We start from the raw sequence: 112,929 nt of genomic DNA, 5'->3' as shown, positions 1-112,929 counted from the left end.
GCCGCCGCCGTCGCCGGATCGTCCGGGTCCGATCCCGCGATGACGCCCAGCAGCAGGGCGGCGTCGCGCACCGTGCGCGTCAGCGGCCCCGCCGTGTCCTGGCTGGCGGAAATCGGCACGATCCCGCTGCGCGACACCAGCCCGACGGTGGGCTTCAGCCCCACGATCCCGTTGACCGAGGCCGGGCATGTGATGGACCCGTCGGTTTCCGTGCCGATCGCGGCAGGGGCCAGCCCGGCCGCCACCGCGACGGCGCTGCCCGCGCTGGACCCGCATGCGGTCCGCGCCCGGTCATGGGGATTGTGCGTCAGGCCCCCCACCGCACTCCATCCGCTGCTGGCGTGGGCCGAGCGGAAATTGGCCCATTCCGACAGATTGGCCTTGCCCAGCACGATCGCCCCCGCCGCGCGCAGCAGCGCAATCACCGGCGCATCGCGATGCGAGACATTGCCCGCCAGCGCCAGCGACCCCGCCGTGGTCGGCAGGTCGTCCCGCGTTTCGATATTGTCCTTCACCACGATCGGCAGGCCGTAAAGCGGCCCCGGCACCCGCCGCATCCGCGCCAGCGCGGCGGCCTGCTGCGCCGCATCGGGGTTCAACGCCAGGATCGCATGCAGCCCGCCGGGCCCCGCATCGACCTGCGCGATACGCGCGCTGTAGCGGCGCACCAGGTCATCGGGCGCCAGCCGCCCGGCATGCATGTCCGCCACCAGGCCGGCGGCGCTGTCGGGCGCGGCCCGCGACAGGCCGGGCGCGCAGACCGCCAGCGTTGCGGCCAGCGCCGCGACAGGTCCCGTTTTTTTCGGAAGACGAAAACGCGAGAAGACTTCGGTACCCGACACAGCGCCCCTGGATGTCATTTCTGGAACTGCCCCAACCATGTCACCAGCAGGCCGGCCAGGGCAATCCGCGCATCGGAAAAGCTGTGGTCGGTATCCAGCGTCCGGGCTTCCAGATGTGTCGCACCATCCTGCCGCGCGGCCCGGGCGGCGGCGGCGGACATGAAGCCGATCCCGCGCGTCGTGCCGATCAGCGCCAGGGGCCGCCCGGACAGCGCCGGCATAGTCGCGACCAGATCCAGCGACGGACCGGCATGCGCCACCTCGGCCATGATCTGGTCCGCGCTGGTGCCCGTCAGCGGCGGCAGGTCCCCGCGCACTTCACCGACCAGGAACGCCTCGCGCTTTTTGGGGTCGGAAAAGCCGCGGCCGATCGCGGCAAAATCGGCCGGATCGATCAGGAAGGCGCCGATAACACGCGGATCGTCCGCAGCGGTCCGCGCGGCGACGATCCCGCCCAGACTGTGCCCGGCGACGGCTATCCGCGACGGGTCGATGGCGAATTGCGCGATCACCTGCGGCCGGCGCAGATACGCCAGCGCGCTGGCGGCATCCTGCACGCAATGGTCAAAGGAAAAGCGGCCGGGACTGTCCCAGGACCCCCGATAATGGAACGTCAGAACATTCCACCCCGCACGCCGCGCCGCCTGCGCCAGGTCCAGATTCTGCTCGTTGCCGGGAAAGCCATGGAGCAGCAGCAAGGTCGGATGCGACCGCGCACCGGCCGCGCTGTACATCACCGCATTCAGCGCGCCGTCCCCCGACGGGATGACGAAGGCGGTCATCGCCGCCGGATGCGCGTGATCGACGGGCGGATCGGTGGTCACCGCAGCGGGCGGCGGCGCCGCCAGCGCCATGACGGGCGCCACGAGCAGAAGCGAAAACAGCATCCGTCGCATCAGTACACTCCATCCCCAGGCATAAGCAGCCTGCCTCCGACCCGAGGCAGGCGATGATCGAGAAAAAAAACTGACGCCGAACGATTTTTTTTCATCGCGCGGTGCGGAAGCTTTTCTCCTGACAGCCCTTTCCCGCCGGGTATTCACCCTATACTGCGGTCGAGATGGAGTAAATACTTCGAAAGAATCGGTAGCGTGCAGGAAACGAGGTTCTCCCGCGCCCGCCCGCCAACCGGGAAAACGCGCCAGCCTGTCAGTTGGGCCTGGACATGCCGTTTTCATGCGACGGCGCCATCATCATGCCGTCATGGCTCATCGACTCTCCGGACATCGCATTCTTCTCCATGCCGTGGCGGGTCGTGTCCGCATGTTTCCGCATGGCGTCTTGGGACATGGCATTCGGTGCCATTTTGTCATGCGACATGGCATTCCTGGCCATGCCGTCATGCGCCATCGCATCGCGCGACATGCTGTCCTGCGCGACTGCCGTACCGACGACGGCGATATTGGACCATATTGCGGCGGCGACCATGAGATGACGAATGGACATGAAGCTTGCTCCCTGATTGAAAAAATCTGCATGGAGACGGACATTTCCGTCCCACTGTTTTGTTCTTCGCCCGTACGGGTCCGAAGGTTACAGAGAGCGAATTATTTTACGATCCGCCGAACCAGTCATACCCCTGATCCTCCCAGTAGCCGCCGGGAAAGCGGTTCGTGACAGTGATCGCCGCCAGATATTTCGGATTCTTGTAGCCCAGCTTGGTCGGGATCCGGACCTTCATGGGGGCGCCATAGGCCGCCGGCAGCGCGGCATCGTCGAAATCCAGTACCATGATGGTCTGTGGATGCAGGGCCGTCGCCATGTCGATGCTGGTCGAATAATCGTCGAAACAATGAAAATCGACGTATTTCGCCCGCAGATCGGCCCCGACATGCTGCAGGAACACCGAAAGCGGCACGCCGGACCAGCAGCCGATCGCGCTCCATCCCTCCACGCAGATATGACGCGTGATCTGACGCTTCTGCGGCAAGGCGCGGAACCGCGCGAGCGACCAGGGACGCGTGTCCGTGACCAGACCCGACACCTCCAGGCGCCATTGCGCCGGATCGACCGTACGCACCTCATCCTGCCCGTAATAGGCATTGAACGGGAAAGGACGCGTGATCCGCGAGGCGTCGAACTCGCGCGCCAGGCGATGCCGGCTGAACAACAGCGCCTGCGCGCGATCGGTAAAGTTCATCACCCGCGCGAGCGCACGTTCGACCGCAGGTTCGTCATCCAGCACGCAGCCCGACAACATGGCAAGCCCCCCGAGCGACACCATGCCCTTCAGCATCAGTCGACACTCCAGGCGGCGCAATTCCGGCGCGATGGCCGCGCGATCCAGGTCCGGCCGCTTCATCGGGCTGCCTCCGAATCATGCGGCACTGGTCTGCGGCCGAACACCATGCCGAACAGGGTCGACGGCACGATCAGGGCAAGCACCACGTGGACGATCAGGAACCCGACGATCAACGCCATCATCGTGAAGTGAACCCGGCGCGCGATGTCGTAGCCGCCGAACAGCCAGGTCAGCCATCCAAGCTGCACGGGCTTCCAGATCGAAAGGCCCGAGGCCACCGTCAGGGCGGCCACGATCAGCACGCCCGTATAGAGCAGCCGCTGTACCGCGTTGTACCGACCGGGCATGTGAGACAGCCGGAAGCGCAGCGCAAGACCCATGTCGCGGCCGATAGCGCGCACGCCCTGCGGTCGCAGGTCGCGCCGGAAATGGCCCGAGACGACGCCATACGCCACGTAGATGACACCTGCGCCCATCAGCGTCCACATCGCCGCGAAATGCCAGGCGATCCCGCCGGCAAGCCATCCCCCCAGGGTCATCCAGGGCGGAAAGGTGAACGGCAGGATGGGCGAGGCATTGTAGATCTGCCACCCGCTGCCGATCATGGCGAGCATCGACAGCGCGCCGATCCAGTGGGTGATCCTGATGACCAGCGCGGGCGTGCGGCGAGGTCGGGGCATCTGCGGGCCTCCTGGAACTGATGTCGGTCCGTTCGTCCCGCACCAGCAAACGGTTACAGGCTTGCGCAAAAAGATAGTCCGCCGCCGCTCGTAACCAATGGCCCCGGCACGCCGAAGAACCGGACATCCTGTCATCGTGAAGGAGCGGTTCCATGACCTCCCGCCGCCAGTTCTGCCTTGCCTCGGCCGCGTTCCTGCTGGCCGCGCGCCCCGGCCGCGCCGCGCCGCCCTATGCCGTCTCGCATTCGGATGCGGAATGGCGCCGCCTGCTGACGCCCGCGCAATACGACGTCCTGCGCCGGGCCGGCACGGAAATGCCGTGGTCCAGCCCCCTTCTGGGCGAGCATCGACCTGGCCGCTTCGCCTGCGCCGGGTGCGATACCGCCGCGTTCGACGCCGGCACCAAATTCGAAAGCGGCACCGGCTGGCCGAGTTTCTACCGCGCCCTGCCGCATGCCGTGCAGGAACGCGCCGACCATTCGCTCGGCAGGGATCGGACCGAGGTGCTGTGCGCCACCTGCGGCGGCCATCTCGGCCATGTTTTCGACGACGGCCCGCCGCCTACGGGCCTGCGCTACTGCATGAACGGCGTCGCCCTGTCCTTCCACCCGGCCTGAGAGCCTGACCGAAAATGCGCGCTGGCGGCGATCCGACGCGCGTTTCCTGCGCTCCGGTGCTCACGGCCATCAAGGCCGCTCCGCTCCGGTGCTCGGGAACACACGCCGGGCGCGGCCTATCGGGCCGCTCTCGCTCACCAGCTCACATTTTCGGTCAGGCTCTGAGAGGACCAAAACCATGACACGGTCAGGACTACTCGGCATCTCGCTCATTGCCATGGGGGCGCTCGGCACGGCGTGCCATGCCGCGGACGCGCCGCTCGCCACGCGTCTGCCGCCGCCGGCAGCCGCCGAAGCGCCCGCGACGACCCATCGTGCCACCGCCGTCTTCGCCGGAGGATGTTTCTGGGGCGTCCAGAGTGTCTTCCAGCACATACGCGGCGTGACCGCGACGCGCGCGGGATATGACGGCGGAACGAAGGACACCGCCGAATACGAGACCGTCAGCGGCGGCGATACGGGGCACGCGGAATCGGTCGCGGTCGAATACGACCCGACGCAGGTCGGTTACGGCACGCTGATGCAGATCTTCTTCTCGGTCGCACTGGACCCTACGCAGGTGAACAGGCAATTTCCGGATGTCGGCAGCCAGTATCGCTCCGCCCTGTTCACCCGCACGCCGGAGCAGGCGACGGCGGCGCGCGCCTATATCCGGCAGCTGAATGCCGCGCATGTCTTCGCGCGCCCGATCGCAACGCAGATCGTTCCGGATCATGGCTTCTATCCGGCCGAGGAGTATCACCAGAATTTCGCGGCCCGCCATCCGGAAGATTCCTACATCGCAACGTATGACGCCCCTCGGATCGAGGCGCTGAAGATGGTATACGGCGCACAGTATCGCGATGACCCGATCCTGACGCTTGCCGCGCCCGGCGGACCGTAAGGGCGGGGGCGGCAGCAACAGGAGCAAGAGTGACGGAAGCCGAATGGAGTCACTGGATGGCGGCCGCCCAGCAGGGCGACGCCAATGCCTATCGGCTTGTCCTCGCCGAGGCCGCTGCGTGGCTGAGGCGTTTCTTCCTTCGCCGGCTGCCGCCCCCCATGATCGATTGTTTGGTCCCGGGATTTGGTGGTGCGGATTATGTATGAACCGTGATGGTTCTTTTTCCCACTGCTGACAAATGAATTCATATGGAGTGAGGCCGCGCAGGGTCTTGAGCCTGCGGGCGAAATTGTAGGCGGTAACGAAGTCGGCGAGGTGTTGACGCAACTGGTCATGTGTTTCGTAGTAGAAGCGCTTGACGGTGGCGTCCTTGATCGTGCGGTTCATCCTCTCGACCTGGCCATTCGTCCAGGGATGTCGCGGCTTTGTCAGTCGATGCTCGATATCGAGATCAGCACAGGCCAGTTCAAAAGAGTGGCACCGGAACAGGACACCATCCGCCCGCATGGCCTTGATGTCTTCGGGTGTCCATCCATTGCCGGCCGGATCGGTAAAATGCGTGCCGTTATCGGTCAGCACGGTATGGATGCGGTAGGGAACCGCAGCGGCCAGAGCACGCAGGAAGTCACCGGCAACGCGACGTGTCGCTTTCTCGTGCAATTGGACAAAAGCGAATTTCGAGGTCCGGTCGATCGCCACCAGAAGATAAAGGCGCCCCATTTCAGTGCGGACTTCAGCAATGTCGATGTGAAAATAGCCGATCGGATAACTCTTGAACTTCGACCGTTTTGGTTTGTCGCCTTCGGTCTCGGGCAGGCGGCTGATCCCATGGCGCTGAAAACAACGGTGCAGGGAAGATCGCGTCAGATGCGGGATCGTCGCCTGAAGCGCATAAAGGCAATCATCAAGAGGCAGCAGGGTATGGCGACGGAAGGCCACAACGATCGCTTCTTCTTCGGTCGACAGGATGGTTGAGGATGCGACCTTCGGACCGGTGCGTCGATCCGACGTATCGGTCCGCCCCTTCCATTTGGCGACCGTCTTCGGGTTGATCCCGTAGCGTTTCGCCAGAACCCTCAGGCTCTCTTGACTATGTTGTATCGCTCGACGGACTGCCGCTGTCGTCGTGGCGCTTCCGTGGTGAACCTGGCCCATAGCGCATCCTTCCACTCATGTGAAAATAATGCACCACCAAATCCCGGGACCAAACACATAGGCGCTTTTCCATTTCGGGCGCATAGCGCTGCACCCATCGGTAGATCGTGGAATGATCCACGCTCACACCGCGCTCGGCCAGCATGGTTTCAAGGTCGCGATAGCTGATCCCGTAGCGGCAATACCACCGAACCGCCCACAGGATCACAGCTCCACCAAAATGCCGACCCTTGAAATCGTTCATCCACAACGCCCCGCCTCAAAACTGACCGCGGTTTCCAACAGGCACGCCAACTTTGCAACAGAGCCCTTTTGCCCGCTTTATGAATTCAGGCAGTTCGACAACGGTCTGCAGCTTTGACATTCACAACAAGTATACGTCAATGACTCATAGATCGGAAGATGGAAGGCTCGGAGAACGGCTCTGTTGTAACCGGTCGTAGGGGATCTCGCTCGTGCGCGCCGCCATCGGCTGGATACTCTTGCGATCGTCCAGTCCGATCAGACCCGCAATATAAGCCGGGCACATGCTGCGCTGAGCCTTGCGGCCCCGCCCCGCCCCGCCCCGCCCCGCCCCGCCAGAGAGGGCGCCAGCCATGCATCAAGATCAACCCGCCAATCGCCATCCATCGCCAGCTCCCGCCATAGCCGGTATCCTATGAATCAGCGATCGCTCTCGAAGGGAATCCTTCGTCCAAATTTTCTGCGAGAGTAGTAATAGGGTCATGATCCGATGTTGTCGAATGAGCGAGCACCGCGTCAATCATCTCTCCGGCACAGCCGAGATAGCGCGCCGGATCGGTCAGGTGGTCGATCTGCCGATGCGAAAGCTGCTCCGTGACGGCGTCGTCCGCCTTTAGCATCTCGGCTAGCGACCTGTTTTGTTCGAGCGCCGCGCGGCAGACTTTGTAGAGCATGTCGTGAGCCTGGCCCCGACCGATCTTCGGTGCCAGAGCCATCATGACAGCTTCCGACATGATGAGCCCTTTGGTGATACCGAGGTTCGCGGCCATTCGATCCCCGTTCACCTCAAGCCCCTCGATTACGAAAGCGGCTTGCGACAGTGCCCCGCTAGCGAGCGAAAATATACGCGGCAGTTCGATCCACTCGATCTCCCACGGCCCCGTCGCGCGCTCATGGTCAGCATCCATGCTGCCGAGAAGGGCTGCGGTCGACTGGCGCACACTCGCCGCACAGGCAGTGATGTAGCAGCACGAGATCGGATTGCGCTTCTGCGGCATGGTCGAGGAGGAGCCGCGATTAAGAACGAACGGCTCGGCTGCCTCGTTCACTTCCGTCATCATCATGGTCTTGAGATCGGTAGCGAACTTTGACAGCGTCCCGGTAACAAGGCCAAGGAAACATGCCGTTTCAGCAATCGAGTCGCGATCCGTGTGCCAGGTGATGGGCGGTCGGGCGAGGCCCAGCGTGTCGGCGAGGACTTTCTGGACATCGAGACCGCGATCGCCGAGAGAGGCGAGCGTCCCGCAGGCGCCGCCGAACTCCAGAACCTCAATACGCGGACGTAGCTCCGCCAACCGCTCGCGATGACGTAACAGGCAAGCGGCCAGTCTTGCCATCTTAAAGCCGAAGGTGATTGGCACCGCCTGCTGTAGGTTCGAGCGCCCCACCATCGGCAAATCGCGATGTGCACGGGCGAGGCCGGAGGCTGCGGCGATGCAGCGTTCGAGCAGATCGGCCACCACGTCGAGCGACGCCTTTATCTGCAGGACGGTAGCGGTATCGGTGATGTCTTGCGTAGTGGCACCCCAATGGCACCAGTCGCCCGCATCGCCGGCGAGCGACTGGATCTGGTGGACGAGCGGGAGGACCGGATAGCCGATCTCTGCCGTTTCATCCGCGAGCCGTACCATGTCGATCTTCTCGAGCAAGCAAACGGACGCAATTTTCTTCGCAGCGTCTGCGGGGATAATGCCGAGCCGCCCTTGAACCTCCGAGAGTGCTGCTTCAACGGCGAGGTACTGCTCGGTCCGTCCGGAGTCCGACCAGATCTTGCGAACACGCGGTTCGGTGAAGAGGTCCCGGAAAACGGGGCTGTCGATGACGCTGGTTGCCAAGATTCGGCCTTTCAGTGGTCGGTATCGGAGCTTTCGCCCGCGTTACCCATTGCTTGCGGGAGTGCAGAAGGCTGTGTCCCGAGGTGTGGTGTAGGAGCACCGTTCCTCGAAGGGTTCGAGGTTATCAGGCGGCCACGGCGGGCAGGCTGATTGTGGGATTATGGCTGATGGCGGCCAGTCCTTCCAGCGTCATGTAACGTCGGCAGACCGCCCACTCGTCGTTCTGTTCGAGCATCAGCGCGCCGACGAGGCGGATAATGGCGGCATCGTTGGGGAAAATGCCGATGACGTCGCAGCGACGCTTGATCTCCCTGTTCACCCGCTCGATCGGGTTCGTCGACGAGATTTGCGTCCAATGCTCCCGAGGAAAGCCCATGTAGGCAAGCACGTCCACTTCCGTCCGCTTCATGAATTCGGCCAGCTTCGGAAAGCCTTCGCGCAGCTTGTCGGTGACGTGCCGCCATTGGCGTGACGCATCCTCGGCGGTTTCCTGCGTGAAGATCGTGCGCAACAGGGCCGAGATGGCAGGACGCTGCTTCGCATGGGCATGGGCGAGCGCATTGCGCAGCCAGTGCACCCGGCAGCGTTGCAGGGTCGCATTGAACACGCGACCGGCCGCGGCCCGCAGTCCGGCATGCGCGTCGGCCACCACCAACTTCACGCCGCGCAGGCCGCGATCGGCCAGGGAGCGCAGGAAATCCGTCCAGAACGCTTCCGCTTCGGACGGTCCCGTCGCCACGCCGAGCACCTCACGACGGCCGTCCGTATTTACGCCCACGGCGATTATCACGGCAATCGAGACAATCCGGCCACCCTGGCGCAGTTTCAGATAGGTGGCGTCGATCCAGAGATACGGCCATTCGCCCTCGATCGGCCGAGACAGGAAGCTGTTGACCCGTTCGTCGATCTCGCCCACCAGACGACTGACCTGGCTTTTGGAGATGCCCCCGGCGCCCATCGCGCGGACGAGATCATCGACCGATCGCGTGGAAATACCCTGGACGTAGGCTTCCTGGATGACCGCCAGCAGTGCCTTTTCCGCCGTTTTCCGCGGCTCCAGGAAGGTCGGGAAATAGCTGCCCTTGCGTAGCTTCGGGATCGCAAGCTCCACCGTGCCCGCCCGGGTGTCCCAGTTCCGAGCGCGGTAGCCGTTGCGTTGGGTCGAGCGGGAGGCCGAACGCGCGCCAAGCGGCGCACCGGTCCCGGCCTCAACCTCCATCTCCATCATCCGATCGGCAGCGAACGCCAGCATCTCACGAACAAAATCGCCATCCGACGCTTGCTCCACAAGCTCCAGCAGCGCCATCTTCTCGTCGGTCATCGTCAGGTCCTTCAGGTTCAGTTCGCACCCGAACCCTATCAAAGACCGGCGATGGCCGCCTCAGCAGCCAGACTCGCTCCTACACCACACCTCGGGACACAGCCGTGCAGACGAGGTTTCCCGAAGCTAATCGGGCCGCGGAATGGAAATCTCCACGGCAGCAACACCTTGCCTTCGAATTCCTGATCCGGCACGGTACCATGCCGGATCCACCGCCGCTAGCCAGCGGTCGCTTCGATATCTGTATGTGGGCAATAACGCGGCACAGCCGGACCTGTTGCAAAGTTTTTGGTGTTGCGTGAAACCGCGTTTGGTATTGGTGTGAGGCACTGCGCATGGGTGATTTCAAGGGTCGGCATTTTGGTGGAGCTGTGATCCTGTGGGCGGTTCGGTGGTATTGCCGCTACGGGATCAGCTATCGCGACCTTGAAACCATGCTGGCCGAGCGCGGTGTGAGCGTGGATCATTCCACGATCTACCGATGGGTGCAGCGCTATGCGCCCGAAATGGAAAAGCGCCTACGCTGGTACTGGAAACGCCCGGGCTTCTCCCGCAGCTGGCGGGTGGATGAGACGTATATCAAGGTGAAGGGGCGTTGGACGTATCTATATCGGGCGGTCGACAAGGATGGGGATACGATTGATTTCTATCTGTCGCCAACCCGAAACGCGAAGGCGGCCCAACGCTTCCTGGGCAAGGCGGTGAACGGTCTGAAGGACTGGGAGAAGCCCGAGACGATCAACACGGACAGGGCCCCGACCTATGGGATTGCGATCGGCGAGCTCAAAAAGGACGGCAAGCTGACGGATACGGTGAAACACCGCCAGGTGAAGTATCTGAACAACGTGATCGAGGCCGATCATGGCAAGCTGAAGCAGCTGATCCGGCCTGTTCGCGGATTCAAGACCCTGAAGACGGCCTATGCGACCATCAGGGGCTTCGAGGTCATGCGGGCCTTGAAAAAAGGGCAGGCCAAACCCTGGCAACAGGAAAAAGGCATCATGGGAGAAGTGCGTCTGATCGAAAGGCAGTTCGGGATTTACACAGCCTGAAATGTAGAAGTCTCGACTAAATCTGACGGATGGTGTCTGCTGAAGCTCAACCAGGGCTGCGGCGGGGGCGGAGTGGCCGGGCGACGCAGCCCCCGCCGCAGCCATCGGAGGATATCCTCATGACCCGTGACCAGAAGATCATCCGCGCCAAAGTTGGCCTGCTGGAACTATCGAAGCAACTGGGCAACGTCTCCCAGGCCTGCAAGATGATGGGGTATTCGCGCGACAGCTTCTACCGCTTCAAGGAGCTCTACGACAAAGGCGGCGAAATCGCGCTCCAGGAACTCTCCCGCCGCAAACCCTTGCTGAAAAACCGCGTCGAGCCGGCGGTTGAGGAAGCAGTGGTCGCGATCGCCATCGAACAACCGGCCTGGGGCCAGGCCCGCGTGGCCAACGAACTGCTCAAGCGCGGCGTCACCGTCTCTCCTTTCGGGGTGCGCAGCATCTGGCTGCGCCACGACCTCGCTACCATGAAGCTCCGCCTCAAGGCGCTCGAAGCCAAGATGGCCCAGGAACGGCTGATCCTCACCGAAAGCCAGCTTGCGGCCCTGGAGAAGGCCAAGGCCGACAAGGAGGCCTGGGGCGAGTTCGAGACCGAATGTCCCGGCTATTGCGGCGCCCAGGATACCTTCTATGTCGGCACCCTGAAGGGCGTCGGTCGCGTCTACCAGCAGACCTTCGTCGATACCTACAGCAAGGTCGGCTTCGCCAAGCTCTATGACCGCAAGACCCCGGTTACCGCTGCCGACCTGCTCAACGACCGCGTCATCCCCTTCTTCGAGCTGCACGATCTCCCGCTCCAGCGCGTGCTGACCGACCGGGGCACCGAATTCTGCGGCTCTCATGACCGCCATGAATACGAACTCTATCTGGCGGTGGAGAACATCGACCATACCCGCACCAAGGCGCGCAGCCCGCAGACCAACGGCATCGTCGAGCGCTTCCACAAGACCATGCTCGACGAGTTCTATCGTGTCACTTTTCGCCGCAAGATCTACGACAGCATCCACGAACTCCAGGCAGACCTCGACGAATGGATGGATGACTTCAACCGCAATCGCACCCACCAGGGACGATACTGCTTCGGCAAAACCCCGATGCAAACCTTCCTTGACGCAGCCCACCACGCCCGCGAAAAAGATATCGGGCGCCACGTCGAACACCACATGAACGCGTAGCATCCACGCCGGCCACTTCAAGCCGTCCGTCAGATTAAGTGCAAACTTCTACACCTGAAAACCTTGGGAATCAGGCCCGATCCAACCCATTCCTAACTTTGCAACAGAGCCCGTCCACACATGGGCCGGCTTCGTCTATGTCGCCTTCGTGATCGACGCCTATGCCCGGCGCATCGTCGGCTGGAAGGTCAGCACGTCAGCCACCGCCGGCTTCGTGCTGGACGCCCTGGAGCAGGCGATCCATGCCCGCAGGCCCGGACCCGAGGATGGCTTGATCCACCATAGTGACAGGGGCGTCCAATACCTCGCCATGAATTACACCCAGCGCCTGGCCGAGGCCGATCTGGTACCCTCGGTCGGCAGCGTCGGGGACTCCTATGACAATGCCCTGGCCGAGACCATCAACGGCCTCTACAAGGCCGAGGTCATCTGGCGGCAGCCTTCCTGGCCGACCGTATCGGCCGTGGAAATGGCAACATTGCGCTGGGTCGATTGGTTCAATAACCATCGCCTCTTTGGCCCCATCGGCTATATCCCACCCGCCGAGGCCGAAGCCAACTACTATGCAGCCCTCGAGATCATCGATATGGCTGCGTGACTCAAACCAAATGGCCTCCGGGAAACCCGGGACGCTTCAGCTCCACCAAAATGCCGACCCTTGAAATCACCCATGCGCAGTGCCTCACACCAATACCAAACGCGGTTTCACGCAACACCAAAAACTTTGCAACAGGTCCCGGAAATCTACCGGGATGCGGTCAAGAATGCCGGTCTTGGCTGGACGGATGTCGAAGGGCATGTCCTGGCTTATGCAGCCAAGCAAGGCTGGACTAGCGAGAAAACAGCGGACGAGTTGGAACGGGTCCGGGCATTCCTGAAAATGTGAGGGTGGATTATGCGGCTCGCGCCCTTTCCCTCACCTGGTCTGACATTGCCGACGCTGATGGTGTCGACCGATGAGCGGGAAATGATGTTAGAGCCCGATCCGAAAGTTTTTGAACAATACCAGCCTGTTGTGATTCATCCGTCTTTGCGAAGAGATGGAGTGAATGGTGACATGGACTGGTATTGCCCGACGTGAACATAGCCGGGAAGGGTTGCGATATCCATCGGATATGACGGACGGGGAGTGGGCTTTGATCATGCCATTTGTACCCCCGGCGAAACGGGGCGGTCGCCCCCGCACTACGGATATGCGCGAGGTGGTCAACGCGATGCTCTACATAGCCTCGGCCGGGTGTGCGTGGCGCCTGCTGCCGAAATGCTTTCCGCCGGTCTCGACCGTCAGGCGCTATTTTTACGCCTGGCGTGGTGCCGGAGTGTTCGAAGTCATGAATACGGTGCTGGTCATGAGCCTGCGCGAGATCGAGGGGCGTGAAGCCTCTCCGAGCGCGGGCGTGATTGACAGCCAGTCGGTGAAAACCACGGAAAGTGGCGGGCTTTCGGGCTATGACGCGGGGAAGAAGGTCAAGGGCCGCAAGCGCCATATTGTGACGGATACCTGCGGCTTCCTGATCTTTCTCCTCGTTCATGCCGCCGACATCCAGGACCGTGATGGGGCTGTTGATGTCCTGGCAGCGATACGCAGGCGCTTTCCCTGGCTGCGCCACATCTTCGCTGATGGCGGCTATGCTGGCGACAAATTGCGATCCGCGCTCGCCTCCATGGGAAAATGGACCCTTGAAATCATCAGGCGGTCCGATACGGCGAAGGGCTTTCAGATCCTGCCGCGCCGCTGGGTGGTTGAACGGACATTCGCATGGCTGGGACGGTGCAGGCGGCTCGCCAAAGACTGGGAACAATCCATTGCTTCCTCAACCGCATGGACATTGATCGCCTCGATCCGAATGCTCACACGACGGACAGCAAGGCATTGTCACGGTTGAAGAACTTTCGGATCGGGCTCTAATACCAACTCCTGTTTGTTAAAACCCATGTGCCCATTGTCGTAGCCCGAGGGACATGATGCGCCAGGGCTGGTCGACGAGCTGGTTCCAGGCGTGGCAGCAGATATCGACGATGTCGTCGTAGGTGCGGAAGATCCGGTTCGACAGCCAGGTATTGCGCATGAACTGCCAGGCGTTTTCCACCGGATTGAGTTCGGGCGAGCGTGGCGGGAGCGGCAGGATGGTGATGTTGGCGGGGATATCGAGTTTCGGGCTGGTATGCCACGCTGCCTGATCGACGATGAGGATAGCGTGAGCGCCCGGCGCTACGGCCTGCGAGATCTCGTCGAGATGCCGGTTCATGGCGTGGAGGTTGCACCAGGGCAGGACGAGGGCCGCTCCCTTGCCTAGCGCCGGACAGATCGCTCCGAAGATCCAGGCCGAACGTGTGCGCTGATCGGCAGGCGCGCGTGGACGGGTGCCGCGTCTGGCCCAGCGGCGCGTCAGCTTCGTTTTCTGGCCGACCCTCGCCTCGTCGCCCCACCAGAGTTCGATGGCCTTGCCGGGATGCCGGGCCCGGATCCCGGCCATGACGTCGGGGAAGCTTTTTTAAAAACGTCCTGGGCCTCGGGATCCTGGGCATGGTGCCGGGGGCGTCCCGTCAGAAGGCGGAAGTCGAGGCCCCGGATAACGGCGCTCAGCCGGCTGCGCGAAAGAGAGACGCCGAATTCCTCATAAAGCCATTGCCCCAGATCAGCCTGCCGCCAGCGCACCACCCCATGCACGGCAGCGATCGGGCCGTCCTCGATCCGGCGCATCAGCGCTTCCAACATGGCTGGTGTCAGGCGGGGAACGACACCGCCCCCATGATGATCCCGCACGCCATCCGGGCCCTCGGCGTTGAAACGCACCACCCAGTCCCGCACAATCTGCCGATCCGTCCCAGCCAGTCGTGCCGCGTCTCCGCGTGACGCACCATCGTAGATCGCCGCCAGCGCCAGAAGCCGACGCGCCTGGCCCGCATGCCTCGTTGTCCGCGCCAGAGCACGCAGTCCCGCCGCATCATAATCCTCACGCAACGCTAACGCCCCGCCCATTCGGATGCCTCCCGCCCGGTTCGGCATCCTGTGAATCACAGCTCGTTCCAGAACGATACCGTCAGGCAATCACATATGAGTCAGGGCCGACCGGAGTTGGTATAAGAGACTGTTTCAAAAGTCTCCACATCGCTAAAATTCAGTTCGTTGTGGAATTTCAGGCGTCAGATTGTCTATGGTGGAAGGGAAGTGGTTATAGCAGGCAGCTTCTAACCACTTCCCTGTGAAGAACGCTGCGGACACAGCACAGCGTTCTTCACTAGGTGTCCGAAACCTGCATGAAAGGCAAAAAAATGCAGAATATTCCCGAACACCATCTCGCATTACTCGCGCAATTCCCTCGAATGTTAGATCCTATTCGGCTGGGATGTCTCAATTATTCAGAGATAAGAGACCTGCGGCGAGCAATTTATCTTGCTGATAGGGATAAGGAGAAAAACAATAAAAATTAACACTCAATAAATACCTTACTCTATGAGACGGACCAATAGTTTGAATACCGTCATAAATTGATGGGATGAAGGATTCACTTCATCCCATCAATACAAAAAACACACAAAGCGATCTTAATTTTGGTAAGATTTAAGATTCTTTATTGCTTGGTTCATCACATTGTTCGCTGTTTCTCCCCATGAGACGAACCTAATGTTGGAGGGATCAATTCCGGCCTCCACCTTCGAACGCCCTAGTGTCGTTACACTTGCCATTCGGCCTCTTCCCGACAGGATAACCGCACACCTGTTAGGGTCACCTTGGGCATAGGAGCAATGCAACAGGTGATTTCTGATTTGGCCAGAAAGATTATCCGTAGAAAACCAAATCCTTTTTAGCTCGTCACTATCGTCTATAACGTTGCAACTGTCTAAATCTTCACAATATACGTATCCTTTTATATGAAATTCCTTTCCTGCCGCCTCTTTCCCGTAGGAAATAAATGTACTTACATCTATAGAGTTATTGTATTCGGTTTGTAGAGCGTTATCATTTTGTTCTTGTTGCTGCGCTTGCAATTCAGGATCAATGCGTTGGACCCAGCCGGGGGCCGGTCCGTTATTGGCAATGCAATCTTGGAAATGTTGCATAGTCTGGCCAAAATTCGGCCATGCGATATTTATCTGTTCAACTTCAACCAAGTTGCTATCGGCGTCCCCTCCTGCGGCAGATATATCAATTTGCAATGATTGCTGGGTCGTTAATTGGTCTACAAATGATCTGTAATTATCAGGGGTCATATCCAAAGCGTACAAATGATTATTGTCGTCATTCAGATCGTGTCCAGAACCTTCCCCCTGCTGTCCCTGATAATCAAATTTAAACTGAAAATCTGAATTGGCGTGAGAGGTCCTATTTCTGATAAAGTAGATATTATTTGCCTCATAATTCACGGGGTATTTGAAGAATATCTTCTGATCGCCTCCTCTGTGCCACAGGGTTAATTGCTCATCCGCGTTACTTATTACGCACAAATCTTTTTTTGTTGATCCGGACGTTAAAGTGCTACCGTCTGGATATTTGTAATAGATGGTTCCGGCCCGCGCGTTTCCGACGACAAACGACAACAATGCTGACAATAAAGAGAGCGTTAAGAGTCTCATTCCCGTCTTCTTTCTAAATGTGATCGCTAAGTATTTTTGATTTTCTTTCTTGGTATTCGGAGTTTGATATTAATCCGCTATCAAGAAGCGATTTGGCTTCCTTCAATTTCTGTTCGATCAAGCTCACTGTCGGCATTGGAGTGGCTGAAGGAAATCCTTGGATGTTCACACCCCCGGACTTGGCCCGATGTTCTTCCATCATTCGGATTCGGTTTTTCTCAGTCCAATCCTGTTTCTGTGCGTTCGCCACTGCGTAAATCTTCGACGCGACCTGTGAATCCACTCCAATTATATCAAATCCGGGATCGTGATTAGGAGAATCGGTAAATGAGAAAAACAAATTCGATCCCAATATGCTTGGGAAATTATTTTCTTCTATAGAAACTTCTGAGATATATTTCCATTGCCACTCTTCCATCTTCTTGTAACCGCCCAATATTTTTCTTTGAAGCGACATGATGCGGTTATTGGTAACGGCAATTCCAAACCTGCGATGAAACAGGGCAAATGGCCTCAGTTCTACGACCTCAGCGACAAGTGTTTCGTCAGCGGTGAGGTTAGATTCGATCTTTTTGATCAAAGTTTCGCGTCTATTGGGCGCGCCCCAGAAGATAAAACAGCAGTTAGCTATAAAAAATAACAGAGTCAGACCGATAGTAGGGACAGAAAGTGTTATTGCTAAAATCCCATACAAACAGAATAAAAGTATATTGCCCAGCCCCCTCATTGAACGACACCTCGTGTTCTGCCCTACGACGGGCATAGTTTCCCATCGACGCCTCCCTGGCGTCGGGCGGGTCGTAGCGTGTTCACACGAGGTATAGGCACGCCCTGCTTATTTCCCTTGGACGAAGAATGAGTGCCCCCATTCACCGCCTTGGCTCGAAAGCCGGGTGTTGCATTAGGCAGGCCACCCGACATAGGGGCGACCTCGTGTGAAAAGGCGCTACGACACGCCACCCGTAGGATATGGGAAAATGAGATTTCCAACAAGCTTCGCCCGATAAGTGATTCATTGTAATAATGAATCTCAGAAATCTGAAGCATTAAATGTTTTTTTGCGCCAATATTGAACATTGAAAGAAGAACACCATCTACTCATGGCATTCCTACTCCATAGAAGAAGGGGGCAATAATATGTAAAAATATTTCGGAATATTATAATGCAGCGACGATCCTACGATACTGATCTGACTGATGACCAGTGGGAACTGATCAAGCCCTATATCTTTGATGCCAAATGGGGTGGTAGGCCACGCAGTACAGATATGAGGGAGATACTGAACGCTATTTTCTATATGCTGAAGAATGGTTGCATGTGGCGCGGGTTACCTCGCGATTTTCCGCCGTGGGGCACCGTTTACCGCTATTTCCGTGCATTTGGAGTATGCAGGAAATTCGGTATGGCTTTCAATGACTTCTATCGTCAATTGCGGTTGATGGATGGCCGCTCTGATGAACCGTCTTTGCTCACCATAGACAGCCAGAGCGTTAAGACCGCCAAAATGTCTAATCTTTCCAAGGGCTTTGATGGAGGAAAGAAGGTAAAGGGTCGCAAGCGCCACTTGGCCGTGGATGGTGCTGGCAATATCGTGGGTGTCGTGGTGACATCAGCTAATACCCACGATGTGAAGGGTGGCAAAAAGCTAATCCGCAAACTGAAAAAGAAGCATGAGGTTAGCGCGGTGCAGAAAGTCGTTGCTGACAAAGGCTATCGAGGAGAGAAACTCAGCAAATACGTGAAAAAGTTTCTGGGAGGAGAGGTCGAAATTGGGGAAAATCATACAAATCCTAATACCAACTCCTGTTTGTTAAAACCCATGTGCCCATTGTCGTAGCCCGAGGGACATGATGCGCCAGGGCTGGTCGACGAGCTGGTTCCAGGCGTGGCAGCAGATATCGACGATGTCGTCGTAGGTGCGGAAGATCCGGTTCGACAGCCAGGTATTGCGCATGAACTGCCAGACGTTTTCCACCGGATTGAGTTCGGGCGAGCGTGGCGGGAGCGGCAGGATGGTGATGTTGGCGGGGATATCGAGTTTCGGGCTGGTATGCCACGCTGCCTGATCGACGATGAGGATAGCGTGAGCGCCCGGCGCTACGGCCTGCGAGATCTCGTCGAGATGCCGGTTCATGGCGTGGAGGTTGCACCAGGGCAGGACGAGGGCCGCTCCCTTGCCTAGCGCCGGACAGATCGCTCCGAAGATCCAGGCCGAACGTGTGCGCTGATCGGCAGGCGCGCGTGGACGGGTGCCGCGTCTGGCCCAGCGGCGCGTCAGCTTCGTTTTCTGGCCGACCCTCGCCTCGTCGCCCCACCAGAGTTCGATGGCCTTGCCGGGATGCCGGGCCCGGATCCCGGCCATGACGTCGGGGAAGCTTTTTTAAAAACGTCCTGGGCCTCGGGATCCTGGGCATGGTGCCGGGGGCGTCCCGTCAGAAGGCGGAAGTCGAGGCCCCGGATAACGGCGCTCAGCCGGCTGCGCGAAAGAGAGACGCCGAATTCCTCATAAAGCCATTGCCCCAGATCAGCCTGCCGCCAGCGCACCACCCCATGCACGGCAGCGATCGGGCCGTCCTCGATCCGGCGCATCAGCGCTTCCAACATGGCTGGTGTCAGGCGGGGAACGACACCGCCCCCATGATGATCCCGCACGCCATCCGGGCCCTCGGCGTTGAAACGCACCACCCAGTCCCGCACAATCTGCCGATCCGTCCCAGCCAGTCGTGCCGCGTCTCCGCGTGACGCACCATCGTAGATCGCCGCCAGCGCCAGAAGCCGACGCGCCTGGCCCGCATGCCTCGTTGTCCGCGCCAGAGCACGCAGTCCCGCCGCATCATAATCCTCACGCAACGCTAACGCCCCGCCCATTCGGATGCCTCCCGCCCGGTTCGGCATCCTGTGAATCACAGCTCGTTCCAGAACGATACCGTCAGGCAATCACATATGAGTCAGGGCCGACCGGAGTTGGTATAAGGACGGCTTTATTCCGGCGCAAAAGCGTTGGCTGGTCGAACGAGGATTTGCGTGGCTGGGTGACTATCGTAGGCTGGATAAGGATTATGAAGAAAGGGCAGATGTGTCCTGCCATATGATTGAACTGGCAATTCTTCGTATGGCGCTGCGGCGGCTTTGTCCTGTTCCGAGGATAGGGAAGAGTTGGGTTTAATGTGGCGTCATTTTCAGAAAAACATTGACAATAAAACAAGAGTATGAAAATTGGGCGGTGGGGTATGCGACACCCCACCGCCCCGCGACACGCGCAGCCACATCGGATTGCGACCGTCGCATCAGGGCATCACGATGAAAGGATCAAAATCGTGACGTTCCCGATCACTGATTCCTCGTTGGAGCAGAAGGCTCGACAAGCGTGGAACAAATTCATAATGGCCCGCAGGGCTGGAAAACTTGCATTTCCGCCGCCACCTTCGGTGATGATTTCCGCGTTTCGAGAAAAACAGAGTGAAGAAGTTTGGAGGGGGTTTATGAAAAAAATTGATTAATACTTAACTTATTTTGCAATCTACTGTTTTGATAGTTTATTACTATAGGTGGGGGCAATTTTTACCTTTGAGGTGTCACCCACCCTCTTCTATTGTCCTCTCTTCAGGTTTTCTTGAATTCCCAAACCCCGGCACATCCGTTGTCGTCTGGGGTTCATTCCCCTCAACAGCCTCGGTACACTCCATACCGGGTTGTGTTCGCGCTTCAATCAGAAGTTTTAATAACGTAGGCATTTGAAGCCTCCCAATTGCCCATTTTCGAAAGAAGGGAGATTTCTTCCCTTCTTGATTTAATTGGGTTATTCTCCTATGATTTCTATTGGAGAGGCTAATTTGTTTGCGAACTGGAATCACATCTCACTTCCACCCGATGTATATTCAATCTTTGGGTATCTGGTTACGATAAAGCCGTCTGATTTTCTCACTTTTGTCGTTTCCGTTGCGATCGGCTCTATTACTGTTTGGATTGCTAATTGGCAGCGCCGAATTGCCAAAGAGAAGGTTATTTCTGACCTCTTTGAGCGTAGGTATGCAATTTATGAAATTCATGTGCGTGCGATTAGGAAGGTCTGCATTGCGGATTATAACCAAAATGAAGATTATAGTATTGTTGATGAGGCTTCCTATGCCTCTAAACAGGCGCAGTTCATATTAGATAACAAAACTTATGGATATTTATCTTCTATATTGATGAGGCTAGATAAAATGTTATCATTGGGCCGTTTTATAGAAAACAATAAAGCAATGGCCCCTCACTCCACGGGCGCTCGTGAATCTCAGATTAAAGCCTTTCACGAAATTTGTCGTCTGCGAGACGAATTGTTGCTTGAACTTGGCGGGGGGCTTACTGATGCCTTTATGCCATTCCTTAAAATTAAGGACTTTAGATCTGACATAAAAATTGGAAATGAAATAAATATAATTTCAAAATTAAAACATTTTTTCAAGTATATTTTTAAAATCAAGAAGTAGAACCCTCATATCGCGAATGGAGAGGGTAATCCTGATAGCCTTTTCCCCGTATTTGCTATTCCAAAGCGTAATTGACTCGATCTGTTTGATCTTGTTTGCATTATAATGCAGGTCGCCATGAGCCAATGCGTGCCTCACGAAATAGATGAATTCGAGATAATTGAAATCCTCTGCTGTTTTTGCGGCAAAGGGAACAGGTGGGGGCCTTGCTCTGAAATAGCTGATGAATTCCTTCCCTTTGGCTGATTTCTCGAAGGGATGAATGAAAGCCCCCAAGAAGGTATTAACGAGTTGGGTAACCTCGTAGAGGCCGTGGTCTTGGTAATTGGCTTCAATGAAATCGAGGTTGATCAGGGACCGCCTCATGATGTCCAAGAGCGGGTCGCTCGGAATTCCCATGCCTTCGTAGCCCCTGAGAAGATGATGGGGTCCAGTGTCCCGTGAGAGGGCCGTGGAAGGCAAGGGGAGTGGTCATGGAAATGAGTTTTTAGGCCGAATTAGACTTTTGAAACAGTCTCTAACACTACAGTTGCGTTTTTCTGAGAGTTCTGAATCTATGGGTAACCATGATTCTGAACGAGATGAATAGCGCAGCTTCGGTCGAGGATGTTCTGGCTCTGACGCTGGAGGCGCTGCGGGACGCCAAGGAGCGAATGCGCCCGGTATTCGGCCAGGAGCGGGTGGCGGCATCGGCAGGCCGGTTTCTGGAAACACTACTGGGCAACGAGCCGCGCAAGACCGGCTGGATGCGGGCTGAAGCTGCGGGCGATCCGGGGCCATGGCGACAGCAGGCCCTGCTTGGACGCGGGCATTGGGACGCCGATGCATTGCGGGACGTCGTGCGCGATCATGTTGTCGAGCATCTGGGGGATGCCGACGCGGTACTGGTGGTCGACGAGACTGGTTTCCTCAAGAAGGGCTCTGCATCATGCGGAGTGGGACGGCAATATACCGGGTCTGCCGGCAAGATCACGAATTGCCAGATTGGCGTGTTCGCAGCCTATGTCTCTGACAAGGGGCATGCTTTTCTCGACCGGGCTTTGTATCTGCCGAAAGCCTGGACTGAAAAGCCTGAGCGGTTGGCGGCGGCCCATGTGCCGGGCGATGTCACGTTTGCCAGCAAACCGTCCCTGGCCACCGCGATGATCGGCCGGGCGCTTGCGGCCGATGTGCCGTTCCGGTGGGTGGCTGGCGACAGCGTCTATGGCGTCGGTGAACTGGAAATGGCTTTGCGCCGCGCAGGCAAAGGCTTCGTCCTTGGCGTCAACGCCAATCACTGGTTCCATTCCTGGCGTCCGGACATCCACTGGTCCGGCGAGGCGCGCGAAATCATCAAGACCCTGCCGGACGAGACCTGGGTCCGCTGTTCCGCCGGACGCGGCACCAAGGGCGAACGACTGTATGACTGGCTGTATTGCCCGATGGCCGATCTCGAGGCCTCCGAATATTCAGGTATCTCAACCGGGATATGGACCCGTGGGCTGCTGGTCCGGCGTAATCCCTCCGATGGCGATCTGGCATATTTCACGACCTGGTGCCCTCAGGGAACACCGCTTGAGATCTTGGTGCGTGTCGAGGGCACGCGCTGGCGAATCGAGGAAGGGTTCGAGACCGCCAAGAACGAATTCGGACTCGACCATAATGAAACCCGTTCCTGGCATGGCTGGCACCGTCACGTCTCGTTGGTCATGCTGGCTTACGCCATGATGGCCGCTGTGCGGTCCCAGGCCAACGCCATGGCGCTCAAAAAAAGCCAGTTGCACAAACGCGGCCGCTCATCCGCTGGTCAATCCAGGAAATCCGCCGCCTCGCCGTGAAAATTACCCGAAGCCGCGCCTCCATCGAGCATATCCTCCGATGGTCGTTCTTTCGACGTGCTCATCAGGCCGCAGCATACCTCTCGCGCCTCAGGGCAAAAACGCAACTGTAGTGCTAAGCAGGCTGTCGGATTGGGCGCTGCCGTAGTGATGAGTGATGGCGACGACGGCGTTTATGCGGCCGTCAGTCGCGTGATCCTACGGCAATTATATGCGAGGGCGACGAGCGTCCATTCTGTTGCGACGTTGGGGAGGCCACGGAGATGGAAACGGGTGAAGCCCATGGCGCTCTTGATGATACCGAAGACCGGTTCGACGGTCTGCTTGCGTAAGGCGTAAAGGGCTTTTGCCGGGTTCTGTTGCAGCCTGGCCTTCATTTCCAGGCGCCAGGGCTCGGTGATCCGGCGCGGCTCCCTGGGTGGCGGTTCTGGCCGGAAGTCATAAGGGCGCCGATTCACAGGGCGTCCGATGGCGACCAGCGGGTCCACGCCGCTGGCCTGCAACGTTTCGACGGCTTTGCCGCTGGCGAAACCCGTGTCGGCGAGGACGGTTCGTGGCAGGCCGATCCTCTCCTCCATACCCAGGATGGTGGCGGCGAAGCTGGGCGCGTCCGCCGTCGTCGCAACGACGCCATTTTCCAAGATCAACTGGCTGCCCTCGGCACAAACCACGGCCTGGGCATTGTAGGCTTGCCGGTATTCATGCGCGTCGGAGCGGCGCATCAGCTTGCTGTCCGGATCGGTCAGGTTGATCTGCCGGTCTGGTGGCGGTTCATCGTCCGGTTCTTTCGGCGGCCGACCGCGCCGTCCCCGCTTCGCATCAAAAGCTGCCTTCTTGCGCTCATATTCTGGTCGGGCGGTCTTGGCCTGCTCGCGGGCTTCCGCCTCCAGTCGCGCACAGGCTTCATCCAGCTTTGCCTTCAGAGCCTCCCGCCGGGCCAGTTCCTCCGGCAACGCCTGATGATCCACATCGGTTGTATCCGCCGCCTCTGCCCGTTCCATCAGGGTGGAGATATCGGTGGCCAGTTTCTCGCGCAGCTCTTTCGCGCGATCATAACGAATGGAACGGTATTTCGAGGCATTGGCATCGATCTTCGTGCCGTCGATCGACACCGTGCCAAGCCGCACCAGTCCCGTCTCGCGTGCCAGCAGGAGTACATGCATGAACGCTGCCTCGATCGCCGTGCGGTTGCCGCGCCGGAACGTCGCGATCGTGTCATGGTCAGGATGCAGGTTCGCCGCCACAAAGCGCATACCGATATCACGATATGTCGCCCGTTCGATCCGACGCGATGAGAACACGCCGTTCGCATAGGCGTAAATCAGCAGCGCCAGCATCAGGCGCGGATGATACTGCGCCTTGCCGCCAGTCCGCACAGGAACGGAAAATGCCCTCAACGGCACCCGCTCTACCGCCGCCACGATGAAATGCGCCACATCGTCCGACGGCAGCCATGACTTCAGATCCGGCGGCAGAAGATACGGCTGCGATCGATCAAACGGAATGAAGCTGCTCATCCTGAAAGCTTACCGCAGATCGCCAGAGCCAGGTACCCCAACCCGACAGCCTGCTAATACCAACTCCGGTCCGCCCTGACTCATATGTGATTGCCTGACGGTATCGTTCTGGAACGAGCTGTGATTCACAGGATGCCGAACCGGGCGGGAGGCATCCGAATGGGCGGGGCGTTAGCGTTGCGTGAGGATTATGATGCGGCGGGACTGCGTGCTCTGGCGCGGACAACGAGGCATGCGGGCCAGGCGCGTCGGCTTCTGGCGCTGGCGGCGATCTACGATGGTGCGTCACGCGGAGACGCGGCACGACTGGCTGGGACGGATCGGCAGATTGTGCGGGACTGGGTGGTGCGTTTCAACGCCGAGGGCCCGGATGGCGTGCGGGATCATCATGGGGGCGGTGTCGTTCCCCGCCTGACACCAGCCATGTTGGAAGCGCTGATGCGCCGGATCGAGGACGGCCCGATCGCTGCCGTGCATGGGGTGGTGCGCTGGCGGCAGGCTGATCTGGGGCAATGGCTTTATGAGGAATTCGGCGTCTCTCTTTCGCGCAGCCGGCTGAGCGCCGTTATCCGGGGCCTCGACTTCCGCCTTCTGACGGGACGCCCCCGGCACCATGCCCAGGATCCCGAGGCCCAGGACGTTTTTAAAAAAGCTTCCCCGACGTCATGGCCGGGATCCGGGCCCGGCATCCCGGCAAGGCCATCGAACTCTGGTGGGGCGACGAGGCGAGGGTCGGCCAGAAAACGAAGCTGACGCGCCGCTGGGCCAGACGCGGCACCCGTCCACGCGCGCCTGCCGATCAGCGCACACGTTCGGCCTGGATCTTCGGAGCGATCTGTCCGGCGCTAGGCAAGGGAGCGGCCCTCGTCCTGCCCTGGTGCAACCTCCACGCCATGAACCGGCATCTCGACGAGATCTCGCAGGCCGTAGCGCCGGGCGCTCACGCTATCCTCATCGTCGATCAGGCAGCGTGGCATACCAGCCCGAAACTCGATATCCCCGCCAACATCACCATCCTGCCGCTCCCGCCACGCTCGCCCGAACTCAATCCGGTGGAAAACGTCTGGCAGTTCATGCGCAATACCTGGCTGTCGAACCGGATCTTCCGCACCTACGACGACATCGTCGATATCTGCTGCCACGCCTGGAACCAGCTCGTCGACCAGCCCTGGCGCATCATGTCCCTCGGGCTACGACAATGGGCACATGGGTTTTAACAAACAGGAGTTGGTATAAGAGCCTGTTTGGAAAGTCATGGATGAGCGTTTCTTCGGGTGAGATTGGCGCCCATGGCGACGAAGATCATGGCCTGTGAGACATCGATGCGACGCTCGTAATCGCGCACGAGGCGTCGCCATCGGGTCATCCATCCGAAGGTTCGCTCCACGACCCAGCGCCGGGGGAGAACCTCAAAGCCTTTCGCTCCGTCCCTGCGACGGATCACCTCGACGACGAAGTCCAGGTAGGCAGCCTTGTCCATCAACTGGAGCCGGTCATAGGCACCGTCCGCGAATAGATGCTTGACCCACGGCCAGCGCTTGCGGATCGCGTCCAGGATCATCTGCGCTCCGGCGCTGTCGGAGATGTCCGCCGGCGTCAGGTTGACCATCAGCAGGCGTCCGTCCGTATCCACGGCGATATGCCGCTTGCGCCCGACAATCTTCTTTCCAGCGTCGTAACCTCTTGTTTTCGCGTGCGGCGCCTTGATGCTCTGGCTGTCGATCACTCCGGCCGAAGGGCTGGCTTCACGGCCCGAGCGCTCCCGGTCAAGCATCAGTTCCACATCATGAATGGTCTGGAACAGGAACCGCCGGGCCAATTCCCTGAACCAACCATAGACCGTACGCCAATGCCCGAAATGGATCGGCAGCATTCGCCAGCCGCAGCCGGATCGAACCAGGTAACGAACCGCGTTGATCACCTCGCGGAATTCGATCTCGCGCGGACGCCCCGTGCGTCCCGGCTCGGGCATCAGTGGCGCGATGCGCGCCCATTCCTCCTCCGTCATATCAGACGGATAACGCTTCGTCTTGCGGGTAATCCTGGCCATGCGGCCTCTCTGCTCTGGCGTCCACATCCAGAGCTTGAATCACACTTCAGCGACTTTCCAAACAGGCTCTTAGAGCCCGATCCGAAAGTTTTTGAACAATACCAGCCTGTTGTGATTCATCCGTCTTTGCGAAGAGATGGAGTGAATGGTGACATGGACTGGTATTGCCCGACGTGAACATAGCCGGGAAGGGTTGCGATATCCATCGGATATGACGGACGGGGAGTGGGCTTTGATCATGCCATTTGTACCCCCGGCGAAACGGGGCGGTCGCCCCCGCACTACGGATATGCGCGAGGTGGTCAACGCGATGCTCTACATAGCCTCGGCCGGGTGTGCGTGGCGCCTGCTGCCGAAATGCTTTCCGCCGGTCTCGACCGTCAGGCGCTATTTTTACGCCTGGCGTGGTGCCGGAGTGTTCGAAGTCATGAATACGGTGCTGGTCATGAGCCTGCGCGAGATCGAGGGGCGTGAAGCCTCTCCGAGCGCGGGCGTGATTGACAGCCAGTCGGTGAAAACCACGGAAAGTGGCGGGCTTTCGGGCTATGACGCGGGGAAGAAGGTCAAGGGCCGCAAGCGCCATATTGTGACGGATACCTGCGGCTTCCTGATCTTTCTCCTCGTTCATGCCGCCGACATCCAGGACCGTGATGGGGCTGTTGATGTCCTGGCAGCGATACGCAGGCGCTTTCCCTGGCTGCGCCACATCTTCGCTGATGGCGGCTATGCTGGCGACAAATTGCGATCCGCGCTCGCCTCCATGGGAAAATGGACCCTTGAAATCATCAGGCGGTCCGATACGGCGAAGGGCTTTCAGATCCTGCCGCGCCGCTGGGTGGTTGAACGGACATTCGCATGGCTGGGACGGTGCAGGCGGCTCGCCAAAGACTGGGAACAATCCATTGCTTCCTCAACCGCATGGACATTGATCGCCTCGATCCGAATGCTCACACGACGGACAGCAAGGCATTGTCACGGTTGAAGAACTTTCGGATCGGGCTCTTAGGAAAATGAGAAAAATTGTTTTTTACAATAACAAATTTGGGGAGGGTGAAAAATGACAGAGGATGAGGTCGTTAAGGATATTTTGTCCAGATTGATGGGTGATCAGAAATCGAGTTTTCCATATTATAGAAGCGATATCCACACGGAGTATCAAGCGAATAAAGCTACGGATCTTCCTCTTGTTTATATGTGGGGAGAAACGGTGGATGCTGACGGCAACTCAGGCTTTTCCCTTTCTGTGAATGGGAATATTGTGGGTCGTATGCTTGAGGAGTATATGCCACGAAGTCATCCGGAATTTCCGGATGTGCGGGATCACATCATCGGGCTGATTTCTCGTGTACAAAGAGATGTTGTCATCTCTATGTGTCAGAAATTCCGGTGTACACCGCGCCAAATCGCTGAGAACTTACCACGTTAGTCCGCAATTTTTTGTCTCCCTGTTACACTATTGATAATAGTGTAACAGGCCGCACCGTCCGAGCCGCCCCGGACCCCGGAAAAACCGCCCGCTCACCGCCTTTTTCCTGGTACCGCGTCGCCCGGCCTGTTACACTTCTCGGGAAAACATGCCCAAAGCGCCCCATCCAGCCCCGCCTCGCCCCCTGCGTCAGTTGGCCATCTTCCCCGAGGCGGCCGAGCTGCGGCACGTCGTGCCGGCGACCAATTGCTGGCGCTTCTACCGGCTGTGCCTCCAGGACGATCTGTTCGGCGGCACCGCCCTGCTCCGCCAGTGGGGACGCATCGGCACCCAAGGGCAATCCCGCCTCGATCTCCATGCCGATCGCGGCCAGGCCCAGGCCGCCCTCGCAACCCTGCTGCGGCAGAAGGTCAAGCGGGGCTATCGCTCCAGAGAGAAGACGTGACGAAGGCAAGGGCGAGGGCGCTCCCTCGGCAGGCCATTCCATCCGGCACAGCCGGACGGAACCTTGCGGCCGCCTCGCCCTCGCGCTCCCGGCAGGAGCCTCGGGCTCCTGCACCTCGGGACGTCAAGGCGGCGCCGGCGGCCGGCATGCAGCTCTTCGATCCGAGCGGCGCGCGCAAATATCTCACCGTCGCCGAGCGTGACCGCTTCCTCAAGGCGGCCGAGCAGGCGCCGCGTGAGTCGCGCACCCTGTGCATGACCCTCGTCTGGTCGGGCTGTCGGCTGTCCGAGGCCCTGGCGCTGAGTGCCGATCGCGTCGATCTCGCCGCCGGCGTGCTGGTGTTCGAGAGCCTGAAGAAGCGTCAGGCCGGCGTCTATCGCGCCGTGCCGGTGTCTCCTGCCCTGCTCGACGCCCTCGACTTGGTGCATGGCATCCGCCAGGCGCAGAAGCGCCGCGATCGCGGCCAGGCGGTGCGGCTGTGGCCGTGGGCGCGGATGACCGGCTGGCGGGCGGTGCATGCCGTCATGCAGGAGGCCGGGTTTCCGGGCCGGCTGCCTCGCCCAAGGGGCTGCGCCACGCCTTCGGCGTCGCCGCCGTCACCAATGCCATCCCCCTCAACCTGGTCCAGAAATGGCTCGGCCACGCCCAGCTCACCACGACCGCCATCTACGCCAATGCCGTCGGCGCCGAGGAACAGGATATCGCACGCCGAATGTGGGGATAATCGGTGCTGATCCACGGCCAACCAGTGGGCGAAGTCCGTTTCGCTGAGTTGCCGTGCGATTAGAGCGTGATGATTTCGGTCTGAATCGGAATATGGGTACCCAGATTGCCGAAAATCTGATTCAACATGCTGTCTGGATTGGAGGCCAGCATGGATGGCGCGTCCTTATTCGATGGATCTTCGCGACCGGGTTGTGGCAGCCGTGGAGACAGACGGCCTCTCCTGCCACGAGGCCGCGAAGCGCTACGGTGTAGCACCCAGCACCGCGATCCGGTGGATGCAGAGCTTTCGGCGGACCGGCAGCGTTTCCCCTGGCCAGATGGGCGGCCACAAGCCGAAACGGCTGACGGGTGCGCATCGGGAATGGCTGATCGAGCGTTGCAAGGCGGGGGGCTTTACCCTGCGGGGCTTGGTCGCAGAACTTGCCGGGCGCGGGCTCAGGGTCGATTATCGCTCTGTGTGGGTCTTCGTCCACGACGAGGGGCTCAGCTTCAAAAAAAACACTCGTCGCAGCCGAACAGGACCGTCCTGATGTCGCCCGACACCGGGCGCGATGGCAAAAATACCAACACCTCATAGATCCCGCCCGCCTGGTGTTCATCGATGAAACCTGGACCAAAACCAATATGGCGCCGCTACGCGGCTGGGCGCCGCGTGGCGAACGGCTCCGGGCCAAAGTGCCTTGGGGTCATTGGAACACCATGACCTTTATTGCCGCCCTGCGGGTCGATCGGATCGATGCGCCGTGGCTGCTCGATGGTCCGATCAACGGCGAAAGCTTCCGCATCTACGTCGAGAATGAACTCGTGCCGACGCTCAGGCCTGGTGACATCGTGATCGCTGACAACCTCGGCAGCCACAAAAACAAGGCAGCACGCGCAGCCATCCGACAGGTCGGCGCGCGCCTGATCCTCCTGCCAAAATACTCCCCAGACCTGAACCCCATTGAACAGGTCTTTGCCAAGCTCAAGCACCTGCTCCGCAAGGCCGCGGCTCGAAGCCGCGACGCAGTCAGTTCAACCATCGGCGAACTCCTGCGCAGCTACGCTCCCAGCGCATGCGCCAATTATTTCATAAACTCAGGATATGGACCAACCTAAAATCATCACGCTCTAGAGACACGATTTTTCTTTGAAAGACGGAGGTGGTGAATCTGGCCTCGGGCTTCCCCTCTTGCCGGCAAGACGGGTTATCGCGCATGACCACATGCAAACATGCGGTCATGTAAGGATATACACATGCCAACAATCGCGATCATCAGTCAGAAAGGCGGCGCTGGCAAGACCACCCTCGCCTTGCATCTGGCCGCCGCCGCCGAGGATTCCGGGCATACCGCGCTGGTGATCGACCTCGATCCGCAGGCGACGGCGAGCCAATTGGCGGCATGGCGTCAGGATGCGCCCCCGGTCGTGATCGACAGCGCGCCCCCTCGCCTCGCCGCCAAGATCGAGCAGGCGACGGGTCAGGGTGCGGCGTTCATCGTGATTGATACCCCCCCCCATGCCGACAGTGCGGCCAGCGCTGCCGTCGAGGCGGCCGACCTGGTGCTGATCCCGTGTCGGCCGAGCGCGTTCGACTTGGCCGCGATCAAGACGACTGCCAGCCTTGTGAAGATGCGCGGCAAGCCCGCGTTCGTGATCTTCACGGCGGGAAGCCCGACTGCGCCGCGCATGTATGACGAGGCCGCGCAACTTGTGCGGGATTATGGGCTGGAGGCTTGCCCGCACCATATGGCCGATCGCGCCGCCTTCCGTCACGCAGCGGCCGAGGGAAAGACCGCGATGGAGATCGAGCCGAACGGCAAGGCGGCCGATGAGGTGAGGCAGATTTACAAGTGGACATGCAATCATGTAAACATGCAATCTTCAAAGAAGCGGAGAGCCAGCGCATGAGCAGCCGGAAAGGATCATTGCTTGCATTGCGGGATCGCGATCCCGCGCCGTCGCCGGCGAAGGCCGAGCCGGAGAGCAAGGCGGCCACGCCGATCGCGCCCAGCAGCGGCACGGCGATGGGTAGTAGCCCGGTTGCGCCGAGCCGCCAGGGCAAGAAGGCGATGACGGGCTATTTCAGCCCGGAAATGTCGTTCGCCATGCACATGACCGCTCGCAAGCATGGCATGAGCTTGCAGGACGCGATGGCCGAGGCGTTCAACGACTGGCTCCGCAAGATGGGAGAAAGTCCTGTAGGCAAGTGAGTATGTTCACATGCAATCATTTATGAGGAACATGGAAACAGTTGGTCGGATGGTTTCATTGCGGCGAACGGCGTGAAGTGATCCCGGATGTGGGACACGGCTTGCCCTATGATCGACCAGACATATTGAGCGAAAAGATTCAATCGTTCGCCCGCAGCCTTGGGAGGCCTTTGGACAGACTGTCCGTCCCCACTCCTAGATGTTTGGTCCCGGGATTTGGTGGTGCATTATTTTCACATGAGTGGAAGGATGCGCTATGGGCCAGGTTCACCACGGAAGCGCCACGACGACAGCGGCAGTCCGTCGAGCGATACAACATAGTCAAGAGAGCCTGAGGGTTCTGGCGAAACGCTACGGGATCAACCCGAAGACGGTCGCCAAATGGAAGGGGCGGACCGATACGTCGGATCGACGCACCGGTCCGAAGGTCGCATCCTCAACCATCCTGTCGACCGAAGAAGAAGCGATCGTTGTGGCCTTCCGTCGCCATACCCTGCTGCCTCTTGATGATTGCCTTTATGCGCTTCAGGCGACGATCCCGCATCTGACGCGATCTTCCCTGCACCGTTGTTTTCAGCGCCATGGGATCAGCCGCCTGCCCGAGACCGAAGGCGACAAACCAAAACGGTCGAAGTTCAAGAGTTATCCGATCGGCTATTTTCACATCGACATTGCTGAAGTCCGCACTGAAATGGGGCGCCTTTATCTTCTGGTGGCGATCGACCGGACCTCGAAATTCGCTTTTGTCCAATTGCACGAGAAAGCGACACGTCGCGTTGCCGGTGACTTCCTGCGTGCTCTGGCCGCTGCGGTTCCCTACCGCATCCATACCGTGCTGACCGATAACGGCACGCATTTTACCGATCCGGCCGGCAATGGATGGACACCCGAAGACATCAAGGCCATGCGGGCGGATGGTGTCCTGTTCCGGTGCCACTCTTTTGAACTGGCCTGTGCTGATCTCGATATCGAGCATCGACTGACAAAGCCGCGACATCCCTGGACGAATGGCCAGGTCGAGAGGATGAACCGCACGATCAAGGACGCCACCGTCAAGCGCTTCTACTACGAAACACATGACCAGTTGCGTCAACACCTCGCCGACTTCGTTACCGCCTACAATTTCGCCCGCAGGCTCAAGACCCTGCGCGGCCTCACTCCATATGAATTCATTTGTCAGCAGTGGGAAAAAGAACCATCACGGTTCATACATAATCCGCACCACCAAATCCCGGGACCAAACATCTAGGTAGACGAAGATAGCGGCGGATTCCGTCAGGACGAAGGGGCCGTTCTCCACGGTCCGATCCAGCAGGATCGGCACCTTGCCGTTAGGATTGAACGCCAGAAATTCCGGCGTCTTTTGCTCGCCCTTGCGGACGTTGACGCCATGCAGCGTATAGGAAAGGCCAAGCTCCTCGAGCGCGATCGGTACCTTGACGCTGTTCGGCGTCGCGAACGCATAGACATCGAACAGCGGCCGTTCTTCCTCGGCCGCCGCGCGTATGAATGAACCGGACATCGAGACACCTTTCTTCTGGCCCGACTTGTCCGGGCCCCTGAAAGACATGTCTCCGTACCGCTCGACATGGCAGATGCGTCGAGGCGATAAACGCCATTCTCAGGAGGAATGGCATGGATCGATATCAGGCGATGGCAACGTTCGTGCGGGTAGTGGAGACCGGCTCGTTCTCGGCCGCCGCGCGTCACCTCAACGTCGGACAGCCAGCGGTGTCCAAGACCATCGCGCAGCTCGAATCCCGGCTTCAGGTCAGTCTGCTCATTCGGTCCACGCACGGGCTGACGCCGACCGAGGCGGGACAGAGCTTCTATGAGCGGGCGCGAAACGCCATCCAGGAAGCAGACGAGGCGGAGCTTGCCGCGAAGGGAGCAGGGGCGGGCCTGTCCGGGCGCCTGCGCGTTTCCGCCGCGACGACATTCGCCCGACTGCACGTCATCCCGAAGCTGCCGCACTTCCTGGCGGCTCACCCGCATCTCGACGTCGATATCATTCTCGACGATCGCATGATCGACCTTGTGGCCGAGGGCGTGGATATTTCATTGCGCATGGGGATGCTGTCCGATTCCACCGCGGTCGCGCGGAAAATCGCAACCGGCGGGCGCTCGGTTCTTGCAACGCCCGCCTATCTCGCACGGGCCGGGAAGCCGCAGAGCCCGGCGGATCTCGCGAATCACGAGGCGATTATCTACAGTCAGCAGCCCAATGCCTGGTCGTTCACGCGCGATGGCGCGGCCGTTTCCGTCTCTGTCGGCGGGCGGCTGCGCGTCAGCGCGGCCGAAGGGCTGCGCGCCGCATTGCTGGCCGACATGGGACTGACCATCGCCTCGGACTGGATGTTCGCGCCGGAACTGGAAAACGGCGCCATCGTCCGGGTCCTCGAAGCCTGGTCGCTGCCGCCGATCGGTCTGTGGGCCGTCTTTCCCGCCGGTCGCATGATGACCGCGAAAGCGCGCCGGTTCGCGGCGTTCGTCGAAGAGATCATGGGATCGAAGCCGGCCCCTTCGCAAACGGCATGATTGTCAAAAAAAAGCCCGGGACCAGCCGGCCCCGGGCTTCATGCAGGCGTCAGCGCCGCCCGGTCACCGTCCCGAAACCGGGACCGTCCCCGTGCGCAGCGTCGTCGCGCCCGTCAGGTCGTCATAGCGCGTATCGGTGTCGCCCGGCGTGTCGATGCCGCCGGCGGGCGTGGGGTGGTGCAGCCCGTCATATTGCAGGATCGAGAACGTCATCGTCTGGTCGGGCGTCGGCAGCAGCCTGTCGTTCCAGCCGCCGCCCAGCGCGCGGATCAGGCCCACCTCCGCCTGGACATAGCGGGTTTCGACCTGCACCTGCGAAATCTGCGCGTCCAGCGCCGCCTCCTGCGCGATGATCGCGTCCAGATAGGCCGACAGGCCGCCCTTGTACAGGGTCATCGTCATGTTCTGCATGTCCAGCGCGGCCGACACCGCCGCCTTCAGGCGGTCGTTTTCCGCCCACAGCCGGTCGGTGCGCGACAGCCCGTCCTCGACCTCGCGAAACGCCGAAAGGACCGAGGACCGGTAATGGTCGCGCGTCTCGCGATAGGTGGACCACGAGGCCTGCAGCGCCGCGCGGCGCAGCCCGCCCTCGAAGATCGGCATCGACGCCGACGCGCCGTACGACCACATGCTGTTCGCCAGGTTGGCCAGGTCGAACCCGTTGGCGTCGAAGCCGCCATTCGCGTTGAGCGAGATATGCGGATAGAATGCCGCGCGCGACACGCCGATGCTGCGGTTGGCCTGCGCCATCTGCCGTTCCGCCGCCGCGATATCCGGGCGCCGCTGCAGCAGGTCGGACGGCACGCCCACCGGAATAGCCGCCCGCGTGAAGGTCAGCGTATCGACCGGCGCGATATGGAAGCTGGACGGCGCGCTGTTGGTCAGCACCGCGATCGCATGCTCGGTCACCTCGCGCTCGGCCAGGATGTCCATCTCCGCCGCCTGGGTGACGTACAGACGGTTCTGCGCACGGGCCAGGTCCAGCTTGGGCGCCGCCTGGTTGGCCAGCTGCGTCTGCGTGACCGATACCGCGCGTTCGTAATAGGCGATGGACTTGCGATAGATCGCATCCTGCGCGTCATAGCCGCGCAGGGCCACGTAATCGTTGGCCAGTTCCGCCTGCAGGCTCAGCCGCGCGGCGGCGAAATCCGCCGCCTTCTCCTGGGCGGAATATTTCGCCATGCGCACCTGGTTGCGGATCTCCGACCAGAAGTCGGGCTCCCACGACGCCAGGCCGCCATAGAACTCGTCAGTCGCGGTGGTGGCGCCCTTGTAGCGGAACAGGCGGTCCGCCGACTGCTTGTTGTCCGACGCGCCGAAGGCCAGGCCGAAATGCGGCAGCAGGTCCGCACGGGCCTGCATGACCATGGCGCGGGCCTGGACGAAGCGTTCGGCCGCGGCCTGCAGGTCCGCGTTCGCGGCCGTGGCCTTGTCTTCCAGCGCGTCGAGCTGCGGATCATGCAGCATGGTCCACCAGTTGGACGGCAACTGGGTATCGGCCGGCGTGGCGGTGGCGAACGGCGCCTGCCCGTGCCAAGACGCAGGCACGACATAGGTGGGTGGGTGATAGGTGGGCGCCAGGTCGCAGGCGGACAACGCCGCCAGCGACAGCATCGCCCCCCCGGACATGACAGTCCGGCGCAGCGATCGCACGATCATCCCTCGATTTCCTCGCTTGCCTGGTCATACCCCTTGGCCGGCTGGACCACATGCACCTTCTGCCCCTCCAGCAGATCGGCCGGAGGGTTGTTGATGATCCGATCGGTGGCCGTGATACCCGAAACCACATCCGTCTCGGTATCGGCCATGCGCCCCACCTCGATGTTGCGATAATGGACGACATCGTTCGCATCCAGCACCGCAACCTGCATGCCCTTTTCCTGGAAGACCAGGGCAGCAGTCGGGATCTGGAACACTCCCGGCGTCGAAGGCGCCGTCATCTTGACCGAAGCGAACGTGCCTGGCCACAGCACGTGCTTGTCGTTGTCGATGGTGAATTCCGTTACCGCCGTGCGGGTGTTGGGGTCGTAGCCCCGTGCGATCGTCAGGAAGTCAGCCTTGAAAGCCTGGTTCGGGAACTGCGGCACGGTAACTTCCGCCGTCATCCCAGGCTTGAGAATATAAGAGAAGGTCTCGGGCACCGACACGAACAGACGCATCTTGTGCATATCCGACACGACGAAGAGCTGGCTGGCATCGCCATTGCTGCCATGCTCCCCCGCCCCGCTGCTGACATAGTCACCGACATTGATGTCACGTGACGTGACCACCCCGTCGAACGGCGCGACGATGGTCTTGAATTTTTCAAGCGCCTCGAAGCGATCGACATTGTGCTGGGCTGCCTGCATTTCCGCCAGACCCGCCTTGCGGTTCGCATCGGCGACCGAAACCGACTGCCCGGAAACGGCCTGCGACTTCGCCATCGCATGCCAGCGATCGGCACTGACGACAGCCAGGTTGTACTTGGCTTCGGCCGCCGCCAGGTCCGCCTTCGCCTGAGCATATTGCGCGTCCAGGCTTGGGGCATTGATTTCGGCCAGCACATCGCCGGTCTTCACCTCGGCGCCGTAATCCTTGTACCACATCTTCACGTAGCCCGAGGCCTGCGGAAAAATCGGCGCCTGATACCAGGCATCGATATTGCCCGGCAAAGTCAGGGTCACATCCTTGGGCGAAGGTTTCGCATGGACAACGGCCACATCGGGCAGCGCATTGCTAAGCGTCTCCGCGCGCAGTTCGGCCACCGCATGAATCCGGGTGACCACCTGATAACCGACCAACAGGGCCACAGCGCAGACCCCCGTCGCCAGAACGGTATTACGTGACAGGGAAGCCATCAGACGGTCTCCTTCCGGCTCGACGAGCGGTTATAGATGATCGCGTAAACACAAGGAACAAACAGAAGGGTGGAAATTGTGGCCACGATCAGGCCGCCGATCACCGCCTTGCCCAGCGGGGCGTTCTGCGAGTTGCTGATCGACATCGGTATCATGCCCACGATCATTGCTGCGGCCGTCATCAGCACCGGACGGATACGACCGTATCCCGCTTCCAGCGCCGCCTTGAGCGCATCGCCGTGCACTTCCAGTCTCTCACGGGCGTAGGATACGACCAGGATGGAATTCGCGGTTGCCGTTCCCATGCACATGATCGCACCGGTCAGGGCCGGAACCGACAGATGAGTATGCGTCAGGAAGAGACTCCACGCGATCCCGGCCAGCGCCCCTGGCAGAGCCGAGATGATGATGAACGGATCAAGCCAGGACTGGAAGTTGACAACGATCAGCAGGTAGATCAGCACGATCGACACCGCCAGACCGCCCACCAGTTGCACATAGGCGCTGCGCATCGTCGTGGCCTGGCCTTCGACTTCGACGGCCGCGCCGCGCGGCACGTCGCCCGCCGTCTCCGCGATCACCTTGTTCACGCCCGACAGCACTGTTCCCAGATCGGTTCCCTCGGCCGACACGTAGATATCGAACGCGGGCATCGAGTTGTAATGCGAAACCTGGCCCGGGGTTCCTTTGGCGGTGATCGTGCTGATGGCACCCAGCAACTGCATGCCCTTGCCCGACGGATCGCCATCCCCCTTGTCGACCGGAATCGACAGCAGGTCATTGAAATGCGTCAGCTGATTCTGCGTCACGTACGTGTTCAGCAGGAAGGTGACGCCCCAGGCCGGATCATACCAGTACTGGGGATCGACGGTCGAACTGCCCGACAGCGTCATCAGTTCGTTGTCGGCCAGGTCGGCGGCATCGATTCCGGTGGCCTGGCTGAAGGTCCGGTCCCCCTTCACGAACAGGGTCGGCGTCTTCATCGTCTGCTGCAGCGACACGTCCGCAGCACCGGGAACCAGACGCAGCTTGTTCACCAGTTCGACCGCATATTTGTAGCTTTTGCTCAACTCGGGACCGGCGATCTTGATATCGATCGGCGAAGGCGAGCCGAAATTGAGAATACGCGCCGTCAGGTCCGCAGGCTGGAATGTAAAGACCGTGCCCGGGAAGCTGGCCGAAAGCCCCTTGCGCAGGACGGCACGATAATCCCACACAGGCGATTCCTCGTTGGTCAAGGAGATCGTCAGGTCGCAGTCCTGCGTGCCGATGGTGGGGGTGGGAATGAAGGCCTGGTTGTGCGGTCCTTCAGGCAGGCCGCAATTACTGACCACATCTTCGACCTTGCCGGGCAACAGTTCCTTGATCCGGTCACTGACCAGCGTTGCCGTGCGCCCCGCCACCTCGATACGGGTACCCAGGGGGGCACGCATGTGCATCTGCAGTTGGCCGGACTTGATTTCAGGGAAGAAGTCACGGCCGGCCACGGCATACAGCCCCGTCGACAGCACCGACAGCCCCAGGAAGGTGAAAACGAAACGCACACGGTTATCAATGGAACGCTTCAGGAAAGCACCATAGGCTTCGCGGAAGTGGGTAAAGCGGTGTTCGAACCCACGCTGGAAGCGGACAAACACGTTGCCGCCCTTCAACTCATCGCCATGCGTGTCATGCCCATGCGCGCCATGGGTCTGCCCGGCGAGAAGAAACTTCGCCATGGTCGGCACCAGGGTCCGCGACAGGATGAAGGACGCGATCATGGCGAAGATGATCGCCTCAGCCATCGGCATGAACAGCCAGCCGGCCACGCCGCCCAGTTCGAACAGCGGCAGCCAGACGATACAGATGCAGGTCGTGGACACGAAGGTCGGGATCACGATCTGGTTGGCCGCGTCGATAATCGCGACCTCCAGTTCCTTGCCCATTTCCAGATGGGTGTCGATGTTCTCGATCATGACGGTGGCGTCGTCGACCAGGATGCCGACGGCCAGCGCCAGACCGCCCAGCGTCATGACGTTGATCGTCTGCCCAGCCCAGCCCAGTCCGATGACCGCGCACAGGATCGCCAGGGGGATCGAGGTCGCGATGATCACGGTCGAACGCCACGAACCCAGGAACAGCAGCACCACCAGACCGGTCAGGATGGCCGCTGTCACCATTTCACGCAGCACGTCGATGATCGAATCCTTCACGAAGCCCGAGGCATCGTTCAGGACCGATATATGCGCGCTGGCCGGAATCACCTTCTGCAACCGCGGTATAAGCGCCTTCACACCGGACACGACATCCAGGGTCGAGGCCTCACCGCTCTTCATCACCACCATGATGACGGCCTGACGCCCCTTGACCAGCACGAGATTGGTCTGCGGGTGACCGCCGCGATACACCTGCCCCAGGTCATGCATGTAGATGACCGAGTTGCCGACGCGCTTGATGGGAATATTACCCAGTTCCTCCATCGAACGGGGCTGGGCGTTCGTGGCGACCATCCAGTCCGTGGGGCCTATCTTCTGATCGCCGGCCGGACGCACGATGTTCTGCTTGTCCAGCACATTCTGCACGTCCATCGCAGACAGGTGGTGGGCCTGCAACTGCTTCTGGTCCAGAGCAAACATCACGAAGGCATCCATGCCGCCGTAGGGATGCGGCACGATGGCACCGGGCACGGTCACCAGCAGGGTACGCACGCGAATCTGCGCCAGCTTGAACAGGTCAGACGGCGTCATGGTGTCGGACGTCAGTTCCAGCGTGATGACAGGAACCGAGGACGCCTCCAGCTTCATGATCATCGGTGCCGGAATCTTTTCCGGCAACTGCATCAGAACCGTCTGCGAAATCGCGGTAACGTCCGCTTCGGCCGATCCGATATCCGTGCCAGGCTGGAAGAATATCTTCACGATGCCGCGGCCGTAGTAGGAATCGGACTCCATGTGTTCGATTCCCTCGACCGTCGAGGTCACGCCCTGCTCGTAATTGTACATGACGCGGGCAGCAAACTCGTCGGGCAGCAGACCACCATAGGTCCACACCACCGCGATCGCCGGGATCTTGATGTTGGGGAACACGTCCGTCGGTGTCTTGAGGGCGGACATGACGCCGAACAAGAGAATAAGGATGGACAAGACGACGAATGTGTACGGCCGTCGCAGGGCCGTCACGACTATTGCATTCATATGCGACCTTTTTCCTGTTCAGGACGCTCTCGGCGCGGATCGAACCCAGGACGGACGCCACGGGCGGTCCGCCATTTCATTCCCATCAAGAAACAAGACTGCCTTGTCCCCGCACGAGGGCAGGCGTGAGCCCGGGCCGCCCGGCCCGCGCCACGCCTGTTTTTCCGCGGGGAAGAGCGGCGGCGAGCGGGGATCACCCCCGTAAAGGTCACGGGCTACACGGTAAGGTAGTCATAGCTGGCTCCCCAATGCCGCACGCGCCCCGCTAGAGCGGTGCTGTCTCGGCTGAGAGCCTATACAGAGATATATGTCAAACTATGTATGAAAAGATGTCCATGTGATGAAAACAAATTTCATGAAATTCCCTTAATGACGATCCCGCATGGGATCTATGCGCATCTGTTCACCATTGTTCGACGAATTATTGCGCAACGTAACACAAAACGGGCACAATACCATCGAAAGGCGCGCCGGACCGCCGCCGGCGCGCCTGTGCGGGCAGGTTCAGCGCCGCTTGATCTGCGTGATGTCGCGCACGGCGCCCCGCGCCGCGCTGGTGGTCAGCGCGGCATAGGCCTGCAACGCGACGGACACCGTCCGGTCGCGGTCGGGCCGCCAGGCGTCCTCGCCGGCTTCCTCCATCCGCAGGCGCCGCGCGGCCAGTTCCGCGTCCGGCACGGCGGTACGCAGGATGCGGTTGGGAATGTCGATCTCGATGATGTCGCCGTCGCGCAGCAGGCCGATCGCCCCGCCCTCGGCGGCCTCGGGCGAGATATGGCCGATCGACAGCCCGGCGCTGCCGCCCGAGAAACGCCCGTCGGTGATCAGGGCGCAGCGTTCGGCCAGCCCCTTCGATTTCAGGTAGCTGGTCGGGTACAGCATTTCCTGCATGCCCGGACCGCCCTTCGGCCCCTCGTAGCGGATGACGACGACATCGCCCGCCACGATCCGGTTGCCCAGGATGGCCGACACCGCCGCGTCCTGGCTTTCGAAGATGCGCGCCGGCCCGGTGAAGGTCAGCAGCCCGGCCGCGACGCCCGCCGTCTTCACGATCGCCCCGTCCTCGGCGATGTTGCCGTACAGCACCGCCAGCCCGCCATCCTGGCTGAAGGCATGCGCCCCGTCGCGGATCGCCCCCGCCGCGCGGTCCAGGTCCAGCGCGTGATACCGGCTGGCCTGCGAGAACGCCTGCGTGGTCCGCACGCCGCCCGGCGCGGCGCGGAACAGGGTCGTCGCGGCCTCGGACGCGCCTGGGGCCGACACGTCCCAACGTTCCAGCGCCTGGGCCAGCGACGGCGCATGGACCATCGACACCTCGCGATCCAGCAGGCCCAGCCGGTCCAGTTCGCCCAGGATGGCGAAGATGCCGCCGGCGCGATGCACGTCTTCCATATGCACGTCGGCCTTGGACGGCGCGACCTTGCACAGATGCGGCACCCGGCGCGACAGCCGGTCGATATCGGCCATGGTGAAGGGCACCTCGCCCTCATGCGCCGCCGCCAGCAGGTGCAGCACCGTGTTGGTCGACCCGCCCATGGCGATATCGACCGTCATCGCGTTCTCGAACGCCCGCGCCGTCGCGATCCCGCGCGGCAGCACGCCGGCATCGTCATGCTCGTACCACCGCCGCGCCAGGCCGACGATGCGCCGCCCGGCCTCCAGGAACAATTCGCGCCGGTCGGCATGGGTGGCGACCAGACTGCCATTGCCCGGCAGCGCCAGGCCCAGCGCCTCGGTCAGGCAGTTCATGGAATTGGCGGTGAACATGCCCGAGCACGATCCGCAGGTCGGGCAGGCCGAACGTTCGATCGACTCCGACTCGGCATCGCTGACACGCGGATCGGCGGCCGAGACCATCGACGTCACCAGGTCCACATGGCGTTCCACCCCGTCCTGGATCACCCGTCCGGCCTCCATCGGGCCGCCGGACACGAAGATGGTGGGGATGTTCAGCCGCATCGCGGCCATCAGCATGCCGGGGGTGATCTTGTCGCAATTGCTGATGCACACCAGCGCGTCGGCGCAGTGCGCGTTGACCATGTATTCCACCGCATCGGCGATCAGCTCGCGCGACGGCAGGCTGTACAGCATGCCGCCATGGCCCATGGCGATGCCGTCATCGACCGCGATCGTGTTGAATTCCCGCGCGATTCCGCCCGCCTCGGCCACCGCCCCGGCCACGAGCTGACCCAGGTCCTTCAGATGGACGTGCCCGGGCACGAACTGGGTGAAGGAATTGGCGACGGCGATGATCGGCTTGCCGAAATCGGACTCCTGCATGCCCGTGGCACGCCACAGGCTGCGGGCGCCGGCCATGTTGCGGCCATGGGTGGTGGTGCGGGAACGATAGGCGGGCATTTCTGGTGCCTTTCCGGACAATCAGGCGCTTCGGTTCGGGTGGGCGCCCCTTATATGGGACGGAATGGCCTTCCGTGAAGCACCGACTGTCCGGCCCGGCGGGTCAGGACGCGGTCAGCGGCGCCTCGGCCGCCGCATCGTCGCCCGCCGCCAGCACGCGCCGTGCCTGCGCCAGGTCGATCTCGCCCTCCCACGCGGCGACCGCGATGGTGGCCACGCAATTGCCGACGAAATTGCCCAGCGCGCGGGCAATGCCGATGAACCAGTCCACCGACACCACCAGCACCAGCCCGATCGGCGGAACCTGCGGCACCACCGCCAGCGTGGCGGCCAGGATGACGATGGCCACCCCCGGCACCCCGTGCGCCCCCTTCGACGTCACCAGCGCGGTGCCCAGGACCAGCGCCATCTGCCCCCACCCCAGCACCGTGCCGGTGGCCTGGGCCAGGAACAGCACCGCCATGCCCAGATAGATCGACAGCGCATCCAGGTTGAACGAATAGCCCGCCGGAATCACCAGCCCCACGACCTCGCGCCGTATGCCCAGCCGCTCCAGCTTGTCCATCGTCTGCGGCAGCACGGCGTCCGACGCCGTGGTGGCCGCCACGATCAGCAGTTCCGCCCGCAGATAGACCAGCAGCCGCCACAGCCCGACCCCGCAGCGCCGCATCACCAGCCCCAGCGCCAGCGCGACGAACGCCGCGACGGTGCCCACATACAGCACCACCAGCAGCCCAAGCTGCCCCAGCGCGGCCGCGCCGTAATGCCCCACCGTCCAGGCCACTGCCCCCAGCACGCCCACCGGTGCCACCCTCGTGACGATCCCCATGATGCGGAACATCACCGCCGTCAGCCCGTCGATGACCCGCGCCACCGGCTGCCCGGCGGGCCCGACCTGCGTCAGGGCGCAGCCGAACAGGATCGCAAAGAACAGGATCTGCAGCACGTCATTGCCGGCGAAGGCCCGCACCGGGCTGGTGGGGACGATGTTCAGCAGGAAGGCGCCGATCCCGCCCTGGCGCAGCGCCGCCGCCGACCCGCCGACCGACCCCAGCGCCACGGCGCCGTCCGTCACGGCCCGCCCGGCCAGGGGCACATGCATGCCCCGACCCGGCCCGGCCAGGCCCGCCGCCAGCAGGCCGAAGCCCAGGGCCAGCGTTGTCATCGCCTCGAAATAGATTAGCGCCTTGATCCCGACCCGCCCGACCGTGCGCAGGCTGCCCGCGCCGGCAATGCCCTGCACCACGACGCAGAACACCAGCGGCGAGACGATCATGGCGATCAGCCGCAGGAACAGGTCGCTCAGCGGCCGCAGCGCCATGCCCAGCGCCGGGTCCAGCAGCCCGATCGCGACCCCGCCCGCCGTCGCGACGACGATCTGGAGGAACAGCGATTGATAAAGCGGCGCCTTCGTCATGCCCACCGCATACGATACGTACCCGCCACGACCAAGAGGCGATCCGGCGATCACCCGCCAGGCGGACGCTCCAGCAGGTCGGCATATTCGGGATGGCGGCGGATGAAGGCCGTCACGAACGAACAGCGCGACACCACCCGCATCCCCCGCGCCCGCGCGGTATCCAGGACGGCGCGCACCAGCGTCGATCCCACGCCTCGCCCCTCCAGCGCGGACGGCACGCTGGTGTGGCTCAGCACCAGCCGCCCGCCTTCCACCGCATAGTCCGCGAACGCCACCTCGCCCCCGACAGGCAACTCGAAACGACGGCGGGACGTGTTGTCGATCAGGTCGGTCATGGACGGTCCCTCATGCATGGAATGGCTTTTTCTTTTCTGAAGAAAATGAAACGAAAAGATCCCGGTTCGTTTTTCGGTCCCTCATGCATCTGGAACGCCGTTTATAAGAGCCTGTTTGGAAAGTCATGGATGAGCGTTTCTTCGGGTGAGATTGGCGCCCATGGCGACGAAGATCATGGCCTGTGAGACATCGATGCGACGCTCGTAATCGCGCACGAGGCGTCGCCATCGGGTCATCCATCCGAAGGTTCGCTCCACGACCCAGCGCCGGGGGAGAACCTCAAAGCCTTTCGCTCCGTCCCTGCGACGGATCACCTCGACGACGAAGTCCAGGTAGGCAGCCTTGTCCATCAACTGGAGCCGGTCATAGGCACCGTCCGCGAATAGATGCTTGACCCACGGCCAGCGCTTGCGGATCGCGTCCAGGATCATCTGCGCTCCGGCGCTGTCGGAGATGTCCGCCGGCGTCAGGTTGACCATCAGCAGGCGTCCGTCCGTATCCACGGCGATATGCCGCTTGCGCCCGACAATCTTCTTTCCAGCGTCGTAACCTCTTGTTTTCGCGTGCGGCGCCTTGATGCTCTGGCTGTCGATCACTCCGGCCGAAGGGCTGGCTTCACGGCCCGAGCGCTCCCGGTCAAGCATCAGTTCCACATCATGAATGGTCTGGAACAGGAACCGCCGGGCCAATTCCCTGAACCAACCATAGACCGTACGCCAATGCCCGAAATGGATCGGCAGCATTCGCCAGCCGCAGCCGGATCGAACCAGGTAACGAACCGCGTTGATCACCTCGCGGAATTCGATCTCGCGCGGACGCCCCGTGCGTCCCGGCTCGGGCATCAGTGGCGCGATGCGCGCCCATTCCTCCTCCGTCATATCAGACGGATAACGCTTCGTCTTGCGGGTAATCCTGGCCATGCGGCCTCTCTGCTCTGGCGTCCACATCCAGAGCTTGAATCACACTTCAGCGACTTTCCAAACAGGCTCTAACAGGCTGTCGGATTGGGCGCTGCCGTAGTGATGAGTGATGGCGACGACGGCGTTTATGCGGCCGTCAGTCGCGTGATCCTACGGCAATTATATGCGAGGGCGACGAGCGTCCATTCTGTTGCGACGTTGGGGAGGCCACGGAGATGGAAACGGGTGAAGCCCATGGCGCTCTTGATGATACCGAAGACCGGTTCGACGGTCTGCTTGCGTAAGGCGTAAAGGGCTTTTGCCGGGTTCTGTTGCAGCCTGGCCTTCATTTCCAGGCGCCAGGGCTCGGTGATCCGGCGCGGCTCCCTGGGTGGCGGTTCTGGCCGGAAGTCATAAGGGCGCCGATTCACAGGGCGTCCGATGGCGACCAGCGGGTCCACGCCGCTGGCCTGCAACGTTTCGACGGCTTTGCCGCTGGCGAAACCCGTGTCGGCGAGGACGGTTCGTGGCAGGCCGATCCTCTCCTCCATACCCAGGATGGTGGCGGCGAAGCTGGGCGCGTCCGCCGTCGTCGCAACGACGCCATTTTCCAAGATCAACTGGCTGCCCTCGGCACAAACCACGGCCTGGGCATTGTAGGCTTGCCGGTATTCATGCGCGTCGGAGCGGCGCATCAGCTTGCTGTCCGGATCGGTCAGGTTGATCTGCCGGTCTGGTGGCGGTTCATCGTCCGGTTCTTTCGGCGGCCGACCGCGCCGTCCCCGCTTCGCATCAAAAGCTGCCTTCTTGCGCTCATATTCTGGTCGGGCGGTCTTGGCCTGCTCGCGGGCTTCCGCCTCCAGTCGCGCACAGGCTTCATCCAGCTTTGCCTTCAGAGCCTCCCGCCGGGCCAGTTCCTCCGGCAACGCCTGATGATCCACATCGGTTGTATCCGCCGCCTCTGCCCGTTCCATCAGGGTGGAGATATCGGTGGCCAGTTTCTCGCGCAGCTCTTTCGCGCGATCATAACGAATGGAACGGTATTTCGAGGCATTGGCATCGATCTTCGTGCCGTCGATCGACACCGTGCCAAGCCGCACCAGTCCCGTCTCGCGTGCCAGCAGGAGTACATGCATGAACGCTGCCTCGATCGCCGTGCGGTTGCCGCGCCGGAACGTCGCGATCGTGTCATGGTCAGGATGCAGGTTCGCCGCCACAAAGCGCATACCGATATCACGATATGTCGCCCGTTCGATCCGACGCGATGAGAACACGCCGTTCGCATAGGCGTAAATCAGCAGCGCCAGCATCAGGCGCGGATGATACTGCGCCTTGCCGCCAGTCCGCACAGGAACGGAAAATGCCCTCAACGGCACCCGCTCTACCGCCGCCACGATGAAATGCGCCACATCGTCCGACGGCAGCCATGACTTCAGATCCGGCGGCAGAAGATACGGCTGCGATCGATCAAACGGAATGAAGCTGCTCATCCTGAAAGCTTACCGCAGATCGCCAGAGCCAGGTACCCCAACCCGACAGCCTGCTAAAGAGCCTCGATGCCGCCCAAGCATTAGTGAATATTAATACTTGATCCATCATAATTCTCTCCGCGAGAATGAATTATTTTGTAAATTGACTTCTCGGCCTCATAAAATATATTTCATACATATCAGCAGGGTACGAGGCCGATTTCAGCCGGTTGGCCCCGGGATTTTAAGATTCGGTTAAAACTCTCGCCTCATCCAGGCGCTGTCGCGTTACCGATATCTGGCAGCCGCCGGCATCATACCATGACCCCCGTTACTGGAGGCGAATTGCACCGTCGATTCTGGAGGGGCGGCCGCCTGTGGGTTGGCGGCGCCATCACCATTCTGTTGTCCACCACGATGGCCACCGTCATCCTGGTCCATGCCCGTGATAATTTCATGCATACTCGGCAGGACGTGGCGGGCCTGGAGGGGTTTCGCCCGGTCCTGGACGCCGCCAGCCTCATCAGTGCCGAACGGGCCCCTTCCACCATGCTGATGGCGGACGAAACCGCCCCGGCCCGCGACAGGCTGCGCGCCGCGCGCGCCGCCACCGACCAGGCCCTGGCACACGCCGCCGGCACCGTGTCGTCCGCCGCCCTGCAGGAGACCCTGCGGCAGTTGGAGCAGGCCCGGAACCTGGTCGATCGGGCCGCCGAGCGGCCGGACCGGTATGACGGCGTCCAGGGCGCGATCGATGCGCTGTTCGCCGCAGACGATGCCTACTGGGCGATGATGATACGGCAGTCCGCCACGCTCATCGGCTCCGATCCCCGGCTGGCCGCCCCGATCCGGCATGCGCTGATCCTGTGCGGCCTGCGCGACAATGCCGGGCGACTGGGTTCGGTGATGCTGGCACCGCTGATCGCACAGACCCCGATGCCGCCGCGCAACGTCTCGGCCAGCGACCGGCTGGCGGGCCGCATGGCCGTGGAATGGCAGTTGCTGGAACTCAATCCCAGCGTTGCGGATCATGGACCGCGCCTCGCCGCGCTGCGGCAGGATGCCGAGCGGGCGTTCTTCGACGACGGGCAGCCCCTGGTGGCCCGGATCATCGCCGAGGGCACCCAGGGCACGCCCTATACGCAGACGGCCGTCGCCTTCGCCGACCGGTATGCCCGGACGCTGGCGCCGCTGGAAACCTGGCGGACGAACGACCTGGACATCGTCCTGTCCGACTTCAGGCGCAAGGCGCGGCACGCCTTCGACATGCTCTGGATCATCAGCGGCGCGACGCTGACCGTCACCGGCCTGATCGCCGGCGGGGTGCTGCTGGTGCATCTGCGGGTGCTGGCCCCCCTGCTGGAAGCCAGCGAGGCCGTCGTGGACCTGGGCCACGACGAACCCCTCCGCCTGCCCCGAAGGCATCGCGGCAGCCGGGAACTGCAGCCGCTGTACGAAGCCCTGGAGATCCTGGACGCCAGGCTGCGCGAACGCGCGGCCCAGACCCAGGCCCTGAAGCGTCAGGCCGAAACCGACGAACTGACCCAGCTCCTCAACCGGCGGGCGCTCCAGATCCTGGCGAAACCGAGGCTGGAGATCTCGGAAGCGGACGAACGCGCGTTTCTGATCCTGCTGGACATCGACCATTTCAAATCCATCAACGACCGGCACGGCCATACCGAAGGCGACCGGGTGCTGGTCGCGGTCGCCGCCGCCCTGCGCGAGCAGGTGCGGCCGGACGACCTGGTCGCGCGCTTCGGCGGCGAGGAATTCGCCATCCTGATCCGCGCGCACACCCAGATGACCGCCCTGTCCATGGCGCATCGCCTGCGCCGGCGCCTGGGCAGCCTCAAGGTCATCTCCGCCCAGAATGTCCGCATTCCCGTCACCGCCAGTTTCGGCGTCGCGGCCGGCGACAATCTGACATGGCGCCAGTTGGTGGCGAAGGCGGACGTCGCGCTGTACGCCGCCAAGCGGGCGGGCCGCAACACCGTCCGCCTGGCCGAACATGATGCCGAACCGGCCGACGAAGGCACGGCGTTACGGGAGGATTCTAGTCCCCGGCCTCCGGCCAGCCGCCGCCCGTCGCCTTGCACAGCGCCACCACATCCAGCAGCACCGCCAGCCGCGCCTGGATGTCGTCCTGCCCCGCGCCACCCAGCTCGGCCCGCGCATCCAGCACCGCCAGCGCATCGCCGGTCCCGTCGCGATAGCGGGTTCGGGCCAGGGCCAGCCGGTCGGTGACGCTGGCCATCGCCGCGCGGTCGCTCTCGCGCGCCGCGCCGTCCGTGCGCAGCGCGACCAGCGCATCCTCCACCTCGCCCAGCGCATCCAGCACGCGCTGGCGATAGGCCAGGGCGGCCTCCTGCTGCCGGGCACGGGCCAGCCGGATCGCGGCCCGCAGCCGCCCGCCCTGGAACAGCGGCAGCGAAATCGCGGGGCCGAACTGGTAGAACGTGTTGCCCCAGTCCGCCAGGCTGCCCAGCGTCAGCGTGCGCTGGCCGACCTGCCCGGACAGCGTGATGTCGGGATAAAGCTGCGCCACCGCCGCGCCGATCCCGGCGGTGGCGGCATGCAGGTCGGCCTCGGCCGCGCGGATGTCCGGCCGCAGCCGTGCCAGCGCCGCCGGCAGCACCACCGGCACGCGCGGCGGCGGGTCCGGCAGCGGACGGACCGCGACAAGCGGGCCGTCCAGTGCCCCCGGCGGCTGCCCGGTCAGGATGGCCAGCCGGTTCAGCGCCTGCCCCGCCTGCCGCTGGAATCCGGCCGCCTGCCCCTGCGCCCGCACCAGCGCCGCGCGGGCCAGGTCGACATCCGTGCCGTCCGCCAGCCCCAGCCGGCGCTGGAACGCCCGCAGCACCACCGCCCGCGCCCGCGCCGCCGCCACCTCGCCCGCCAGGTCCAGCAGCGCCTGGGCCGCCCGCCATTGCAGATAGGCCCGCACCACGTCGCCCTGCAGCGTCAGCCGCGCATCGCCCTGCCGGGCGACCTGCGCCGCCACCTGCGCGTGTGCCTGTTCCACCGACCGCCGCACCCGGCCGAACAGGTCCAGTTCCCACGATGCGTCGAACCCGACCTGATACAGGTCCGTCCCCTGCGTCAGGCCGCCGATCCCGACCAGGAACGCCGGCTGCCCCGTGCCGCTGCCCGCCCCCCCCCAGCACCGAGAACAATCCCGCCTCGCCCAGCCGCTCGCGCGTATAGCGCGCCGAGGCCCCCAGTTCCGGCAGGCCGGCGGCACGCTGGGCGGCCTCCTGCTCCCGCGCCTGGACGACGCGCGCCGCATTTTCCTCAAAGCCCGGATTGCCCGCCATCGCCCGCGCCACCAGCGCGTCCAGCACCGGGTCGCGGAACATCCGCCACCAGAGCGGATCGGGCCGCGCCACCGGCGCGACACCCCCGCCATGCGCCGACACGTCATGCCACGCCGCCGGCATATCGGCGCGCGGCGCGTGGAAGGCCGGCCCGACCGTGCAGCCCCCCACCCAGACCCAGGCGAGGCCCGCGACCCACCCCGCCCGGACCGCCCGGCGCATCAATCCAGCGTTTCCCGATAGAAGCGCACGGCGACCGCGACCGTGCAGAGCGTGAACAGTACGATCGGCCACAGGTCGGGCAGGATCTCCGCCAGCCCGTTTCCCTTCAGCAGCACCCCGCGCACGATGCGCATGGCATGCGTCGTGGGCATCACCTCGCCGATCACGCGCGCCCAGCGCGGCATGCCCTGGAAGGGAAAGACGAAGCCCGACAGCAGCATGAACGGCAGCATGGTGAACTGCACCATCTGCTGCGCCTGCATCTGGTTGGCCGCCAGCGTGGAATAGGTGATCCCCAGGGCCAGGTTGCTGGCGATGAACACCCCCAGCACCCCGAACAGCAGCAGGATCGACCCCTGCACCGGCAGGTGCAGCAGCAGCACCGCGATCAGCAGGATGACCAGCACCTGCAGGTAGCCGATGCCGATATAGGGCGCGATCTTCGCCAGCATGACCTCGACCGGGCGCACCGGCATGGCCAGCAGGTTTTCCATCGTCCCGCGCTCGCGCTCGCGCGTGATGGCCAGCGTGGTCAGCATCAGCGTGGACATCATCAGCACGACGCAGATCAGCCCGGGCACCACGTTCAGCACCGTCAACTGCTCGGGGTTGTAGCGGGTATGGACCACGAAGCGGAACGGCGCCGGCGCCGGCGCCGCCACACCCCGCCTGACCGGCGGCAGGTCGCGCGCCAGCACGTCGCCCAGGCCGGACAGCGCGGCGGTGGCGTATCCCACCGCCGTCGGGTCGGTGCCGTCGGTATCGACCAGGACCGACGGCGCCTCGCCCCGATCGACCGCGCGGTCGAAGCCCGGCGGGATGTTGACGACGAACAGCAGCCGCCCTTCCGCGATATCCGCCTCCGCCTCGGCTTCCGACCCGACAAGGCGGGTCCGGTAATAGCCGGTATTGCGCAGCGCGGCGACGATGGTGCGTTCGTAGCGCGACGGCTGCGCCATCAGCACCCCGGTCGGCAGATCGTGCGGGTTGGAATTGATGGCGTACCCGAAGATCAGCAACTGCATCACCGGCAGCGCGATGATCAGCCGCAGGGTCATCGGGTCGCGCCGCACCTGCAGCCATTCCTTGCGCAGCAGCGCGCGCAGCCGGCGGGCGGACAACATGGCCATCACCCCTCCTCCTGGCCCAGCAGATGGATGAACACGTCCTCCAGCCGGGGCGGCACCTCCTGCCACGCCAGCCCGCCCCCCCTGCGCGCGGATGGCGTCCTCCAGCCGCGCGCGGTCCATCCCCGCGACATGCAGCGCCCGGCCGAAGACCGTCGCGGCCTCGACCCCGGGCGCCGCGCGCAGCCGCCCCACCGCGTCCTCGACCCCGTCGCCGGTTCCCTCGAACGTCACCAGCCCGACACGGGCCAGCAGCTCCCCGGCGCTGCCCTGCACGACGATGCGCCCGCCGGCCAGGTAGACCACGCGGGCGCAGCGCTCGGCCTCGTCCATGTAATGGGTGGACACCAGCACCGTCAGGCCGCCGCCGGCCATGTCGTGGATCAGGTCCCAGAACGCGCGCCGCGCCCGCGCGTCCACCCCCGCCGTCGGCTCGTCCAGCAGCAGCAGCGCCGGCCGGTGCAGCACGCAGGCCGTCAGCGCCAGCCGCTGCTTCCATCCGCCCGACAGCTGGCCGGCCAACTGGCCGGACCGGCCGCGCAGTTCCATGCGGTCCAGCATGGCATCGACCGCGCCGCGCGGGTCCGACAGTTCATAGATCCCGGCGACGAGTTCCAGGTTCTCGCGCACCGTCAGGTCCTCGTACAGGCTGAAGCGCTGCGTCATGTAGCCGACCTGCCGGCGGATGCGCGGCGCATCGCGGATGATGTCCAGCCCCAGGCAGGTCCCGCGCCCCGCGTCAGGCACCAGCAGCCCGCACAGCATGCGGATGGTCGTGGTCTTGCCGCTGCCGTTCGCGCCCAGGAAGCCGCAGATCTCGCCCCACGCCACGCGCAGGTTCAGCCCGTCGACCACGCGCTGCGTCCCGAAATCCTTGCGCAGGTCCCGCACGTCGATGACGTACTCCCCAGTCTCTTCGGGTTTCGGTCCGTTCATCGCGCCGTTCATCGCGCGGGCGCCCATGCCGGGCTGACCGTCACCGGCTGGCCGGGATTCAGCATCCCCGCCTGGTCGGCACGCGGTCGCGCCTGGACCAGGTAGACCAGCTTGGCCCGGCTCTGGTCGCTGAAGATCAGCGGCGGCGTGTATTCGGCACGCGGTGCGATGAAATCCACCTGTCCCTCCAGCCCCGGCGGGCAGCCGTCACAGGCCAGCCCCACCCGGTCGCCCGGGTGGATGCGCGCCAGCATCCCCTCCGGCACGAACAGGCGGATGACGATATGGTCCGGCGGCAACAGCGAAATGACGGGCGTTCCGGCATCCAGCACCTCGCCCGGCCAGGCCAGAATATCGGCGATGACGCCCGCATCGGGCGCCACGACGTGCCGCTGCGCCAGCCGCCAGTCCATGATCGCCAGCGCCGCGCGCGCCGCCCCCGCCGTCGCCGCCTGCGCGCGGATCTGCTCCATCCGGCCGGTGGGGGCCTGCGCCTGGTCCAGCGCGGCGCGCAGCCCCGCGACGCGCGCCTCGGCCGAGCGCCAGGCGGCACGGGCCGCGTCGCGCGCCTGCAACGTCGCGGCGCCCGCCGGGGCCGCCGCCTCCAGCCGGCGCAGGTCGGCCCGCGCACGGTCGCGCGTCGCCTCGGCATCCGCCAGGTTGGACGCCGCCTGGCGGATCTCGGTGTCGCGGGCGGGGCCCTGCAGGTTCGCCAACTGGCGTGCGCCTTCCTCGGCCTGGCGCACCGCCTGGTCGCGCGCCGCGTGCTCGGCCACGTCGTCCTGGTCGAACAGCGGCTGCCCCACCCGTACCCGGTCGCCCCGCGCGACGCGCAGCCCGGTCAGCAGCCCGGCCTGCGTCGGGCCGATCCGCACGAAATCCGCATCGACATACCCCTGCCACGCCACCGGCACGGCCTGCCGCGACCACGCCCACCACAGGGCGGCCGCCAGCAGCAGCAGCACCGCCGCCCCGGCCACGCCGGCCCGGCGCATGCCCGCGCGCGTCACCGCGTTTCCAGCGCCCCGACCATCGCCCGACCTTTCGCGCATGCCTCAGGCCGCGATAACAGCGCGCCCGCCGCCGCGTCGCGGCCTCAGCGGAATTTTATCGTGACCAGAGGGATTTTTTCGAACGCCCCTGCTGAAAACACGCCCGATGCGTCACGACATCATATGGCGCGACACCGTGATGGGACAACGCCCATGACCCACGCACCGCCCAGCCATACCCCCGCCCGGAACGGGCAGCCGACCATCCCTCCGGCGATGATCGAAACCCTGCGCGGCAACGCCACCCCCCTGCCCGCCCCCGAACTGGCCCCCGGAGGGGTATCGGACCAGCCCGACGCGTTCGACCGCTTCGGCGCCGCCCGCGTCGTCCTGCTGGGCGAGGCCACGCACGGCACGTCGGATTTCTACCGCGCCCGCGCCGCCATCACCCGCCGGCTGGTGGAACGCCACGGCTTCACCATCGTCGCGGCCGAGGCCGACTGGCCCGACGGCGCGCGGATCGACGATTACGTGCGCCATCACGCCCCCCGCCCGTGGCGCGGCCCCGCCTTCTCGCGCTTTCCCGGCTGGATGTGGCGCAACGAGGACGTTGCCGCCTTCGTGCACTGGCTGCACCACCACAATGCCGGCCTGCCCGAACACCGCCGGGTTTCGTTCCATGGGCTGGATATCTACAGCCTGGGCGAATCCATCCACGCCGTGCTGTCCTACCTGGACCGGGTGGACCCGCCGGCGGCCGCGGCGGCCCGCGCGCGCTACGGCCGGCTGACCCCGTGGCAGGACGACCCCGCCCGCTACGGCCGCGCCGTCATGCAGTACGGCCAGGACAGTTGCGAGGACGCGGTGGTGGCGCAGTTGCGCGACCTGCTGGCGCGGCGCCTGCACGACGTGCGCCACAACCATGACGGCGGCGCGTCCGGCGGCAACGGCGCGGCCTGGTTCGACGCGGTGCAGAACGCCCGCATCGTCCGCGCCGCCGAGCAATATTACCGCGTGATGTATCGCGGCAGCACCGAAAGCTGGAACCTGCGCGACCGGCACATGTTCGGCACCGTCCAGGCGCTGCTGGCCCATCGCGGCGACGCGGCCAAGATCGTGATCTGGGCCCATAATTCCCATATCGGCAACGCCGCCGCCACCGCCATGGGCTGGGCCGGCCAGTTCAATATCGGCGAACTGTGCCGCATGGCCCATGGCGACGAGGCCGTGCTGATCGGCCTGGGCACCGATCGCGGCACCGTCGCCGCCGCCAGTGAATGGGATGGCGAAATGGAGGTCATGACGGTGCGCCCCGCGCGGACCGACAGCTACGAACACGCCTTCCTGCTGGCCGGCCTGCCGCGCGCCCTGTTCGACTGGCGCGACAACCGCCCATTGCGCGAGGCCGTGCGCGGCCCGTGGCGCGAACGCGCGATCGGCGTGATCTATCGGCCCGACAGCGAACTCGGCAGCCACTATTTCGAGGCCACGCTGGCCGACCAGTTCGATGCGTGGGTCTGGCTGGAAAAGACCAAGGCCGTCACGCCGCTGAACCACGCCGCGCCGCATGGCGCGCCGGAAACCTGGCCGTTCGGTCTGTAGGATGTACGACAACCTCACCCCGTTTCGCGACAGGCAGGAAGCCGGGCAGGCCCTGGCCGCCGCGCTGATGCCCCTGCTGCCCGGACCGGCGCTGTCCGCAGGGACGTTGCCCGGACAGGCCCCCGCGCGGCCGCTGATCCTGGCCCTGCCGCGCGGGGGCGTGCCGGTGGCCGCCGAAATCGCCCGCGCGCTGGGGGGCGAACTGGACGTGCTGTACGTGCGCAAGATCGGCATGCCGGGGCATGAGGAATACGGCCTGGGCGCGGTGGTGGACGGCGCGCAGCCCCGGCTTGTGCTGGACGAGGCCGCCATTCGCGCCGCCGGCGTCCCCCGCGCGGATATCGTGGCGCAGACGCAGCGCCAACTGACCGAGATCGCCCGCCAGCGCCGCGCCTACGGCCAGGGGCGCCGGCCAGTGCCCGTGACCGGCCGGATCGTGGTCGTGGTCGATGACGGGATCGCCACCGGCGGTACCATGCGTGCGGCGCTGCGGGCCCTGCGGGCCAACCACCCGGCCGCCCTGATCGCCGCCGTCCCCGTCGCCCCGCCGGACACCCTCGCCGCCCTGGCGGAGGAATGCGACCGCATCGTCTGCCTGCGCCAGCCCGAACCCTTCCTGGCGGTCGGCGCGCATTACCGTCATTTCGACCAGGTCAGCGACGATACGGTCCGCGATGCGCTGGCGCAGGGGGCGCCCTGAACCCGGCTCCTGCTCCGTTGATCACGGCCACCCCTTGCAGGGGCGAAAGCCGATGGCATGTATTATGCGTGACCTCACAACGCGCCAGGACGAAGCGCGGACGCAACGAGGAGAACATCCCATGATCATTCCCGTTCTGCATATCCTCAACAGCAAGGGCTCGGCCGTCATCACCGTCCGCCCGGACGAAGCGGTGACGGCGATCGCGCACCTGCTGACCCACAACCGGATCGGCGCGGTGCCGGTCGTGGACGGAACCGGCCATGTCGTGGGCCTGGTCTCGGAACGTTCGATCGTCGGGGCACTGGCCCGGCACGGCGCCGAAATCGACCGCCTGTGCGCGTCGGACATCATGACGCACGACGTCCCGACCGCCCGGCGGTCCGAGGACATCCTGTCGGTCGCGCGCAAGATGACCCGCAGCCACAGCCGCCACGTTCCGGTCCTGGACGATGCCGGCCACCTGGTGGGGCTGGTCAGCATCGGCGACATCGTGAAGCTGCGGCTGGAACAGGCCGAACTGATGGCCCGGGAAATGCAGTCCTACATCATGCAGGAAGGATACGGGGCGGTCGCACCCCGCCCCTTCGCGTCCTGAGGCACGGCCCCTGCCCGGCCCCCGCGCGGGGCCGGGCAGGGGCAGCGCCCGATCGATCAGGCATACGTATCCAGCAGGGACGCCGCATCGCCCGTGCCGCCGCTGGCCGTCTGGGACCCGCCGCCGGTCGTGGTCTGGGACACGATGACGCCCTGCGCATTGGTCACGGTCACGGTCGTGGTCCCGTCCGCGTTGATCGTGGTGGTCGTCGTGTCGGTGCTGGAAGATGTACCGGTGGAACCGCCCGAGGACGACGCCGAGGGCGAAAGCTGCGACGATGCGTCGGCCGACGAAATGGTGCTGTTGAGGGAGATCATGAGGCACGCTCCATATTGAATATCACCGGAAACCGGCCCGAGATCCCGAATAGCGTCGACCCCGGCTTCCACGATACTGCGCGGGCTTCCCGCGTCCCGTCAAAGACGTTTTGGTGTATTTTCGTTACCGACGCCCGCGACGATGGAATACCAGCCCCGCCAGATCATATAGAAGGCGACCACGAAGATAACGCAGGCGAAAACCCGCGCCAGCGCGCCCCGCGACCCGGCCAGCCGCCGCGCCGCCCGGGTGCCCCCCAGGCTGCCCGCCACCCCGCCGGCCACGAACAGGCCCGCCAGCGGCCAGTCCACCAGGCCCGACAGGGCATAGCTGGCGGTGGTGCTGAACCCGAACACCGCCACCGCGACCAGCGACGTGCCCACCGCGTTCAGGATCGGCATGCCGGTCGAGGCCATCAGGCCGGGCACGATCAGGAATCCGCCCCCGATGCCGAAGAAGCCGGACAGCAGCCCGGTGGCCAGCCCGGTCCCCGCGATCCGCCCGGCATTGTCGCGGGTGCAGGTGGCGTCCGGGTCGCCCGCCCCGTCCCGGCCGCGCAGCATCAGCACGCCGACCCCCACCATCAGCACCGCGAAGGCCAGCAGCAGGCGCTGCCCGCCCACGATCTTGCCGGCATGCGCGCCCAGCAGCGCGCCCAGCACCCCGGCGGCGGCGAAAACGGCGGCACAGCGCCAGCGGACGGTATGCGCCCGCGCGTGGCTGGCCAGCCCCGCCAGCGCGTTCACCGCCACCGCGGCGGCGCTGGTGCCGATGGCGACATGCGCGTCGCGCAGCCCGACCAGATAGACCATCAGCGGCACGGCCAGGATCGACCCGCCCCCGCCGACCAGCCCCAGCGTGAACCCGACCAGCACGCCCGAGGCCACCCCAAGCCCCGCCTGGACAGGATTCATCGGCGCCGCCCTACAGCGTGTCCAGCGGGATCTTGATATAGCGGGTACCGTTGGATTCCGGCTCCGGCAGGCGGCCGCCGCGCATGTTCACCTGCACCGACGGCATGATCAGCCGCGGCAGGTCCAGCGTCGCGTCGCGCGCGGTGCGCATGGCCACGAACGAATCCTCGTCCACGCCGTCATGGACGTGGATATTGCCCGTCCGTTCGGCCCCGACCGTGGTTTCCCACGCGAAGTCCGGCCGCTCCGGCCCCCCGTAATCATGGCACAGGAACAGCCGCGTGGCGTCGGGCAGCGACAGCAGCCGCCGGGTGGACCGGTACAGCGTCCGCGCGTCCCCGCCCGGGAAATCGGCCCGCGCCGTCCCGAAATCCGGCATGAACAGCGTATCGCCGATAAAGGCCGCATCCCCGATCACGAACGCCATGTCGGCCGGGGTATGGCCGGGCACATGCAGCGCGATCGCGTCGATCTGTCCCAGGCGGAACGTGTCGCCATCGGTGAACAGGCGGTCGAACTGCGACCCGTCGCGGGCGAACGCCGTCCCGGCATTGAAGATCTTGCCGAATACCGCCTGCACCCGGACGATCTCCGCCCCGATGCCCAGCGCGCCCCCGACCTGGCCCTGCAGCCACGGCGCGGCCGACAGATGGTCGGCATGCACGTGGGTTTCCAGTTGCCACGCCACCTCCAGCCCCTCGGCCCGCAGATAGGCCAGCACCGCCGCCGCCGAGTCATGCCCGGTCCGGCCGGATGCCGGATCGTAATCCAGCACGCTGTCGACGACCGCGGCCTGCCGCGTCGCGGGGTCGTGCACCACATGGGTGGCGGTGAAGGTCGCGGGGTCGAAGAAGCTGCGCACCACGGGCGCCCCCGGCCGGCCCGACCAGGCGGCAACCTGCCGCGCCGCCGCCTCCCGCGCCGGATCGCCCGGGGGAATGGCGGAAGCGGCGGATGTGGGATCGGTGGTCATGGTCGTGCCCTTTCCGGTTCTCCCCGGCATCGGCCTGCGGCGTGTCGGGCGCGGTTCACTTTCGCACTTTCATAATTTGTGTATTTCATGTTTGGTATTGCGTCAAGCCGCACGGGATGCAAGAGCCGCCTCATGTCCGACACGCCATCGCCTGCCCTGTCCATTGGGAGTCCTTCCTTGGGGGGCCCCTCCATCGTGCGGATCGGCGATGCCGCGCCCGATTTCCAGGCCCGCACCACCCAGGGCCCGGTCCGGCTCAGCGACTATCGCGGGCGGTGGCTGGTCCTGTTCTCGCACCCTGCCGATTTCACGCCGGTCTGCACCAGCGAATTCGTGGCCCTGGCCCGCGCGGCGGACCGCTTCGCGGCGCTGGACTGCGCGCTGCTGGGCCTGTCGGTGGACAGCCTGCACGCCCACCTGGCCTGGATCGACGCCATCCGCGCCCGCTTCGGCGTCACCATCCCCTTCCCGGTGATCGAGGACCCGACGATGGCGGTCGGCCGTGCCTACGGCATGCTGGATGCCGCCGCCCGCGACAGCGCCACGGTGCGCGCGACCTATTTCATCGACCCGGCGGGCATCGTGCGCGCCACCACCAGCTATCCGGTGTCCACCGGCCGGTCGGTGGCCGAAATGCTGCGGCTGGTCGCCGCCCTGCAGCGCGCGGCGGTGGGCGACGTCCTGACGCCGGAAGGCTGGGAACCCGGCGCGGACATCGTCCTGCCCACCATCGCCACGGCGGACGACATGGCCGCCGCCGGTCCGTCCTGGTTCTGCCGCATCACGCCGGACCCGCAGGCATGACCGCCCGCCCGCTGACGCGCCCGGCGGCCGAACGGCTGGCCGACCGGCTGCGCCCGCTGGCCCAGCCCCAGCGGCTGATGATCCTGTCGCTGCTGCTGGCCGGCGAACACACGGTGGGCGAGATCGAAACCCGCACCGGTATCGGCCAGCCGGCACTCAGCCAGCAACTGGCCGAACTGCGCCGGTCCGGCCTGGTCACGACCCGCCGCGCCGCGCGGCAGGTCCATTACCGCATCGCGGACACGGCCGGCCTGCGCCAGACCCGCGCCATCCTGACCCTGTTCGGCGACGACGCCCCGCAAATCCGGGCCGAGGCGCCGGCCGACCCTGTCCCGGCTACTCCCTCACCAGCCACTCCGTCACGGGCCGCCCCGCCGCCCGACGGCGCGGCCCGTTTCGTCCATATCCTGGCGCCCGGGACCTGACCGGCTCCTATTCCACGTAATCCGGCTGTTCGCGGTCCAGCTTGCGGCGCAACGCCCGCCAGACCAGTTCCCCCTTGTCTTCCTCGGCGGCGAACTGCGCCTGGGCCCGTGCGATCCGCTCGGCCGAGGGCACATGCAGCGGAACGCCGGTCGATTGCGCGGCGATCTGGATGCGGCACGCCTGCTCCAGGTAATAGATGCGATAGAACGTCTCGGCCACGGTGCGCCCGACCGTCAGCAGGCCGTGATTCTGCAGGATCATCGCATTGCGCGTCCCCAGGTCGCGGACCAGCCGCTCGCGCTCGCCCAGATTGTCGTCGGCCGCGATGCCCTCGTAGGCGTGGAAGGCCACGTCCTCGTGGAATTCCATGCTGATCTGGTTCAGCGGCAGGATGCCCTCCTGCTGCGCCGCGACCGCCATGCCGGCCAGCGTGTGGGTGTGCATGACGCAGGCGGCGTCGGCCCGGCTGCGATGGACGGCGGAATGGATCACGAACCCCGCCGGGTTGACCGGCTGGGACGTCGGCTGCGTCGGCAGGCCGTCGGCATCGACCACCACCAGCGAACTGGCGGTGATTTCCTCGAACAGATAGCCGTACGGGTTGACCAGGAACCGATGGTCCGGCCCCGGCAGGCGCACCGACAGGTGGGTATAGACCATGTCGGTCATGTCGAAGATGGCCAGCAGGCGATAGGCGGCGGCCAGATCCTCGCGCAACGCCTGCTCGGCGGCCTGGATGGTATCCATGATGGAACTCCGGTGAATGGCAACAGGGAGGATGGGGGCACGGTTCGAGGCTTCGCCCGCCCTCGTTGCAGATTAAACATGATTCGCCCAAAGTGAAGTTCAGCGATCACGACAGCAAGCCGGGGAATGGCGTGATATGCAGCATACCCCCACAGACGAAGGATGCCCCGTTTGCCCGGCAGCCGGCATGGCGAACCACCCCGCCCCGCTTCACCCCGCCCCCCGATGGCCAGGCTGCTGGCCGGATTCCTGGTCCTGCTGCTGGCCGGGCTGGGCGCGGCATTCGGCCCGGTCGCCCCGCCGGCCCGGGCGCAGACCCCGCCCCGCCCCGCCTTCGCCGCCGACGGCACGCTGACCGTCTGCACCAACCCCACCCTGCCGCCCATGAGCTTCATGGGCGGCGCCGCGGGCGGCGACATGGTGGGCGAGGATATCGATGTCGGCCGTGCGCTGGGCGCGTACTGGCACGTGCCCGTCACCTTCGTGTCGATGGATTTCGTGGGCCTGTTCCCCAGCCTGGCCGCCGGGCGCTGCGGCATCGTCATCAGCGGCGTGCTGCGCCAGCAGGCGCGCGAGGCCCGGTTCGACGCCGTGCCCTACCAGCCCACCGCGCTGGTGGTGGTGGCGCGCGCCGGCACCGCCCGCGTGGCCTCGATGGCCGCCCTGTCGGGCAAGGTGCTGGCGGTGCAGTCGGGCACCAGCTACGCGGCGCGCGTCGCCCAGGAAAATACCGCCCTGGCCGCCGCCGGCCGCCCGCCCATCATCATCCAGCAATACCCGACCGAGGACGAGGTCGTGCAGCAGGTGCTGATCGGCCGCGCCTTCGCCTTCGTCAGCCAGGATGTCGAACTGTATTTCCGCCAGGCCCAGCTGCACGGCAAGGTCGCGGTGATCGTCCAGCCCGACTACCCGGAATACCGCGATTTCGCGATCTACATGCGCAAGGACGCGCAGGACCGCGCCCGGTTGCAGGACGCCGTCACCGCGCTGCGCGACAGCGGGCAGATGGCGCAGATCCGGCAACGCTGGCAGATCACGCCGGCCGCCGCCGCCGCGGTCCAGGGCGCGGACGGCCCGGCCGGCGGCTTCGACGCGCGCGTCTTCCTCTCGGCCCTCGCCTCGCCCGCCTTCCTGCGCGGGGCGGGGGTCACGCTGGTCATGGCGGTGCTGTCGCACATGACGGCGATCGTGATCGCCATCCCGATGGCGCTGGTGCTGAACGGCCGCGACGGGCTGCTGAAATCCGGCGTGCGCGCCTATGTCGCGCTGTTCCGCGCCGCGCCGACCCTGCTGCAACTGCTGTTCGTGTGGAACGCGCTGCCGCAGTTCCTTCCCGTCTTCCGCGAGGCCTGGTTCACCCCCTTCCTGGCGGCCTGGATCTCGCTGTCGATCAACGAGGCCGCGTACCAGGTCGAAATCAACCGCGCGGCGCTGCAGGCCATCGATCCCGGGCAGGCCCTGGCCGGCGACGCGCTGGGCATGACGCGGATGCAGGTGTACCGCCACGTCATCTTTCCCCAGGCGCTGCGCATCGCCCTGCCGCCGACGATCAACGAATTCATCAGCCTGATCAAGACGACGTCGCTCGCCTCGGTGATCTCGCTGCAGGAATTGCTGGCGGTGACGCAGATCAACGTGGCGCGCACCTTCGCCTTCACCGAATATTACGCGGCGGCGCTGGTCTATTACCTGCTGATCGTATTCTTCTTCCTCGGGCTCCAGCGCCGCATCGAACGCCGCTTCGCCTGGGCCGATCGCCTGGGGGCCGACCGCCGATGATCACGGTCCAGAACCTCCAGAAATCCTATGGCGGCTTCCAGGTCCTGCACAACGTCTCCCTGACGGTCGCGCGGGGCGAGAAGATCGCGATCCTGGGCCCGTCCGGTTCGGGCAAATCGACGCTGGTCCGCTGCTTCAACCGCATCGAACCCCACGATGCCGGCACGATCGTCATCGACGGCACCCGCGTCGACCAGACGATCGAACTGACGCGCCTGCGCTGCATGGTCGGGCTGGTGTTCCAGAACTACAACCTGTTCCCGCATCTCAGCGTGCTCGAAAACTGCACCCTCTCGCCCCGCGTGGTGAAGAAGATCGCCCGCGCCGAGGCCGAGGACCTGGCGATGAATTTCCTGCATCGCGTGAACATCGCCGACCAGGCCGGCAAATATCCGATCCAGCTCTCCGGCGGCCAGCAGCAGCGCGTGGCCATCGCCCGCGCGCTGTGCATGCAGCCCTCGGTGATGCTGTTCGACGAACCGACGGCAGCGCTGGACCCGGAAGCGGTGTCCGGCGTGGTCGACATCATCGACGGACTGGCCGCCGACGCCATCACCACCCTGTGCGTGACCCACGACATGGGCTTCGCCCGCCGCATCGCCGACCGCATCCTGTTCATGGATCGCGGCCGCATCCTGGAAGACGCCCCGCCCGAAACCTTCTTCACCCAGCCCCGAACCGACCGCGCCCGCGAATTCCTCAGCCAGATGCTGCGCTACTGAGAGCCTGTTTGGAAAGTCATGGATGAGCGTTTCTTCGGGTGAGATTGGCGCCCATGGCGACGAAGATCATGGCCTGTGAGACATCGATGCGACGCTCGTAATCGCGCACGAGGCGTCGCCATCGGGTCATCCATCCGAAGGTTCGCTCCACGACCCAGCGCCGGGGGAGAACCTCAAAGCCTTTCGCTCCGTCCCTGCGACGGATCACCTCGACGACGAAGTCCAGGTAGGCAGCCTTGTCCATCAACTGGAGCCGGTCATAGGCACCGTCCGCGAATAGATGCTTGACCCACGGCCAGCGCTTGCGGATCGCGTCCAGGATCATCTGCGCTCCGGCGCTGTCGGAGATGTCCGCCGGCGTCAGGTTGACCATCAGCAGGCGTCCGTCCGTATCCACGGCGATATGCCGCTTGCGCCCGACAATCTTCTTTCCAGCGTCGTAACCTCTTGTTTTCGCGTGCGGCGCCTTGATGCTCTGGCTGTCGATCACTCCGGCCGAAGGGCTGGCTTCACGGCCCGAGCGCTCCCGGTCAAGCATCAGTTCCACATCATGAATGGTCTGGAACAGGAACCGCCGGGCCAATTCCCTGAACCAACCATAGACCGTACGCCAATGCCCGAAATGGATCGGCAGCATTCGCCAGCCGCAGCCGGATCGAACCAGGTAACGAACCGCGTTGATCACCTCGCGGAATTCGATCTCGCGCGGACGCCCCGTGCGTCCCGGCTCGGGCATCAGTGGCGCGATGCGCGCCCATTCCTCCTCCGTCATATCAGACGGATAACGCTTCGTCTTGCGGGTAATCCTGGCCATGCGGCCTCTCTGCTCTGGCGTCCACATCCAGAGCTTGAATCACACTTCAGCGACTTTCCAAACAGGCTCTGATCATATCCGAAACCGCGCCGGACCCAGCCCGCATGGGCGGCAGAAGGCCCCGTCCTTGACTCACCACTTGATATGCAATACGTACCGCATATGATTCGAACCTTTGCCGACAAGCGAGCGGAACAGGTTTTTACCGGGAAGCTGCCAAAAGGCTTTCAGGCGCAGATCGCCAATGCGGCACGACCGAAACTGCGCATGCTGGCAGCGGCGACCGTCCTCGACGATCTGCGGGTCCCGCCGGCAAACCGCCTTGAGGCACTGGCTGGCGACCGGCAGGGGCAATACTCGATCCGCATCAACGACCAGTTCCGGATTTGCTTCGTATGGCGTGACGGCGACGCCTATGATGTCGAAATCATCGATTATCACTAAGGCCAGGAGGTCGGACATGACCGAACTTCACAACGTATCGGCGGGCGACGTGCTGCGGGAGGAATTCATGCTCCCGTTCGGCCTGTCCGCCCGCGCCCTGGCGGCGGAAATCGGCGTGCCGGCCAACCGCCTGAGCGATATCGTGCGGGGGCGGCGGAGCGTGACGGCGGATACGGCCATCCTGCTGGCGGAACGGTTTGGTACATCCGCCGAATTCTGGATGAACCTCCAGGTGGCCTACGACCTTGAAGAAGCACGGGAGAAGCTGGCAAGCCGGCACCGCTCCACCCTGTAATCCCAGCCAGCCGGAACCGCACGCCGGATCGCCACCAGCGCGCGTTTGCGGACAGACTTACCCTCCCAGGACGTAGAACAGGCTGGCCGCGACCGCGATCGTGACCGGCAGGGTGCAGATCCAGGCCAGGGCGATCTTCATCAGCATGCCGCGATTGATGCCCGATCCCGATCCCAGCATGGTGCCGGCGATGCCGGCGGTGATGATGTGGGTGGTGCTGACCGGCAGGCCGGTATAGCCCGCGGTGGCGATCAGCCCGGCGCCGACCAGTTCCGCCGACGCGCCCTGCGCGGGCGTCAGGTGGGTATTGCCGATCTTCTCGCCCAGCGTGTGAACGATCCGGCGATAGCCGACCATGGTGCCGATCCCCAGGCACAGCGCGCTGAGCAGCCGCACCCACCAGGGCGCATATTCCACCGTGGGACGCAGTTCCCGCCCGATGCGGGCCGCGACCGCGCGGTCGGCACCGCTGGCGGCCCTGCTGGCCGAAACCGCCTTCAGCCCGGCCACGACCTCGTACAGGTCGGCACGCAGTTGCGACGCCACCACATGGTCGGCCTGGGTGTGCGACAGGCGCGCGGCGGATGCCAGCGCCTCGGCCCGCAGCCCGTCATGGTCGTAGGCATCCAGCAGCGGTGCCGCGATCGCGGCGCGTTCGGCAATGTGCGCGATATCGGGTGCGGTTGCGGGATTCAGCGCGAAGGTCGCGGGCAGCAGGCCGATAATCGTCAGCATGATCAGCCCGATGCTCTTCTGCCCGTCATTGCTGCCGTGCGAGAAGCTGACGCCGGTGCAGGTCAGGATCAGCAGCCCCTTGACCCAGCCGCGCGGCGGCGCGTCACCCTGCGGCGGCTGGTACAGCGCCGGGTCGCGCACCAGATGCTTCAGCGCGAAATACAGCGCCCCCGCCCCCACCAGCCCCAGCAGCGGCGAAATCGCCAGCGCCCGCAGGATCTTCCAGATCTGCGACCAGTCCACCGAATTGCCCAGGTCGCGCGTATGCAGCAGCGCGTCGCCGACCGCGATCCCGATCAGGGCGCCGATCACGCAATGGGAACTGGAATTGGGAATACCGAACCACCAGGTGAACAGGTTCCACGCCAGCGCGGTGCCGAACAGCGAGATCAGCATCGGCACCGCCGGGTCGCCATTGGGCGGCGACAGCACGTCGGCCGGCAGCAGTTCCACCAGGCCGTAGGCGACGCTGATGCCGCCCAGTACGACGCCGACGAAGTTCATCAGCCCCGACCAGACCACCGCCGTCCGGGGCTTCAGCGAATTGGTATAGATGACCGTCGCCACCGCATTGGCGGTGTCATGGAATCCGTTGACGAATTCGAACACGCAGACCAGCAGGAAGCAGGCGAGCAGCGCGAGGATCGAAAACAGCGAATAAGGTGCGAAATGCAGCATGATGCCGAAGACCGGTTGCAGTGATTTCGAACAACTACAGAAATAATATCATATTTTCATATAATATCAGGACATTCACAAAACATTCACAGGGTACCCAATGCGGCTCCCCCCAACGCAAAAGCGGCGCCCCCGGAATCGACCGGAAGCGCCGCTTCTCCAATATCCAGCTGGTCCCATGGGACCGGCCGGGACAACCGGGCGATGCCTTATTGGAAAGGCATATAGCGCATCGACAGGAAGACCATGTTGTCGTCGGTATGCGCCGTTCCGCCGACACCCGCGAAGGCACGGACGTTGGTGTAGGAATACTGCATGCCGAACTGCATGGTGCCGTAATCGCCATGCAGGTAGCGCCACCAGAAGCCGACCGTGCCCTGGGTCACGCGCTTGATGTTCGTAGCCGTGCAGTTCGAGGCCATTTCCGTCTGGCAGCCCGTAGCGATCAGGGCCGGATTGCCGTAGCCGTAGGCCTTGTTGCCGACATTGAACGAACGGCCGCCCAGAATGTCTTCCATGCCGCCATAGGCATAGACATCCATCGACTTGATCGGATGACCGACCAGGCCGGCCAGAACCTGCGCTTCCGGCAGGGCGACCGGCGCGCCGAAGCGATTGGTCGTGGCGTCGGCCAGATTGCTGGTGCCGTATCGGCCGATGCCGTTTCCGACCAGGCCGGACGCCTGGAAGTCCAGCTTGTGCTTGATGATCGGGATCAGCATCGCACCGCCGCCGCCGCCGGCCACGACGACATGGCTCTGGCCATGACCCAGATAGCTGACGCGATCGTGCAGGAAGCGCATCATGCCCAGGGCTTCGAAGTGACCGAACTTCGGATCGGCCGCGCCCTTGAGGATGATGTCGGGCGCCACGTCATCCGAATAGGTGGTGGTCGCGTTGTTGACCTGACCGCCGGCCGTATTGACCGTAACGGTCGAACCCGGCGGCGCGTAGTTGGTTCCCCCCCAGACCGACTGCGGGTTTTCCAGCGACAGACCGATATGGTACTCACCGTGATTGAAACCCTTGACGGCACGGACGCCGGTATTACGCGTCCAGGTAAAGCCCGGAAGGTACTGCGCGTCGATCACAAGCGGGATGTTCTCGTTACGCTCGTCCATGCCATGCTTGAACATGGTCGCCAGCGACCACATCTGGCCGCCCGCTACGTACCAGTCGTTCTCCGTATCCTGCAGTTCGCCATACACTACGCGTGCACGCAGAACGTAAGAGTTGGATTGACGCGAGTTGGACGCCGTGCCGGAGCCCTGGAAATCCACTTCGGAATAGCCCGACGCATGCAGATGGCTGTTCAGGTCGCCCTGCACCAGAACCGAAAGGCGGCTCTGACGTTCGGTCTGATGGTATTCGTTCATATGGGCGTTCGGCGAGTTCAGCCAGGGAATCGTCGCGAAGTTCGAGCTGATATCCGAAGCTTCGTTGCGTGAACGGAAGATGCCCGCCATTTCGAAGAAGCCACCGAGGGTGATCGTCACGCCACCGATTGCGAACTGCCCTTTGCGGAGCGGTGCTTGGGACGAGGAACGAGCCACGGGCATGCCGGTGATCTGCCCATAGGGCGTGTTGTTGATCTGGGGAGCCGGCGACTGCGACGCGCTCAGCCCCTGCACACCGCTGACATACGTGGCCTGCCCCTGCGCACCGCCGACATAACGCGGCGTGGCCAGCCCCTGCGCGCCGCCGACATACTCGCGCCGCATGGCGTATGGATTGCTTTCAGCTTCGATACGTGCCTGGCGGGCAGCATCACGCGCTTCCTGCACTTCGCGCGCATGCTGGGCCTGCTGGGACTTCATCTCCTTCAGTTGGACCTGAAGAAGCCGGATCTGCTTCTCCATGACGTCGATCGACGTCTCGGCATGTGCGGACTTGCCGGGAAGGCACTGAGCCCAGACCAGGGCACTGGTCAAAAGGAGAATGCTCTTCTTTGGTTTGAAGACGGGCACCGGTTTTCTTTCCCATAAAAGAAGTGGACGGCCCCAAGTAGGAAATTGACTGATTTTAATCCAAAGAAGGTTCTTGGTCAGAAATGCTACAATTTTATTACATTGAAATATAATTCTGAATATTTTTAATAATTATTATTTAATAATCATTTATTAATTATAAATAACTCGCACAGCCAATTAATTTTCGCAATATGTCAAACCATTTTGTTCATTATTCATAATTTTAAGCAATTACCTTCGGACTATAAATGAACATTTATGATCGTATTCATATCGTTCCGAAGAAAATACTGCACACAACCGGAAATGCAGCCCGACAGACCATCGACATCCGGCAACACCGTGTCTTTTCTGCAACGGCCCGATGGACCGTGCCCTGCCGAAGCCGGGCAGGGACTGCCGCCGACCCACATGCCAACCGCCCCGAACAAACAAAACGGGCGGGGGCACAAGGCCCCCGCCCGTCAGACACGCGTTTCCAGACCCCTTGCGGAAGCCTGTTGGCGGGTGCATGCCTTACCAGGCGGCGCGAATCGACGCCTTCACCTCGGCCGGCAGGACGACGTAGTCCAGGCCACGGGCAATGCCGTCGCCATTGTCGAATGCCCAGCCGAAGAATTTACGCACGGCCGCGCCCTGGGCGGCATCCTTCGCCTGCTTCGGCACCAGCACGTAGGTCGCCGAGACGATCGGCCACGCGCCCTTGCCGGACGTATCCAGCAGGTCGACCGCGAAATTGGCGGCGCCCTTCCAGTCGGCGGCGGCGGCGGCGCGCGAGAAGCTGTCCAGGTCGGCGGTCACGAAATCGCCGGCCTTGTCCTTCAGCTGCACCGTCGTCATATGGTTGCGGCTGGCATAGGCATATTCGACATAGCCGATGCCGCCTTCGGTGTTGCGGACCGACGCCGCGACGCCGTCATTGCCGCGCGCGCCGACACCGCCGGGCCAGGAAATCGAGCTGCCGGCGCCCGTGCCGTCATGCCACGCCTGCGACGAGCGTGCGAGGTAGGACGTGAACACGAAGGTCGTGCCCGACCCGTCGGCGCGGTGCACCGTCGCGATGGGCAGGTCCGGCAGGTTCACGCCCGGGTTCAGGGCGGTGATCTTCGCATCGTTCCACGAGGAGATGTCGCCCGAATAGATGCCGGCCAGCACCTCGCCGGTCAGGCGCAGCGTGTTCGCGGCGATGCCCGGGATGTTCACGACCGGAACGATGCCGCCCATGACCGTCGGGAACTGGAACAGCGCGCCCTTCTGCAGCTTGGCGGGGTCCATCGGGGCATCCGAGGCGCCGAAATCGACCGTGCCGGCCAGGATCTGGTTCTGGCCCGCGCTGGACCCGACGCTCTGGTAGTTGACGGCGACGCCGCTGGCGCTACGGCCGGCCGAACCCCAGGCCTCGTAGATCGGGGCGGCGAAGCTGGAGCCGGCACCGGTGATGTTCGCGGCATGCGCGACGGAAAGGGCAACCGGGGCAGTTCCCAGAAGGACGGCGGCAAACACTGTGACAGAACGACGCATCGAGTTCAGATCCCTGACGAGCGTGACAGACAAGCCCGGCCAGGCCCCGCTAAGCGCCCCCCAGGCTGCCCTTCTCCTAGCCCGGATCGGCTGGCCAGGGGAGTGATGTGTCCATGACAGTTTCATGACGCTTCCAAGACATCGGCCTGACACCGGCCCGGCATCAGCCTGCCAGCGGAAACCACACGGTAAACGCCGTCCCCCGTCCGACCACGCTGTCGATGGTCAGCCGCCCGTCATGGCGGTCGATGATGTGCTTGACGATCGCCAGCCCCAGGCCGGTGCCGGTGCGCCGCGCCGCCGTGCCTTCGACGCGATAGAATCGCTCGGTCAGGCGCGGCAGGTGCCGGGCCTCGATTCCCGGCCCGTTATCCGTCACGGCAAACGCGATCCCGTTTCGCGCCCCGCCGGTCGCGCCCACGTCCACTCCCACCATCGCCGACGGCGCCGCCTGCCGCACGCGCAGGCCGATCCGCACCGCGCGGTCGGATTCGCCCGATCCGTATTTGATCGCGTTCTCGATCAGGTTCAGCAGCACCTGCACGACCTGGTCGGAATCACCGGGGAAGGACGGCAGGTCGTCCGCCATGTCGATATGCAGGGTGGCCGGCCCACCATCCAGCAGGGGGGCCGTCTCGTCGCGTACCCGCGCGATCACCGCGGCCGGATCGACCTGGCCGCGCGGCTTGCGGTGCTCGCTCATCTGCACGCGCGACAGCATCAGCAGCCGGTCCAGCAGGCGCTGCATCCGCGCGGCCTGCCCGGCCATGACGCCCAGGAAACGCTGCTGCGCCGGCGGATCGTCGGCGGCGGGGCCGCGCAGGGTCTCGATGAACCCCGTCAGCGCCGCCAGCGGCGTGCGCAGCTCGTGGCTGGCATAGGCCACGAAATCGGTGCGCATGCGCTCCACCGCGTCCTGCTCGCTCACATCCAGCAGGGTCGCCAGCACCACCGATTCCCCGCGCCCGATATCGACGCGCCGGAACTGGGCGCGCACCGCGCGGCGCACCGGCACATCCAGCACCATGTCCACTTCCGCCCGGTCGCCCTCGTGCAGCCGCAGCAGCGCCGATTGCGCGGCGGGATGCCGCACGATCGCGCCCAGGCTGTCCCCGAACAGTTCCCACGCCCCGGGCCCCGCATGCAGGATGCGCCCGCCGGCATCCAGCACCAGGATGGCCGCCGGCACCAGGTCCAGCACCTCGATCATGCGCGACAGGGCATCCGCCGAAGGCGGGGCCGCGCGGGCGGGATCGCTGCCAGGGTCCTCCGTGGCGGCCCGGCGCCGCCCGGCGACCATCCGCCACCCCATGCCGCCCGCCGCCAGCAGGGCCATGCCCGCCACGACATCCTCGGGCCACAATCCGGCCATGCCTAGGTCCCGCCGCTGCCCGGACCGATCCGCGCCGTCAAGGACGCGGATCGTCCAGGGCGTAGCCCGCCGCCCGCACGGTGCGGACGATATCGGCCTCGCCCGGCCCGTTCAGGATCAGCCGCAGCCGGCGGATATGCACGTCCACCGTCCGCGGTTCCACATGCACCCCGCGTTCCCACACCCGCTGCAACAGGTCCTCGCGCGAGAAGACCTGGCGCGGATGGCGCAGGAAGAATTCCAGGATGCGGTATTCGGTCGGCCCCAGGGTCAGTTGCCTTCCGTTGCGCTCGGCCCGGTGGGCGACGGTGTCCAGCGTGACGTCGGCGAAGCTCAGCATCTGCTCGGCCGGCGGCGCCCGGCGCATCAGTGCGCGGATGCGGGCCTGCAGCGCCTCGATGCTGCAGGGCTTGGTGACGTAATCGTCGGCGCCGATATCCAAGCCGCGAATATGGTCGGCCTCGCCCGCGCGGGCGGTCAGCATGATGATCGGCAGGGTGCGGGTCGCTTCCTGGTCACGCAGCCGGCGGCAGACATCCAGCCCCGACAGGCCCGGCAGCATCCAGTCCAGCACCATCAGGTCGGGACGCCGGACGGCGACACGCGCCAGGGCCTGCTCCCCGTCCTCGGCCACGCCGACCTCGTATCCCAGTTTTTCCAGGTTGTAGCGCAGCATCATCAGCAGCGCCTCGTCATCCTCGACCACCAGGATGTACGATTTGCGGCCGTTCGTCTGACCTTCGTTCCCGTTCGCCATCGTTCCGGACATTCCGCTACTCCGTCACACCACCGGGCCGCCGCGCGGCCGCGCGACAGGCAGTTGCTCGCCGGTCGCGGCGTAATAGACGCGCTCGGCGATATTGGTCGCGTGGTCGCCGATCCGCTCCAGGTTCTTGGCGATGAACAGCAGGTGGGTGCAGGACCGGATGGTCCGCGGGTCCTCCATCATGTAGGTCACCAGTTCGCGGAACATGGCGGTGTACAGCTCGTCCACCGCCGTGTCGGATTGCCAGACCTCAACCGCGCCCGCGCCATCCTGCTGGCTCATCGCGTCGATGGCGCGGCGCAGGTTCTCCTGTACCAGCCGCCCCATGGTCCGCAGCCCGCCCAGCGCCAGGCGCCCGTCGCCGGTCTCCAGCCGCAACGTGCGGCGCGCGATGCTGGCGGCGCAGTCGCCGATGCGCTCCAGGTCGCCGGTGATCTTCATCGCCGACACGATCTCGCGCAGGTCGCCCGCCATCGGCGCGCGCAGCGCCAGCACGCGGATCGACAGCGCCTCGACATCGCGCTCCAGCGCGTCGACCTGCGGGTCGCATTCCGACGCCGCCATCGCCGCGTCCTCGTCCCGATCGACGATCGCGGCCATCGCCATCGCCATCTGGCTTTCGACGATACCGCCCATCCGCGCCATCATGGCGCGGATCTGGCCCAGTTCCTGCTCGTAGCTGCTGACGGTATGCGCCTGTTCCTTGCCCACGCTGCCCCCTGTCTGTCAGTCCGTGTCAGCCGAAGCGGCCGGTGATGTAATCCTGGGTGCGGCGTTCGCGCGGGGCGGTGAACATGCGGTCGGCATTGTCCACCTCGACCAGCTCGCCCATGTAGAAGAACGCCACCCGGTCGGCGCAGCGCGCCGCCTGCTGCATGTTGTGCGTCACGATCGCGATCGTGAACTCGCCCTTCAGCTCGTCCAGCAACTCCTCGATCCGCGCGGTGGAAATCGGGTCCAGCGCGCTGGTCGGCTCGTCCAGCAGGATCACCTCCGGCCGGGTCGCGATGGTCCGCGCGATGCACAGCCGCTGCTGCTGCCCGCCCGACAGCGCCAGCGCCGACGCCCCCAGCCGGTCCTTCACCTCGCCCCACAGCGCCACCCGCCGCAGCACGTCCTCCACCCGCTCGTCCATCTCCACCCGCGTCAGCCGGTCGTGCAGCCGCACCCCGAAGGCGATGTTCTCGTAGATCGACATCGGAAACGGCGTCGGCTTCTGGAACACCATCCCCACCCGCGCCCGCAGCACGTTCAGGTCCAGGTCCGACGACAGGATGTTCCGCCCGTCGAACATCACCTCGCCCGTCGCCCGCTGCCCCGGATACAAATCATACATCCGGTTCAGCACCCGCAGCAGCGTCGACTTGCCGCAGCCCGACGGGCCGATCATCCCGGTCACCCGCCGCGCCGGGAAATCCAGCGTGATGTCCTTCAGCGCGTGGTTCGACCCATACCAGAAATCCAGGTTCCGCACCGCCAGCGCCGCCGTCGACGCGGCCGCCGCCGGCACATCCTGCATCACCGTATCCCTCATGCCATCATCCTCGTGGATATCCCTTTGGGCCATCCTACCGCGCCAGGCCCGCGCGCCGGCTCCATACCCGCACCAGCACGTTCAGCACCAGCACCCCCGTCGTCACCAGCAGCGCCCCCGTCCACGCCAGTTGCACCCAGTCGTCATAGGCCGACCCGGCATACTGGTAGATCGCCACCGGCAGGCTGGCCATCGGCGCGTTCAGGTCCAGCGACCAGTTCATGTTGCCCAGCGACGTGAACAGCAGCGGCGCCGTCTCGCCCGACACCCGCGCCACCGCCAGCAGGATGCCCGTCAGCACCCCGCCCCGCGCCGCCCGCAGGCAGATCTGCAGCACCACCCGCCATTTCGGCGCCCCCAGCGCATACGCCGCCTCGCGCATCGTCAGCGGCACCAGCCGCAGCATGTCCTCGGTGGTGCGCACCACCACCGGCACGAACAGCACCGCCAGCGCCACCGCCCCCGACAGCCCCGAGAAATGCCCCACCGGCGCCACCAGCGCCAGATACACGAACAGCCCGACCAGGATCGACGGCGCCGACAGCATCATGTCCGACACGAAGCGCACCACGTTCACCACCCGCCCGTCCTGGCTGTATTCCGACAGGTAGACCCCGGTCAGCAGCCCCACCGGCGTGCCGATCGCCGCCGCCAGCCCGGTCTGCAGCAGGCTGCCGACGATCGCGTTGGCCAGCCCGCCCCCAGCACCCGGCGGCAGCGTCGCCCGCAGGAAGGTCGCGGGCGACAGCCCGGGCAGCCCCCGCACCAGCAGCGTCAGCAGGATCGAGCCCAGCGCCGCCAGCACGATCCCCGTCGCCGCCAGGCTCAGCCCCGTCGCCACCCGGTCCACCAGCCGCCGCCGCACCGCCAGCGGCCCGCCGCGCGCCCAGCCATGCCCGGCCGCCGCCGTCCCCGTCATGCCCGTCGTCACGCCCGCCATCCTAGACCCCGCCCCGGCGCAGCAGCAGCCGCGAGCACGCCAGCGTCAGGAACGAGATCACCATCAGGATGAACCCCAGCGCCAGCAGCGACGACAGCTTCAGGCTGCCCGCCGGGCTCTCGGGAAATTCCAGCGCGATCAGCGACGCGATCGTGTTCCCCGGCGCGAACAGCGACCAGCCGATCCGGTTGGTGTTGCCGATCACGAACGTCACCGCCATCGTCTCGCCCAGCGCGCGGCCCATCCCCAGCATGATCCCGCCGATCAGCGCCGGGCGCGACCACGGCAGCGTCACGTTGCGCATCACCTCCCACCGCGTCGCCCCCAGCCCATACGCGCTCTCGCGCACCTGTGCCGGCATCGCCATGAACACGTCGCGCATCACCGCGCACACGAACGGCGTCACCATCACCGCCAGCACCAGCCCGCCCGTCAGCAGCCCGGTGCCATACGGCGCGCTGCGCAGCACCGCCCCCAGCACCGGAACAGGACCCAGGTGGTGGTTCACCCACGGCTGCACATACCGCGCCATCACCGGCACGATCACGAAGAAGCCCCACATGCCGAAGATGATCGACGGCACCGCCGCCAGAAGCTGCACCGCCATCCCGATCGGCGCCGCCACCACCGCCGGCGCCATCTCCACCAGCCAGAACGCAATCCCGAACGCCAGCGGCACCGCAAACAGCAGCGCCAGCACCGTCGTCACCACCGAACCGAACACCGGCGCCGCCGCCCCGAAATGCTCCGTCACCGGGTTCCACACCGTGCTCCACACAAACCCCGGGCCAAACGCCGACCACGCCGCAACGCCGCCCCACGCCAGGACCGCCACCAGGCCGCCCATCAGAACCAGAATCGACAGCGCGCACGCCCGCACCACACCCGCAAACAGGCGGTCACCCGCCACGCGGCCCATGATTCCATCCGTGTTTCCGGTGAATCCGATTGCGCTTCGCCCCGGCGGAGCAGCGCCCCGCACCACGGGTTGCGGCATCTGCTGCATCCATCCGTTCCCGATGCCGTCTCTCTTCCCACCACCCATAGCCTTCGGCCCATCCCGCTTCAATCGGACAGGACCAGGGGGGCAGTTAAGTTTTTATGACATGGAGGAAGGGGCTATGCGCCCACGACCCGACGCGGCAGCGCCTCCGGCACGGGGCGGGACCGGTGCCATTCCTCCAGCCAGGACGGCACCTTTCCGGCATCGAGGGGACGCGACATCAGGAAGCCCTGCACCACCGGGCAGTCCAGGCCGTCCAGCAGGTCGAGCTGCCGCTGGGTCTCGACGCCCTCGGCCACCACCGTGACCCCCAGGCTCTGCCCGATACGCAGCACCGCGTTCACGATGGAATAGGTATCCCCCGCCCGCTCCAGCCCGACGACGAAGGCCCGGTCGATCTTCACCTCGCTCAGCGGCAGGCTGACCAGGTTCGCCAGGCTGGAAAATCCGGTCCCGAAATCGTCCATGGACAGGCCCACGCCCAGAGCGCGGATCGCGCGCGCCGCGGCGATGGTCGTTTCGGAATCGGTGATCATCGTGCTTTCGGTGATTTCCACCATCAGGCGCCCGGGTGGAATGCCGGATTCCTCCAGGATGGACCCGATCAGGCCCGGCAGGCCCGGATCGCTGAAATGCCGGGCCGACAGATTGACCGACACGACCGGAATCCCCACCCCGTGGGCCATCCAGATCGCCATCTGGCGGCAGGCCTGGCGCAGCGCCCATTCCCCCAGCGCCTCGATCAGCCCGGCTTCCTCGGCCATCGGGATGAAGCGCGTGGGCGGGATGTCGCCCCATTCCGGATCATGCCAGCGCGCCAGGGCCTCGACCCCATACAGCGCCCCGCTGCGCGAGCGCACCTGCGGCTGATAGACCAGCCGCAGCCGGCCATCGGCCAGCGCGTCGCCCAGCGCCGAGGCCAGCATCACCCGGTCCTGCGCCCAGCGGTTCATTTCCGGGCTGAAGAAGCGATAGAGGCTGCCCCCGGCTTCACGCGCCCGCGACACCGCGATCTGGGTATGGCGCAGCAGCGTCTCGACCGTGCGCCCCTTGTCGCGGCCGGCGCAGATTCCGATGCTGATGGGCGAACCGATCGGCATGCCGTTGACGACGACCGGGCTGGCCAGCGCGCGCAGGATCGCCCCTGCCAGGGTCGAAGCCCGATCGACCGCCATCATCCCGCTGCGATCGCGGCACTCCGGCTCCGTCCCGTCATGGCCGCAATCCGTCAGGATGGAAAACTCGTCCTCGCCGGTACGGACCAGGATGTCGTCCTGCCCCACCACGGCCCGCAGCCGTTTCGCGATGCCGCCCAGCACCTCGTCCGCCGCGGCGCCCCCCAGCGCGTCGCGGATTTCGCGATAGCGGTTGACGTCGACCGACATCAGCGTCAGGCCGCACCAGTTCGCCGCCCCCTGGCGGGCCGCCAGATGCTCGCGCAGCCACGTGCGGTTGGGCAGGCCGGTCACCGCGTCGTAATGCGCCAGATGCGCGATCTGCGCCCGGGCACGCTCCTGCTCCACCGCCAGGGTGCAGAGCTGGATGCAGGCATCGACCACCCGCCGATGCCACGGCGACGGCTCGCGCAGAGTCTGGAAATACAGCGCCAGGCTGCCCGCGACCGTGCCGCCGCGCAGGCGTATCGGCACCGACCAGCATGCCACCACCCCCAGGGGCCGCATCAGGTCGCGCATCGCCGGCGTCCAGTTCGGGTCGGTTTCGATATCGGAGGTCAGGACCTCCTGCCCCGAAGAGATCGCGGCCCCGCATGTGCCCGCCATGGGGCCGACCGGAAACCCGTCGCATGCCGCCGCAATGGCGTCGGGCATCGCCGCACGACCGGCCATCCAGGCGGTGCCGTCCCCGCTCAGCAGGATGATCGACGCCATGACGCCCGGCGCGATCGCCTCGATCCGCGCGCAGATCAGCGTCATGACGTCGTCGAAATCCATGGCGCGGGACCCGGTGACCCCCGCCAGCGCCGAGGTCACGTCCAGCCGCAGGTGCTGCAGTTCCGTCGCCGGGGTCTCGTCGGACAGGATGACGATCGCGCCGCCGTCCAGCACGCCGCCGTCGCGCACCGGACTGGTCGCGGTGGACATCCAGATATCCTGCCCCGACCGCGACCGCGCGTGCAGGTCGCGGCCGAAGGTCCGGCGCCCATGCAGGTCGCGGCGGAATTCGCCCAGCGCCGCCCGGTCGTCCACATCCGGCGAGAGGATGACGGACACGTCGCGCCCCACGACATCCTCCGGCCGGTAGTCCAGCAGCCGCGTGAAGGCCGGATTGACGTAGACGATCCGGTCCCGGTCATCCAGGACCATCACGCCGCGGCCGGCGTGGTTGACGATCGTGGAAAACAGATGCGCCGCCGTGCGCCGCGCGACCTCGTCCGTCACGTCCCGCAGGGCCGCCACCCGTATCTCTCGCGGCGTCTCCTCCGGCACCTCCAGGCCCACGCCCGGCAGGGCGCCCCCCCGGTTCAGGGTCACCTCCAGCCACAACGCGGCGCCATCGCGGCCTGCCAGCCGCACCTCGCGCGGGGTGCCGTCCGGCGTCATGTCCATGTCGGGCAGCAGGACCGCCAGCGAACGGCTGGCCCATTCCTCGGGCTGTCCGCCGCACAGGCGCGCCGCCGCACGATTGATGAAGAGGATGCGCCCGTCCGCGTCGGTCACGACCACGCCGCCGGGCATGGCATCCAGAACACCTGCCAGGACAACCGGAAGAGTTGACGGCCCGTCGAACATCGCCACCTTTCCTCTTCTTTATTCCCGGCGTGGTCCAGAGACCCGCAAGACGGCGTTATCCGACCGGAACGGTCGAACTGGACCCTAATGCTAACTTACTTCACATCCGTACTGCAATCATGGTCCGCCCTCTTTTCTCTACATTCCGCACATGGCAGCCATTCGGCAAGTAAAACCGCGCTTGAAATGATACGAGACGGCGCAGGCCGGCATATCCCGATGCCCTATGCGACCCCGGGTCATGGCGCATCCGCGCCACGATCGGCAGGGAATGAGATCGTTTCTTATTAACAACGACACATGTGGCCGAAAACGGCCGGAGGTCCTGCCCGGCGGCGGGGGCAGCCGCCAGACAGGACCCGTCGGGATCATCCCCCCGGAAACGATCAAAGCGGGATCGTCGGCGCGAACGCGCAGGCCAGGACGATGGCCGCCAGGAACCCCGCGACGATCGCGACGGCGACCAGCGCGGTGCGGCGCTCGTGATGGGTGGCGAACGGGGTCTCGGCTTTCGGTCCATTTTCCACAATCGGTGTCATGGCAGCCTCCTATGCTCCATGCCCCTCCAACGCGCGGCCGGCCCGGGCGTTTGGCCCCACCGCCGTCCCCGGCGCGGTCTCACCGGAATGTGCCCCCACGCCGGTCCATGCGCGCCGGGTGCCGATGGCGGGCCTCCCGCCCCGGGCGAGGAGGAACCACAACCCGTTGACAACGCGCACCTTTGTGCGAATTCGGCCGACCGGACGAATAAACTCGTGCATTCCCGGCGAAAAATCCCTACAAGCTTTTCACGGCTGGACTTTTCAGCCACGGCAAGATTTCAATGTAGCCGCACTAGCGACAACCTGGCGTCTCCGAAAAACGAAAAGTCTCAACCCCGGGCATGTTCGCTCGGGAGCCGTTTACGAAGGAGACCTGTCATGGCTACAGGCACAGTCAAGTGGTTCAATTCCCAGAAGGGTTTTGGCTTCATCCAGCCGAATGACGGCAGCAGCGACGTGTTCGTGCATATTTCGGCCGTCGAGCGCGCCGGTCTGCGCGGGCTGAACGAAGGCCAGACCATCAGCTACGAGCTGGAGACCGGCCGCAACAACAAGACCTCGGCCGTCAATCTGAAGGCCGACTAAAGGCTGGCGGTTCCGATCCCTTCGGGGAGTACGGACACGGCTTCGAAAAGGGCACCGCAAGGTGCCCTTTTTGCGTTTCAGGCCCCTGGTGGCCGGTTTACGGGTGAGGCCGAATTTTTACAATTTTCACATTCTAGTGATGACCGATTTCGGTTATCGTTCCCATGCTGTGCGAATGACTTCGGCCGGGCTCCCGGACCCGGCCCTTTTCCATCCTTCGCCGAACTCTTTCGTGGTCGAAATGTTCAGACCGGCGAAAGGGGATATCCGCCATGTCCGACGCCGGCCTCTCCCGCGAGGGACTCATCTGGAAAGTAGCCATGGCCGTGGCCCAGGCCGAAAAGGGCATCACCGCCGACCCCAACAGGGGCCGCCTGGGCGGAGACCGCACCTATATCCTGGCGCTGATCAAGGAAGTCGCGGACACCATCGATGCGACCGGCAAGCCCCCCGAACCCGCCATCGAATCCCGCGCCGAATAACGCCGGCCGTCACCTTGCAGCCGCATCGCGGCTGCCCATTGTTCTACGCCAACCCACGGAGGCCACGATGGACACGAAGAAGGGACGCAAACCCGCTGGACAGGCAAAAGCCCCGACCCGCCCAGCAACCGTCGGGACCAGGACGGACGCCTACGCCGACATCACCCGGGGAAAGGACTGTTAATTTCTGCTGAGATTTGACCCTGGGTTTTCATCGAGAACTGACCCGGCCTTTGGTTATCTCTGCTATGTTTTATGGGCTGGTCAAGCGGTTGCCTTTTCCTTCCGGTTCCTGGGGGCGGCGGAGCTTGCGCGGAACCGGTAGCTGTCATTTCCGGTTTCGAGGATATGACAGTGGTGGGTAAGGCGATCGAGCAGGGCTGTCGTCATTTTGGGATCACCGAAGACTTCGCCCCATTCGCTGAAGCTCAGATTGGTGGTGATGATGACGCTGGTGCGCTCGTAGAGACGGCTGAGGAGATGGAACAGCAGGGCACCGCCTGATGCGCTGAACGGCAAATAGCCAAGTTCGTCCAGGATCACGAGATCGAGGCGCAGGAGACGTTCCGCGATCTGTCCTGCGCGATTGGCGGTTTTTTCCTGTTCGAGGGCGTTGACGAGGTCGACCGTGGACCAGAACCGTATCTTCTTGCGGTGATGTTCGATCGCCTGCACGGCAAGTGCGGTGGCCAGATGGGTCTTGCCGGTTCCTGGTCCACCAATGAGGACGACGTTGTCGGCACGGTCGATGAAATCCCCGGCATGGAGTTGACGGACCATGGCCTCGTTGACCTCGGCGGCCGAGAAATCGAACCCTGCCAAATCTTTGTAGGCCGGGAACCTGGCAGTCTTGGTTTGATAGGCGATGGAGCGCACCTCTCGCTCGGCGAGTTCCGCCTTCAAAAGCTGGAAGAGGACGGGGATGGCGGCCTCGAATGCCGGCGCACCCTGTTCGGTCAGTTCGGCCGTGGCCTGGGCCATGCCATACATCCGCAGGCCGCGCAGCATGACGACGAGGGCACCGGCCGCGGGATCATGACGCATGACGGGCCTCCCCGCGCAGGGCGTCATACCGTCCGGTATCGGCCTGAGGCTCGCGTTCGAGCACCAATGCCTGCGGCGCGTCGAGCCTGGGTGCTCCTGTTTTCTTGGCGTCCGTCAGACGATGCAACGTATTGAGGACGTGTGTCTTGGTGGCTACTCCCTCCTCGAGCGCGAGTTCAACCGCGCAAAGCACGGCCTGCTCATCATGCTGCAGCACCAGGGCGAGGATCTCGACCATTTCCCGGTCGCCGCCCGTGCGCCGGAGGAGGTGCGTCTGCAGCGTCCGGAACGCCTCGGGCAATTCAGAGAAGGGCGCGCCATTGCGCAAGGCCCCGGGTTTGCGCTGGAGCACCGCCAGGTAATGCCGCCAGTCATAGATCGTGCGACCGGGCACGCCGTGGGACCGCTCGACGATCCGGGGATGTTCGCATAGTATCCGTCCCTCGGCCGCGATCACCAACCGGTCGGGATAGACGCGCAGGCTGACCGGCCGATTGGCAAAAGAGGCGGGCACACTGTAGCGGTTGCTTTCGAACTGCACGAGGCAAGTCGGCGAAACCCGTTTGGTATGTTCGACGAACCCGTCGAACGGGCGCCCTGGAACCATCAGGTGAGGCACTTCCGCCGCATGGGCCTCGGCGAGGCTGCCGGGCAATTCGACATGCCTCAAGATAGTCCAACGTTCCCGGCAACGCGCCTCGAGCCAGACGTTCAGGGAGGCCAGATCAGGAAAATGCGGCATCTCCTGCCAGATCTGCCGCCGGGCGTCCTGGACGGTCTTCTCGATTTGACCTTTCTCCCAACCCGCTGCCGGATTGCAGAACTCCGCCTCGAACAGATAATGGCTCACCAGGGCCGAAAAACGCAGATTGACCTGGCGGACCTTGCCGGGCCCAACCCGGTCCACGGCGGTTTTCATATTGTCAAAAATACCTCGACGCGGCACCCCGCCCAAAACGCGAAAGGCTTCCGTCAGCGCGTCGAACAGCATCTCGTGAGTCTGGAGCGGATACGCCCGCAGAATGAAGGCCCGGCTGTAGGACAGCTTGGTGTGGGCGACCTGCAGCTTGACGCGCCGCCCCCCGATCACCGCCCAGTCCTCTCCCCAGTCGAACTGGAAGGCCTCTCCGGGTTGAAAGCGCAACGGAACGAACACGCCGCGTCCCGTCGTCTGCCGCGCCCTTTGCTGTTCCGCCTTCCAGTTCCGGATAAAGGCCGCAACCCGTCCATACGATCCGTCATAACCCAGCGCTACAAGATCCACATGCAGGCGCCGCCCCGTGCGGCGCTGCTTGCGCGACTTTGACGTCTCCAGAGCAAGCCAGGTCGCCAGTTTCTCCGCAAACGGGTCCAGCCGGCTCGGACGCTCGGCAACCTTGAACTGCGGCTCAACCGTCTCCGCCCGGAGATACTTGCGGATCGTGTTGCGCGACAATCGCGTCCGACGCTCAATCTCGCGGATCGGTACATGATCCCGGTAATGCCACCGCCGGATCACACTCAACAATTCCATGCTGATCACTCCTTTAACCCCCGGACAGTTGCTCCGGGGAAGTGTCAGACACGGGTCAATTCTCAATGAAAATTTCCGCCCCTACAGGGTCAGTTCTCGCTGGAAATCAACACGCCATGGGATCAGCCGCCTGCCCGAGACCGAAGGCGACAAACCGAAACGGTCGAAGTTCAAGAGTTATCCGATCGGCTATTTTCACATCGACATTGCTGAAGTCCGCACTGAAATGGGGCGCCTTTATCTTCTGGTGGCGATCGACCGGACCTCGAAATTCGCTTTTGTCCAATTGCACGAGAAAGCGACACGTCGCGTTGCCGGTGACTTCCTGCGTGCTCTGGCCGCTGCGGTTCCCTACCGCATCCATACCGTGCTGACCGATAACGGCACGCATTTTACCGATCCGGCCGGCAATGGACGGACACCCGAAGACATCAAGGCCATGCGGGCGGATGGTGTCCTGTTCCGGTGCCACTCTTTTGAACTGGCCTGTGCTGATCTCGATATCGAGCATCGACTGACAAAGCCGCGACATCCCTGGACGAATGGCCAGGTCGAGAGGATGAACCGCACGATCAAGGACGCCACCGTCAAGCGCTTCTACTACGAAACACATGACCAGTTGCGTCAACACCTCGCCGACTTCGTTACCGCCTACAATTTCGCCCGCAGGCTCAAGACCCTGCGCGGCCTCACTCCATATGAATTCATTTGTCAGCAGTGGGAAAAAGAACCATCACGGTTCATACATAATCCGCACCACCAAATCCCGGGACCAAACATCTAGGCGAATAACAGCGGCGGTCAATCAACCGGCCCCCTGGGAAGGGCCATTATGAGAGCCTCGGGCTGTGGGTAATGGAACTCGGCCTACAAGAGCAGGGCTATTCCACCCAGCCGGTATGTTCATTACCCAGTTCCCCAAGCGGTAAAATACTAGCAGACCAAGAACAAATGGGAGGCCAGAAAGGCCGGGCAGAACTTCAGCTACGAAACCGGTTGTGTGTTGCACACGGCAATTCTATCCGCGCTTCTCCCGGCCGGTCACATGAATTCGCGGTGGGGCAACGGGTGCCCGTCATGCGCTTAGCGCCAGCTTGGCGATAAACCCAGAGCGTGTTTCTCCCGCATCTTTTGCCCGGCTGTCCAGCCGAGCCAGGACACGACGCGGAAGTGTGATGTTCACACGCTCGGACGTATCGTCGAACAACGTAGGATCGACGCTCGCAAAGCCCCAGATCCATTCCGGTCCAGACCATTCCAGGCTGGCGCGCAGGCCATCGAGCGACGACGGACGCGGGATGGACTGCCCGTTATCGATGGCATCTTCGACCCATAGAGCGATGGCCTCGGAAGCATTGCTCACCGCCTCGTCGAACGTGTCGCCGGCGGAGAAGCACCCCGGCAAATCAGGCACGACAACGCCATATGCCTCAGCGTCCGAACCGCGCTCGATCACGATAGGATATCGCATTTTCCCCTCCTGCCGGGTCATTTCAATCCGGCCTGCTTGCGAATGGCGGCGACCAATCCCTTTCCCAAGCCCTTCTTGGGATGGGGCACCGTGACCGAGTGTCCGTGATCGGGGTGGCGGAATATGTGGTGAGAGCCACGCGACCGAACCTCCATCCATCCCGCTTTCTTCAATTCCCGGATCAGGTCGGCGCTGTTCATGTACCTCTTATACACACGATACACATCTTCGGCAACGGAAGAGTGTGTGCAGTGTGTATTTTGGCGACGATCGGGGCAATGAGACGTACCGGGAAACAGTCTTGGCCGCGCAGAACTTCCGCAACGTGGCAAACCGGACGGCGCCCGCATCGACGGCGACGACCAAGAGCACCATCGCCCCGCTGGGTTTGGCCTTGCTGTTCGCTGCTGGACTTGATTGCAGCGCCTGCACCATGACCGGCAGCACGACCACGATCGACACGGCCGAACTGGCGGCCGATGCCGGCGCGATCGATTTCGCTGCCCAGGCGATCGAGAGCATCCCCACGCTGTCCTCGCACCTGAGCGCGGACCAGGTCGCTCAGGTCAATGCGGCCCTGACCCGGATCAAGACCATCACGCGTCCACGTCGGGCTCGATCGACATCAACACCGGCAAGGGCTGGGCATCGTCCCTGGCGACCGAGTTCCAGACGGTGCTGACGATCGCGGGAACTGTGGCGTCGGCCCTGGACCCGTCCGTAGCCGGCTACATCGCGACGGCCGAGCAGATCATCCCGCTGATCGAGGCGGCCGTGGGCCTAACGCCGGCGAAACTGTCGCTGCGGCCGGGTTCGTCGGCGACTGTCCGCGTGAACGGCTCAGTGGCATCGCCAATCCGCCTGCGCGTCTGGGGTCAATCCCCAGCCCAACCCGCGTTTGCCTTGCATGACCGTAGCGCGATCAGAATCGCACGGATGGGGGAACAAGGGCCACGTTTCCCCGTTCGTCTGGCCGAGGAAATTGCAGGCACTACATTTTAGGAAATGTAGGAAAATCATGGTGCTGCTGGACAGGATTGAACTGTCGACCTCTCCCTTACCAAGGGAGTGCTCTACCACTGAGCTACAGCAGCAGCGTGGGACGGGTTCCTACCGCCTCTGCCGGTGGGTTGCAACCCCCCTCGGCGAGAAAAGGCGACGGACCCGGCCCGGGGGTGGTCAATCGTCGCGGTGGATCTTTTCCATCCGCTCGTGCCGCTCCTGCGCCTCGATCGACAGGGTGGCGATGGGGCGCGCTTCCAGCCGCTTCAGGCCGATCGGCTCGCCCGTTTCCTCGCAGAAGCCGTAGGACCCGTTCTCGACCCGCAGCAGCGCCTGGTTGATCTTGGAGATCAGCTTGCGCGCACGGTCGCGGGTGCGCAGTTCCAGCGCGCGGTCGGTCTCGACACTGGCGCGGTCGGTAATGTCGGCCTCGTGAATCCCGCCTTCGGACAGGCTCGCCAGGGTCTCATCCGCTTCCTTTAGCAGATCCGCCCGCCACTTCAGCAGCTTCTGGCGGAAATATTCCACCTGTAGCGGATTCATGAATTCCTCGTCTTCCGAGGGGCGGTAATCGGGAGGCAATGTGATCATGATACGCGTCCTTGACTTTCGCCCCCGGGCAGGACCTCGGCCGGCGAGGCCTCGCCGGACCGGGGCCCGCCGCGAAACGGGCGGCTTATACGCTGCCGACCGCCATCCGCCAAGCCCGAAGACTTGCAAAACGGCCCGGACCATCCCCGCACGCCGCGTCCGGCCCGAATCGGCCTCATGCCGGGGGGGCCGCGCCGGGCGCGGCACCGGCCAGGCGGGCCGGGGCCGCCATCTGGACCGGGAAGGTATTTTCCCACCCGCCGCCCAGCGCGGAATAGAGCTGCACCAGATCGGTCGACAGGCTGGCCGTGCTGCTGGTCAGGTCGGTCTGCGACCCCAGCACCCGGCGTTCGGCATCCAGCACCGTCAGGAACGTCACCATGCCGTGGCGATACTGGTCGCGGGCCAGGTCCAGCGACCGCTGGTCGTCGGCCACCTGCCGCGCCAGGCTGTCATGGCGCATCTGTTCGTCACGATACGCGGTCAGGGCGTTGTCGACCTCGTGCCAGGCGCCCAGCACGGTCCGGCGATAGGTGATCGCGGCCTCCTGCTCCGCCGCGTGGCGCAACTCAAGCTGCCCGCGCAGCCGCCCGCCCTGGAAGATCGGCAGGCTGATCGACGGGCCGACATTCCACGCCCGGGCATTCCAGAATCCGAAATCGCGGAAGGACAGCGACTGGAAGCCGAATCCGGCGTCGATGGTCACGCGGGGATAGAACTCGGCCACTGCCTCGCCCACCTGCGCGGTGGCGGCATGAAGCTGCGCCTCGGCCTGGCGGATGTCTGGGCGGCGGCGGGCCAGTTCGGACGGCACGCCGGCCGGCACGCGCGGCGGCACGGGCGGAATGTCACGGTCGGTCAGCAGTTCGCCGGCCAGGGCGGACGGCGGCGCCCCCAGCAGCAGGCTCAGCGCGTTCACCTGCAGCGCGATCTGCTGTTCCATCTGCGGAATGCGCGCGGTGACGGAATCCAGTTGCGACTGCGCGCTCTGCACGTCCAGTTCGCTGACCAGGCCCGCCTGGTTGCGCTGGCGGCTGAGGTCCAGCGAGCGGGACGCGGTGTCGCGATTGTCCAGCAGGATGCGCAGTTGCGCCTGGGCCTCGCGCAGGGCCACGTAATCGCGGGCCAGTTCGGCCATCTGCGCGGTCAGCACGCCGCGCCGTTCCTCGACCGAGGCCTGCAGGTCGGCGCCCGCCGCCTCGTACTGCCGGCGCACGCGGCCCCACAGGTCGACCTCCCACGTCGCGTCGATGCTGTCGCGCCACTGGTCCAGCAGCGGAATGGTGAACTGCCCGGACTGGTCCGCCAGGTTGACCCCGCCCAGCGGCAGGTTGCCGGACTTGCCGACATCGCTGACGATCCGCTGCAATTCCTTGGTGCTGTATTGCGACCGGGTGTACGACCCCGCGGCGCTCAGCCCCGGATAACGCTCGGCCCCGGCAATCCGCAGTTGCGACCGGCTCTGCGCCAGACGGGCGGTGGCGATGGCGACGGACAGGTTCTGCCCGGCCACCCGGCGTTCCAGCGCCGACAGTTCGGGATCATGGAACACGTCCCACCATGCGGGGTCGGGGGCGGCATCCGAGATATCGCTGCTGACAGGCGGCCTGGATGCCCCAGAGGTCGACCCGGGGGCTGAACCCACCCAATGCTGGCCCGCCCAGTGCGGCGGCGCCCAGGCCACGGGCTTGTGGAAGTCCGGCCCGACCGCGCATCCGGTCGCAAGGACCGACAGCCCGACGATCGCCGCCCGCCAAGAATGTCCCCTATGCACCAGACGGCCCCCTGTTACGCTTCGATCCCGCCATCGCCCTATCGACAGGACAGGAGGCGGTATGACATCATCCACCAAAACTGACCGACCCGTTCGGTCATTACCGCCACCCTATCGGCTTTCCTCGGCGGGTCAATCCGTCCGGACCGGGAAAGCAACGCACCGACCACCGGAGAGACCACGCACATGCCAGCCGCCCCGCCCCCCACCGCGCCGGACCTGCCGGGGGCATCGGCCGCCAAGCGGCAGCAGATCCTGGAAGGCGCCGGGCGAATCTTCGCGGCGCATGGATACGAGGGCGCCAGCATGTCGCAGATCGCGCGGGGTGCCGGCGTGTCGAAGGGAACGCTGTATAATTACTTCGACAGCAAGGCGACCCTGTTCGCCGCCTTCATCCAGCAATGCGCGTGCGAGAAGCTGCCCAGGCTGTTCGAGACGATCGGCGAGGAACGCACGCCCGAGGACACGCTGGTCGGCATCGCCACCGCGATGATCCACCTGACCACCTCGCCCCTGTCGCTGATGCTGAACCGCATCATCGTGTCCGAGGCCGCGACCTTTCCGCACCTGGCGGAAACCTTCTGGCAGGTCGGGCCGCAGAAGGCGATCGGCATCCTGGCCGACTGGCTGACCGCCCGCACGCGCGAGGGCACGCTGACAGTGCCCGACCCGGTCCTGGCGGCGGAACTGTTCTATACGCTGTGCCAGACCCGCATCACCGGGCGGAAGCGGATGCAACTGCCCGTCGATTCCGACCCCGACCACATCGCCCTGATCGCCCGGGCGGTGACGCGCATGTTCCTGAACACGTTCCAGACCGGCAAGGGGCCACCTGTCCCCGAGCCGCACCCACACGTCACGGCTTGATCTGGATCAACGTTTCGCCACGCCATACGCAGCATCATGGCGGCGGAGCGCTTCCTGCACTCCAGATCATGTGGGAAACCGGGGCCCTCGGGTTCCGGTTTTTCCGGGCTGCCGCCTGGTCGCGCCGCCCCACCATCACGCTTTCGTAATCGCATGGGCGGGACGGAACCGCCCCTGCCGCCACCTGTTTCGATCTGCGGGCGCGACGCATGCGCCGCCGCTCGCCGACCCAGCGGCGGCACGGCGTCCCGCCTGCAACCCGATCGGATGGCGAGGCCCCCCATGACGATAACCGCCCCCCGACCGGCGCCGGAAGGCGCCCTGCCCGACAGCGCCGTGATCACCCTTGTCTCACGCCCCTGCGCCACGGTCGCGATCCGCGACATCATGCCCGGCGTGCAGGCCGAACTGAACGCGGTGGGCGACATCATCCGGTTGCGCCTGACATCGGACTGGAACGCCTGAGCACCCCGCCCGGCATCCGCGAGCATCGCCATGATCGGGACGGCCTGGGCGGTCATCCGCCAGTCGATCGCGAACTTCATCGATGACGAGGGACTGAGCCGGGGCGCCGCGATCGCGTTCTACACGATGTTTTCCATCGTGCCGGTGCTGGCGATCATCGTGGACGTCGTGGGCGTCCTCTATGGCGCGGAGGCGACGCGCGGCGCGGTGTTCGACCAGATCCGCGCCGTGATGGGGCCGGACAACGCCGGGGCATTGCAGGACATGCTGATCGCATCCCACCGCAGCCCGGCCAGCCTGCCCGCGCGGATCGCCACCGTGGCCATGCTGCTGGTCACGGCCACCGGCGTCTTCGGGGAATTGCAGACCGCCCTGAACGTCGTCTGGCGGCATGACACGGCGGACGGCATCGCCGCCCGGCCCGCGGCCGCCCCCCCGCCCGATACGCCCCCGCCCGCGACTCCCCCGCCTGCCACACCCTGGATGACGGCCCTGCTGTACCAGCGCGTACTGGCGCTGGGGCTGATCGCCGCCCTGGCCGGCCTGCTGCTGGTGTCGCTGACGGTGAACACCGCGCTTGCGACCCTGCTGGGCCATATACACTGGAACTTTCCAGGCCAGGTGCGCCTGGTCCAGGCGCTGAACCTGAGCCTGTCGTTCGGCCTGGTGATGACGCTGTTCGCCGCGACCTTCCACCTGCTGCCGGACCACGAACTGGCCTGGCGCGACATCTGGACCGGGGCCGCCATCACCGCGCTGCTGTTCATGATCGGCGAGACCCTGATCGGCCTGTATATCGGCAACCTGGTCTCGGCCACGTCCTACGGCGCGGCCGGGGCGCTGATCGTCGTCATGCTCTGGATCTATTATTCGGCACAGATCTTCCTGCTGGGCGCGGAATTCACCCGCGCCATAGCGGCACGCCGCACCGGCTCCTGACAGCCTGGTTGCGCAGGCGCGCGGGTGGGCGGTCCGGCCCGCGACCACCCCAACGGGCAACCTTCACGGCGCGCGGCACGTTTTCCACCACATCTGCCCGCGATCGCGGGCCACCGCCCGCCCATCCCATGGAGGTTCCATGCCTGCCGACGCATGCGCCTGGCAACGCCCTGATTCTTCCATCATTCCCTTCCGAAAGCCGGCTGCGATCCTGGCGGCGGCCACCCTCCTGCTGGCCGGCATCGCGGGCGGCCCGGGCCTGACGTCCCCGGCCCGCGCGCAGGACACCGCGCCGCCGGCCACGCGCCCGGCCGCCCCCCCACCATCCTCCCTGCCGGCCGAATCGCGGCCCCTGCCGGACCAGGCGCAACTGCGCCACCTGCTGCGCACGCTGGACGACCCGGAGCGCCGCGCCGCCTTCGTGCAGGACCTGCGCACCCTGGCCACCCTGCCGCCGGGCGCCGCCCCCGCCATGGGGGTCCCGGTCGCCCCTGCACCCGTCTCGGCGCCCGCCCCGGCGCCAGCGGCGGCCCCCGCCCGGGCCCCGGCACCGGCGGCCCGGACCGCCCCGGCAGCGCCCGCCCCCGCCACGCCGGCCCCGGCGGCCCCGGCCGCCCCACCGGCGCAGCAGAAGATCGCCCTGGCACCCGGCAGCCTGGGCGCGCAGACCCTCCACGGCCTGACCCTGGCCGCCGGCACGCTGGGCCAGCGCCTGAGCCGCTTCGGCGCCCTGTTCGCCGACCTGCACATCGTGGGCGTCTGGATACGGCACATCACGACCCCCGGGGCGGCCCGCACGCTGCTGGCCGCGCTGTCCTGGCGGCTGGGCCTGGCCATCCTGGCCGGACTGGTCGTCGAACGCCTGCTGGCCGTCCCGCTGGACCGGCGCGTCGCCCGCATGGACGCGTACCTGGCCACGCGCCTGCCCCCCATCTCCACCGCGCCGCCCGAACCCGCCTTGCCCGAGCCGTCGGATGCCCCCGCCCCCGACCTTGCGGAACGCGGCACGGATGCCGATGCCAACCGCGACGGGCCGGAACCCGACCTGGCCGAGGCCGGCCCGCCGCCCGCCTCGGACATCGAGGCCGCCCGCGCCGCCGACGCCCAGTCCCGGCGCCGCGCGCTGCGGCTGCTGCGGCTGCTGCCCTGGATCGCCCTGCGCCTGGGGCTGGACATCCTGCCGCCCGCCGCCTTCTTCGGCGTGGCCAGCCTGGTGGCGAACAGCCTGACCGCCGGCCTGGCCGACGGGCCCCGGCTGCTGGCGATCATGCTGGTCGTGATCAACGCCTATGCCATCGGCCGGCTGGCGGCCCTGGTGCTGGGGGTGCTGCTGTCGCCCGGCCTGCCCCACCTGCGCCCGCTGCCGCTGCGCAACGACACGGCGCGGGTGCTGCTGTGGTGGGCGACCGGGCTGGTGGCGGTGCCGGTCACCGCCCTATGCCTGATCGATATCGGCGACATGCTGGACCTGCCCGAACCCGGCCAGGACGCGATCGGCCGCGTGATCCTGCTGGCGGAACACCTGCTGCTGGCCGGGCTGATCCTTCAGGTCCGCGTCCCGATCGCCCGCATGCTGCAACCGTCGCGCCGCCTGCGGTCGCGCTTTACCGGCAGCCTGTTCGACGGGCTGGCCGAGCGGTGGTGGATCGTGGCGCTGATCCTCGACTTCGCGCTGTGGCTGGTCTGGGCGGCGGAAATCCCCGGCGGCTATGTGCGGATCTGGCGCCTGTTCGCCATCGCCGCGGGCGTCCTGATCGCCTTCCGCATCGTGGCGTCGCTGCTGTTCGGGCTGCTGGACCGCCTGTTCCGCGCGCCGGAGGACGCGGAGCAGCCCCTGTCCGACCTGTCGCGGCGCGGCGCGCGCTATTACCCCTATGTGCGGCGGACCCTGTCCTGGATGCTGGCCATCGCCGGCACCGTGGCATTGCTGCAGGCCTGGGGGCTGCCGGCCTTCGGCTGGTTCGGCACCGGGCAGATCGGCCGGCGGCTGATCTCGGCGGCCGCCACCATCCTGGTGGCGCTGGCGATCGGCATCGTGATCTGGGAATGGGTCAACACGGTGCTGGACCGGCAGATCACCCGCTATACCAGCAGCGCGCAACCCATCCGCGCCATGCGGCTGCGCACCCTGTCGCCCATCCTGCGGACGATGCTGATGGTCTGCCTGATCGTCGTGGTGGCCATGACGGTGCTCAGCGAGATCGGGCTGAACATCGCCCCGCTGCTGGCCGGCGCCGGGATCATCGGCGTCGCGGTCGGCTTCGGGTCGCAGAAGCTGGTGCAGGACTTCATCACCGGCATCTTCCTGCTGCTGGAAAACGCCATGGAGGTCGGGGACACGGTCACCGCCGGCGGCCTGTCGGGCACGGTCGAGACCCTGTCGATCCGCACCCTGCGCCTGCGCGCCTCGGACGGGTCGGTGCACATCATCCCCTTCAGCGCGGTTTCCACCGTCACCAACACCAATCGCGGCCTGGGCAACGCCTCGGTCTCGGTCGACATCGCGCCCGGGCAGGACATCGACCACGCCGCGTCCGTGCTGACCGACATCGTGCACGACATGCGCGGCGACCCGGACCTGGGCCCGGGCATGCTCAGCGACCTGCAATACTGGGGCGTGAACGCCGTTTCCTCCCAAGCCGTCACCCTGCTGGGCCAGATCGTGTGCACCGACGCCGCGCGCTGGCCGGTCCAGCGCGCGTTCAACCGCCTGCTGGCGCTCCGCTTCGCGCAGGAAGGCATCCGCATGGCCCGCCCGGTGCAGCAGGTGGACCTGGTCCCGCCCCCGGCCCTCCCCGCGCCGGATACCTCCGACGCCGATGCCTCCGGCCCTGATACCTCCGCCACCCTCCCGCCGACACGGCGTCCGGCATGAAAGGCACCCCATGAGCAAAGCCCCGTCCAGCCGCCCCACCGGCCCGCGCCGCGGCCTCCGGCCCTGGCTGATCGGGCTGGGCAGCCTGGTCGCCCTGATCGTCGTGCTGATCCTGGTCTGGTCGTGGGACTGGTTCATCCCGCTGGTCGATTCGCGCGCCAGCGCGGCACTGCACCGCCGCACCACCATCGCGCACCTGCATGTGCGGCTGGGCCGCATCGTGACCGTCACCGCCGACGATTTGACGATCGACCAGCCGGCGGGCTTCGAGGATGAAAAGCAGCCCTTCGCCACCGCCCGTCACGCCACCGTCGCCATCGACGCCTGGGACTGGCTGCGCCACGGCACGCTGTCGCTGCCCCTGATCGCGCTGGACGGCCCGCGCGCGGATATCGTCCGCCGCAAGGACGGCCCCGGCAACGCCACGACCAGCAACACCACCATGGGGCCGCCCGCCCAGCCCGGCGCGCCCGCCACGAAATGGCCGACGATCGGCGAGTTGCGCATCACCGACGGCGCCCTGCGCGTGGCCGACGCCCCGCTGCGCGCCGAAATGGCGGCCACCCTGCACACCACGCCCCCCAACCCCGCCGAAGGCGATCGCGGCCGCATCGTGGTGGACGCCACCGGCCGCTATGCCGCCCAGCCGATGACCCTGCATGCCGTCGGCGGCGCGCTGCTGGGCCTGATGGACCCGGCCCACCCGTACCCGCTGGACGTGACGGTGCGCAACGGACCCACCACCGCCGCGCTGGCCGGCACCATCGACGACCCGTTCCATTTCGCCGGCGCCCGGCTGACGCTGCATTTCAACGGGCCGGACATGTCGCTGCTCTATCCGCTGACCGGAATCCCCATCCCCGTGACCCCGGCCTACGACCTGACCGGACGGCTGGACTACAGCCGGCGCATGATCCGCTTCACCGACCTGCGCGGCCGCCTGGGCTCCAGCGATATCGGGGGCGCGATCAGCGTCGATCCGCACCAGGCGGTCCCCTTCGTGGACGCCACCCTGCATTCGCACCGGGTCGACCTGGTCGATCTGGGCGGCTTCATCGGCGCCCGGCGCAAGGGCGCGAAAACCCCGGCGGAGCAGGCGGCGGAAGCCAAGGACCCCAACGTGCTGCCCGACACCCCGGTCAACATCCCCAAGCTGCGCGCGATCAACGCGCACATGGTCTATCACGGCGACCATATCGAAAACCGCCGCGTGCCGCTGGACAATATCGACGCCGACATCCGCATCGACAGCGGCACGATCGACGTCAGGCGCCTGAATTTCGCGGTGGGCAACGGCACGCTGGCCAGCGTCGTCACCCTGACGCCGGCGGCCGGCGGATTCGCCGCCAGGGCCCGCCTGGACTTCGCGCATATCGACCTGTCGCGCATCATGCAGGCCACGACCGGGACCGGCGCGCGCGGCATCATCGGCGGCCACGCCACCCTGGCGGCCACCGGCAATTCGCTGGCCAGCCTGCTGGCCCACGGCACCGGCGGCCTGACGCTGGTGCTGGACCAGGGCGGCGACCTGTCCGCCCTGCTGCCCGACATGCTGGGCCTGCGCCTGGGCAATGCCGTGCTGTCGGCACTGGGCCTGCCGCAGAAGACCGACGTGCAGTGCTTCATCGCCGACCTGCCGCTGAACGAGGGCATCGTCCAGACCCGTACCCTGCTGTTGCAGACCGGTTCCACCCGCACCCTGGGCAGCGGCACCATCGACCTGCGCCGCAACGCGATCGACTACGCGCTGACCACCCGGTCGCTGCACTTCACCGTCGCCTCGCTGCCCGGCGCGTTCCACATCACCGGCCCGCTGAAGGACCCGACCGTCCTGCCCGGCGCCGAGGTCATCGGCCGCGCCGCCGCCGCCGCCGGGCTGGGCGTCGTCATGCCGCCCCTGGCGCTGCTGCCGACCATCCAGTTCGGCGTCGGCGAGGGCTCGGTCTGCGCCCGCGCGGTGCAGGAGGCCAATGCCAACCCCGCCGCCGGGATCGCGCCGGGGGCGTTGAGCCATCCCCGGAAAAGGAGGAGATAAAAGGAAGCAGAAGACTTCGATTCGTTCAGGGACCTCGTATGACTGACATTATCCGCCCGGCGTGCGACGCCGATGCCGCCGCCCTGCCGGAACTGGAGCGGACATCGGGCGAGGTGTTCCGCGGCATCCCCGACCTGGCATGGATCGCGGATGACGACGTCATGCCCGCCGAGGCCCACCTGGCCGCAATCCGGGACGGCACCTGCTGGGTCGCGGCCGACGCCACCGGCATTGCCGGCTTCCTGACCGCCCGCGCGGCCGTCGAGGACGGGACCGGCCCGGACTCCGGCCGCCCGGTGCTGCATGTCTGGCAGATGGCGGTGGCGCCGGGCCGGCAGAGGCGCGGGCTGGGCCGCCGGCTGCTGGACCACGCCGCCGCCCACGCCGCCCGCCATGCGTTCGCGTCCCTGACCCTGACCACGTTCCGCGACGTACCCTGGAACGGCCCGTTCTACGCCCGCACGGGCTATGACCTGCTGGCCGACGCGGCGCTGACCCCGCGCCTGCGCGCCATCCTGAAGCAGGAGGCAGCGCACGGCCTGCCCCCCGCCCGGCGTTGCGCCATGCGGCGCACCCTTCCAAGTTGCGCCATGCGGCAGATCCTTCCAAACAGCTAACCCCGACGCCCCCGACGCGTCCGATCTTTCGCGGAGCCCCCGATGCGCATCACCCTCTTCGACGTGCAGGCCATGAAGCCCGCCGGCCAGCGGATCGCCATGCTGACGGCTTACGACCACCCCTCGGCCGTGCTGGCCGAACGCGCGGGCGTGCCGATGCTGCTGGTGGGCGATTCGCTGGGCATGGCGGTCCACGGCTTCGACACCACCCTGCCGGTGACGCTGGACGACATGATCCGCCACGCCCGGGCCGTGGTGCGGGGCACCAGCCGCGCCCTGGTGGTGGCCGACCTGCCGTTCCTGACCTACGCGACCGAAGCCGACGCCATCGCCTCCGCCCGCCGCGTGATGCAGGAAGCCGGGGTCCAGGCCCTGAAGCTGGAGGGCGGCGCCACGATCGCGCCCACCGTCCGCCGCCTGACCGAACTGGGCGTGCCGGTGATGGGCCATCTGGGCCTGACGCCGCAATCCCAGCACACGCTGGGCCTGCGCGTGCAGGCCAGACAGGCCGCCGAGGCCCGGCGCCTGCTGGACGACGCCCTGGCCCTGCAGGATGCCGGCGCGTTCGCCATCGTGCTGGAACTGGTGCCCACCGAACTGGCCCAGGCCGTGACCCGGCGGCTGCAGATCCCCGTCATCGGCATCGGCGCCGGCGCGGGCTGCGACGGGCAGGTGCAGGTCTGGCACGACATACTGGGCCTGTTCCCCGGCAAGTCGCCCCGCCACGCCAAACGCTTCGCGGAAATCGGCACCGCGATCGAGGACGCGCTGCGCGCCTACGTCAGTGAAGTCCAGTCCGGAACCTTCCCGACCGAGGCGCAGAGCAGCAGGATGAAGCCCGACGAACTGTCACGGGCGCTGAACGCGGAATAGACGCTCCCGCGCCAGCAGCAGGCCGCCCAGCCACACGGCGTCCAGCGCGAAGGGCACGTACAGCCGCCCGACCCACACGATGTCCAGCCCGATGGCCAGCAGGAAGGCGATGGCGACCAGGTTGCTGGCCGGCGCCCACGGCAGCGCCGCCACCCGGCGCGTGCCCGCGCCCGCCCCCGCCCCACCGTCGGCGCCGCGCCGATAGGCCAGGTGCGCCGCCATGATCGTGACCCAGACGAAGATCAGCAGGAAGGACACGCCCTGGATCGCGTAGCCGAACAGCCGGTCGGGCAGGAAGTAGTTCAGCACCACCCCCGCCAGCACGGTAACGAACGAGGCCGCGAACGCCAGGGCCGGCACGCCGTTCGCGGCCCGGTCGCGCAGCCGGGCCGAGGCCATGCCGCCCTCGGCCAGCGACGCCAGGGTCCGGCTGGTGGCATACAGCCCGGTATTGCACGATGACAGCGCCGCCAGCGCCATGACCGCGTTGATGGACGCGGCCGCCGTCGGCAGGCCCATATGCGTGAACGCCAGCACGAACGGGCTGTGCGTCGCGTCGGCCTCGCCCCACGGCACGATGGCCATGATGATCGCCAGGCTGCCGACATAGAACACGACGATGCGCCCCACGATGCCGTTGACCGCGCGCGGCAGCACGCGCACGGCGTCCTCGGTTTCCGCCGCCGTCAGGGCCACGACCTCGGTGCCGCCGAAGGCGAACAGCGCCATCGGCAGGATGGCGGCGAAGCCCGCCGCCCCGTGCGGCAGCATCGTGCCCGCCTGCCAGATATGGGCGAAGGATGCGCCCGGCCCCGCCAGCCCCACATGCAGGACGATCGTGGCCAGCCCGCACAGGATCAGCGCCACGATGGCCCAGATCTTGATGATGGCCAGCCAGAATTCCATCTCGCCGAACGTGGCGACGGCGCGCGACCCCACGGCCAGCAGCACCCCGCCCAGCACGGCGGCGACCGACCATTGCGGCACGGCGGGAAACCAGTAGCGCACGAAGATCCCGGCGGCGGTGATTTCCGAAATGCACACCAGCGTCCAGATCAGCCAGTAGCTCCAGCCGGTCAGGAATTCCATGCGCGGGCCCAGATAGCGCCCGACGAACGCGTTCAGCGTCCGCCCCCCCGGATCGCTCAGCGCCAGTTCCGCCGCCGCCCGCCCGATGAAGAACACGATGATGCCGCACAGCACATAGGCCACCAGCACGGACGACCCCGCCTGATGGATCGCCCCGCCCGAACCCAGGAACAACCCCGCCCCGACCGACCCGCCCAATGCCATGAACAGGATATGGCGCTGCTTCAGACCCAAGAACCCGCTCCCTTGACTCGCCGGGCCCCCACATCGTTGCGCCGCCCGAACCACGCGCACCATAGACACGGCCCGCGGATCCGACAAAGCGGCCCACGGGCGCCGGCGCGCGCGTCCCGGCCGGGTCGGGTTACCTGGTGGTGTAGCCGCCGTTGATCAGCACCGTCTGGCCGGTGATCCACCACCCGTCGGACACCAGGAAGCGGATGAAGGGGGCCACGTCCGCGATATCCGTCAGCCCGGTGGGGCTGAAGGCCGACAGCGCCGCCGCCTGCCTGTGATAGGACACGGCCTCCGGCGCTTCCTGCCCGTAGAAGAACGGCGTATCCATCGGGCCCGGCCCCACCGCGTTGACCGAAATGCCCCGCGCGCCGAATTCCTTCGACGCCGCGCGCGTGAAATGCTCCACCGCCGCCTTGGTGCCGGCATAGGTGGAATAGAACGGGGTGTACGCCCCCAGCAGCGACGTCACCAGCGTCACCAGCTTGCCGTTGTCGTTCAGGTGCAGGCCGGCTTCCTTGATGAAGAAATAGGCGGCCCTGGTGTTGATCGCGACCATGCTGTCGAATTCGGCCTCGCTGGTCTCCAGGATCGGCTTCTTCAGCACCCGGCCGACGGTGTTGATCGCGATGTCCGGCCGCCCGATCGCGGCGATGGTGTCCGCGAACAGTGCCGCATTGGCCCCGGCCTGCGTCAGGTCGGCCTGGAACGCCACCGCCTGCGCCCCGGCTGCCCGGATGTCGGCCAGCGTCCGCTCGGCCTCGGGCCGGGTGGCGTCGCTGTTGTAGTGGATCGCGATCGCCCGCGCGCCCTGCGCCGCCAGGTCGCGCGCGATCAGCCCGCCCAGGTTCTTCGCCCCGCCGGCGATCAGCACCGTCTTTCCGGTTATACCGTGATCGGCCATGTCATGCCTCCCTCTCCCGGCGCCCGCTGGACCGCAGGCTCCCGTCAGGGGGACAGTATCATCCCGAAATCGGCGATAAACGCGCCATTCCAAACAACACCTGTCGCGGAATCCGAACAAACCGGACATGCTGGCAGGAAGGGGACACCCTTCCCCGCAGCACGCTTTCCCCGGAGCACGCCTTGGACCGGATCGACCTGTTCCGCATCTTCGCCCGGGTGGTGGAAACCGCCAGCTTCACCCGCGCGGCCGACACGCTGGGCATGCCGCGCTCATCGGTGTCCACTGCGATCCGCGATCTCGAGGCCCGGGTCGGCACGCGCCTGCTGTCCCGCACTACACGCATTGTCGCCCCCACACCGGACGGCTCGGCGTTCTACGAGCAGTGCGTCCGCCTGATCGCGGACGTCGAGGATGCGGAAAACCTCTTCCGCCGCGACGCCGCCGGGCCGCGCGGCGTGCTGCGGGCGGACATGCCCGGGCGCATCGGCCGGCTGATCGTCGCCCCGGCCTTGCCCGACTTCCTGGCACGCTATCCCGCCATCGACGTCGAACTGGGCGTGACCGACCGGGCGGTGAACCTGGTCGAGGACGGGATCGACTGCGCGCTGCGCGTCGGCCCGCTGCATGATTCCGCGCTGATCGCGCGCCGGCTGGGCACCCTGCGGCTGATCAACGTCGCCAGCCCCGCCTACCTGGCGCGGCACGGTGTCCCGCTGGCCCCCGCCGACCTGCCGGGCCATTGCGCCGTGCGCTACGCCTCGCCCACAACCGGCCGCATCGAGGACTGGGAGTGGACCGAGGACGACACGCCCCGCACCCTGGCCCTGCCCGGCCGCGTGACGGTGAACAGCGCCGAGGCCCAGATCGCCTGCTGCCTGGCCGGGCTGGGCCTGATCCAGGTCCCGGCCTACGACGTCCGCCCGCACCTGGACGCGGGCACGCTGGTCGAAGTGCTGCCCGACTGGCGCGCCGCCCCGCTGCCGATGAGCGTGCTGTATCCGCACCGCAAGCACGTCGCACACCGGGTCCGCGCCTTCATCGACTGGCTGGCCGACCTGCTGGCACCGCATCTTCAGGCGTGACCGAATGATTTGACTGCCGGCGGACATCGCGTGCAGCGTCCGTCCCGACAGTGAACGGGGATTCAGCCCATGACCGACCCTTTCCATCTCGAACGCTTCGTCACCGCCCAGACCGACAGCTTCGACACGGCGCTGGCCGAAATCCGGCACGGCGCCAAGCGCAGCCACTGGATGTGGTTCATCTTCCCGCAGATCGCCGGGCTCGGCACCAGCACGATGGCGCGGACCTACGCCATCCGCTCGCTCGACGAGGCACGCGCCTATCTCGACCACCCGGTCCTGGGCACGCGCCTGCGGCAATGCGTGGCCGCACTCCACGACCTGCCCCCCACCACCGCCGAAACCGTATTCGGCAACATCGACGCCGCCAAGCTCCGCTCGTCGCTCACCCTGTTCATCGAAGCCGGCGCCGACGCACCATTCCAGACAATGCTCGATCGCTGGTTCAAAGGCCACAAGGACGAAGCAACCCTCCGGCTATTGGCGAACCCCGCCTGACCGTCTCCGCCGGCCGATACGATCAGGAAGCAGGCCCCCGACTGGCGCGACCGGGATCTCAACGCCAGTTCCATTCCCATTTATATTCACCATCGCAATGGCGTGGCGCCAGGTGTGCGAATTTGAGGGCTCGGCCACGCCTCAGAGCCCGATCCGAAAGTTCTTCAACCGTGACAATGCCTTGCTGTCCGTCGTGTGAGCATTCGGATCGAGGCGATCAATGTCCATGCGGTTGAGGAAGCAATGGATTGTTCCCAGTCTTTGGCGAGCCGCCTGCACCGTCCCAGCCATGCGAATGTCCGTTCAACCACCCAGCGGCGCGGCAGGATCTGAAAGCCCTTCGCCGTATCGGACCGCCTGATGATTTCAAGGGTCCATTTTCCCATGGAGGCGAGCGCGGATCGCAATTTGTCGCCAGCATAGCCGCCATCAGCGAAGATGTGGCGCAGCCAGGGAAAGCGCCTGCGTATCGCTGCCAGGACATCAACAGCCCCATCACGGTCCTGGATGTCGGCGGCATGAACGAGGAGAAAGATCAGGAAGCCGCAGGTATCCGTCACAATATGGCGCTTGCGGCCCTTGACCTTCTTCCCCGCGTCATAGCCCGAAAGCCCGCCACTTTCCGTGGTTTTCACCGACTGGCTGTCAATCACGCCCGCGCTCGGAGAGGCTTCACGCCCCTCGATCTCGCGCAGGCTCATGACCAGCACCGTATTCATGACTTCGAACACTCCGGCACCACGCCAGGCGTAAAAATAGCGCCTGACGGTCGAGACCGGCGGAAAGCATTTCGGCAGCAGGCGCCACGCACACCCGGCCGAGGCTATGTAGAGCATCGCGTTGACCACCTCGCGCATATCCGTAGTGCGGGGGCGACCGCCCCGTTTCGCCGGGGGTACAAATGGCATGATCAAAGCCCACTCCCCGTCCGTCATATCCGATGGATATCGCAACCCTTCCCGGCTATGTTCACGTCGGGCAATACCAGTCCATGTCACCATTCACTCCATCTCTTCGCAAAGACGGATGAATCACAACAGGCTGGTATTGTTCAAAAACTTTCGGATCGGGCTCTCAGAAGCGGACGTCAGCTTGGACAGCGCGTAAGTCCGACTTGGCGGGACGTAGGTCCGAAAGGGGGGGGATTCGGCCTGTCCGCTTTGGAGCGCCCAAACTATGTATCCTGCCGTTCAGTCAGCTGCGTGTGACAGTCGCTGTGCGTCCCAATGCCGGTCGTCTAAGATTGTCTAGCAGGCTGTCGGATTGGGCGCTGCCGTAGTGATGAGTGACGGCGACGACGGCGTTTATGCGGCCGTCAGTCGCGTGATCCTACGGCAATTATATGCGAGGGCGACGAGCGTCCATTCTGTTGCGACGTTGGGGAGGCCACGGAGATGGAAACGGGTGAAGCCCATGGCGCTCTTGATGATACCGAAGACCGGTTCGACGGTCTGCTTGCGTAAGGCGTAAAGGGCTTTTGCCGGGTTCTGTTGCAGCCTGGCCTTCATTTCCAGGCGCCAGGGCTCGGTGATCCGGCGCGGCTCCCTGGGTGGCGGTTCTGGCCGGAAGTCATAAGGGCGCCGATTCACAGGGCGTCCGATGGCGACCAGCGGGTCCACGCCGCTGGCCTGCAACGTTTCGACGGCTTTGCCGCTGGCGAAACCCGTGTCGGCGAGGACGGTTCGTGGCAGGCCGATCCTCTCCTCCATACCCAGGATGGTGGCGGCGAAGCTGGGCGCGTCCGCCGTCGTCGCAACGACGCCATTTTCCAAGATCAACTGGCTGCCCTCGGCACAAACCACGGCCTGGGCATTGTAGGCTTGCCGGTATTCATGCGCGTCGGAGCGGCGCATCAGCTTGCTGTCCGGATCGGTCAGGTTGATCTGCCGGTCTGGTGGCGGTTCATCGTCCGGTTCTTTCGGCGGCCGACCGCGCCGTCCCCGCTTCGCATCAAAAGCTGCCTTCTTGCGCTCATATTCTGGTCGGGCGGTCTTGGCCTGCTCGCGGGCTTCCGCCTCCAGTCGCGCACAGGCTTCATCCAGCTTTGCCTTCAGAGCCTCCCGCCGGGCCAGTTCCTCCGGCAACGCCTGATGATCCACATCGGTTGTATCCGCCGCCTCTGCCCGTTCCATCAGGGTGGAGATATCGGTGGCCAGTTTCTCGCGCAGCTCTTTCGCGCGATCATAACGAATGGAACGGTATTTCGAGGCATTGGCATCGATCTTCGTGCCGTCGATCGACACCGTGCCAAGCCGCACCAGTCCCGTCTCGCGTGCCAGCAGGAGTACATGCATGAACGCTGCCTCGATCGCCGTGCGGTTGCCGCGCCGGAACGTCGCGATCGTGTCATGGTCAGGATGCAGGTTCGCCGCCACAAAGCGCATACCGATATCACGATATGTCGCCCGTTCGATCCGACGCGATGAGAACACGCCGTTCGCATAGGCGTAAATCAGCAGCGCCAGCATCAGGCGCGGATGATACTGCGCCTTGCCGCCAGTCCGCACAGGAACGGAAAATGCCCTCAACGGCACCCGCTCTACCGCCGCCACGATGAAATGCGCCACATCGTCCGACGGCAGCCATGACTTCAGATCCGGCGGCAGAAGATACGGCTGCGATCGATCAAACGGAATGAAGCTGCTCATCCTGAAAGCTTACCGCAGATCGCCAGAGCCAGGTACCCCAACCCGACAGCCTGCTAGACGCTCCCCGAAAGCGGACATGCGCAAGGCGTGGTGCCCCCAAGATCAAAAATGCTAGGCATGGCTTGATGCGGGCTATCGTACTGAGCTCCGGTTCTCCTGCCGGACGGTTCTGTTCGCACCTATTGCGCGGTTCGCCGGGATCGCGCAGCCCCCCGGTTTAATTCCCAGTTTCCTCTGTTCCCGCGTCGGGATCGTCGAAACCGCTGACGTCGGAAAAAGCCGTCCAGCCGGCTGGAGTCGCGCCGTTGTGTACCCCGCCCTGCGAGAGCACTTTGTGATCATCGTGATGCGCTCGTTGTGACCCTTCATCTATATGATCGGCGTCTGGTAGCGCGCGCGGGAGGCGAGTGCGGTCGATGCTGGCATTCATCCAGTCTGTGGCAGAACCCCGGCTATGCTGGTGATAGTTCTCTCGCGTATTTGCGCCGCCAACTGGGTGGCCGTTGGGCTCAAGCGCGACTTAGCGGAAAGCTCGCACTCCCAGATTACAAAAACGTTCCAGCCTAACTCCTGGAGCTCCCGCATGACCTTCCCATCGCGGGCAACATTTCGGTCGAATCTTGCAACCCAAAAGTCAGTATTCGACTTTGGCGTCGATGCAACCTTGCAACCGGGATGGCGGTGCCAGAAGCAACCGTGAACGAATACCGCGGCACGATGGCGTGGTAGTACAATATCAGGGCGCCCGGGCAATCCTGCGCCACCTAGGCGGAAGCGTAACCCGAGCCGGTGCAATGCCCGTCGGAGCGCGATCTCTGGCTTCGTGTCCTGTGACCTGATCCGCCCCATGCGGCGTGATCGTTCCAGAGGCTCAAGGAAGTCTGCCAACTTGCCTCCTGCGTGCGACCGTGCAAAAGAGACAGATGGGTAGGGAAAGTCAGTTTTCCCATGCTGGCTGTTCGGGGCAACTTACGATCCACATTACGGGCTTAAGCCGGATCAGGCCAACTGGGTGGGGTAACCGTGGCGGTTCATTGTTTTGTGGCTGGATCAAACTACGTTAAGTTGTCAGCATGACAACACGAGAATCCTTCCGAGTCAGCTCGCATCTTAAGGACATTATCGGGCGCGATCTGGTCACGAACGAGTTCGTGGCGATTTTCGAGTTGGTGAAGAACTCATTCGATGCCGGGGCGACGAGGGTCGACATCGAGTTTGATCCGGGTGAGGCTTCCATCACCATCGTCGACGATGGCAAGGGGATGACGTCGACGGATATTCGCGACAAGTGGCTATTCGTCGCCTACTCCGAGAAGGCACTTTCAGCTTCAGATAACTATCGTGACAAGATCGCGTTCGCGGGGAGCAAGGGGATTGGCCGCTTCGCATGCGACACGCTCGGGGATGGCTTGGAACTCTATAGCCGCACCGAAGGCGGCAACTGGATCTCAAGGCTTGAAATCGACTGGACGCGCTTCGAACAGGATAGCACTGAGGAGTTTCAGGAAGTCGAAGTCGAACTTGGGACGGCGCCATCGTTTCCCAGGATCGCAAATGCCGAGCCTCCACCCCAGCATGGAACGATGCTCGTCATTAAGGGCACTCGGCAGGAGTGGAACGAAAACGCCATCCGCCGGTTGCGCAGGGATCTTGCTAAGCTCATCGACCCATTCGGTACGACCAGTCATGTCGCCGTCTCGACCTGGCTGGTAGATGGGTCCGAGGAGAGGATGGAGGGCGTCGATGGTCCGGTAGGGAATAACATTGCTGACATACTCAGGGAGAAGACAAGCCGGATCGAGGTAACCGTCGCGGACGGCCGTGTTGACACGACGCTTTTCGATCGTGGTCGGAAAATATATGCAATCCGTGAGCCTTCTCCCTATGACGAACTTACTGACTGCCGCGTCGAAGGGCAGGTATACTTCCTCAACAGGTCAGCTAAGCATACTTTTACGTCTCGCATGAGCGTGCGGCCCGTGGAGTTCGGGAGCGTTTTCCTTTTCCTAAATGGGTTCCGTGTCTCGCCAATCGGCGATGAGTTTGACGACACCCTCGGATTGAACCGCAGGAAGCAGCAAGGCCAATCCCGCTACCTTGGTACGCGCGACATCATCGGGCGGGTTGATGTAACAGCGCCGCCCAAGATGTTCCGAGAAGTGTCGAGCCGGGACGCGGGCCTGATCGAAGATGCGCGGAGTCGCGCGCTGTATGAAGCGATCCGCCGTCATATGATCTTCCGGCTTGAGCGTTATGTGGTCGGCGTGAACTGGCAGGACAGGCCTGATCAAGACCGTGATACATCCGAAGGCCTTGAAACTGACCGGGCACGCGAGCGCGTCCTTGGTATAGTTGGTTCGCTTGCGCGATCGAAGGACGTCGAAATCCTGTACTACGATACAGAACTCGTCCGCGTGGCCGACGATCCCGACAAGATCACTGACGATGCGCTCAAGGCGATGTCGGCGGTTGCGGAGAGCCGCAGCGATGTCTCCTTGCTTGGCCAGGTAGAGGAAGCGAGGAGGCGGATCGCTGAATTGCGGGCGTCGCGCGACGAAGCTCGCCAAGCCGCCCTGCGCGCGATGGCGGAGCGGGCCACCGCCGATGCGCGGATTGCGGCGCTAGAGAAGCAGGCAGCGTTCCTCGGGAGCAGCCAGGATGTCGATGTCGAGCGCATCCAGTTGCTCATGCACCAAGCCACGATACACCTCGGGCATGTGCGCGCGGCAATCGAGAACATGGCGCATGAGGTGCGGAACATTCTGGCTGCGGCCGTGATGCCAAAAGAAATCGATGACCTCGGGGACGTCGAGGATCTGCTCGCCACGATCCGCCAGTCCGCCCGTCGTGCATCGGTCTCGATCGCCGGCGCAAGCTTATCCGGGGATCGCTTGCGCACCGTTCTGTCATTTGCACCGAACATCCGTGTCGATTTGGAAACCGACAAGGTGCACGGCGACTTGCTCCAATTTCTCACCGAGTATTTCGAGGTTCGCCTTGTTGGTATTCCTGGCATGCCAGCCGCTACCTTTGATGCCGCCAATCTGGCGCTGGAACGGGAATTCTCCCCCGTGGACGTAGCAGTTCTCGTCGACAACCTGCTGGATAACGCACGCAAGGCGAAAGCGAGCAAGATCGAGTTCAAGGCCACGCGCAAGGGGCAGGACTCCGTGCTTATCAGGGTCATCGACGATGGCCTGGGTATCGACAGGCGCAAGGTCGACCCGTCCAAGATTTTCGAGCGGGGCTATACCGGTTCTGCCAACGGCACTGGACTAGGCTTGTACAGCATTCGCCAGATAGTCGAGGGAATGGGCGGCACCATCGAGCTTGCAGGAGATGGAACGCGAGCTGACTTCGACATCGTTGTCCCGGGGGAACGGCAATGAATCTCGACCTAGGAATCCTATGGATAGAGGATTCGTTTAGCCCAGAGGAGGAGCAAGCACTCAAGCGCAGGGTGCAAGATGCGGGCTTTCTAGCGCGCATCGAAACAATTCCAAATGGGACCGGGATCGATGACCTCTCGCGTAAGCACCAACTCTATCATATGTATGACCTCATCTTGCTGGACTACCGCTTGCGCGACGAGAAAGGTGATGAGCTAGCGCCGAGGGTTCGTGACCCTGCCCCGAACGTGCCCTCAGTTTTGAGTTAGGGTCTGTGTATTGTTGTATGCCTTGGTGGCGTGTTGAGCGAAAGCCTCTGGCGTCATGCCATTGAGGCTGGTGTGAGGCCTGACGGCGTTGTAGTCGGCCCGCCAGTCCTCGATGACCGTCCGAGCGTGGGCGATGTTACGGAACAGATGCTCATTGAGGCATTCGTCGCGGAACCGGCCGTTGAAGCTCTCGACGAACCCGTTCTGCTGCGGCTTGCCCGGTGCGATATAGTGCCACAGCACCGATCGCTTCTGCTGCCAGGCCAGGATCGCGTTCGATGTCATCTCGGTGCCATTGTCGCTAACGATCATCAGCGGCCAGCCGCGATGCTCGCCGATCCGGTCGAGTTCACGACCGAGGCGTTCGCCTGATAACGAGGTGTCCGCCACCAGCGCCAGACATTCGCGCGTGTAGTCGTCGACCACCGTCAGCACCCGGAAGCGCCGTCCGTTGTTCAATGCATCCGAGACGAAATCCAGGCTCCAGCGCTGGTTCGGCCCGTCGGGCAGCATCATCGGCGAGCGCGTGCCCAGCGCCCGTTTCCGGCCGCCACGCTTGCGGACCGACAGCCCCTCTTCGCGATACAGCCGGAACAGCTTCTTGTGGTTCATCGTCATTCCTTCCCGGCCGAGCAGGATATGCAGTCGCCGGTAGCCAAATCGCCGTCGCTCCCCAGCCAGTTCGCGCAGCCGCCCGCGCGCTGCGGCATCATCCGGGCGGCGTGACGCATAGCGCCAGGTCTTCGGGTCCATGCCGATCAGCCGGCAGGCCCGTCGCTGCGAATACTCTTTCTCCCGGATCGCCCAGGTCACGGCTTCCCGCCGCAAACCGGGCGTCACGAGTTTTTTGCCAGTAGTTCCTTCAGCGTCGAGACGTCCATCACGCTCTCCGCCAGAAGCCGCTTCAGCTTCGCGTTCTCTTCTTCAAGAGCCTTGAGGCGCCGCGCTTCCGACACCTCCATCCCGCCGTATTTCGACCGCCAGGTGTAGAAGGTCGCGTCACTGATCCCGTGCTTGCGGCACAGATCCGCAGCCGTAGCGCCCGCCTGATGCTCTTTCAGGACCCCGATAATCTGGTCCTGCGTAAATCGCGCTTTCTTCATCGTCTGTCTCCAGTGGACAGACCTTACTTCAATGCGAGGGCATTTCAGGGGGCAAGGTCATTCGCGAGCTATTTCCTTCGACGACCATTCTTTTCTATTCGGGCAGCGCCGAGGAGCAGGAGCTTCGCAGTTTGATCGCCAGCAAGGCGGTCGAAGGCGTGTACTGCTGTTCACGCGGGCGCTTTACAGAGCGTGCTGGCGAGTTGATAGACCAAACGGCACGATCACTTGACAGGCTATCCGGCATGAGGGGGCTCGCCATGCGGGTAGTGGCCGAATGCGATGATCTCATGAAGGTTGCAATGTTGTCGATGTGCGCCCGGGATCCGAATTGCGCAGGCAAGATCGAAAGCCTTGATAGTGACGTCCTGAAGTTCTTGGACGAAGCCAAGCAGGCATATGAGGAGTCGAAAGCTAAAGACCTGCTTGCTCGCATTGAAACCCGGGCAGTCGATAGCATGAAGCTGTTTAAGCATTTTCGCCGGCTGACACAGGTTGCCGCTGCTAGCCCTGCTACTTTTGGCCTGAACGACGCGGATGCAGACCGGTTGCGCGAGTTACGCAAGTCCAGTGCTCAATATGACCAGAAGGTCCTCCGCAAGCGTAACCTTCTCGGCCATGTAGTGGAGGTCGAGGGAGATGCGGGATGGATACTACAAGGTAGCGGCGAAATCACCGTCAACGATTTTGCGGACATCCGTCGGGTATTCGCCGAGCATACTGAGGCTTTCCGCGAGATGAGGCGACTCGTCACGCTTTTGGACGGCTAAGAGGCCCATAAGCATCTCCCCAAGTGCCTCGGCCAAAAGCGGTGGCACCGCGTTCCCGACCTGAGTGAACCTCGGGCATGCATCCCGCCGGCGGCTGCCGCCGGTTGTGTAGGGTCCCTTGAACGAGAACCAATCTGGGAAGGATTGCAAGCGCGCGTGCTCCCGGACCGTCATTGCCCGTGGCTTGGAATAGTGCACGAAGTCATCCGGTAGCGTGCTAATGGTAGGAGCGGGCCCGTCCGGGGCGAGCGGCGTGGTTGAGCGTTTCTTGATGCCTAGGCGTTCCCGGTCCACTGGCCTCAGACAAACCCCGCGTTCGCAATTGTCCAATATGTCCCGCATCCGCCCGACTGAGGCGGTGCTGTGCCTAGGCAACCTGAGGTCGCCGGGCTGATTAAGGCTGTCAACCCTCATCAGTCGCTGGTACGGAGTCGCTGCTTCCCGCGAGCGCTTCAGCGCCCGGAAACCGAGATGGCCCCATTCGCTGTCAAGTCCGGGTTCCATATCGCTTTCCTCAAGGTCTGAGATCGCGGCACTGGCGCTCGTATGATCCGGCCCAAGCCCTCGTGCGACAAGGAATGCTTTCCTGGCGACGCGCAAGCGTTGCATTGGATCAATGCCGGGTAGTGTGCCCTTTGGTGCAGCGATGAGTACAAACCTCGGCCTGCGCTGCGGAACGCCCCAGTCCGCAGCCCGTAAGATTTCAATCCAGGTGTCGTAGCCAAAGGCTTCCAGCCTACGCTTGGTATAATCGCTGTAAGTTCCGCCTGTGCGATGCTTCATCGAGCGGAAGCCAACCACATTCTCCAACAAAATTAGGCGTGGACGGACGATTTCGACGTAATGGAGATAGACGTCCACCATTTTGCTGCGTGGATCATCAGGCCGCCGGAGGCCATTCATGCTGAAGCCTTGGCATGGTGGTCCGCCGGCGACCAAGTCGACCTTCCCGCGTAACTCGGCAAGTTCCGTTTCATGATGGACAAGTACATCCTGAGCCTGCCACGCTCGCTTGTCGAGCCATGCCGGCCAACTATGGCGGTTCCTGCCACTGTCAAGTAAGTTGGCTCGGTAGGTATCGAATGCATCAGCATGAGCCTCGATCGCGAACAGGGTCGAGAAACCGGCGGCTCCAAGACCGAGCGAGAGCCCGCCACAACCGGCAAATAGGTCGATGCATGATGGTATCATGGCAGCGCTATCGCACGTATTGCAGCAAATGTCCAGGACGATCGAATTGTACAAGTCTCAGCTTGGCTGCGGATCGGCGTCGATCAACGCTGAAGCGGGCCCCTCGAACCAACCGCTATCGTGGCGCTATATCGTAGAGTGTCGTACCACCCTCGGGCGTGTAACCAGCGACACGATTGGCCGTAATGTCGACGTAAACTAACGCGACCATCCTGCTGATTCGTCCGAGGGGGCTTGCCGGCATCAGCGAGTTGTTGCGCGAAGGTCGGCTTCCCATTTGTCGTGCCTGAAACCTGACAGGCAGAAAACGGCCCCAACTCGGCCGCGAGAGATTGTGCTGCTTATGTCCGCTATGCGGAAAGCTATTCACAGGCGCGTATGCCCGACATGAGGGCGCAAGCTGCCAGTCTTACATCCCGCCGCCTTCACCGCGATATTCACGCATCCGCCGGGCACCTCGTCACGACGCTATTTGGTTCGCGTGCCCTGATCCCTCACGCTTTCCGGCTATCGAATTCCCGTTGCGCCATCTCGATCTTGTCCAGGTTGGCCATCGCCCAGGTCCCCAGCGCCTGCACCGGTTCGCGCAGCGACCGGCCCAGCGGCGTCAGTTCGTAGTCCACGCGGGGCGGGATGGTCGGATAGACCGTGCGCGTTACCATGCCGTCGCGCTCCAGCCCGCGCAGGGTCAGGGTCAGCATGCGCTGGGAAATGCCGTCGACCATGCGGCGGATTTCATTGAACCGGCGCGGCCCGTTGCCCAGTTGCATGACGATCAGCACGCTCCATTTGTCGCCCAGGCGCGCCAGGACCGGACTGATCTTGCGGCAGTTTCCCTGGCCCGGATCGGGTGCCTCCCCGGTTACATGCATGTTCCCGCGTATCAAGAATGTGCCCCCTTGCGCGCCGTGGTGACAGTGGCAAACATATCCTCGGTTACAAACATATACCTAGGACCGACGCAATGAAACTCCTGCATCTCGACGCCAGCATCCTGCCCGAGGACAGTTCGGTCAGCCGCACGCTGTCCGCCGCCGTCGTGGCGCATGTCCGGGCCTTGCAGCCGGACCTGACCGTGACGCGGCGCGACCTGGTGGCCCACCCGCTGTCGCACATGACGCTGGCCAACCTGCCACCCGACCACCCGGCCTCGGTCCCCGGCAACGAGGTCGAGCGCGCCGAGAGCCAGGCCGTGCTGGAGGAGTTCCTGACCGCCGATATCGTGGTCATCGGCGCGCCGATGTATAATTTCACCATCCCCACGCAGCTCAAGAGCTGGCTCGACCGCGTCCTGGTCCCGGGCCGGACCTTCAAATACGGCCCCGAGGGCGTGAAGGGTCTGGTGGAAGGAAAGCGCGTGATCGTGGCGCTGTCGCGCGGCAGCTTCTACGGCCAGGAAACGCCCTACGCCACGGCGGAACACACGGAAACCTACCTGCGCACCGCGCTGGGCTTCATCGGCATCGCCACCCCGGAGGTCATCGTGGCCGAAGGCGTCAGCCGTGGAGAAGACCAGCGCGCCGCCGCCATCGAAGCCGCCCACCAAACGGTCGCGGCACTGCGCGTCTGACCCTGCTCGGACATGGCGGGCGGCCCCCAGGGCCGCCCGGTATCCGGGCGGTGCACGCCCTGCCCGTCAGGCGGCTTTTTCACGATGCCTGATGAAGCCGGCGCGCGTGCGCGTGATTGACGGCCTGGGCGGCGAGGTAACCGGCCGAGACGGTCGCCATGCACAGGACGACCGACAACCCGACATTGAGAAAAGCCCTGACCGGCGCGCCATTCCGCAGCAGATCGAGCGTCTGGAGGCTGAACGAGGAAAAGGTCGTATATCCGCCGCACAGCCCGACCATGAAGACCACCCTTTGCGTATCGGACAGCGGGAAGCGCGCGCCCGCGACGGTCAGGCTGCCGAAGAACGCGATGGCGAACGAGCCGGTCGCATTGATCAGGATCGTGCCCCAGGGCAGCGACTGGCTCCAGCGCAGCGTCGCCAGCCCGATCCAGTAGCGCAGGAGCGTGCCTGCGGCACCCGCGAGAGCAATCCAGAGCGTCGGAAGAAAATTCGTCACGTCGGTTCAATCCCTGTCGGGGTGGAGCCTCGGAGCCTGACCGGACAGGCGCGCTGCTGAGCGAGAGCGACCCGAAGGGTCGTGCCCGTCGTGCGTTTCCGAGCACCGAAGCGGAGTGGCCTTATGGGCCATGAGCATCGGAGCGCAGGAAACGCGCGTCGGATCGCCGGCAGCGGAGCTTTTGAAGCAGCCTCTCAATGGTGGGTCAGGATCGGGAGGGTACCATGGGCGAGGATATCGCGCGTCGGCCCGCCGAAGAGCCATTCGACGAAGCGCGGATGGGTGTAGGACCCCATGATCAGGAGGTCGGCCTGCGCCGCAAGGGCATGGGCGCGGATCTGCTCGCCGGGATCGCCATCGTCGAGCGTGAACCGATCGACGACGGTCCTGACCCCCCTGGATTCCAGTTGGGCCGCCACCGGGGGCAGTTCGACCGTCCCGTGTCCGCCCTCACCGATGACCCACGTGACCACCTCCGCCCTGGACAGCAAGGGGGTGGCCGATGCGATCGCGCGTTCGAGCGCGTGGGACGGACGCCAGGCAATGACGGGCCGCGCGCCGACGGTCGGGTGATGATGAAGGGGCGCGATCACGACCGTGGACTGCGCATCGTACAACGCGCCGGTGAAGGCCTGTCCGACGAATGCGGGGTCCTTCGGGCGCGGGCGGCTCAGAACCGTCAGGTCGGCGTTCGCGGCTTCGCGCGCCACGATCTTCTGGACATCCCCCGCTATCTCGATCCAGCGGGCGGTCGCGGTTCGGCCCGACGCCGTGATCCAGTCCGCGCAGGCGGCGCGAAGCCGGTCCGCACGGTCGGACACGGACCGCGCGAAACGCAGGCGGTCTTCCCGCGTCGGCATGCCCTCGTCCGGTGCCCTGAAATCGGGATCGTCTTCCAGTTGGGGATGCAGCAGACGAATGTCCCGGCACGCGAACCGGTCCGCCAGTTGCCCGGCCACCTCGAGCGTGAAGGTCACGGTGTCAGGCCGGTCGAGAACGACGAGAATGCGCATGCTCACGCCTCCTGCCAGGACAACATAGTTGAAAACAGCGGTAAAAACAGGGTCCAAGGGAACGGGTCACGGGCAAGCATAATCGCCTGCCCGCGAACAGGAAACGGCCTTTTCCCGATCGGTTCCCGATCCGGCTGAAAATCGAGGGGGCGCGGATTCGATTTCCGGCCGTCCGTCAACCTGGCGGCGTTTCGTGCGTTGAGGTGGCTATCGGAGGGCTTACGCCGTCCGGTCGGAGATGGAGTACCTCCGTATAACCGCCCCCAGGGCTGATGACTCCTGCTCGCATCCCGTGTGTTGCGGCAGGACGTCTTGCATCCTTCCGTGACAGCAATGCCGGAAGGATACCGCACCATGGCGGCGCACGATGCCATCGGTTTCGAAAGCATTCTGAATCCCGACCCCGCGATGCAGGCCCGGACCGAGCCGGTGCCCGATCGTCCGGCACCCGAACCCCGCTGCTTCCACGACCTCTGCCTGGATCAGATCCTCGACCGGATGACCGCCGGGCGGGAGATGTTCGGGCTCGACCGGGTATTCTGCACGCCGGCGCCGGATCTCGGGACGATCCGCTATCGCCAGGCGTTCTGGCAGGATCTCGAGCAGCCGGATATCGGCGCGGCGTGCCGCGCTTTCACGCGGAAGATCCAGAGCAGCCGCGCTCAACAGCAGATGGTCGGGAAAAGCCAGGACGAATGGTCGGCGCGGCGCTGGTTCCTCGATGCCGCAAGGATGTACGGATCCGCCGTCCGGGACCTCGACCGGGCCCTGAACGGGCTGAAACCGACCTCCGACGCCGTCGGCATGCTGGCGCGGTGGCTCGACACGCATCTCTCATCGGACCATTTCCGCCGCCTCGCCGACGAGGGGGAGGCGATCGCGCGAGACCTGGAGGACATTGTGTATGCGGTATCCGTGGGCGAAGGGGATTTCCGGGTCCAGCATCCCGGACGCGAAAGCGATTACAGCGCGGAAATCGAGGACACCTTTGCGCGGTTCCGGCAGGGCGACGTCCGCAGCCACCTCGTGGACCTGCAGGACACCCTGGGGCTCGATCATATCGAGGCGACGATCCTCGCATTCGTCGCACGGCTGAATCCGAACGTGTTCGACCGCCTGCGGACATTCTGCGAGGATTTCGCCACCTACGAAAATCCGGTCCTGATCAGGCTGGACAGGGAACTGCATTTCTACCTCGCCTATGCCGATTTCATCGCGCCGATGCGTGCCGCGGGCCTGCCATTCTGTTGCCCGGACATGTCGGACACCGACAAGGCGGAGCGGGTAGCCGACATGTTCGATCCCGCCCTGGCCGTGCGGCTGGTCGATGACGGCAAGGCGGTCGTCACGAACGATTTCGAACTCTCCGGCCCCGAACGGATCATCATGGTCACCGGCCCCAATCAGGGCGGAAAGACGACCTTCGCCCGGGCATTCGGTCAATTGCACTATCTCGCCCGTCTCGGACTGCCCGTTCCCGGACGCGAAGCGCATCTGTTCCTGGTCGACGAGATCCATACGCATTTCGAGCGGGAGGAGAACGCGGCCGACCTGCGCGGCAAGCTGGAAGACGAACTGGTGCGGATTCACGACATCGTCACGCATGTCTCGCCGCGCAGCCTCGTGATCATGAACGAAAGCTTCAACGCGACGACGGCCGACGACGCGGCCAGCCTGTCCGCTGCCGTTCT

At 64.4% G+C, this 112,929-nt stretch carries 106 protein-coding genes, 1 tRNA gene, 6 pseudogenes and 1 riboswitch (2 of these 114 only partly in view); of the genes and pseudogenes, 51 read left to right on the top strand and 62 right to left on the bottom strand.

The genetic code is table 11. The features are described from left to right. The 5 genes from GDIA_RS13830 to GDIA_RS13810 all read right to left on the bottom strand — a co-directional run. Nucleotides 1-860, bottom strand: partial view of an amidase gene (locus tag GDIA_RS13830; protein ID WP_012554531.1) — the 5' portion only. 742 nt of this gene lie to the left of the window's left edge; the window shows 860 of its 1,602 coding nt (coding positions 1-860); the start codon lies at nt 858-860; its stop codon lies off the left edge, out of view. Continuing rightward, on the bottom strand, nt 857-1,738 hold the full coding sequence (locus GDIA_RS13825) for an alpha/beta hydrolase family protein (protein ID WP_012228314.1): 882 nt from the start codon (nt 1,736-1,738) through the stop codon (nt 857-859). The genes GDIA_RS13830 and GDIA_RS13825 overlap by 4 nt, the downstream gene beginning before the upstream one ends. A 253-nt stretch (nt 1,739-1,991) precedes the next feature. After that, nucleotides 1,992-2,270 carry a pentapeptide MXKDX repeat protein gene (locus GDIA_RS13820; RefSeq protein ID WP_231854366.1) on the bottom strand — a complete coding sequence of 93 codons (279 nt, stop codon included), beginning with the start codon at nt 2,268-2,270 and terminating at the stop codon, nt 1,992-1,994. A gap of 124 nt (nt 2,271-2,394) precedes the next feature. Next, complete coding sequence (locus tag GDIA_RS13815) at nt 2,395-3,144, bottom strand: molybdopterin-dependent oxidoreductase (protein WP_012554530.1); 750 nt, start codon at nt 3,142-3,144, stop codon at nt 2,395-2,397. Beyond that, nucleotides 3,141-3,764, bottom strand: coding sequence for a cytochrome b/b6 domain-containing protein (locus GDIA_RS13810; RefSeq protein ID WP_012228317.1), 624 nt, complete (start codon nt 3,762-3,764; stop codon nt 3,141-3,143). Before GDIA_RS13810 ends, GDIA_RS13815 begins: the two co-directional genes overlap by 4 nt. A gap of 152 nt (nt 3,765-3,916) precedes the next feature. Here GDIA_RS13810 and msrB point away from each other — a divergent pair, with 152 nt between their 5' ends. The 3 genes from msrB to GDIA_RS19730 all read left to right on the top strand — a co-directional run bounded on the left by msrB (nt 3,917) and on the right by GDIA_RS19730 (nt 5,470). Next, on the top strand, nt 3,917-4,381 hold the full coding sequence (gene msrB, locus GDIA_RS13805) for a peptide-methionine (R)-S-oxide reductase MsrB (RefSeq protein ID WP_012554529.1): 465 nt from the start codon (nt 3,917-3,919) through the stop codon (nt 4,379-4,381). 178 nt (nt 4,382-4,559) lie between these two features. After that, entirely contained in the window at nt 4,560-5,264 is a 705-nt protein-coding gene (msrA, locus tag GDIA_RS13800; RefSeq protein ID WP_012228319.1) for a peptide-methionine (S)-S-oxide reductase MsrA, read from the top strand. A gap of 29 nt (nt 5,265-5,293) precedes the next feature. Then, on the top strand, nt 5,294-5,470 hold the full coding sequence (locus GDIA_RS19730) for a hypothetical protein (protein WP_231854151.1): 177 nt from the start codon (nt 5,294-5,296) through the stop codon (nt 5,468-5,470). On the opposite strand, the pseudogene GDIA_RS18810 reads toward GDIA_RS19730, so the two are convergent. From GDIA_RS18810 to GDIA_RS13785, 5 genes and pseudogenes are all read right to left on the bottom strand, one after another. After that, a pseudogene (locus GDIA_RS18810) lies at nt 5,433-6,419 on the bottom strand (IS481-like element ISGdi9 family transposase); the annotation flags it as partial. The gene GDIA_RS19730 and the pseudogene GDIA_RS18810 overlap by 38 nt on opposite strands. Before the next feature lie 58 nt (nt 6,420-6,477). Next, nucleotides 6,478-6,663 (bottom strand): annotated as a pseudogene (locus GDIA_RS18805) (IS6 family transposase); the annotation flags it as partial. Between the two features lie 186 nt (nt 6,664-6,849). Further along, nucleotides 6,850-6,969, bottom strand: a pseudogene (locus GDIA_RS19955) (hypothetical protein); the annotation flags it as partial. A gap of 106 nt (nt 6,970-7,075) precedes the next feature. Further along, nucleotides 7,076-8,497 (bottom strand): class-II fumarase/aspartase family protein, encoded by a 1,422-nt coding sequence (locus tag GDIA_RS13790; protein WP_012228320.1) that lies wholly within the window; start codon nt 8,495-8,497, stop codon nt 7,076-7,078. A 124-nt stretch (nt 8,498-8,621) separates the two neighbouring features. Continuing rightward, nucleotides 8,622-9,818, bottom strand: coding sequence for an IS256-like element ISGdi8 family transposase (locus GDIA_RS13785; RefSeq protein WP_012553962.1), 1,197 nt, complete (start codon nt 9,816-9,818; stop codon nt 8,622-8,624). A 335-nt stretch (nt 9,819-10,153) separates the two neighbouring features. Here GDIA_RS13785 and GDIA_RS13780 point away from each other — a divergent pair, with 335 nt between their 5' ends. From GDIA_RS13780 to GDIA_RS13765, 5 genes and pseudogenes are all read left to right on the top strand, one after another. Then, on the top strand, nt 10,154-10,870 hold the full coding sequence (locus GDIA_RS13780) for an IS6 family transposase (RefSeq protein ID WP_012554528.1): 717 nt from the start codon (nt 10,154-10,156) through the stop codon (nt 10,868-10,870). Nucleotides 10,871-10,989: 119 nt separating this feature from the next. Further along, nucleotides 10,990-12,048 (top strand): IS481-like element ISGdi10 family transposase, encoded by a 1,059-nt coding sequence (locus GDIA_RS13775; RefSeq protein ID WP_012222646.1) that lies wholly within the window; start codon nt 10,990-10,992, stop codon nt 12,046-12,048. 112 nt (nt 12,049-12,160) lie between these two features. Continuing rightward, nucleotides 12,161-12,646: pseudogene (locus GDIA_RS13770) on the top strand (IS3 family transposase); the annotation flags it as partial. 72 nt (nt 12,647-12,718) lie between these two features. Continuing rightward, nucleotides 12,719-12,934 carry a hypothetical protein gene (locus tag GDIA_RS19315; RefSeq protein WP_157864196.1) on the top strand — a complete coding sequence of 72 codons (216 nt, stop codon included), beginning with the start codon at nt 12,719-12,721 and terminating at the stop codon, nt 12,932-12,934. A 163-nt stretch (nt 12,935-13,097) separates the two neighbouring features. Continuing rightward, nucleotides 13,098-13,934, top strand: a complete 837-nt coding sequence (locus GDIA_RS13765) for an IS5-like element ISGdi1 family transposase (protein ID WP_012222260.1) — start codon at nt 13,098-13,100, stop codon at nt 13,932-13,934. Between the two features lie 39 nt (nt 13,935-13,973). Here GDIA_RS13765 and GDIA_RS18790 read toward each other — a convergent pair. From GDIA_RS18790 to GDIA_RS19305, 3 genes are all read right to left on the bottom strand, one after another. Beyond that, nucleotides 13,974-15,031, bottom strand: a protein-coding gene (locus GDIA_RS18790) for an IS630-like element ISGdi4 family transposase (RefSeq protein WP_157864195.1) whose coding sequence is annotated in 2 segments (ribosomal slippage) — nt 13,974-14,539 and nt 14,539-15,031 — 1,059 coding nt in all. Because the reading frame shifts where the segments join, the coding sequence is not laid out codon by codon here. A 566-nt stretch (nt 15,032-15,597) separates the two neighbouring features. Next, the gene (locus GDIA_RS19310) at nt 15,598-16,626 is read right to left on the bottom strand and encodes a hypothetical protein (RefSeq protein ID WP_012554525.1); all 1,029 of its coding nucleotides are present in this window, start codon (nt 16,624-16,626) and stop codon (nt 15,598-15,600) included. Nucleotides 16,627-16,639: 13 nt separating this feature from the next. Continuing rightward, a complete protein-coding gene (locus GDIA_RS19305) occupies nt 16,640-17,353 on the bottom strand; it encodes an SHOCT domain-containing protein (protein WP_012554524.1) in 714 nt (237 codons plus the stop codon). A 436-nt stretch (nt 17,354-17,789) separates the two neighbouring features. On the opposite strand from GDIA_RS19305, the gene GDIA_RS18785 reads away from it, so the two are divergent. Continuing rightward, on the top strand, nt 17,790-18,464 hold the full coding sequence (locus GDIA_RS18785) for an IS5 family transposase (RefSeq protein ID WP_081434744.1): 675 nt from the start codon (nt 17,790-17,792) through the stop codon (nt 18,462-18,464). Here the strand turns inward: GDIA_RS18785 and GDIA_RS18780 are convergent. Continuing rightward, nucleotides 18,438-19,495 (bottom strand): IS630-like element ISGdi4 family transposase gene (locus GDIA_RS18780; protein ID WP_157864088.1). Its coding sequence is split into 2 segments (ribosomal slippage): nt 18,438-19,003 and nt 19,003-19,495, totalling 1,059 coding nucleotides; the frame shifts between segments, so codons are not numbered across the junction. The two genes, GDIA_RS18785 and GDIA_RS18780, sit on opposite strands and share 27 nt — an antisense overlap. 115 nt (nt 19,496-19,610) lie before the next feature. On the opposite strand from GDIA_RS18780, the gene GDIA_RS19840 reads away from it, so the two are divergent. The 3 genes from GDIA_RS19840 (at nt 19,611) to GDIA_RS19295 (ending at nt 21,099) form a co-directional block, all read left to right on the top strand. Next, entirely contained in the window at nt 19,611-19,793 is a 183-nt protein-coding gene (locus GDIA_RS19840; protein WP_081434743.1) for a transposase, read from the top strand. A gap of 151 nt (nt 19,794-19,944) precedes the next feature. Continuing rightward, nucleotides 19,945-20,127: a hypothetical protein gene (locus GDIA_RS19300; RefSeq protein ID WP_144880582.1), complete on the top strand. Its 183-nt coding sequence runs from the start codon at nt 19,945-19,947 to the stop codon at nt 20,125-20,127. A gap of 309 nt (nt 20,128-20,436) precedes the next feature. After that, nucleotides 20,437-21,099, top strand: a complete 663-nt coding sequence (locus GDIA_RS19295) for a hypothetical protein (protein ID WP_144880583.1) — start codon at nt 20,437-20,439, stop codon at nt 21,097-21,099. Here GDIA_RS19295 and GDIA_RS13740 read toward each other — a convergent pair. Further along, nucleotides 21,058-21,561, bottom strand: coding sequence for a HEPN family nuclease (locus GDIA_RS13740; protein ID WP_244410113.1), 504 nt, complete (start codon nt 21,559-21,561; stop codon nt 21,058-21,060). The two genes, GDIA_RS19295 and GDIA_RS13740, sit on opposite strands and share 42 nt — an antisense overlap. 104 nt (nt 21,562-21,665) lie before the next feature. On the opposite strand from GDIA_RS13740, the gene GDIA_RS13735 reads away from it, so the two are divergent. Further along, the gene (locus GDIA_RS13735; protein WP_012553139.1) at nt 21,666-22,916 is read left to right on the top strand and encodes an IS701-like element ISGdi12 family transposase; all 1,251 of its coding nucleotides are present in this window, start codon (nt 21,666-21,668) and stop codon (nt 22,914-22,916) included. A gap of 173 nt (nt 22,917-23,089) precedes the next feature. Here the strand turns inward: GDIA_RS13735 and GDIA_RS13730 are convergent, their stop codons facing one another. After that, the gene (locus GDIA_RS13730; protein WP_012223140.1) at nt 23,090-24,433 is read right to left on the bottom strand and encodes an IS1182-like element ISGdi13 family transposase; all 1,344 of its coding nucleotides are present in this window, start codon (nt 24,431-24,433) and stop codon (nt 23,090-23,092) included. A 159-nt stretch (nt 24,434-24,592) separates the two neighbouring features. On the opposite strand from GDIA_RS13730, the gene GDIA_RS18770 reads away from it, so the two are divergent. After that, nucleotides 24,593-25,650, top strand: a protein-coding gene (locus GDIA_RS18770) for an IS630-like element ISGdi4 family transposase (RefSeq protein WP_157864088.1) whose coding sequence is annotated in 2 segments (ribosomal slippage) — nt 24,593-25,085 and nt 25,085-25,650 — 1,059 coding nt in all. Because the reading frame shifts where the segments join, the coding sequence is not laid out codon by codon here. Nucleotides 25,651-25,685: 35 nt separating this feature from the next. Here the strand turns inward: GDIA_RS18770 and GDIA_RS13715 are convergent. Continuing rightward, nucleotides 25,686-26,510, bottom strand: a complete 825-nt coding sequence (locus GDIA_RS13715) for an IS5-like element ISGdi2 family transposase (RefSeq protein ID WP_012553437.1) — start codon at nt 26,508-26,510, stop codon at nt 25,686-25,688. A gap of 118 nt (nt 26,511-26,628) precedes the next feature. On the opposite strand from GDIA_RS13715, the gene GDIA_RS13710 reads away from it, so the two are divergent. The 8 genes from GDIA_RS13710 (at nt 26,629) to GDIA_RS18760 (ending at nt 32,521) form a co-directional block, all read left to right on the top strand. After that, nucleotides 26,629-27,465 carry an IS5-like element ISGdi1 family transposase gene (locus tag GDIA_RS13710; RefSeq protein ID WP_012222260.1) on the top strand — a complete coding sequence of 279 codons (837 nt, stop codon included), beginning with the start codon at nt 26,629-26,631 and terminating at the stop codon, nt 27,463-27,465. A 75-nt stretch (nt 27,466-27,540) separates the two neighbouring features. Further along, a complete protein-coding gene (locus GDIA_RS19290) occupies nt 27,541-27,909 on the top strand; it encodes a hypothetical protein (RefSeq protein ID WP_144880588.1) in 369 nt (122 codons plus the stop codon). 148 nt (nt 27,910-28,057) lie between these two features. Then, a complete protein-coding gene (locus GDIA_RS13705) occupies nt 28,058-28,354 on the top strand; it encodes a WGR domain-containing protein (RefSeq protein WP_012554521.1) in 297 nt (98 codons plus the stop codon). Nucleotides 28,355-28,604: 250 nt separating this feature from the next. Further along, a complete protein-coding gene (locus tag GDIA_RS19950) occupies nt 28,605-29,078 on the top strand; it encodes a tyrosine-type recombinase/integrase (protein WP_390614220.1) in 474 nt (157 codons plus the stop codon). Between the two features lie 154 nt (nt 29,079-29,232). Beyond that, nucleotides 29,233-30,178 (top strand): IS630-like element ISGdi6 family transposase gene (locus tag GDIA_RS18765; RefSeq protein WP_012554519.1). Its coding sequence is split into 2 segments (ribosomal slippage): nt 29,233-29,571 and nt 29,573-30,178, totalling 945 coding nucleotides; the frame shifts between segments, so codons are not numbered across the junction. Nucleotides 30,179-30,316: 138 nt separating this feature from the next. Further along, nucleotides 30,317-30,970, top strand: coding sequence for a ParA family partition ATPase (parA, locus tag GDIA_RS13685; protein WP_012554518.1), 654 nt, complete (start codon nt 30,317-30,319; stop codon nt 30,968-30,970). Next, a complete protein-coding gene (locus GDIA_RS13680; RefSeq protein ID WP_012228657.1) occupies nt 30,967-31,272 on the top strand; it encodes a ribbon-helix-helix domain-containing protein in 306 nt (101 codons plus the stop codon). Before parA ends, GDIA_RS13680 begins: the two co-directional genes overlap by 4 nt. 256 nt (nt 31,273-31,528) lie before the next feature. Further along, entirely contained in the window at nt 31,529-32,521 is a 993-nt protein-coding gene (locus GDIA_RS18760; RefSeq protein ID WP_012554517.1) for an IS481-like element ISGdi9 family transposase, read from the top strand. Here the strand turns inward: GDIA_RS18760 and GDIA_RS19710 are convergent. After that, nucleotides 32,471-32,842, bottom strand: a complete 372-nt coding sequence (locus GDIA_RS19710) for a glutathione S-transferase N-terminal domain-containing protein (protein WP_012228653.1) — start codon at nt 32,840-32,842, stop codon at nt 32,471-32,473. The genes GDIA_RS18760 and GDIA_RS19710 overlap by 51 nt on opposite strands. A gap of 65 nt (nt 32,843-32,907) precedes the next feature. Between GDIA_RS19710 and GDIA_RS13665 the strand changes: the two genes are divergently transcribed. Then, the gene (locus GDIA_RS13665) at nt 32,908-33,810 is read left to right on the top strand and encodes a LysR family transcriptional regulator (protein WP_012554515.1); all 903 of its coding nucleotides are present in this window, start codon (nt 32,908-32,910) and stop codon (nt 33,808-33,810) included. A 63-nt stretch (nt 33,811-33,873) separates the two neighbouring features. Here the strand turns inward: GDIA_RS13665 and GDIA_RS13660 are convergent, their stop codons facing one another. The 8 genes from GDIA_RS13660 to GDIA_RS13625 form a co-directional block, all read right to left on the bottom strand. Next, entirely contained in the window at nt 33,874-35,469 is a 1,596-nt protein-coding gene (locus GDIA_RS13660) for an efflux transporter outer membrane subunit (RefSeq protein WP_012228649.1), read from the bottom strand. After that, a complete protein-coding gene (locus tag GDIA_RS13655) occupies nt 35,466-36,647 on the bottom strand; it encodes an efflux RND transporter periplasmic adaptor subunit (protein ID WP_012554514.1) in 1,182 nt (393 codons plus the stop codon). The genes GDIA_RS13660 and GDIA_RS13655 overlap by 4 nt, the downstream gene beginning before the upstream one ends. Continuing rightward, nucleotides 36,647-39,820 carry an efflux RND transporter permease subunit gene (locus tag GDIA_RS13650; protein WP_012554513.1) on the bottom strand — a complete coding sequence of 1,058 codons (3,174 nt, stop codon included), beginning with the start codon at nt 39,818-39,820 and terminating at the stop codon, nt 36,647-36,649. The genes GDIA_RS13655 and GDIA_RS13650 overlap by 1 nt, the downstream gene beginning before the upstream one ends. A 504-nt stretch (nt 39,821-40,324) precedes the next feature. Then, on the bottom strand, nt 40,325-42,178 hold the full coding sequence (gene ilvD, locus GDIA_RS13645) for a dihydroxy-acid dehydratase (protein ID WP_012554512.1): 1,854 nt from the start codon (nt 42,176-42,178) through the stop codon (nt 40,325-40,327). A 103-nt stretch (nt 42,179-42,281) separates the two neighbouring features. Beyond that, nucleotides 42,282-43,649 (bottom strand): cation:dicarboxylate symporter family transporter, encoded by a 1,368-nt coding sequence (locus tag GDIA_RS13640; protein ID WP_012554511.1) that lies wholly within the window; start codon nt 43,647-43,649, stop codon nt 42,282-42,284. Continuing rightward, on the bottom strand, nt 43,646-43,933 hold the full coding sequence (locus GDIA_RS13635; protein WP_012554510.1) for a GNAT family N-acetyltransferase: 288 nt from the start codon (nt 43,931-43,933) through the stop codon (nt 43,646-43,648). Before GDIA_RS13635 ends, GDIA_RS13640 begins: the two co-directional genes overlap by 4 nt. 123 nt (nt 43,934-44,056) lie before the next feature. Next, entirely contained in the window at nt 44,057-44,881 is an 825-nt protein-coding gene (locus tag GDIA_RS13630) for an IS5-like element ISGdi2 family transposase (protein ID WP_012553437.1), read from the bottom strand. 98 nt (nt 44,882-44,979) lie between these two features. Beyond that, nucleotides 44,980-46,323, bottom strand: coding sequence for an IS1182-like element ISGdi13 family transposase (locus GDIA_RS13625; RefSeq protein ID WP_012223140.1), 1,344 nt, complete (start codon nt 46,321-46,323; stop codon nt 44,980-44,982). Between the two features lie 300 nt (nt 46,324-46,623). Here GDIA_RS13625 and GDIA_RS19835 point away from each other — a divergent pair, with 300 nt between their 5' ends. Beyond that, nucleotides 46,624-48,546 carry a GGDEF domain-containing protein gene (locus GDIA_RS19835; protein ID WP_407635495.1) on the top strand — a complete coding sequence of 641 codons (1,923 nt, stop codon included), beginning with the start codon at nt 46,624-46,626 and terminating at the stop codon, nt 48,544-48,546. On the opposite strand, the pseudogene GDIA_RS18755 reads toward GDIA_RS19835, so the two are convergent. From GDIA_RS18755 to GDIA_RS13605, 3 genes and pseudogenes are all read right to left on the bottom strand, one after another. Further along, a pseudogene (locus GDIA_RS18755) lies at nt 48,437-49,588 on the bottom strand (efflux transporter outer membrane subunit); the annotation flags it as partial. The gene GDIA_RS19835 and the pseudogene GDIA_RS18755 sit on opposite strands and share 110 nt — an antisense overlap. Before the next feature lie 249 nt (nt 49,589-49,837). Next, nucleotides 49,838-51,901 carry an ABC transporter permease gene (locus GDIA_RS19700; protein ID WP_162013729.1) on the bottom strand — a complete coding sequence of 688 codons (2,064 nt, stop codon included), beginning with the start codon at nt 51,899-51,901 and terminating at the stop codon, nt 49,838-49,840. Nucleotides 51,902-51,909: 8 nt separating this feature from the next. Continuing rightward, nucleotides 51,910-52,911: an HlyD family secretion protein gene (locus tag GDIA_RS13605; RefSeq protein ID WP_244410111.1), complete on the bottom strand. Its 1,002-nt coding sequence runs from the start codon at nt 52,909-52,911 to the stop codon at nt 51,910-51,912. A 195-nt stretch (nt 52,912-53,106) separates the two neighbouring features. Between GDIA_RS13605 and GDIA_RS13600 the strand changes: the two genes are divergently transcribed. From GDIA_RS13600 to GDIA_RS13590, 3 genes are all read left to right on the top strand, one after another. Next, entirely contained in the window at nt 53,107-54,495 is a 1,389-nt protein-coding gene (locus tag GDIA_RS13600; protein ID WP_012554506.1) for an erythromycin esterase family protein, read from the top strand. A gap of 1 nt (nt 54,496) precedes the next feature. Continuing rightward, nucleotides 54,497-55,195: a phosphoribosyltransferase gene (locus tag GDIA_RS13595; RefSeq protein ID WP_012228634.1), complete on the top strand. Its 699-nt coding sequence runs from the start codon at nt 54,497-54,499 to the stop codon at nt 55,193-55,195. Between the two features lie 121 nt (nt 55,196-55,316). Next, the gene (locus GDIA_RS13590; RefSeq protein WP_012228633.1) at nt 55,317-55,793 is read left to right on the top strand and encodes a CBS domain-containing protein; all 477 of its coding nucleotides are present in this window, start codon (nt 55,317-55,319) and stop codon (nt 55,791-55,793) included. A gap of 56 nt (nt 55,794-55,849) precedes the next feature. On the opposite strand, the gene GDIA_RS13585 is transcribed toward GDIA_RS13590, so the two are convergent. The 3 genes from GDIA_RS13585 to GDIA_RS13575 all read right to left on the bottom strand — a co-directional run bounded on the left by GDIA_RS13585 (nt 55,850) and on the right by GDIA_RS13575 (nt 57,998). Beyond that, entirely contained in the window at nt 55,850-56,110 is a 261-nt protein-coding gene (locus GDIA_RS13585; protein WP_012228632.1) for a hypothetical protein, read from the bottom strand. 99 nt (nt 56,111-56,209) lie between these two features. Beyond that, nucleotides 56,210-57,025: a sulfite exporter TauE/SafE family protein gene (locus GDIA_RS13580; RefSeq protein ID WP_012228631.1), complete on the bottom strand. Its 816-nt coding sequence runs from the start codon at nt 57,023-57,025 to the stop codon at nt 56,210-56,212. Between the two features lie 10 nt (nt 57,026-57,035). After that, the gene (locus GDIA_RS13575) at nt 57,036-57,998 is read right to left on the bottom strand and encodes an MBL fold metallo-hydrolase (RefSeq protein WP_012228630.1); all 963 of its coding nucleotides are present in this window, start codon (nt 57,996-57,998) and stop codon (nt 57,036-57,038) included. Between the two features lie 132 nt (nt 57,999-58,130). On the opposite strand from GDIA_RS13575, the gene GDIA_RS13570 reads away from it, so the two are divergent. Together GDIA_RS13570 and GDIA_RS13565 are read left to right on the top strand one after the other, a co-directional pair. Beyond that, complete coding sequence (locus tag GDIA_RS13570; protein WP_043458997.1) at nt 58,131-58,802, top strand: peroxiredoxin; 672 nt, start codon at nt 58,131-58,133, stop codon at nt 58,800-58,802. Further along, nucleotides 58,799-59,227, top strand: coding sequence for an ArsR/SmtB family transcription factor (locus GDIA_RS13565; RefSeq protein WP_012228628.1), 429 nt, complete (start codon nt 58,799-58,801; stop codon nt 59,225-59,227). The genes GDIA_RS13570 and GDIA_RS13565 overlap by 4 nt, the downstream gene beginning before the upstream one ends. Before the next feature lie 7 nt (nt 59,228-59,234). On the opposite strand, the gene GDIA_RS13560 is transcribed toward GDIA_RS13565, so the two are convergent. Then, on the bottom strand, nt 59,235-59,975 hold the full coding sequence (locus GDIA_RS13560) for a class II aldolase/adducin family protein (RefSeq protein WP_012228627.1): 741 nt from the start codon (nt 59,973-59,975) through the stop codon (nt 59,235-59,237). Between the two features lie 162 nt (nt 59,976-60,137). On the opposite strand from GDIA_RS13560, the gene GDIA_RS13555 reads away from it, so the two are divergent. Next, nucleotides 60,138-61,754 carry an ABC transporter substrate-binding protein/permease gene (locus GDIA_RS13555; RefSeq protein ID WP_012228626.1) on the top strand — a complete coding sequence of 539 codons (1,617 nt, stop codon included), beginning with the start codon at nt 60,138-60,140 and terminating at the stop codon, nt 61,752-61,754. After that, the gene (locus GDIA_RS13550; protein ID WP_012228625.1) at nt 61,751-62,476 is read left to right on the top strand and encodes an amino acid ABC transporter ATP-binding protein; all 726 of its coding nucleotides are present in this window, start codon (nt 61,751-61,753) and stop codon (nt 62,474-62,476) included. Before GDIA_RS13555 ends, GDIA_RS13550 begins: the two co-directional genes overlap by 4 nt. A gap of 16 nt (nt 62,477-62,492) precedes the next feature. On the opposite strand, the gene GDIA_RS13545 is transcribed toward GDIA_RS13550, so the two are convergent. Next, nucleotides 62,493-63,317 carry an IS5-like element ISGdi2 family transposase gene (locus GDIA_RS13545; protein ID WP_012553437.1) on the bottom strand — a complete coding sequence of 275 codons (825 nt, stop codon included), beginning with the start codon at nt 63,315-63,317 and terminating at the stop codon, nt 62,493-62,495. A 135-nt stretch (nt 63,318-63,452) separates the two neighbouring features. Between GDIA_RS13545 and GDIA_RS13540 the strand changes: the two genes are divergently transcribed. After that, nucleotides 63,453-63,734 (top strand): type II toxin-antitoxin system RelE/ParE family toxin, encoded by a 282-nt coding sequence (locus GDIA_RS13540; protein WP_012228624.1) that lies wholly within the window; start codon nt 63,453-63,455, stop codon nt 63,732-63,734. 16 nt (nt 63,735-63,750) lie between these two features. Beyond that, on the top strand, nt 63,751-64,029 hold the full coding sequence (locus tag GDIA_RS13535) for a HigA family addiction module antitoxin (RefSeq protein ID WP_012228623.1): 279 nt from the start codon (nt 63,751-63,753) through the stop codon (nt 64,027-64,029). Nucleotides 64,030-64,086: 57 nt separating this feature from the next. On the opposite strand, the gene GDIA_RS13530 is transcribed toward GDIA_RS13535, so the two are convergent. From GDIA_RS13530 to GDIA_RS19285, 11 genes are all read right to left on the bottom strand, one after another. Further along, complete coding sequence (locus tag GDIA_RS13530) at nt 64,087-65,442, bottom strand: inorganic phosphate transporter (protein ID WP_012554502.1); 1,356 nt, start codon at nt 65,440-65,442, stop codon at nt 64,087-64,089. 209 nt (nt 65,443-65,651) lie between these two features. After that, nucleotides 65,652-67,373, bottom strand: a complete 1,722-nt coding sequence (locus GDIA_RS13525) for a hypothetical protein (RefSeq protein WP_220792603.1) — start codon at nt 67,371-67,373, stop codon at nt 65,652-65,654. A gap of 555 nt (nt 67,374-67,928) precedes the next feature. Next, a complete protein-coding gene (gene pstS / locus GDIA_RS13520; protein ID WP_012228618.1) occupies nt 67,929-68,933 on the bottom strand; it encodes a phosphate ABC transporter substrate-binding protein PstS in 1,005 nt (334 codons plus the stop codon). Between the two features lie 163 nt (nt 68,934-69,096). After that, entirely contained in the window at nt 69,097-70,305 is a 1,209-nt protein-coding gene (locus GDIA_RS13515; RefSeq protein WP_012228617.1) for an ATP-binding protein, read from the bottom strand. Between the two features lie 37 nt (nt 70,306-70,342). Further along, nucleotides 70,343-71,074: a phosphate regulon transcriptional regulator PhoB gene (gene phoB, locus GDIA_RS13510; protein WP_012554500.1), complete on the bottom strand. Its 732-nt coding sequence runs from the start codon at nt 71,072-71,074 to the stop codon at nt 70,343-70,345. Between the two features lie 12 nt (nt 71,075-71,086). Continuing rightward, a complete protein-coding gene (gene phoU, locus GDIA_RS13505) occupies nt 71,087-71,782 on the bottom strand; it encodes a phosphate signaling complex protein PhoU (protein WP_012228615.1) in 696 nt (231 codons plus the stop codon). A 25-nt stretch (nt 71,783-71,807) separates the two neighbouring features. After that, on the bottom strand, nt 71,808-72,605 hold the full coding sequence (pstB, locus tag GDIA_RS13500; protein WP_012554499.1) for a phosphate ABC transporter ATP-binding protein PstB: 798 nt from the start codon (nt 72,603-72,605) through the stop codon (nt 71,808-71,810). Nucleotides 72,606-72,639: 34 nt separating this feature from the next. Continuing rightward, on the bottom strand, nt 72,640-73,545 hold the full coding sequence (pstA, locus tag GDIA_RS13495) for a phosphate ABC transporter permease PstA (RefSeq protein ID WP_012554498.1): 906 nt from the start codon (nt 73,543-73,545) through the stop codon (nt 72,640-72,642). Between the two features lies 1 nt (nt 73,546). Next, nucleotides 73,547-74,464, bottom strand: coding sequence for a phosphate ABC transporter permease subunit PstC (pstC, locus tag GDIA_RS13490; protein ID WP_012554497.1), 918 nt, complete (start codon nt 74,462-74,464; stop codon nt 73,547-73,549). Between the two features lie 200 nt (nt 74,465-74,664). Then, the gene (locus GDIA_RS13485) at nt 74,665-77,298 is read right to left on the bottom strand and encodes an EAL domain-containing protein (protein WP_012554496.1); all 2,634 of its coding nucleotides are present in this window, start codon (nt 77,296-77,298) and stop codon (nt 74,665-74,667) included. A 386-nt stretch (nt 77,299-77,684) separates the two neighbouring features. Beyond that, nucleotides 77,685-77,837 carry a hypothetical protein gene (locus GDIA_RS19285; protein ID WP_012554495.1) on the bottom strand — a complete coding sequence of 51 codons (153 nt, stop codon included), beginning with the start codon at nt 77,835-77,837 and terminating at the stop codon, nt 77,685-77,687. Nucleotides 77,838-78,218: 381 nt separating this feature from the next. On the opposite strand from GDIA_RS19285, the gene GDIA_RS13480 reads away from it, so the two are divergent. Next, nucleotides 78,219-78,425 (top strand): cold-shock protein, encoded by a 207-nt coding sequence (locus GDIA_RS13480; protein WP_012228610.1) that lies wholly within the window; start codon nt 78,219-78,221, stop codon nt 78,423-78,425. 272 nt (nt 78,426-78,697) lie between these two features. Further along, nucleotides 78,698-78,907 (top strand): hypothetical protein, encoded by a 210-nt coding sequence (locus GDIA_RS19280; protein ID WP_012554494.1) that lies wholly within the window; start codon nt 78,698-78,700, stop codon nt 78,905-78,907. 264 nt (nt 78,908-79,171) lie between these two features. Here GDIA_RS19280 and istB read toward each other — a convergent pair whose 3' ends face one another. Further along, a complete protein-coding gene (gene istB / locus GDIA_RS13475; protein ID WP_012222757.1) occupies nt 79,172-79,951 on the bottom strand; it encodes an IS21-like element ISGdi17 family helper ATPase IstB in 780 nt (259 codons plus the stop codon). Then, a complete protein-coding gene (istA, locus tag GDIA_RS13470; RefSeq protein ID WP_012226833.1) occupies nt 79,941-81,464 on the bottom strand; it encodes an IS21-like element ISGdi17 family transposase in 1,524 nt (507 codons plus the stop codon). Before istA ends, istB begins: the two co-directional genes overlap by 11 nt. 112 nt (nt 81,465-81,576) lie before the next feature. Here istA and GDIA_RS13465 point away from each other — a divergent pair. After that, nucleotides 81,577-82,248 (top strand): annotated as a pseudogene (locus GDIA_RS13465) (IS481-like element ISGdi9 family transposase); the annotation flags it as partial. 291 nt (nt 82,249-82,539) lie between these two features. On the opposite strand, the gene GDIA_RS13460 reads toward GDIA_RS13465, so the two are convergent. Then, nucleotides 82,540-82,956 carry a type II toxin-antitoxin system HicB family antitoxin gene (locus GDIA_RS13460; protein WP_012228587.1) on the bottom strand — a complete coding sequence of 139 codons (417 nt, stop codon included), beginning with the start codon at nt 82,954-82,956 and terminating at the stop codon, nt 82,540-82,542. Continuing rightward, nucleotides 82,953-83,135 carry a type II toxin-antitoxin system HicA family toxin gene (locus GDIA_RS18745; RefSeq protein WP_012554491.1) on the bottom strand — a complete coding sequence of 61 codons (183 nt, stop codon included), beginning with the start codon at nt 83,133-83,135 and terminating at the stop codon, nt 82,953-82,955. Before GDIA_RS18745 ends, GDIA_RS13460 begins: the two co-directional genes overlap by 4 nt. 101 nt (nt 83,136-83,236) lie before the next feature. Here GDIA_RS18745 and GDIA_RS13455 point away from each other — a divergent pair, with 101 nt between their 5' ends. Both GDIA_RS13455 and GDIA_RS18740 read left to right on the top strand, forming a co-directional pair. Then, nucleotides 83,237-83,617 carry a hypothetical protein gene (locus GDIA_RS13455; RefSeq protein WP_043458994.1) on the top strand — a complete coding sequence of 127 codons (381 nt, stop codon included), beginning with the start codon at nt 83,237-83,239 and terminating at the stop codon, nt 83,615-83,617. Then, nucleotides 83,611-83,937, top strand: coding sequence for a hypothetical protein (locus tag GDIA_RS18740; RefSeq protein ID WP_012228584.1), 327 nt, complete (start codon nt 83,611-83,613; stop codon nt 83,935-83,937). Before GDIA_RS13455 ends, GDIA_RS18740 begins: the two co-directional genes overlap by 7 nt. 17 nt (nt 83,938-83,954) lie before the next feature. Here the strand turns inward: GDIA_RS18740 and GDIA_RS13450 are convergent. The 3 genes from GDIA_RS13450 to GDIA_RS13440 form a co-directional block, all read right to left on the bottom strand. After that, nucleotides 83,955-84,029, bottom strand: a tRNA-Thr gene (locus GDIA_RS13450). An 85-nt stretch (nt 84,030-84,114) separates the two neighbouring features. Then, entirely contained in the window at nt 84,115-84,528 is a 414-nt protein-coding gene (gene dksA / locus GDIA_RS13445; RefSeq protein WP_012228583.1) for an RNA polymerase-binding protein DksA, read from the bottom strand. A 175-nt stretch (nt 84,529-84,703) separates the two neighbouring features. Beyond that, nucleotides 84,704-86,302 carry an efflux transporter outer membrane subunit gene (locus tag GDIA_RS13440; RefSeq protein ID WP_012554489.1) on the bottom strand — a complete coding sequence of 533 codons (1,599 nt, stop codon included), beginning with the start codon at nt 86,300-86,302 and terminating at the stop codon, nt 84,704-84,706. 186 nt (nt 86,303-86,488) lie between these two features. On the opposite strand from GDIA_RS13440, the gene GDIA_RS13435 reads away from it, so the two are divergent. The 7 genes from GDIA_RS13435 to panB all read left to right on the top strand — a co-directional run bounded on the left by GDIA_RS13435 (nt 86,489) and on the right by panB (nt 94,973). Further along, a complete protein-coding gene (locus GDIA_RS13435) occupies nt 86,489-87,169 on the top strand; it encodes a TetR/AcrR family transcriptional regulator (protein ID WP_012228581.1) in 681 nt (226 codons plus the stop codon). Between the two features lie 282 nt (nt 87,170-87,451). Continuing rightward, a complete protein-coding gene (locus GDIA_RS13430; protein ID WP_012554488.1) occupies nt 87,452-87,634 on the top strand; it encodes a hypothetical protein in 183 nt (60 codons plus the stop codon). A 30-nt stretch (nt 87,635-87,664) separates the two neighbouring features. Then, the gene (locus GDIA_RS13425; protein ID WP_012228575.1) at nt 87,665-88,573 is read left to right on the top strand and encodes a YihY/virulence factor BrkB family protein; all 909 of its coding nucleotides are present in this window, start codon (nt 87,665-87,667) and stop codon (nt 88,571-88,573) included. Between the two features lie 139 nt (nt 88,574-88,712). Continuing rightward, on the top strand, nt 88,713-91,448 hold the full coding sequence (locus GDIA_RS13420; RefSeq protein ID WP_012554487.1) for a mechanosensitive ion channel domain-containing protein: 2,736 nt from the start codon (nt 88,713-88,715) through the stop codon (nt 91,446-91,448). Nucleotides 91,449-91,458: 10 nt separating this feature from the next. Further along, entirely contained in the window at nt 91,459-93,483 is a 2,025-nt protein-coding gene (locus GDIA_RS13415; protein ID WP_012554486.1) for an AsmA family protein, read from the top strand. Between the two features lie 38 nt (nt 93,484-93,521). Further along, entirely contained in the window at nt 93,522-94,100 is a 579-nt protein-coding gene (locus GDIA_RS13410; RefSeq protein ID WP_012228569.1) for a GNAT family N-acetyltransferase, read from the top strand. Nucleotides 94,101-94,142: 42 nt separating this feature from the next. Then, complete coding sequence (gene panB / locus GDIA_RS13405; protein WP_012228567.1) at nt 94,143-94,973, top strand: 3-methyl-2-oxobutanoate hydroxymethyltransferase; 831 nt, start codon at nt 94,143-94,145, stop codon at nt 94,971-94,973. Here panB and GDIA_RS13400 read toward each other — a convergent pair. Both GDIA_RS13400 and GDIA_RS13395 read right to left on the bottom strand, forming a co-directional pair. Further along, complete coding sequence (locus GDIA_RS13400; protein ID WP_012554485.1) at nt 94,950-96,296, bottom strand: amino acid permease; 1,347 nt, start codon at nt 96,294-96,296, stop codon at nt 94,950-94,952. The two genes, panB and GDIA_RS13400, sit on opposite strands and share 24 nt — an antisense overlap. A 130-nt stretch (nt 96,297-96,426) precedes the next feature. Further along, on the bottom strand, nt 96,427-97,200 hold the full coding sequence (locus tag GDIA_RS13395; protein ID WP_012228563.1) for an SDR family oxidoreductase: 774 nt from the start codon (nt 97,198-97,200) through the stop codon (nt 96,427-96,429). Nucleotides 97,201-97,382: 182 nt separating this feature from the next. Here GDIA_RS13395 and GDIA_RS13390 point away from each other — a divergent pair, with 182 nt between their 5' ends. Further along, the gene (locus GDIA_RS13390; RefSeq protein WP_012228561.1) at nt 97,383-98,285 is read left to right on the top strand and encodes a LysR family transcriptional regulator; all 903 of its coding nucleotides are present in this window, start codon (nt 97,383-97,385) and stop codon (nt 98,283-98,285) included. A 69-nt stretch (nt 98,286-98,354) separates the two neighbouring features. Then, nucleotides 98,355-98,783: a DUF1810 domain-containing protein gene (locus GDIA_RS13385; protein WP_012228554.1), complete on the top strand. Its 429-nt coding sequence runs from the start codon at nt 98,355-98,357 to the stop codon at nt 98,781-98,783. Nucleotides 98,784-98,947: 164 nt separating this feature from the next. Here the strand turns inward: GDIA_RS13385 and GDIA_RS13380 are convergent, their stop codons facing one another. From GDIA_RS13380 to GDIA_RS18730, 3 genes are all read right to left on the bottom strand, one after another. Beyond that, complete coding sequence (locus GDIA_RS13380) at nt 98,948-99,784, bottom strand: IS5-like element ISGdi1 family transposase (RefSeq protein WP_012222260.1); 837 nt, start codon at nt 99,782-99,784, stop codon at nt 98,948-98,950. A 303-nt stretch (nt 99,785-100,087) separates the two neighbouring features. Further along, a complete protein-coding gene (locus GDIA_RS13375) occupies nt 100,088-101,431 on the bottom strand; it encodes an IS1182-like element ISGdi13 family transposase (RefSeq protein ID WP_012223140.1) in 1,344 nt (447 codons plus the stop codon). 426 nt (nt 101,432-101,857) lie between these two features. Then, on the bottom strand, nt 101,858-102,280 hold the full coding sequence (locus GDIA_RS18730; RefSeq protein ID WP_231854368.1) for a very short patch repair endonuclease: 423 nt from the start codon (nt 102,278-102,280) through the stop codon (nt 101,858-101,860). A 302-nt stretch (nt 102,281-102,582) separates the two neighbouring features. Between GDIA_RS18730 and GDIA_RS13370 the strand changes: the two genes are divergently transcribed. Next, the gene (locus tag GDIA_RS13370; protein WP_231854166.1) at nt 102,583-104,820 is read left to right on the top strand and encodes a sensor histidine kinase; all 2,238 of its coding nucleotides are present in this window, start codon (nt 102,583-102,585) and stop codon (nt 104,818-104,820) included. A gap of 254 nt (nt 104,821-105,074) precedes the next feature. Here the strand turns inward: GDIA_RS13370 and GDIA_RS13360 are convergent. Next, nucleotides 105,075-106,192 (bottom strand): IS3-like element ISGdi11 family transposase gene (locus GDIA_RS13360; RefSeq protein WP_157864127.1). Its coding sequence is split into 2 segments (ribosomal slippage): nt 105,075-105,940 and nt 105,940-106,192, totalling 1,119 coding nucleotides; the frame shifts between segments, so codons are not numbered across the junction. 131 nt (nt 106,193-106,323) lie between these two features. Here GDIA_RS13360 and GDIA_RS19275 point away from each other — a divergent pair. Further along, nucleotides 106,324-106,962 carry a hypothetical protein gene (locus GDIA_RS19275; protein ID WP_186440575.1) on the top strand — a complete coding sequence of 213 codons (639 nt, stop codon included), beginning with the start codon at nt 106,324-106,326 and terminating at the stop codon, nt 106,960-106,962. Here the strand turns inward: GDIA_RS19275 and GDIA_RS18725 are convergent. Together GDIA_RS18725 and GDIA_RS13345 are read right to left on the bottom strand one after the other, a co-directional pair. After that, nucleotides 106,846-108,153, bottom strand: a complete 1,308-nt coding sequence (locus tag GDIA_RS18725; protein ID WP_012554484.1) for a DNA cytosine methyltransferase — start codon at nt 108,151-108,153, stop codon at nt 106,846-106,848. The genes GDIA_RS19275 and GDIA_RS18725 overlap by 117 nt on opposite strands. Nucleotides 108,154-108,647: 494 nt before the next feature. After that, nucleotides 108,648-109,025 (bottom strand): winged helix-turn-helix transcriptional regulator, encoded by a 378-nt coding sequence (locus tag GDIA_RS13345; protein ID WP_049762937.1) that lies wholly within the window; start codon nt 109,023-109,025, stop codon nt 108,648-108,650. A gap of 92 nt (nt 109,026-109,117) precedes the next feature. Here GDIA_RS13345 and GDIA_RS13340 point away from each other — a divergent pair, with 92 nt between their 5' ends. Then, nucleotides 109,118-109,723: an FMN-dependent NADH-azoreductase gene (locus GDIA_RS13340; protein ID WP_012228526.1), complete on the top strand. Its 606-nt coding sequence runs from the start codon at nt 109,118-109,120 to the stop codon at nt 109,721-109,723. A gap of 79 nt (nt 109,724-109,802) precedes the next feature. On the opposite strand, the gene crcB is transcribed toward GDIA_RS13340, so the two are convergent. Next, complete coding sequence (crcB, locus tag GDIA_RS13335) at nt 109,803-110,225, bottom strand: fluoride efflux transporter CrcB (RefSeq protein WP_012554483.1); 423 nt, start codon at nt 110,223-110,225, stop codon at nt 109,803-109,805. Between the two features lie 194 nt (nt 110,226-110,419). Continuing rightward, nucleotides 110,420-111,238 carry a universal stress protein gene (locus GDIA_RS13330; RefSeq protein WP_012554482.1) on the bottom strand — a complete coding sequence of 273 codons (819 nt, stop codon included), beginning with the start codon at nt 111,236-111,238 and terminating at the stop codon, nt 110,420-110,422. Nucleotides 111,239-111,463: 225 nt separating this feature from the next. Continuing rightward, nucleotides 111,464-111,527: riboswitch (Fluoride riboswitch) on the top strand. A 65-nt stretch (nt 111,528-111,592) separates the two neighbouring features. On the opposite strand from GDIA_RS13330, the gene GDIA_RS13325 reads away from it, so the two are divergent. Beyond that, nucleotides 111,593-112,929: the 5' portion of a MutS-related protein gene (locus tag GDIA_RS13325; RefSeq protein WP_012554481.1), read on the top strand. It continues 238 nt past the right edge of the window; only the first 1,337 of its 1,575 coding nucleotides appear in the window; its start codon is at nt 111,593-111,595; its stop codon lies beyond the right edge, outside the window.

It is taken from the genome of Gluconacetobacter diazotrophicus PA1 5, from assembly GCF_000021325.1.
In the GTDB taxonomy this organism is placed as follows: Bacteria; Pseudomonadota; Alphaproteobacteria; order Acetobacterales; family Acetobacteraceae; genus Gluconacetobacter; species Gluconacetobacter diazotrophicus.
The sequence above is the reverse complement of the archived record's forward strand: the minus strand, read 5'-3'. Positions and strand labels throughout refer to the sequence as shown.

Coding starts and splice junctions, on each gene's coding strand:
- GDIA_RS13825 (WP_012228314.1), bottom strand. CDS start 1,738: ATGCGACGGATGCTGTTTTCGCTTCTGCTCGTGGCGCCCGTCATGGCG.
- GDIA_RS13820 (WP_231854366.1), bottom strand. CDS start 2,270: ATGGTCGCCGCCGCAATATGGTCCAATATCGCCGTCGTCGGTACGGCA.
- GDIA_RS13815 (WP_012554530.1), bottom strand. CDS start 3,144: ATGAAGCGGCCGGACCTGGATCGCGCGGCCATCGCGCCGGAATTGCGC.
- GDIA_RS13810 (WP_012228317.1), bottom strand. CDS start 3,764: ATGCCCCGACCTCGCCGCACGCCCGCGCTGGTCATCAGGATCACCCAC.
- msrB (WP_012554529.1), top strand. CDS start 3,917: ATGACCTCCCGCCGCCAGTTCTGCCTTGCCTCGGCCGCGTTCCTGCTG.
- msrA (WP_012228319.1), top strand. CDS start 4,560: ATGACACGGTCAGGACTACTCGGCATCTCGCTCATTGCCATGGGGGCG.
- GDIA_RS13785 (WP_012553962.1), bottom strand. CDS start 9,818: ATGACCGACGAGAAGATGGCGCTGCTGGAGCTTGTGGAGCAAGCGTCG.
- GDIA_RS13780 (WP_012554528.1), top strand. CDS start 10,154: ATGGGTGATTTCAAGGGTCGGCATTTTGGTGGAGCTGTGATCCTGTGG.
- GDIA_RS13775 (WP_012222646.1), top strand. CDS start 10,990: ATGACCCGTGACCAGAAGATCATCCGCGCCAAAGTTGGCCTGCTGGAA.
- GDIA_RS19315 (WP_157864196.1), top strand. CDS start 12,719: ATGCGCAGTGCCTCACACCAATACCAAACGCGGTTTCACGCAACACCA.
- GDIA_RS13765 (WP_012222260.1), top strand. CDS start 13,098: ATGGTGACATGGACTGGTATTGCCCGACGTGAACATAGCCGGGAAGGG.
- GDIA_RS19310 (WP_012554525.1), bottom strand. CDS start 16,626: ATGAGACTCTTAACGCTCTCTTTATTGTCAGCATTGTTGTCGTTTGTC.
- GDIA_RS19305 (WP_012554524.1), bottom strand. CDS start 17,353: ATGAGGGGGCTGGGCAATATACTTTTATTCTGTTTGTATGGGATTTTA.
- GDIA_RS18785 (WP_081434744.1), top strand. CDS start 17,790: ATGCAGCGACGATCCTACGATACTGATCTGACTGATGACCAGTGGGAA.
- GDIA_RS19295 (WP_144880583.1), top strand. CDS start 20,437: ATGATTTCTATTGGAGAGGCTAATTTGTTTGCGAACTGGAATCACATC.
- GDIA_RS13735 (WP_012553139.1), top strand. CDS start 21,666: ATGATTCTGAACGAGATGAATAGCGCAGCTTCGGTCGAGGATGTTCTG.
- GDIA_RS13730 (WP_012223140.1), bottom strand. CDS start 24,433: ATGAGCAGCTTCATTCCGTTTGATCGATCGCAGCCGTATCTTCTGCCG.
- GDIA_RS13715 (WP_012553437.1), bottom strand. CDS start 26,510: ATGTGGACGCCAGAGCAGAGAGGCCGCATGGCCAGGATTACCCGCAAG.
- GDIA_RS13710 (WP_012222260.1), top strand. CDS start 26,629: ATGGTGACATGGACTGGTATTGCCCGACGTGAACATAGCCGGGAAGGG.
- GDIA_RS19290 (WP_144880588.1), top strand. CDS start 27,541: ATGACAGAGGATGAGGTCGTTAAGGATATTTTGTCCAGATTGATGGGT.
- GDIA_RS13705 (WP_012554521.1), top strand. CDS start 28,058: ATGCCCAAAGCGCCCCATCCAGCCCCGCCTCGCCCCCTGCGTCAGTTG.
- parA (WP_012554518.1), top strand. CDS start 30,317: ATGCCAACAATCGCGATCATCAGTCAGAAAGGCGGCGCTGGCAAGACC.
- GDIA_RS13680 (WP_012228657.1), top strand. CDS start 30,967: ATGAGCAGCCGGAAAGGATCATTGCTTGCATTGCGGGATCGCGATCCC.
- GDIA_RS18760 (WP_012554517.1), top strand. CDS start 31,529: ATGGGCCAGGTTCACCACGGAAGCGCCACGACGACAGCGGCAGTCCGT.
- GDIA_RS19710 (WP_012228653.1), bottom strand. CDS start 32,842: ATGTCTTTCAGGGGCCCGGACAAGTCGGGCCAGAAGAAAGGTGTCTCG.
- GDIA_RS13665 (WP_012554515.1), top strand. CDS start 32,908: ATGGATCGATATCAGGCGATGGCAACGTTCGTGCGGGTAGTGGAGACC.
- GDIA_RS13660 (WP_012228649.1), bottom strand. CDS start 35,469: ATGATCGTGCGATCGCTGCGCCGGACTGTCATGTCCGGGGGGGCGATG.
- GDIA_RS13655 (WP_012554514.1), bottom strand. CDS start 36,647: ATGGCTTCCCTGTCACGTAATACCGTTCTGGCGACGGGGGTCTGCGCT.
- GDIA_RS13650 (WP_012554513.1), bottom strand. CDS start 39,820: ATGAATGCAATAGTCGTGACGGCCCTGCGACGGCCGTACACATTCGTC.
- ilvD (WP_012554512.1), bottom strand. CDS start 42,178: ATGCCCGCCTATCGTTCCCGCACCACCACCCATGGCCGCAACATGGCC.
- GDIA_RS13635 (WP_012554510.1), bottom strand. CDS start 43,933: ATGACCGACCTGATCGACAACACGTCCCGCCGTCGTTTCGAGTTGCCT.
- GDIA_RS13630 (WP_012553437.1), bottom strand. CDS start 44,881: ATGTGGACGCCAGAGCAGAGAGGCCGCATGGCCAGGATTACCCGCAAG.
- GDIA_RS13625 (WP_012223140.1), bottom strand. CDS start 46,323: ATGAGCAGCTTCATTCCGTTTGATCGATCGCAGCCGTATCTTCTGCCG.
- GDIA_RS19835 (WP_407635495.1), top strand. CDS start 46,624: ATGACCCCCGTTACTGGAGGCGAATTGCACCGTCGATTCTGGAGGGGC.
- GDIA_RS19700 (WP_162013729.1), bottom strand. CDS start 51,901: ATGAACGGACCGAAACCCGAAGAGACTGGGGAGTACGTCATCGACGTG.
- GDIA_RS13600 (WP_012554506.1), top strand. CDS start 53,107: ATGACCCACGCACCGCCCAGCCATACCCCCGCCCGGAACGGGCAGCCG.
- GDIA_RS13595 (WP_012228634.1), top strand. CDS start 54,497: ATGTACGACAACCTCACCCCGTTTCGCGACAGGCAGGAAGCCGGGCAG.
- GDIA_RS13590 (WP_012228633.1), top strand. CDS start 55,317: ATGATCATTCCCGTTCTGCATATCCTCAACAGCAAGGGCTCGGCCGTC.
- GDIA_RS13585 (WP_012228632.1), bottom strand. CDS start 56,110: ATGATCTCCCTCAACAGCACCATTTCGTCGGCCGACGCATCGTCGCAG.
- GDIA_RS13580 (WP_012228631.1), bottom strand. CDS start 57,025: ATGAATCCTGTCCAGGCGGGGCTTGGGGTGGCCTCGGGCGTGCTGGTC.
- GDIA_RS13575 (WP_012228630.1), bottom strand. CDS start 57,998: ATGACCACCGATCCCACATCCGCCGCTTCCGCCATTCCCCCGGGCGAT.
- GDIA_RS13570 (WP_043458997.1), top strand. CDS start 58,131: ATGTCCGACACGCCATCGCCTGCCCTGTCCATTGGGAGTCCTTCCTTG.
- GDIA_RS13565 (WP_012228628.1), top strand. CDS start 58,799: ATGACCGCCCGCCCGCTGACGCGCCCGGCGGCCGAACGGCTGGCCGAC.
- GDIA_RS13560 (WP_012228627.1), bottom strand. CDS start 59,975: ATGGATACCATCCAGGCCGCCGAGCAGGCGTTGCGCGAGGATCTGGCC.
- GDIA_RS13555 (WP_012228626.1), top strand. CDS start 60,138: ATGCCCCGTTTGCCCGGCAGCCGGCATGGCGAACCACCCCGCCCCGCT.
- GDIA_RS13550 (WP_012228625.1), top strand. CDS start 61,751: ATGATCACGGTCCAGAACCTCCAGAAATCCTATGGCGGCTTCCAGGTC.
- GDIA_RS13545 (WP_012553437.1), bottom strand. CDS start 63,317: ATGTGGACGCCAGAGCAGAGAGGCCGCATGGCCAGGATTACCCGCAAG.
- GDIA_RS13540 (WP_012228624.1), top strand. CDS start 63,453: ATGATTCGAACCTTTGCCGACAAGCGAGCGGAACAGGTTTTTACCGGG.
- GDIA_RS13535 (WP_012228623.1), top strand. CDS start 63,751: ATGACCGAACTTCACAACGTATCGGCGGGCGACGTGCTGCGGGAGGAA.
- GDIA_RS13530 (WP_012554502.1), bottom strand. CDS start 65,442: ATGCTGCATTTCGCACCTTATTCGCTGTTTTCGATCCTCGCGCTGCTC.
- pstS (WP_012228618.1), bottom strand. CDS start 68,933: ATGCGTCGTTCTGTCACAGTGTTTGCCGCCGTCCTTCTGGGAACTGCC.
- GDIA_RS13515 (WP_012228617.1), bottom strand. CDS start 70,305: ATGGCCGGATTGTGGCCCGAGGATGTCGTGGCGGGCATGGCCCTGCTG.
- phoB (WP_012554500.1), bottom strand. CDS start 71,074: ATGTCCGGAACGATGGCGAACGGGAACGAAGGTCAGACGAACGGCCGC.
- pstB (WP_012554499.1), bottom strand. CDS start 72,605: ATGAGGGATACGGTGATGCAGGATGTGCCGGCGGCGGCCGCGTCGACG.
- pstA (WP_012554498.1), bottom strand. CDS start 73,545: ATGGCGGGCGTGACGACGGGCATGACGGGGACGGCGGCGGCCGGGCAT.
- pstC (WP_012554497.1), bottom strand. CDS start 74,464: ATGGGCCGCGTGGCGGGTGACCGCCTGTTTGCGGGTGTGGTGCGGGCG.
- GDIA_RS13485 (WP_012554496.1), bottom strand. CDS start 77,298: ATGTTCGACGGGCCGTCAACTCTTCCGGTTGTCCTGGCAGGTGTTCTG.
- GDIA_RS19285 (WP_012554495.1), bottom strand. CDS start 77,837: ATGACACCGATTGTGGAAAATGGACCGAAAGCCGAGACCCCGTTCGCC.
- GDIA_RS13480 (WP_012228610.1), top strand. CDS start 78,219: ATGGCTACAGGCACAGTCAAGTGGTTCAATTCCCAGAAGGGTTTTGGC.
- GDIA_RS19280 (WP_012554494.1), top strand. CDS start 78,698: ATGTCCGACGCCGGCCTCTCCCGCGAGGGACTCATCTGGAAAGTAGCC.
- istB (WP_012222757.1), bottom strand. CDS start 79,951: ATGCGTCATGATCCCGCGGCCGGTGCCCTCGTCGTCATGCTGCGCGGC.
- istA (WP_012226833.1), bottom strand. CDS start 81,464: ATGGAATTGTTGAGTGTGATCCGGCGGTGGCATTACCGGGATCATGTA.
- GDIA_RS13460 (WP_012228587.1), bottom strand. CDS start 82,956: ATGACCCGGCAGGAGGGGAAAATGCGATATCCTATCGTGATCGAGCGC.
- GDIA_RS18745 (WP_012554491.1), bottom strand. CDS start 83,135: ATGAACAGCGCCGACCTGATCCGGGAATTGAAGAAAGCGGGATGGATG.
- dksA (WP_012228583.1), bottom strand. CDS start 84,528: ATGATCACATTGCCTCCCGATTACCGCCCCTCGGAAGACGAGGAATTC.
- GDIA_RS13435 (WP_012228581.1), top strand. CDS start 86,489: ATGCCAGCCGCCCCGCCCCCCACCGCGCCGGACCTGCCGGGGGCATCG.
- GDIA_RS13430 (WP_012554488.1), top strand. CDS start 87,452: ATGACGATAACCGCCCCCCGACCGGCGCCGGAAGGCGCCCTGCCCGAC.
- GDIA_RS13425 (WP_012228575.1), top strand. CDS start 87,665: ATGATCGGGACGGCCTGGGCGGTCATCCGCCAGTCGATCGCGAACTTC.
- GDIA_RS13420 (WP_012554487.1), top strand. CDS start 88,713: ATGCCTGCCGACGCATGCGCCTGGCAACGCCCTGATTCTTCCATCATT.
- GDIA_RS13415 (WP_012554486.1), top strand. CDS start 91,459: ATGAGCAAAGCCCCGTCCAGCCGCCCCACCGGCCCGCGCCGCGGCCTC.
- GDIA_RS13410 (WP_012228569.1), top strand. CDS start 93,522: ATGACTGACATTATCCGCCCGGCGTGCGACGCCGATGCCGCCGCCCTG.
- panB (WP_012228567.1), top strand. CDS start 94,143: ATGCGCATCACCCTCTTCGACGTGCAGGCCATGAAGCCCGCCGGCCAG.
- GDIA_RS13395 (WP_012228563.1), bottom strand. CDS start 97,200: ATGGCCGATCACGGTATAACCGGAAAGACGGTGCTGATCGCCGGCGGG.
- GDIA_RS13385 (WP_012228554.1), top strand. CDS start 98,355: ATGACCGACCCTTTCCATCTCGAACGCTTCGTCACCGCCCAGACCGAC.
- GDIA_RS13380 (WP_012222260.1), bottom strand. CDS start 99,784: ATGGTGACATGGACTGGTATTGCCCGACGTGAACATAGCCGGGAAGGG.
- GDIA_RS13375 (WP_012223140.1), bottom strand. CDS start 101,431: ATGAGCAGCTTCATTCCGTTTGATCGATCGCAGCCGTATCTTCTGCCG.
- GDIA_RS18730 (WP_231854368.1), bottom strand. CDS start 102,280: ATGGGGCGGATCAGGTCACAGGACACGAAGCCAGAGATCGCGCTCCGA.
- GDIA_RS18725 (WP_012554484.1), bottom strand. CDS start 108,153: ATGATACCATCATGCATCGACCTATTTGCCGGTTGTGGCGGGCTCTCG.
- GDIA_RS13345 (WP_049762937.1), bottom strand. CDS start 109,025: ATGCATGTAACCGGGGAGGCACCCGATCCGGGCCAGGGAAACTGCCGC.
- GDIA_RS13340 (WP_012228526.1), top strand. CDS start 109,118: ATGAAACTCCTGCATCTCGACGCCAGCATCCTGCCCGAGGACAGTTCG.
- GDIA_RS13330 (WP_012554482.1), bottom strand. CDS start 111,238: ATGCGCATTCTCGTCGTTCTCGACCGGCCTGACACCGTGACCTTCACG.